At 68.7% G+C, this 107937-nt stretch carries 100 protein-coding genes, 1 tRNA gene and 2 pseudogenes (1 of these 103 running past the window's edge); 28 read left to right on the top strand and 75 right to left on the bottom strand.

What is annotated here, in order from left to right:
* Window positions 1-101 precede the first annotated feature (101 nt).
* The 3 genes from A5767_RS09065 to A5767_RS09055 all read right to left on the bottom strand — a co-directional run bounded on the left by A5767_RS09065 (window position 102) and on the right by A5767_RS09055 (window position 3280).
* Entirely contained in the window at window positions 102-893 is a 792-nt protein-coding gene (locus tag A5767_RS09065) for an FAD:protein FMN transferase (protein WP_033096735.1), read from the bottom strand.
* A gap of 97 nt (window positions 894-990) precedes the next feature.
* A complete protein-coding gene (locus A5767_RS09060; RefSeq protein ID WP_033096736.1) occupies window positions 991-2613 on the bottom strand; it encodes an acyl-CoA dehydrogenase family protein in 1623 nt (540 codons plus the stop codon).
* Window positions 2614-2617: 4 nt separating this feature from the next.
* Window positions 2618-3280, bottom strand: a complete 663-nt coding sequence (locus A5767_RS09055) for a TetR/AcrR family transcriptional regulator (protein WP_024103164.1) — start codon at window positions 3278-3280, stop codon at window positions 2618-2620.
* A gap of 59 nt (window positions 3281-3339) precedes the next feature.
* Between A5767_RS09055 and A5767_RS09050 the strand changes: the two genes are divergently transcribed.
* Together A5767_RS09050 and A5767_RS09045 are read left to right on the top strand one after the other, a co-directional pair.
* The gene (locus A5767_RS09050; protein ID WP_064852121.1) at window positions 3340-4563 is read left to right on the top strand and encodes a hypothetical protein; all 1224 of its coding nucleotides are present in this window, start codon (window positions 3340-3342) and stop codon (window positions 4561-4563) included.
* A 55-nt stretch (window positions 4564-4618) separates the two neighbouring features.
* Window positions 4619-6145 (top strand): carboxylesterase/lipase family protein, encoded by a 1527-nt coding sequence (locus tag A5767_RS09045; protein ID WP_064852120.1) that lies wholly within the window; start codon window positions 4619-4621, stop codon window positions 6143-6145.
* 6 nt (window positions 6146-6151) lie between these two features.
* Here A5767_RS09045 and A5767_RS09040 read toward each other — a convergent pair whose 3' ends face one another.
* Genes A5767_RS09040 through A5767_RS09030 form a run of 3 tightly spaced genes read right to left on the bottom strand, consistent with a single transcriptional unit; the run spans window position 6152 to window position 7799 of the window.
* Window positions 6152-6478 carry a cupin domain-containing protein gene (locus A5767_RS09040; protein WP_006551553.1) on the bottom strand — a complete coding sequence of 109 codons (327 nt, stop codon included), beginning with the start codon at window positions 6476-6478 and terminating at the stop codon, window positions 6152-6154.
* Window positions 6479-6513: 35 nt separating this feature from the next.
* Window positions 6514-6999, bottom strand: a complete 486-nt coding sequence (locus A5767_RS09035) for a dihydrofolate reductase (RefSeq protein ID WP_006551554.1) — start codon at window positions 6997-6999, stop codon at window positions 6514-6516.
* Window positions 6999-7799: a thymidylate synthase gene (locus A5767_RS09030; protein ID WP_006551555.1), complete on the bottom strand. Its 801-nt coding sequence runs from the start codon at window positions 7797-7799 to the stop codon at window positions 6999-7001. The genes A5767_RS09035 and A5767_RS09030 overlap by 1 nt, the downstream gene beginning before the upstream one ends.
* A 73-nt stretch (window positions 7800-7872) precedes the next feature.
* Here A5767_RS09030 and A5767_RS09025 point away from each other — a divergent pair, with 73 nt between their 5' ends.
* From A5767_RS09025 to A5767_RS08995, 8 genes and pseudogenes are all read left to right on the top strand, one after another.
* Window positions 7873-8739: an Fpg/Nei family DNA glycosylase gene (locus A5767_RS09025; RefSeq protein ID WP_006551556.1), complete on the top strand. Its 867-nt coding sequence runs from the start codon at window positions 7873-7875 to the stop codon at window positions 8737-8739.
* Window positions 8740-8749: 10 nt separating this feature from the next.
* Window positions 8750-9406, top strand: a complete 657-nt coding sequence (locus A5767_RS09020; protein ID WP_231913152.1) for a tellurite resistance/C4-dicarboxylate transporter family protein — start codon at window positions 8750-8752, stop codon at window positions 9404-9406.
* 164 nt (window positions 9407-9570) lie between these two features.
* Entirely contained in the window at window positions 9571-12399 is a 2829-nt protein-coding gene (locus A5767_RS22570; protein ID WP_197483224.1) for an ISL3 family transposase, read from the top strand.
* Window positions 12359-13019 (top strand): annotated as a pseudogene (locus tag A5767_RS22565) (ISL3 family transposase). The gene A5767_RS22570 and the pseudogene A5767_RS22565 overlap by 41 nt, the downstream one beginning before the upstream one ends.
* A 10-nt stretch (window positions 13020-13029) precedes the next feature.
* Window positions 13030-13473 (top strand): annotated as a pseudogene (locus A5767_RS09010) (tellurite resistance/C4-dicarboxylate transporter family protein); the annotation flags it as partial.
* Window positions 13470-13964, top strand: coding sequence for a hypothetical protein (locus tag A5767_RS09005; RefSeq protein ID WP_006551561.1), 495 nt, complete (start codon window positions 13470-13472; stop codon window positions 13962-13964). The pseudogene A5767_RS09010 and the gene A5767_RS09005, both read left to right, overlap by 4 nt.
* Window positions 13961-14608 (top strand): alpha/beta hydrolase family protein, encoded by a 648-nt coding sequence (locus tag A5767_RS09000; RefSeq protein WP_019289864.1) that lies wholly within the window; start codon window positions 13961-13963, stop codon window positions 14606-14608. Before A5767_RS09005 ends, A5767_RS09000 begins: the two co-directional genes overlap by 4 nt.
* Window positions 14605-16263 (top strand): sensor histidine kinase, encoded by a 1659-nt coding sequence (locus A5767_RS08995; RefSeq protein ID WP_006551563.1) that lies wholly within the window; start codon window positions 14605-14607, stop codon window positions 16261-16263. The genes A5767_RS09000 and A5767_RS08995 overlap by 4 nt, the downstream gene beginning before the upstream one ends.
* Before the next feature lie 25 nt (window positions 16264-16288).
* Here the strand turns inward: A5767_RS08995 and A5767_RS08990 are convergent, their stop codons facing one another.
* The gene (locus A5767_RS08990; protein WP_033096942.1) at window positions 16289-16936 is read right to left on the bottom strand and encodes a response regulator transcription factor; all 648 of its coding nucleotides are present in this window, start codon (window positions 16934-16936) and stop codon (window positions 16289-16291) included.
* 185 nt (window positions 16937-17121) lie between these two features.
* Between A5767_RS08990 and A5767_RS08985 the strand changes: the two genes are divergently transcribed.
* Entirely contained in the window at window positions 17122-18045 is a 924-nt protein-coding gene (locus tag A5767_RS08985) for a nitroreductase family protein (protein WP_039583966.1), read from the top strand.
* Window positions 18046-18062: 17 nt separating this feature from the next.
* Complete coding sequence (locus tag A5767_RS08980; RefSeq protein ID WP_006551566.1) at window positions 18063-18332, top strand: hypothetical protein; 270 nt, start codon at window positions 18063-18065, stop codon at window positions 18330-18332.
* 27 nt (window positions 18333-18359) lie between these two features.
* On the opposite strand, the gene A5767_RS08975 is transcribed toward A5767_RS08980, so the two are convergent.
* The 3 genes from A5767_RS08975 to A5767_RS08965 all read right to left on the bottom strand — a co-directional run bounded on the left by A5767_RS08975 (window position 18360) and on the right by A5767_RS08965 (window position 21319).
* On the bottom strand, window positions 18360-19271 hold the full coding sequence (locus tag A5767_RS08975; protein WP_006551567.1) for a universal stress protein: 912 nt from the start codon (window positions 19269-19271) through the stop codon (window positions 18360-18362).
* 25 nt (window positions 19272-19296) lie between these two features.
* Complete coding sequence (locus tag A5767_RS08970) at window positions 19297-20337, bottom strand: LLM class F420-dependent oxidoreductase (RefSeq protein WP_006551568.1); 1041 nt, start codon at window positions 20335-20337, stop codon at window positions 19297-19299.
* Window positions 20338-20410: 73 nt separating this feature from the next.
* Window positions 20411-21319: a universal stress protein gene (locus tag A5767_RS08965; protein WP_064852119.1), complete on the bottom strand. Its 909-nt coding sequence runs from the start codon at window positions 21317-21319 to the stop codon at window positions 20411-20413.
* A 146-nt stretch (window positions 21320-21465) separates the two neighbouring features.
* Between A5767_RS08965 and A5767_RS08960 the strand changes: the two genes are divergently transcribed.
* The 3 genes from A5767_RS08960 (at window position 21466) to A5767_RS08950 (ending at window position 25573) form a co-directional block, all read left to right on the top strand.
* Window positions 21466-21909 (top strand): RrF2 family transcriptional regulator, encoded by a 444-nt coding sequence (locus A5767_RS08960; RefSeq protein ID WP_064852118.1) that lies wholly within the window; start codon window positions 21466-21468, stop codon window positions 21907-21909.
* Between the two features lie 54 nt (window positions 21910-21963).
* On the top strand, window positions 21964-23187 hold the full coding sequence (locus A5767_RS08955) for a globin domain-containing protein (protein WP_006551571.1): 1224 nt from the start codon (window positions 21964-21966) through the stop codon (window positions 23185-23187).
* A gap of 73 nt (window positions 23188-23260) precedes the next feature.
* Entirely contained in the window at window positions 23261-25573 is a 2313-nt protein-coding gene (locus tag A5767_RS08950; protein ID WP_064852117.1) for a M28 family peptidase, read from the top strand.
* A gap of 5 nt (window positions 25574-25578) precedes the next feature.
* Here A5767_RS08950 and A5767_RS08945 read toward each other — a convergent pair whose 3' ends face one another.
* Window positions 25579-27087, bottom strand: a complete 1509-nt coding sequence (locus tag A5767_RS08945; protein ID WP_033096747.1) for a glutamate-cysteine ligase family protein — start codon at window positions 27085-27087, stop codon at window positions 25579-25581.
* 109 nt (window positions 27088-27196) lie between these two features.
* Window positions 27197-28018, bottom strand: a complete 822-nt coding sequence (locus A5767_RS08940) for a M23 family metallopeptidase (protein ID WP_033096748.1) — start codon at window positions 28016-28018, stop codon at window positions 27197-27199.
* A gap of 236 nt (window positions 28019-28254) precedes the next feature.
* On the opposite strand from A5767_RS08940, the gene A5767_RS08935 reads away from it, so the two are divergent.
* Window positions 28255-28327, top strand: a tRNA-Arg gene (locus A5767_RS08935).
* A 170-nt stretch (window positions 28328-28497) separates the two neighbouring features.
* Window positions 28498-29313: a DUF5602 domain-containing protein gene (locus A5767_RS08930; RefSeq protein WP_019289869.1), complete on the top strand. Its 816-nt coding sequence runs from the start codon at window positions 28498-28500 to the stop codon at window positions 29311-29313.
* A gap of 21 nt (window positions 29314-29334) precedes the next feature.
* Here A5767_RS08930 and A5767_RS08925 read toward each other — a convergent pair whose 3' ends face one another.
* Window positions 29335-29706, bottom strand: coding sequence for a VOC family protein (locus A5767_RS08925; protein WP_231913151.1), 372 nt, complete (start codon window positions 29704-29706; stop codon window positions 29335-29337).
* A gap of 99 nt (window positions 29707-29805) precedes the next feature.
* Here A5767_RS08925 and A5767_RS08920 point away from each other — a divergent pair, with 99 nt between their 5' ends.
* The 3 genes from A5767_RS08920 to A5767_RS08910 all read left to right on the top strand — a co-directional run bounded on the left by A5767_RS08920 (window position 29806) and on the right by A5767_RS08910 (window position 32165).
* Window positions 29806-30789, top strand: a complete 984-nt coding sequence (locus tag A5767_RS08920; RefSeq protein WP_064852116.1) for a helix-turn-helix transcriptional regulator — start codon at window positions 29806-29808, stop codon at window positions 30787-30789.
* Between the two features lie 55 nt (window positions 30790-30844).
* Window positions 30845-31618, top strand: coding sequence for an amidohydrolase family protein (locus A5767_RS08915; protein WP_064852115.1), 774 nt, complete (start codon window positions 30845-30847; stop codon window positions 31616-31618).
* Window positions 31619-31712: 94 nt separating this feature from the next.
* Window positions 31713-32165, top strand: a complete 453-nt coding sequence (locus tag A5767_RS08910) for a hypothetical protein (RefSeq protein ID WP_033096752.1) — start codon at window positions 31713-31715, stop codon at window positions 32163-32165.
* 68 nt (window positions 32166-32233) lie between these two features.
* On the opposite strand, the gene A5767_RS08905 is transcribed toward A5767_RS08910, so the two are convergent.
* The 5 genes from A5767_RS08905 to A5767_RS08880 form a co-directional block, all read right to left on the bottom strand.
* On the bottom strand, window positions 32234-32563 hold the full coding sequence (locus A5767_RS08905) for a YnfA family protein (protein ID WP_006551592.1): 330 nt from the start codon (window positions 32561-32563) through the stop codon (window positions 32234-32236).
* 11 nt (window positions 32564-32574) lie between these two features.
* On the bottom strand, window positions 32575-33588 hold the full coding sequence (locus tag A5767_RS08900) for a hypothetical protein (RefSeq protein ID WP_082937638.1): 1014 nt from the start codon (window positions 33586-33588) through the stop codon (window positions 32575-32577).
* A complete protein-coding gene (locus A5767_RS08895; protein ID WP_082937636.1) occupies window positions 33585-34529 on the bottom strand; it encodes an ATP-binding protein in 945 nt (314 codons plus the stop codon). The genes A5767_RS08900 and A5767_RS08895 overlap by 4 nt, the downstream gene beginning before the upstream one ends.
* 854 nt (window positions 34530-35383) lie before the next feature.
* On the bottom strand, window positions 35384-36061 hold the full coding sequence (locus A5767_RS08885; protein ID WP_064852111.1) for a response regulator transcription factor: 678 nt from the start codon (window positions 36059-36061) through the stop codon (window positions 35384-35386).
* Between the two features lie 43 nt (window positions 36062-36104).
* Window positions 36105-38459, bottom strand: coding sequence for an ATP-dependent DNA ligase (locus A5767_RS08880; protein WP_064852110.1), 2355 nt, complete (start codon window positions 38457-38459; stop codon window positions 36105-36107).
* A 203-nt stretch (window positions 38460-38662) separates the two neighbouring features.
* Between A5767_RS08880 and A5767_RS08875 the strand changes: the two genes are divergently transcribed.
* A complete protein-coding gene (locus A5767_RS08875) occupies window positions 38663-39334 on the top strand; it encodes a GAF and ANTAR domain-containing protein (protein ID WP_064852135.1) in 672 nt (223 codons plus the stop codon).
* Window positions 39335-39341: 7 nt separating this feature from the next.
* Window positions 39342-39776 carry a hypothetical protein gene (locus tag A5767_RS08870; protein WP_064852109.1) on the top strand — a complete coding sequence of 145 codons (435 nt, stop codon included), beginning with the start codon at window positions 39342-39344 and terminating at the stop codon, window positions 39774-39776.
* 293 nt (window positions 39777-40069) lie between these two features.
* On the opposite strand, the gene A5767_RS22560 is transcribed toward A5767_RS08870, so the two are convergent.
* From A5767_RS22560 to A5767_RS08855, 3 genes are all read right to left on the bottom strand, one after another.
* Window positions 40070-40642 (bottom strand): helix-turn-helix domain-containing protein, encoded by a 573-nt coding sequence (locus A5767_RS22560; protein ID WP_231913150.1) that lies wholly within the window; start codon window positions 40640-40642, stop codon window positions 40070-40072.
* 103 nt (window positions 40643-40745) lie between these two features.
* Entirely contained in the window at window positions 40746-40946 is a 201-nt protein-coding gene (locus tag A5767_RS08860) for a cold-shock protein (protein ID WP_016695737.1), read from the bottom strand.
* A gap of 311 nt (window positions 40947-41257) precedes the next feature.
* On the bottom strand, window positions 41258-43060 hold the full coding sequence (locus A5767_RS08855; RefSeq protein ID WP_006551602.1) for a glycoside hydrolase family 15 protein: 1803 nt from the start codon (window positions 43058-43060) through the stop codon (window positions 41258-41260).
* A gap of 208 nt (window positions 43061-43268) precedes the next feature.
* Between A5767_RS08855 and A5767_RS08850 the strand changes: the two genes are divergently transcribed.
* Window positions 43269-44633, top strand: a complete 1365-nt coding sequence (locus A5767_RS08850; protein ID WP_231913149.1) for an MFS transporter — start codon at window positions 43269-43271, stop codon at window positions 44631-44633.
* Between the two features lie 80 nt (window positions 44634-44713).
* On the opposite strand, the gene A5767_RS08845 is transcribed toward A5767_RS08850, so the two are convergent.
* From A5767_RS08845 to A5767_RS08835, 3 genes are all read right to left on the bottom strand, one after another.
* Window positions 44714-44920, bottom strand: a complete 207-nt coding sequence (locus A5767_RS08845; RefSeq protein ID WP_006551603.1) for a hypothetical protein — start codon at window positions 44918-44920, stop codon at window positions 44714-44716.
* Between the two features lie 74 nt (window positions 44921-44994).
* Window positions 44995-45297 carry an SHOCT domain-containing protein gene (locus tag A5767_RS08840; protein WP_033096945.1) on the bottom strand — a complete coding sequence of 101 codons (303 nt, stop codon included), beginning with the start codon at window positions 45295-45297 and terminating at the stop codon, window positions 44995-44997.
* Window positions 45298-45329: 32 nt separating this feature from the next.
* Window positions 45330-45779, bottom strand: coding sequence for a DUF6325 family protein (locus A5767_RS08835; protein ID WP_006551605.1), 450 nt, complete (start codon window positions 45777-45779; stop codon window positions 45330-45332).
* 198 nt (window positions 45780-45977) lie between these two features.
* Between A5767_RS08835 and A5767_RS08830 the strand changes: the two genes are divergently transcribed.
* Window positions 45978-47369, top strand: a complete 1392-nt coding sequence (locus tag A5767_RS08830; protein ID WP_064852108.1) for a hypothetical protein — start codon at window positions 45978-45980, stop codon at window positions 47367-47369.
* 51 nt (window positions 47370-47420) lie between these two features.
* Here A5767_RS08830 and A5767_RS08825 read toward each other — a convergent pair whose 3' ends face one another.
* The 11 genes from A5767_RS08825 to A5767_RS08775 form a co-directional block, all read right to left on the bottom strand.
* Complete coding sequence (locus tag A5767_RS08825; RefSeq protein ID WP_064852107.1) at window positions 47421-48254, bottom strand: class II glutamine amidotransferase; 834 nt, start codon at window positions 48252-48254, stop codon at window positions 47421-47423.
* 60 nt (window positions 48255-48314) lie between these two features.
* Entirely contained in the window at window positions 48315-49637 is a 1323-nt protein-coding gene (locus tag A5767_RS08820) for a diacylglycerol/lipid kinase family protein (protein WP_064852106.1), read from the bottom strand.
* A 117-nt stretch (window positions 49638-49754) separates the two neighbouring features.
* A complete protein-coding gene (locus A5767_RS08815) occupies window positions 49755-50192 on the bottom strand; it encodes a type II toxin-antitoxin system Rv0910 family toxin (protein ID WP_016695006.1) in 438 nt (145 codons plus the stop codon).
* A gap of 96 nt (window positions 50193-50288) precedes the next feature.
* Window positions 50289-51923, bottom strand: a complete 1635-nt coding sequence (locus A5767_RS08810; RefSeq protein WP_064852105.1) for a solute symporter family protein — start codon at window positions 51921-51923, stop codon at window positions 50289-50291.
* A complete protein-coding gene (locus A5767_RS08805; protein WP_019289889.1) occupies window positions 51920-52285 on the bottom strand; it encodes a DUF485 domain-containing protein in 366 nt (121 codons plus the stop codon). Before A5767_RS08805 ends, A5767_RS08810 begins: the two co-directional genes overlap by 4 nt.
* 124 nt (window positions 52286-52409) lie before the next feature.
* The gene (locus A5767_RS08800) at window positions 52410-54206 is read right to left on the bottom strand and encodes a sodium/solute symporter (protein WP_064852104.1); all 1797 of its coding nucleotides are present in this window, start codon (window positions 54204-54206) and stop codon (window positions 52410-52412) included.
* Window positions 54207-54213: 7 nt separating this feature from the next.
* Window positions 54214-54588 carry a hypothetical protein gene (locus A5767_RS08795; protein ID WP_024103122.1) on the bottom strand — a complete coding sequence of 125 codons (375 nt, stop codon included), beginning with the start codon at window positions 54586-54588 and terminating at the stop codon, window positions 54214-54216.
* Window positions 54585-55367, bottom strand: a complete 783-nt coding sequence (locus A5767_RS08790) for a LytR/AlgR family response regulator transcription factor (RefSeq protein ID WP_006551612.1) — start codon at window positions 55365-55367, stop codon at window positions 54585-54587. The genes A5767_RS08795 and A5767_RS08790 overlap by 4 nt, the downstream gene beginning before the upstream one ends.
* Before the next feature lie 31 nt (window positions 55368-55398).
* Window positions 55399-56613 (bottom strand): sensor histidine kinase, encoded by a 1215-nt coding sequence (locus tag A5767_RS08785; RefSeq protein ID WP_064852103.1) that lies wholly within the window; start codon window positions 56611-56613, stop codon window positions 55399-55401.
* A 74-nt stretch (window positions 56614-56687) separates the two neighbouring features.
* On the bottom strand, window positions 56688-58202 hold the full coding sequence (locus A5767_RS08780; RefSeq protein ID WP_064852102.1) for a SulP family inorganic anion transporter: 1515 nt from the start codon (window positions 58200-58202) through the stop codon (window positions 56688-56690).
* Between the two features lie 74 nt (window positions 58203-58276).
* Window positions 58277-59923, bottom strand: coding sequence for a Na+/H+ antiporter (locus tag A5767_RS08775; protein WP_064852132.1), 1647 nt, complete (start codon window positions 59921-59923; stop codon window positions 58277-58279).
* Between the two features lie 150 nt (window positions 59924-60073).
* Here A5767_RS08775 and A5767_RS24140 point away from each other — a divergent pair, with 150 nt between their 5' ends.
* On the top strand, window positions 60074-60730 hold the full coding sequence (locus A5767_RS24140) for a trehalase-like domain-containing protein (RefSeq protein WP_438871200.1): 657 nt from the start codon (window positions 60074-60076) through the stop codon (window positions 60728-60730).
* 29 nt (window positions 60731-60759) lie between these two features.
* A complete protein-coding gene (locus tag A5767_RS08765; RefSeq protein WP_064256953.1) occupies window positions 60760-61716 on the top strand; it encodes a TIGR03885 family FMN-dependent LLM class oxidoreductase in 957 nt (318 codons plus the stop codon).
* 24 nt (window positions 61717-61740) lie between these two features.
* Here the strand turns inward: A5767_RS08765 and A5767_RS08760 are convergent, their stop codons facing one another.
* The 23 genes from A5767_RS08760 to rpe form a co-directional block, all read right to left on the bottom strand.
* A complete protein-coding gene (locus A5767_RS08760; protein WP_006551618.1) occupies window positions 61741-62025 on the bottom strand; it encodes an antitoxin in 285 nt (94 codons plus the stop codon).
* 63 nt (window positions 62026-62088) lie between these two features.
* The gene (locus A5767_RS08755) at window positions 62089-64566 is read right to left on the bottom strand and encodes an HAD-IC family P-type ATPase (RefSeq protein WP_064852100.1); all 2478 of its coding nucleotides are present in this window, start codon (window positions 64564-64566) and stop codon (window positions 62089-62091) included.
* A 52-nt stretch (window positions 64567-64618) separates the two neighbouring features.
* Complete coding sequence (locus A5767_RS08750; RefSeq protein WP_024103115.1) at window positions 64619-65752, bottom strand: MBL fold metallo-hydrolase; 1134 nt, start codon at window positions 65750-65752, stop codon at window positions 64619-64621.
* Window positions 65749-66480, bottom strand: coding sequence for an enoyl-CoA hydratase (locus tag A5767_RS08745; RefSeq protein ID WP_064852131.1), 732 nt, complete (start codon window positions 66478-66480; stop codon window positions 65749-65751). The genes A5767_RS08750 and A5767_RS08745 overlap by 4 nt, the downstream gene beginning before the upstream one ends.
* A 107-nt stretch (window positions 66481-66587) precedes the next feature.
* Window positions 66588-67388 (bottom strand): AfsR/SARP family transcriptional regulator, encoded by an 801-nt coding sequence (locus A5767_RS08740; protein WP_197483223.1) that lies wholly within the window; start codon window positions 67386-67388, stop codon window positions 66588-66590.
* Between the two features lie 235 nt (window positions 67389-67623).
* Window positions 67624-69183 (bottom strand): phosphopantetheine-binding protein, encoded by a 1560-nt coding sequence (locus tag A5767_RS08735; protein ID WP_082937633.1) that lies wholly within the window; start codon window positions 69181-69183, stop codon window positions 67624-67626.
* The gene (locus tag A5767_RS08730) at window positions 69180-70631 is read right to left on the bottom strand and encodes a class I adenylate-forming enzyme family protein (RefSeq protein ID WP_064852098.1); all 1452 of its coding nucleotides are present in this window, start codon (window positions 70629-70631) and stop codon (window positions 69180-69182) included. The genes A5767_RS08735 and A5767_RS08730 overlap by 4 nt, the downstream gene beginning before the upstream one ends.
* A 10-nt stretch (window positions 70632-70641) precedes the next feature.
* Window positions 70642-72129, bottom strand: a complete 1488-nt coding sequence (locus A5767_RS08725) for an MFS transporter (protein ID WP_064852097.1) — start codon at window positions 72127-72129, stop codon at window positions 70642-70644.
* A complete protein-coding gene (locus A5767_RS08720) occupies window positions 72126-73391 on the bottom strand; it encodes an MFS transporter (RefSeq protein ID WP_064852096.1) in 1266 nt (421 codons plus the stop codon). The genes A5767_RS08725 and A5767_RS08720 overlap by 4 nt, the downstream gene beginning before the upstream one ends.
* Window positions 73388-73816, bottom strand: coding sequence for a thioesterase II family protein (locus tag A5767_RS08715; RefSeq protein ID WP_064852095.1), 429 nt, complete (start codon window positions 73814-73816; stop codon window positions 73388-73390). The genes A5767_RS08720 and A5767_RS08715 overlap by 4 nt, the downstream gene beginning before the upstream one ends.
* Window positions 73817-74008: 192 nt before the next feature.
* Window positions 74009-74794 carry a triose-phosphate isomerase gene (tpiA, locus tag A5767_RS08710; protein ID WP_033096619.1) on the bottom strand — a complete coding sequence of 262 codons (786 nt, stop codon included), beginning with the start codon at window positions 74792-74794 and terminating at the stop codon, window positions 74009-74011.
* A gap of 5 nt (window positions 74795-74799) precedes the next feature.
* Entirely contained in the window at window positions 74800-76011 is a 1212-nt protein-coding gene (locus tag A5767_RS08705) for a phosphoglycerate kinase (RefSeq protein WP_006551477.1), read from the bottom strand.
* 26 nt (window positions 76012-76037) lie between these two features.
* The gene (gene gap, locus A5767_RS08700) at window positions 76038-77054 is read right to left on the bottom strand and encodes a type I glyceraldehyde-3-phosphate dehydrogenase (RefSeq protein ID WP_006551476.1); all 1017 of its coding nucleotides are present in this window, start codon (window positions 77052-77054) and stop codon (window positions 76038-76040) included.
* A 123-nt stretch (window positions 77055-77177) separates the two neighbouring features.
* Entirely contained in the window at window positions 77178-78161 is a 984-nt protein-coding gene (gene whiA / locus A5767_RS08695; RefSeq protein ID WP_006551475.1) for a DNA-binding protein WhiA, read from the bottom strand.
* Window positions 78152-79219 carry a gluconeogenesis factor YvcK family protein gene (locus A5767_RS08690; RefSeq protein ID WP_041803331.1) on the bottom strand — a complete coding sequence of 356 codons (1068 nt, stop codon included), beginning with the start codon at window positions 79217-79219 and terminating at the stop codon, window positions 78152-78154. Before A5767_RS08690 ends, whiA begins: the two co-directional genes overlap by 10 nt.
* A complete protein-coding gene (gene rapZ, locus A5767_RS08685; RefSeq protein WP_006551473.1) occupies window positions 79216-80130 on the bottom strand; it encodes an RNase adapter RapZ in 915 nt (304 codons plus the stop codon). Before rapZ ends, A5767_RS08690 begins: the two co-directional genes overlap by 4 nt.
* Before the next feature lie 23 nt (window positions 80131-80153).
* Window positions 80154-82367 (bottom strand): excinuclease ABC subunit UvrC, encoded by a 2214-nt coding sequence (gene uvrC, locus A5767_RS08680; RefSeq protein ID WP_064852094.1) that lies wholly within the window; start codon window positions 82365-82367, stop codon window positions 80154-80156.
* A gap of 9 nt (window positions 82368-82376) precedes the next feature.
* On the bottom strand, window positions 82377-82931 hold the full coding sequence (locus A5767_RS08675) for a PH domain-containing protein (protein WP_064852093.1): 555 nt from the start codon (window positions 82929-82931) through the stop codon (window positions 82377-82379).
* Window positions 82928-83410 (bottom strand): 6,7-dimethyl-8-ribityllumazine synthase, encoded by a 483-nt coding sequence (gene ribH / locus A5767_RS08670; RefSeq protein WP_006551470.1) that lies wholly within the window; start codon window positions 83408-83410, stop codon window positions 82928-82930. The genes A5767_RS08675 and ribH overlap by 4 nt, the downstream gene beginning before the upstream one ends.
* Window positions 83410-84660 carry a bifunctional 3,4-dihydroxy-2-butanone-4-phosphate synthase/GTP cyclohydrolase II gene (locus A5767_RS08665; RefSeq protein WP_006551469.1) on the bottom strand — a complete coding sequence of 417 codons (1251 nt, stop codon included), beginning with the start codon at window positions 84658-84660 and terminating at the stop codon, window positions 83410-83412. The genes ribH and A5767_RS08665 overlap by 1 nt, the downstream gene beginning before the upstream one ends.
* A 74-nt stretch (window positions 84661-84734) precedes the next feature.
* A complete protein-coding gene (locus A5767_RS08660; protein ID WP_024100797.1) occupies window positions 84735-85340 on the bottom strand; it encodes a riboflavin synthase in 606 nt (201 codons plus the stop codon).
* Window positions 85341-85350: 10 nt separating this feature from the next.
* Complete coding sequence (gene ribD, locus A5767_RS08655; protein ID WP_006551467.1) at window positions 85351-86451, bottom strand: bifunctional diaminohydroxyphosphoribosylaminopyrimidine deaminase/5-amino-6-(5-phosphoribosylamino)uracil reductase RibD; 1101 nt, start codon at window positions 86449-86451, stop codon at window positions 85351-85353.
* Window positions 86448-87131: a ribulose-phosphate 3-epimerase gene (gene rpe, locus A5767_RS08650; RefSeq protein WP_006551466.1), complete on the bottom strand. Its 684-nt coding sequence runs from the start codon at window positions 87129-87131 to the stop codon at window positions 86448-86450. The genes ribD and rpe overlap by 4 nt, the downstream gene beginning before the upstream one ends.
* Before the next feature lie 162 nt (window positions 87132-87293).
* Between rpe and A5767_RS08645 the strand changes: the two genes are divergently transcribed.
* Window positions 87294-87851, top strand: a complete 558-nt coding sequence (locus tag A5767_RS08645; protein WP_006551465.1) for a VOC family protein — start codon at window positions 87294-87296, stop codon at window positions 87849-87851.
* A gap of 31 nt (window positions 87852-87882) precedes the next feature.
* Here A5767_RS08645 and A5767_RS08640 read toward each other — a convergent pair whose 3' ends face one another.
* From A5767_RS08640 to A5767_RS08600, 9 genes are all read right to left on the bottom strand, one after another.
* Window positions 87883-88812 carry a 1-phosphofructokinase family hexose kinase gene (locus tag A5767_RS08640; protein WP_006551464.1) on the bottom strand — a complete coding sequence of 310 codons (930 nt, stop codon included), beginning with the start codon at window positions 88810-88812 and terminating at the stop codon, window positions 87883-87885.
* A gap of 45 nt (window positions 88813-88857) precedes the next feature.
* Entirely contained in the window at window positions 88858-90093 is a 1236-nt protein-coding gene (locus tag A5767_RS08635) for a glycerate kinase family protein (RefSeq protein ID WP_033096611.1), read from the bottom strand.
* Window positions 90094-90155: 62 nt separating this feature from the next.
* Window positions 90156-91658, bottom strand: a complete 1503-nt coding sequence (locus tag A5767_RS08630; protein ID WP_064852092.1) for an SLC13 family permease — start codon at window positions 91656-91658, stop codon at window positions 90156-90158.
* Entirely contained in the window at window positions 91655-92317 is a 663-nt protein-coding gene (locus tag A5767_RS08625) for a response regulator transcription factor (RefSeq protein WP_006551461.1), read from the bottom strand. Before A5767_RS08625 ends, A5767_RS08630 begins: the two co-directional genes overlap by 4 nt.
* On the bottom strand, window positions 92314-93921 hold the full coding sequence (locus A5767_RS08620) for a sensor histidine kinase (protein ID WP_064852091.1): 1608 nt from the start codon (window positions 93919-93921) through the stop codon (window positions 92314-92316). The genes A5767_RS08625 and A5767_RS08620 overlap by 4 nt, the downstream gene beginning before the upstream one ends.
* Window positions 93911-94198, bottom strand: coding sequence for a hypothetical protein (locus A5767_RS08615; protein ID WP_231913148.1), 288 nt, complete (start codon window positions 94196-94198; stop codon window positions 93911-93913). Before A5767_RS08615 ends, A5767_RS08620 begins: the two co-directional genes overlap by 11 nt.
* Window positions 94199-94303: 105 nt before the next feature.
* Complete coding sequence (locus tag A5767_RS08610; RefSeq protein ID WP_006551458.1) at window positions 94304-95785, bottom strand: RsmB/NOP family class I SAM-dependent RNA methyltransferase; 1482 nt, start codon at window positions 95783-95785, stop codon at window positions 94304-94306.
* Window positions 95782-96702: a methionyl-tRNA formyltransferase gene (gene fmt / locus A5767_RS08605; RefSeq protein ID WP_024100791.1), complete on the bottom strand. Its 921-nt coding sequence runs from the start codon at window positions 96700-96702 to the stop codon at window positions 95782-95784. Before fmt ends, A5767_RS08610 begins: the two co-directional genes overlap by 4 nt.
* Before the next feature lie 210 nt (window positions 96703-96912).
* Complete coding sequence (locus A5767_RS08600; protein ID WP_064852089.1) at window positions 96913-97944, bottom strand: esterase/lipase family protein; 1032 nt, start codon at window positions 97942-97944, stop codon at window positions 96913-96915.
* 386 nt (window positions 97945-98330) lie between these two features.
* On the opposite strand from A5767_RS08600, the gene A5767_RS08595 reads away from it, so the two are divergent.
* Complete coding sequence (locus A5767_RS08595; RefSeq protein ID WP_231913147.1) at window positions 98331-98837, top strand: hemerythrin domain-containing protein; 507 nt, start codon at window positions 98331-98333, stop codon at window positions 98835-98837.
* A gap of 37 nt (window positions 98838-98874) precedes the next feature.
* Here the strand turns inward: A5767_RS08595 and A5767_RS08590 are convergent, their stop codons facing one another.
* The 8 genes from A5767_RS08590 to carB form a co-directional block, all read right to left on the bottom strand.
* A complete protein-coding gene (locus A5767_RS08590) occupies window positions 98875-100893 on the bottom strand; it encodes a primosomal protein N' (RefSeq protein WP_033096606.1) in 2019 nt (672 codons plus the stop codon).
* 17 nt (window positions 100894-100910) lie between these two features.
* Window positions 100911-102125 (bottom strand): methionine adenosyltransferase, encoded by a 1215-nt coding sequence (gene metK, locus A5767_RS08585; protein ID WP_064852087.1) that lies wholly within the window; start codon window positions 102123-102125, stop codon window positions 100911-100913.
* Between the two features lie 134 nt (window positions 102126-102259).
* The gene (gene coaBC / locus A5767_RS08580) at window positions 102260-103543 is read right to left on the bottom strand and encodes a bifunctional phosphopantothenoylcysteine decarboxylase/phosphopantothenate--cysteine ligase CoaBC (protein ID WP_064852086.1); all 1284 of its coding nucleotides are present in this window, start codon (window positions 103541-103543) and stop codon (window positions 102260-102262) included.
* Window positions 103540-103842 carry a DNA-directed RNA polymerase subunit omega gene (gene rpoZ / locus A5767_RS08575; RefSeq protein ID WP_006551452.1) on the bottom strand — a complete coding sequence of 101 codons (303 nt, stop codon included), beginning with the start codon at window positions 103840-103842 and terminating at the stop codon, window positions 103540-103542. Before rpoZ ends, coaBC begins: the two co-directional genes overlap by 4 nt.
* A gap of 76 nt (window positions 103843-103918) precedes the next feature.
* Window positions 103919-104470 (bottom strand): guanylate kinase, encoded by a 552-nt coding sequence (gene gmk, locus A5767_RS08570; RefSeq protein ID WP_041803328.1) that lies wholly within the window; start codon window positions 104468-104470, stop codon window positions 103919-103921.
* Between the two features lie 64 nt (window positions 104471-104534).
* Window positions 104535-104855, bottom strand: a complete 321-nt coding sequence (gene mihF, locus A5767_RS08565) for an integration host factor, actinobacterial type (protein WP_006551450.1) — start codon at window positions 104853-104855, stop codon at window positions 104535-104537.
* A 429-nt stretch (window positions 104856-105284) separates the two neighbouring features.
* Window positions 105285-106127, bottom strand: coding sequence for an orotidine-5'-phosphate decarboxylase (pyrF, locus tag A5767_RS08560; RefSeq protein ID WP_064256308.1), 843 nt, complete (start codon window positions 106125-106127; stop codon window positions 105285-105287).
* Window positions 106124-107937, bottom strand: the 3' portion of a protein-coding gene (gene carB, locus A5767_RS08555; protein WP_064852085.1) for a carbamoyl-phosphate synthase large subunit. Its footprint extends 1531 nt past the window's final position; the window shows 1814 of its 3345 coding nt (coding positions 1532-3345); the start codon falls outside the window, past its right edge; it ends in the stop codon at window positions 106124-106126. The genes pyrF and carB overlap by 4 nt, the downstream gene beginning before the upstream one ends.

Here is a 107937-nt window from a genome sequence, read left to right as displayed (position 1 = left end):
CGGCGACGAGATCCCCGACACCGGCGACGCGTCCACCGACCACCTGATCGAGGTCTACCGCACCCTGCGCGACGGAGCCTGACCGCATCCTGCTCGAGAGATCAAGCAGCCTTCGGATCGGACCAGGCCGTGGTGGTCCGGACCCGTCCGTGCGTGTCGACGAGACGCGCCGGCAGGTCGTACTGTTCGAGCCACGACAGGGCTCCGATGCCCCGCTGCAACGCCGTCGCCGCGGCCGCATGAGCCCACACCGCGTCGGGAGCGATGACGCTGACGAGACGCCACCGCTCGGGGTCGGCGACGTCGCTGGTGTGCGACGCCATCGCCGATCCGGCCGGCAGTTCGACCGAGCCCCGGTCCGGGAGCGGCACCTGCCATCCCCCGGCAGGCGCGTGCCCCGCGGTGGCCATCACGTCGCCGATGCGCACGAGCGCCCCGCATTCGAGCAGATTCGCGACGAGCGCCGCGGAGTAGTCGACGGTGTCGGCCACGGCCGTCGCGCCGAGTTCGAGACTCACCCCGAAAGGAGCGAGCACGATGTCTCCGTCGATCTGCACGTCGCGGTAGGTGGGGATGGGATGGATCGGCGGGATGGCTCCGGCATCGACGGAGGCGTCGTCGGAGTCGACCGGGGTGATGGTCCCGCCCGTCATGCGGGCCGCCCACAGCGCCGACCGCACCATCGATGCCAGTCGGGGGCTCATCGTGACCGGAGTGCCCTGCGCGAGGTTGACGGAGTGGATCTCGGCGTCGCCCCGGCGGCTGTCGCTCACCGCCTCGGATTCGGCGACGACGCCGCGCACGATCATGCGGGCACGGTGCAGTGCATGCGGCTCGGTCACCGCGAGTGCGATCTGCCGACCCCACTCCCACCATTCGTTGCTGCCGATCATGACGGGCTCCACCCGTAGTCGATTCCTCGCAGGACGTATTCCAGTATGCCCTCGACCTGAGACGGGTGACAGCGCCGCAGGATCGGACCCGCCCTCGTCAGACCCGGTCGAGGATCGCGGCGGTGTCCACGCCGGTCGGCAGTGTGCCCATCGCGATGCCCCAGTCGTCGTCGAGCCGACTGCGGCAGAACGCCTCCGCGACGGCGGGATGTCCGTGCCGGACGAGCTGCGCGCCCTGCAGGGCCAGGGCCATGAGCTCCACGACCCGCCGTGCCCGGTACTCGGCGTCCTCGAGGTCGGCGAGTTCCTTGCCGATCCGGGCGATGGCCGAATCGAGCCGCGGATCGGCACCTTCCGCAAGCCTGACCTCGGTGAAGAACGCCTCGACGGTGTCGGGTTGCCGCGCCATTGCACGCAGCGCGTCGAGTGCCGCGACGTTGCCGGATCCTTCCCAGATCGACATGAGCGGCGACTCGCGATAGAGCCGCGGCATGCCCGATTCCTCGGCGTAGCCGTTGCCGCCGAGGCATTCGAGGGCTTCGGCGGCGACCGCGGGTGCCCGCTTGCACACCCAGTACTTGGTGACGGCCAGCGCGATGCGGCGCAGGGCGGCCTCCTGCTCGTCCCCGGCGGCGCGGTCGGTGGCCCCGGCCAGACGCATCATCATCGTCGTCGCGGCATCGGACTCGACGACGAGATCGGAGAGGACGTTGCGCATGAGCGGCTGGTCGACGAGCAACGCGCCGAACGCCTTCCGGTGACGGGCATGGTGAACCGCGCGCAACGTCGCGACCCGCATGTTCACGGCCGAGCCGATGACACAGTCGAGTCGCGTCATGTTCACCATCTCGATGATGGTGTTGATGCCGCGACCTTCCGGGCCGACGAGCCAGCCGATCGCGTTCTCGTACTCGATCTCGGAGGAGGCGTTCGACTTGTTGCCGAGCTTGTCCTTCAGCCGCTGGATGCGGATGGCGTTGCGGGTGCCGTCGGGCAGGACGCGCGGGAGCAGGAAGCACGACGGTCCGTGCTCGGTCTGCGCGAGCGTGAGGAACAGGTCGGACATCGGCGCGGACGTGAACCACTTGTGCCCGACGATCGTGTACGAACCGTCGGCGTTGGGGGTCGCGGTGGTGGTGTTGGCGCGGACGTCGGAACCGCCCTGCTTCTCGGTCATCGACATCCCGGCGATCAGGCCACGTTTCGTGGAGGGTTCGCGCAGCCCGAAGTCGTAGTGCGGCGCGGCCAGCAGCGGCTCGTAGCGCTCGGCGAGTTCGGCGTTGTGGCGCAGCGCCGGGATCGCGGCGTAGGTCATCGAGATCGGGCACATGTGCCCGGCATCGGTATGCCCCCACACGTAGAACTTCGCGGCACGGGCAACGTGCGCGCCGGGACGCGGGTCGCGCCAGGGTGCCGCGTGCAGGCCGTTCTCGACGGCGACGGTCATCAGGTCGTGCCAGTGCGGATGGAACTCGACCTCGTCGACGCGGTGGCCGTAGCGGTCGTGGGTGTGCAGCACGGGCGGATACTCGTTGGCGAGCCGCCCCCAGTCCTGGGCACGGGCGGTGCCGGCGAGGGCGCCGAGTTCGCGGACCTCGTCCTCGGCCCAACTCGCCCCTTCGCGGCGCAGTCCTTCGAGGAGGGCGGGGTCGTCGGCGGCCCCGTAGGGCTCGAGGTCCGGTACCTGGTTGAACACTTCGTGGGTGGCGGGGAAATTCACGGCTTCACTCCTGAGTCGTTCCGGAAGGCAGATGCCCCGCCGCTCGCAGTACGAGGACGACGAGGTCGGGGACGGTGGATCCGGCCGCGCTGTCTCGAAGGCGACCGTCGGCCGCACTGTCTCGAAGGCGACCGTCGGCCGCGCCGGGGAGGCGACCGGTGAGCACCTCACCGACAGCCCCGACGAGCGCCGCGGCGGTGAGCTCGACGTCCTGTTCGGGGAATTCACCGGTCTCGACGCCGTGGCGCACGGCGTTCGCGAAGGCCGCTGCGAAGGCGCGGCGCAACACGAGTCGTTCGGCGTCGACCGCGGCGTCGACCGGTTCGGCGAGCAGGGCGTAGGCGAGGGTGGGATTGCGCAGCGCACGGCGAGAGAAGGTGTCGACCACCGCGGTCACCCGGTCGGCACCGGATCCGGTTGCGGCCGCGGACGTCACGGCCTCGACCTCCCGCTCGCACAGTTCCCGGAAGATCCGCACCATGAGATCGGACTTGTCGACGTAGTGCCGGTAGACGCTGCCGGTGGCGACGCCGGCCCGTTCGGCGACCGCCGAGACGGACAGTCCGCTGTATCCGCGTTCGCTGAGCAGAGTCACGGCGGCAGCGGCGATCGCCTCGCGCTGCGCGTCGAGTCGCTCCTGCACTGCGGGTGTCCGACGGTACGCCACACCAAGGATTGAACCTCGGTTCAGTGCTTCGGTCAACGGTCGGCGCTACGGTCGGGATTGTGAATCGCCTGAGCGTCGTGGACGAGATGTTCCTCCACCGCCACAAAGGAACCGGCCTGCCGTCGGTGATGCAGGGTCTGTGGCGCACCGACGAGACCGTGGACGCGACCCTGTTGCTGTCCCTGCACGACGTGCTGTCCGAAGGCCCGCTCGGTCGCCGTGTGGTCCGTCCCCGGGTTCCCGGCGCACGCCCCCGCTTCGAACCCAACACGCACGTCCATCCACTGCGCTATCCCGCGACCCCCATCCCCGACGACGACCTCCTCGCCTGGGCCGACGAGCACGCGAACGTGGACGTCGATCCCGAGCTCGGTCCCGGCTGGGCGGTCGCCGCGACCCGACTCACGAGCGGCGGCACCGCACTGTCGATCGTGTGCTCGCACGTCCTGACCGACGCGCGGGGATTCGTCCGCGCGGTCGCTGACGCGCTCGCCGACCGGCCGCGACGACCCGACCCCGGTCACCAATCCGACCTACGCGATGCGATGCAGTTGTTCCGGAAGGTCGGCAGCGGGCTGCGCCGCGTGAAGTACACACCTCGCACGGAGAAACCGCCCGCGCCGCAGACGGTGCACTCGCGACCGCGCACCGCGCTCGTCGACGTCGACGCGGCGCAGTGGAAGGCCGTCGCGGCCGCGGAGGACGGCAGCCCGAACGCCCTGCTGCTCGCCGTGTCCGCCGGTGTCGCCCGGCGCGCCCGCATCCCGTTCCCCGTGCGCATCTCCGTTCCGGTCGACGACCGGAAGGAGGGAACCGTCTCCAACGGCGTGTCGATGGTGGGGATCACCGTCGACGACGGCGACACGCTCGCCTCCATCCGGGCCCGCGCCGCGCACGCCTATTCGCAGCCGCGGGAGGGCGCGCCGCACAACATGCCGGCCGAGATCCTGCAACTCCTCCCCGACCGGATCGCCGCCCGCGTCGCGCGCGGTGCCGGTGAGCGGGACCTGTTGTGTTCCAACATCGGCGCGGTGCCCCGCGAGCTCACCACGCTGGGCCCGTACCGCACCACCGGGATCGCGATGCGCGCCATGCACCCGGGACTCGACACCCGGCCGGCCCGCACCACGACCCGCCTGTCGGTCTACGCCTGCCACACCGACGAGCGGTACACCCTCGCGTTCGTCGCCCTCGACGAGGAGCGCTTCCCCGACACCGCGACGCTGCGCACCTACGTACGGGCAGAGCTCGCGGGCCGAGGCCTCGAGCCCCACTTCTGGTGACGTCGACGGTGGACACGGCGGCTACCGTGACGCCCCGTCACGTACAGTGCGGAGCATGACGCCCGAGACCCACGTCACATTCGCCGACGGAACCGTCCGCGGCACCCGGCTCGGCGGCCTCCTCGCCTGGCGCGGCATTCCCTACGCCGCTCCCCCGGTGGGCCCGCTGCGGCTGCGGGCGCCGCAACCGGTCGAGCCCTGGACGGGAGTGCGCGATGCGACGCAGTTCGGAAATGCCGCCCCGCAGCGTCCGCGCTACGCCGAGACCGGTCGTCGCGGGGTGCGAGTGCGTCCCGACGAGGACTGCCTGACCCTCAACGTGCTCGCCCCCGCCGCTCGGGTCCATGCACCGCGACCGGTCATGGTGTTCATCCACGGCGGCGCCTTCACCCTCGGCACGAGTGCCCTGTCGGTCTACGGCGGCGAGTCGCTGGTCCGACGCGGCGACGTAGTCTACGTGTCGATCAACTACCGCCTCGGAGCGCTCGGCTATCTCGACTTCGGGTCCTTCTCCACCGATTCGGTCCGATTCGATTCCAATCTCGGTCTGCGCGACCAGGTGGCGGCACTCGAATGGGTCCAGCGCAACATCGCGGCCTTCGGCGGCGACCCCGACAACGTGACGATCTTCGGCGAGTCCGCCGGCGGCACCTCGGTGACGACCCTGCTCGCGACACCCGCCGCGCGCGGACTGTTCTCCGCCGCGATCGCACAGAGCCCGGCGCCGAATCTCGTCGTCACCTCCGACCGCTCGGCCGAATGGGGCCGGAAGTTCGTCGAACTGCTCGGTGCCGATCCGGATACCGCCGCGCAGGCGCTGCTCGACACCTCCCCCGTCGAACTCGGGCGGGTGGGATCGCGCCTCGGGGCGCAGGTACTGCGCGCGACTCCCGGTCTGCATCCCTTCGGCCCGGTCGTCGACGGCGATTTCGTTCCGCTCCAACCGCTCGAGGCGTACGAGACGGGCGCGGCGCATCCCGTTCCGCTCGTGCTCGGGACGAACGACCGCGAAGGTGCACTGTTCCCGAAGTTCCTCGACGCGCTGCCGACGAACCCTCGGCGGATCGACGCACTGTTCGCCGCGACCGATCCCGAGGCGAAGGATCGCATCACGGGGATCTATCCGGGATATCCGGACGAGCGTGCCGCGATCGATCTCGGCGGCGACCTCACCTTCTGGTATCCGTCCGTGCAGTTCGCGCAGGCACATTCGCGTTTCGCGCCGACCTTCATGTACCGCTTCGATCTCGCGCCGCGAGTGCTGCGCTGGACGGGCTTCGACGCGACGCACGCGGTGGAGTTGCTCGCGGTCTTCGACCAGACCGACGAACCGCTCGGCCGGGCGCTCACGGCACTCGGTGGGCGACGCGGCCTGCGGACGGCCGCCGGGGCGATGCAGCGCCAGTGGCTGAACGTGGCCCGGCACGGTGAACCACTGCCGTCGTGGCCACCCTACGACGAGAAGGACCGCGCGACAGTGATTTTCGACGAGGTCACGCGCATCGAGCACGATCCGCGTCGCGAGCGCCGACTCGCGTGGGAGGGCTACCGCGGGTACACCGCTCCGGCACCTGTGCAGTAAGCGCCGCTACTTGGCGACGGTGAGCAGGAAGGCCACGTCCTCGATGGCGCTGACGCTGTGCCGGACCGGCGGGATGATGATCATGTCACCCGCCGAACCCTTCCACACGTCGTTGCCCGCGACGAGCTGGAGCTGACCCGACAGCACCTGCAGGGTCGCCTCGCCGGGGCTGTCGTGTTCGCCGAGTTCGTGGCCGGCGAGCAACGCGACGACGGTCTGCCGCAGGTGCTTGGTATGCCCACCGAAAACCGTCTGGGAGCTGCGTCCGCTGCTGGACGTCGCTGCGAGTTTGAGCTGCTGCCGTGCCATGGCGGTCAAGGAGAGCTTGTCCATGTACCGCAGTATCGCTCAGATGCCGCCGCGAGAACTCAGCTTCGGGCGTACCGGATCCAGCGGAACCTGATTCCCTTGGTGGACGTCAGCCATTCTCCGGGATCCGCCACCCACTCGGGCCCGATCGGAGGTGCGGTCGCATCTCCTGCGACGTCGAGGTCGACCTCGGTCACGAGCAGCCGAGTCGCGAACGGCATCGCCTGCGCGTAGATCTGGCCCCCACCCATGACGACGACCTCGTCCTCACGGGCGAGTGTCAGTGCGTCCTCGAGGCTCATCGCGGTCTCGGCGTCCTCGGCCGACCACTCGACGTTTCGGGTGACGACGATGTTCCGGCGTCCCGGCAGCGGCCGGAATCCGACCGGGAGCGAGTCCCAGGTGAGCCGGCCCATGATCACCGGCTTGCCCATCGTGGCGTCCTTGAAGAACGCCATGTCCTCGGGGATGTGCCACGGGATGGTGTTCTCCCGGCCGATCACACCACCACGTGCCTGAGCCCAGACGAGGGTGACATCTCCCATCAGACGGCCACCGGCGCCTTGATCGCCGGGTGGTGCCGGTAGCCGACGACCTCGACGTCCTCGTAGCGGTAGTCGAAGATCGAGTCGCGCGGGTGCAGCTTCAGCGTCGGGTAGGGATACGGATCGCGGGTGAGCTGCTCCGTGACCTGCTCGATGTGGTTCGAGTAGATGTGGCAGTCGCCGCCGGTCCAGATGAACTCTCCCGGCTCGAGTCCGGTCTGCTGCGCGACCATGTGGGTGAGCAGCGCGTAGCTGGCGATGTTGAACGGCACGCCGAGGAACATGTCGGCGCTGCGCTGGTAGAGCTGGCAGCTGAGCTTGCCGTCGGCCACGTAGAACTGGAAGAAGGCGTGGCACGGCATGAGCGCCATCTTGTCGAGCTCGGCCACGTTCCACGCCGAGACGAGGATGCGCCGCGAGTCGGGGTTGGTGCGCAGGGTCTCGATCACCTGGCCGATCTGGTCGATGTGCTGCCCGTCGGGGGTCGGCCACGAGCGCCACTGCACGCCGTAGACCGGGCCCAGATCGCCGTCGGGTGCGGCCCACTCGTCCCAGATCGTCACGCCGTGCTCCTGCAGCCACTTGACGTTGGAGTCGCCGCGCAGGAACCACAGCAACTCGTAGACGATGGACTTCAGGTGCACCTTCTTCGTGGTGATCAGCGGGAAGCCCTCGGACAGATCGAAGCGCATCTGATGGCCGAACAGGCTCCGCGTGCCGGTTCCGGTACGGTCGGCCTTCTCCGCGCCGGTCTCGAGGATCAGGCGCATCAGGTCTTCGTAGGGCGTCGACACAGTCACGAGCGCAGTCTATCGGTGGCTCGAAGGTGTCCGTCGCCACCCGCGAACGGCCCGGCGACCGTAGCCTGTTCCCATGCCCGAGCTCCCCGAGGTGGAAGCACTTGCGGTGTTCCTGCGCGAGCACGCGGTCGGCAGCGTCATCGGACGCATCGACGTCGCGGCGCTGAACGTACTGCAGACGGCCGACCCGCCGATCACGGCGCTGCAGGGACGCGACATCACCGGAGCGGTGCGCTTCGGCAAGTTCCTCGCGATCGACTGCTCGGGGCTGCACCTGATCACGCACCTGTCGCGCGGCGGCTGGTTGCGCTGGCTCGACGAACCGTCGCAGACTCCCCCGAAACTCGGTCGCGGTCCGCTCGCCCTCCGCGTGCACCTGTTCGCCCCCGACGCGACGACACCGGCCTTCGATCTCACCGAGGCCGGCACGAAGAAGCGCCTCGCGGTCTGGATTGTCGACGATCCGCAGCAGGTGCCCGGCATCGCCCGCCTCGGCCCCGACGCGCTCGCCCTCACCCGCGACGAGTTCGCCGAGCTCCTGACCGACAGCACCTCGCGCCTCAAGACGTTGCTGATCGACCAGAAGATTCTCGCGGGCATCGGCAACGCCTACTCCGACGAGATCCTGCACGTCGCGCAGCAGTCACCGTTCGCGACCGCCGGACGGCTGACCGACGACGAGGTGACCGCGCTGTACGGGGCGATGCGGTCGGTGCTGACCGATGCCGTCACGCGCTCGGTCGGGCAGGACGCGGCGCGCCTCAAGGGCGAGAAACGGTCGGGGCTGCGCGTGCACGGCCGCACCGGTGAGCCGTGCCCGGTGTGCGGCGACACCGTCCGCGAGGTCTCCTACACCGACCGTTCGTTCCAGTACTGCCCGACCTGCCAGACCGGAGGGAAGGTCCTCGCCGACCGGCGGATGTCCCGCCTGCTGAAGTAGCGGGCACGCAGTGCAGGCCCCTTCCCGTCTCCGCGAAGAAGTCCGCATCCTCGCGCCGCGTTACTTCGCCTTCGTCATGGCCGGCGGAATCGTGTCCACCGGACTCCACCTCCGCGGTTTCCACCTCGCATCGGCCGTGCTGCTGATCGTGTCCGCGATCGGATACGCGACGCTGGTGGCCCTGTCGGTGTGGCGGTTCTTCGCGTTCCGCGACGAGGTCCGCGCCGATCTCGCCGATTCCGGACGGGCGTTCGGCTTCTTCACCTTCGTCGCGGGCAGCAACGTGCTCGGCGTACGCCTGATGATGGACGGCTGGCATTCCACCGCGGCCGTACTACTCGTGGGCGCGGCGGCGACGTGGCTGGTGCTCGGATATGTCGTCCCGTGGACCGCCGTGCTCGGCACGGCGGAGCGTCCCGTCCTCGCGAAGGCGAACGGAACGTGGTTCATCTGGGTCGTCGCCAGCGAGTCGGTGGCCATCGCCGCGGCCACGCTCCAACCGGTCTACCGCGAACTGGACCGGCTCCTCGCCGCCCTCGCGGTGTTCACCTGGGGCGTCGGGCTGTTCCTGTACGCGGCGGCCGGCGTCTTCGCCGCGGTTCGGATGTTGGAGTACCCGTTGCGACCCACCGACCTGACCGCCCCTTACTGGGCTCTTCGCGCTTGAGCGGGGTGCCCGGTAGTTGATGGGGCTCGTGGCCCCGACATGCTGTTGGTCTCTCACAACGCGACAACAGCGAGACCACGAGCATGAACGAGGGTACGTCAGTGCTGCTCGGGCTGGAGGACGAGTTCACCGTCCCGCAGCTCGAACGAATCGATGCCGACACGGTGCGTGTCGTCATCGAGGTCATCGACCCGGAGGGCGCCTGCCCCGAGTGCGGGGTGCTCACCTCAAGGATCAAGGAGCGGCCACTGGTTCGAGTCAAGGACTTGCCTGCCTCCGGCCAAAGAACCGATCTGTGGTGGCTCAAACGGCGCTTGGTGTGCCGCGAACCGGCCTGTGGGACAGCGACATTCACGCAGCAGTCCCGCGCTGCGCCGGCACGGTCGCGGCTCACGACCCGGCTACGAGAGAAGATCGGTTCGGCGATCGCGTCGGGCAACCGCGCCGTCAGCGAGGTCGCTAGCGAGTACCAGGTGGCGTGGTCGACCGCGCACCGGGCGCTCATCGCACTGGCCAACCAGTGGCTGCCCGAGCCGGAACCCACCCGCGTGCTCAACATCGACGAGACCCGCGCCCGGTCGGTGCGCTGGGTGCTCGAAGAGGCCGGCTGGACACGGTCGAACCCGTGGATGACCTCGTTCGTCAACGCCGACCCCACCCTGCCCGGGCACCTTCTCGGGCTGACCCCGGGACGCTCCGGGGCGTGCGTGATCGACTGGCTCGCGCTGCAGACACCCGCGTTCCGGGCCGGCATCGACCTGGTCGTGATCGACCCGTCCGCGCCGTACGCGGGCGGGATCCGCACCGCCCTGCCGGACGCGCGGATCGCAGTCGACAAGTGGCATCTCGTCGCCCTCGCCAACCTCATGGTCACCCAGGTCCGTCAACGGATCACCCGGCAACTGCACGGCCGCCGCGGCACCGCCACCGACAAAGTCTGGGCCAGCCGGCAACTGCTGCTCACCGGCTACGAGCACCTCACCGTGAAGCAAAAGGCCCGGTTCAACGCCGCCCTCGCCGCCGAGGATCCGACCAACGAGATCGCCGCCGCGCATGCCGTCAAGGAACGCCTGCGCCTGCTGCCGGCCGAACACCAGCCGCACCAGATCCGGCGCAGGCTGTACGACTTCTACGACGCCGCCGCCCGCGCCGACATGGAGGAAACCAGCCGCCTGGCGACCACGATCGACACCTGGTGGCCAGCGGTGCTCGTCGCGCTCACCGAGGACGTGACCAACGCCCGCACCGAGGGCTTCAACCGGATCATCAAGCAAAACCAAGCGTGTCGGATGCGGCTTCACCAACATGGACAACTACCGAAGGCGCATCATGGTCCACATCGCCCTCACCCGAGGGCAGAGACCAGCAGCATGAAATCAGCACACGCCCCGCTCAAATGCGGAGAGCCATTTATCTCTGCAGTAAACGCCCGGCCCGTCTTCGGCGCCTCGTGCCACACATGCCTTCCCGCTCGGGTTGCGGCGGGCCATAATTCGCCTTTCACGTGCCCGGCTTGCCGTCTTCGGAGCTGGGCCTTGACACCCCTGCACCGGGTACCCCCGCATCAGTACCGCACCTGCCGCTGGGCAGTCGATGCATCACCTGTCCGAACGGAATCGACCGGCCCCACGCTGATCACTGCTCCCACACCGCCGAAGCACTTCAACCGATCCGTCACTGCAGCATCATCGAGAAGCCGTCCTCGACACCGGCAGGTCCCGGGCCCGCTGGCTGTGATGTCTTCGCGCTGGCGGCGTCGGCGGGGAGAGGATTTCGCAGTGAGCAGCACCGCTCTCTCCGGGATCGAGGCGACCACCGAATCCGGCCCGCGGTGCTGCACGAAACCTTGGGGCTCCATCGAGCCAGTGGCAATCGGCCCGTGGTTGCCTCACCATGGAGCGGTGACTGCTAAGCGTCGCCGATCCACCGCCGATCCTGCCGAACCCCTTTCCGATGCCGAGCTGCTCATCGGCCTGGTGGTCTCACCATCCCTGAGTGCGATGCTCGGCCCCGAGGTCACCACCTCGGTGCGCAAGATTTTGGTGCAGCGGTATCCGGGAGTGCGCTGGCAACTGAAGATGGCCGAAGACCGGCTGGTCGATCCACCCACCGAGACCTTGGACCTGCTGGAGGCGGCCCGAAACCGCGTGCTGGAGGAGAACTGGGATTTGGCCGTGGTGCTCACCGAGATCCCCCTGAAGACCGGCCGACGTCCGGTGCTCACCCAGCTCAGCCCCGTGCACGGGGTAGGACTGGTCTCCGTCCCAACCCTGGGAGCCGTGCACGTGCGGCAGAAGGTGCAAGAGACCACCGTGCACGTGGTCGGGCAGCTCCTGGGCTACGACGCCGAAGACCTCAACGCCCAGCGGGATCTTGCTCGAAGAGCCCACCAGCTGTCCACCGATCTCGACGAACGCCCGGACGACAACGTCGTGCAGTTCACGGCCCGAGTGCTGAGCGGCAACGTGCGGTTGCTGCTGGGCATGATCCGCGCCAACCAGCCTTGGGCCTTCGTGGCCCGGCTCTCCCGGGCGATGGTCGTGGCAGCGGCCACCGGCATGCTGACATTGGTGGCCTCGGACCTATGGGTACTGGCCATGGCCTACGGGCCGGTGCGCCTGGTCCTGCTGGCGGTGATGGCGATCGGGGCGGTGAGTGCCACCCTGATCCTGGGAGCCGACTTGTGGGAGCGCCCACGGCGGCGAGCCCAACGTGAGCAGGTGATCCTGTTCAATTTGGCCACCACCGCGACCGTGGCCATCGGGGTTGTGGTGTTCTACCTCGGCTTATTCATCCTGTCCTGGGTCGGCGCGCTGCTGCTCATCGACGAGCAGGTACTGGCCGGTGTCGCCGGTCACCCAGTGAACGCTTTGGACTACGCGAAGATCAGCTGGCTCACCGCCAGCCTGGCCACCGTGGGCGGAGCACTAGGAGCTGGACTGGAGGACGACGATGTGGTGCGCGCCGCTGCCTACACCCGGTCCAGCACCTGACACAGCCCCAGCACAGAAGAAACTGAAACATCTACGCGTTGATGCCACGTCTATGCAGGTGTCATTGCCGGTCGCGATGACTTGGTGGGCTCAGCGCAGTGCGCTGCCTCGTACTCGGCGGGTGGGGCGTTGCCGAGGCGGGTGTGCGGGCGGGCGCTGTTGTACCTGTCGATCCGGGATCCGCACCGCCCTGCCGGACGCGCGGATCGCAGTCGACAAGTGGCATCTCGTCGCCCTCGCCAACCTCATGGTCACCCAGGTCCGTCAACGGATCACCCGGCAACTGCACGGCCGCCGCGCATGCCGTCAAGGAACGCCTGCGCCTGCTGCTGGCCGAACACCAGCCGCACCAGATCCGGCGCAGGCTGTACGACTTCTACGACGCCGCCGCCCGCGCCGACATGGAGGAAACCAGCCGCCTGGCGACCACGATCGACACCTGGTGGCCAGCGGTGCTCGTCGCGCTCACCGAGGACGTGACCAACGCCCGCACCGAGGGCTTCAACCGGATCATCAAGCAAACCAAGCGTGTCGGATGCGGCTTCACCAACATGGACAACTACCGAAGGCGCATCATGGTCCACATCGCCCTCACCCGAGGGCAGAGACCAGCAGCATGAAATCAGCACACGCCCCGCTCAAATGCGGAGAGCCCCTTACTGGGTGTCGATGGGAGCGTGCTCGATCACCGTCGTGGCGGGTTCACGGATCGTCGAGATGGACGACGCACCGATGGTCGACGCGACCCGCGGACTGATCGCGGGCCTCGCCGTCGTCATCTGGGTCTTCGCGACGTGGCTGCTCCCCCCGCTCGTCGCGGCCGGTTGGTGGCGACACCGCGTCCACCGGGTGCGGCTGGACTACGACTCGTCCCTGTGGTCGATCGTCTTCCCGCTCGGCATGTACGCGATCGCGGGGATGTATCTGGGTCGCGCCGACGATCTGCCACTGGTCGGCGCGATCGGCGCCGCCGAATTGTGGGTCGCGGTGGCGGCCTGGGTCGCGGTGTTCGCCGCGATGCTGCACCGCATGTGGGTACGGCTCATACGGCCGGTCGAGCGCGACCGACGGTGACCGCCCGTGCTCGGGCCCGCCCCATCCCGCCGTACCAGCGGACGGCGAGCACGACAGCCAGGGCCACAGGCCTGGTCGCCGGTGCGGCCGGCGTGGCCGCCATGACCATCGGGGAGAAGATCGAGCAGGCCGTCACCGGGCGACCGAACTCCCACGTGCCGGGCCGCGTACTCGCACGGTTGACGGGCGCCTCGGAATCGGCCGGACAGCACTCGACCGCCCTGAACTGGGCGATGCACTTCGGGCAGGATATCGCCCTCGGCGTCCTGCGTTCGGTCATGGCCGAGGTGGGCCTGCGGGGGCCGCTCGCATCGTCGAAGTTCACCGTCGTCCGTCTGACCAACGACCAGATCCTCGAGAACGCGACCGGCGTGGGAGCACCCCCGCAAACGTGGCCCCGTTCCGAGCTGGCGATCGACGTCCTCCACAAGAGCGTCTACGGCTTCGTCACCGGTGCCGTCGCCGACGCGGCGGTTACCGTATCGGTGTGAATGTCGAACCGCTGGACACCGGCACCGTGGCCGGTCACCTGCATCTTCCCGAGGGCAGTCCGCGGGGTGCCGTCGCGTTGACGCACGGCGCCGGCGGCAACTGCGACGCCCGGATCCTGCAGCTGATGTGCTCCCGGTTCGCCGATGCCGGCTTCCTCGCCCTGCGCTACGACCTGCCGTTTCGCCGTCGCAAGCCCAAGGGACCCCCGCAGCCGTCCCGCGCCGCGGAGGACCGCGAGGGTGTGTCCGCCGCGGCCGCGGAGCTGCGCGACCGCGTGTCCGGGCCCTTACTGCTCGGCGGCGTCTCCTACGGCGGCCGGCAGACGTCGATGCTCGCGGCCGACGAACCCGGCATCGCCGACGCCCTCGTCCTGCTGTCCTATCCCCTCCATCCCCCGGGCAAGCCGGAGAAGCTGCGCACCGAGCACCTGCCGAAGATATCGGTGCCCACGGTGTTCGTCCACGGCGACCGCGACCCCTTCGGTACCTTCGACGAACTGCGGGAGGCACTCGATCTCCTGCCCGCGGCCACGACTCTCATCGAGGTCACCGGGGCCGCACACGACCTGAGCCGCGCGAAGACGGATCCCTCGGAATCCGCCGTGTCCGCCGCGCTGCACCTGCTGGAAGAGAAGAAGTCATGATCGAACCCACCGACGTCGCCATCGACACGCTGCTCGCCGAGCTCCGCGACCGGCTCGACGATTCCGTCGACGCCCCGACGACCCTGCGCGGACTGCTCGAAGCGGTGCTCGTCGTGGGATCGGGTCTCGAACTCGACTCCATGCTCCAGCGCATCGTCTCCGCCGCGACCGCCCTTCTCGACGCCCGCTACGGCGCGCTCGGCGTGCGCGCCGCCGACGGTGGTCTGTCGGAGTTCGTGTACGTCGGGATCAATCCGACGCAGCGCGAGGTGATGGGCCATCTGCCCGAGGGCCGGGGCATCCTCGGTCTGCTCATCAACGATCCCCGGCCGGTCCGTCTCGGCGACCTGTCGAAGCATTCCGCCTCCATCGGTTTCCCGCCCAACCATCCGCCCATGAAGAGCTTCCTCGGAACTCCGATCATGGTGCGCGGCAAGGTTTTCGGCAGCATCTACCTCACCGAGAAATTGGGCGCACCCGAGTTCACCGAAGAGGACGAGGTGATCCTCAAGGTGCTCGCGATGTCCGCCGGTGTGGCCGTCGAGAACGCGCGCCTGTTCGAGGGCTCCCTCGACCGCGAGAGATGGCTTACCGCAATGGCATCCATCAACTCCCGGCTGTTGATGGGCGGGTCGGTGGACGAGACGCTGTCGATGCTCACCGGCCAGGTCCGCGAACTCGCCCGGTGTGCGGGCGCCTATGTGATGCTCGTCGACGGCCACCACGGCCGCCTGCAGGCCGCGTCCCCCGCGGCGCCGTGCGGGAAGGACAAGCGTTTCGATCTCACCGGATCGCCTGTGCTGAAAGCGCTCAAGAGCAGGCAGCCGATGCACCTCGATACCCTCGAGGGACTGCCACCGATGGAGCAGGGCGACGAAGGACACGCGGTGGTGCTGCCGCTGTCGGCGACGTCGACGGTCACGGGTGTGCTCGTCGCGACCCGCGAGGCCGGTACCGAACCGTGGGACGACGAGGACGTGGCCCGCTTCGAATCCATGGCGAACCTCGCGGCCGTGGCCCTCGAATTCGCCGAACAGCAACGCAAGAAGCGGTTGCTCGACGTGCTGGCCGATCGCGATCGCATCGCACAGGACCTGCACGACAACGTCATCCAGCGCCTGTTCGCCACCGGCATGAGTCTGCAGAGCGCGACCGCGGACGGTGCGGGTACCGAACGCGTCGTGGAGGTGATCCGCCACGCGATCGAACAGCTCGACCGGACGGTGCGCGAGATCCGCACGACCATCTTCGATCTGCACACCACCGGCGCGGCGGCGTCGAACAGTCTGCGCCGGAGACTGCTGGACGTGGTGGGCGACCTGAGCATCCACTCCTCGGTGGCGCCCAACGTGCAGTTCGTCGGACCCATCGACACGCTGGTGCCGATGCGCATCCACCCGCATGCCGAGGCTGTGCTCCGCGAGGGGCTGAGCAACGCGCTGCGCCATTCCCAGTCCGACAACATCTCGGTGTCGGTCTCGGTTCAGGACGACTTCCGGATCGAGATCCTCGACGACGGCACGGGTCTGCCCGACATGCCTCGCCGCAGCGGGCTGGCGAACCTCGAGCGGCGCGCCGTGCAGTGCGGCGGGTCGTGCGAGATCGGTCCGGCCCACCCGCGCGGCACCCGGGTGCTGTGGGCGGTCCCGCTCTGACGGAACGGGTCCCGCCCGCGTCGGACTAGGACGTCGGCTTGCCGCGCTCGTTGCGCAGCTCGGTGGCGAGCACCGCGGCCTGCGTGCGGCGCTGCATGCCGAGCTTCGCCAGCAGCCGCGAGACGTAGTTCTTCACGGTCTTCTCCGCGAGAAACAGCCGCTCGGCGATCTCGCGGTTGGTCAGGCCTTCACCGATGAGTTCGAAGACGGCGCGTTCCTGCTCCGACAGCTCGGCCAGTGGATCGGCCGTGCGCGATGCCCGGATCCGCTCCATGAGGGCGGCGGTGGCACGGCTGTCCAGCAACGAGCCGCCCTCGCCGACGGTGCGGATCGCCGAGACGAGGTCGGTGCCGAGGATCTGCTTGAGCACGAACCCCGAGGCACCCGCCATGATCGCGTCGAAGAGTGCCTCGTCGTCGGCGTAGGAGGTGAGCATCAGGGCGCGCAGACCCGGCATGCGGGTACGCAGCTCGCGGCACAGTTCGACACCGTTGCCGTCGGGAAGCCGGACGTCGAGCACCGCGACGTCGGCGCCGCTCTCGGGCACGCGGGCCAGGGCCTCGCCCACCGAGGCGGCCTCACCGACGACGGTGAAGTCGGGCACGCTGCTCAGCAGATCCACCAGGCCGCGCCGCACGATCTCGTGATCGTCGACGAGGAACACGCGGGTCATCTCGGGCACCTTTCGTTGACATGCTGTCCCGTCATTGTCCCAGGTGTACCGCGATACCCACGTCCTCGGGGCCGTTCGACACCCATCTGGGGACCTTCTCCCCCTGCCCCGCGGGCACCGCCCGGGAGACGCTGGAGGAGCAGAGGTGGACATGTGGGGACGAACGAGCCGACGCGGAGGATGTCGTGACTGTCGATGCCGGAACCTGGTCGCTCGGTGACACCGAGATCATTGCGCGTGCGGTGGTGGAGGCACCCTCGGTACACGACACGCAACCGTGGAATCTGCGACTGCCCGATCACAGCGCCGAACTGGAGGAACGCCTCGAGTTCGCCGAGCCGGGACCGGACCCGCTGCGCGTCGACCGGTTGATCTCGTGTGGCACGGCCCTCGCGAATCTCGAGCTCGCGATCCGGGTCCTCGGCAACCGATCGCGCACCTCCGTGCTGCCCGATCCGCAACGTCCGGAGCTCATCGCCCGGATCGAGACGCTCGGCTCGGGTACCCCGAGCAGCCGCGACCTGCGGTTGTACGCCGCCATCTCGCATCGGCGCAGCCATCGCGAATCGTTCACCGACATCCCGGTGCCGACGGCGACGCTCGCCGACGTCGTCGCCGCGGCCGGGGAGATACCCGACGTCGACGTGCGTCTGCTCGCCGCCGACGAGGCCGTCGCCCTGGCGCAGGTGCTCGCCTATGCGGCGGAGGCCCGCCGGCGTCACCCGCACTACCAGCGGGAGATGTTCTCGTGGACCTCCCACTGGCAGCCGCGCGGCAACGCCGAGGTGGTCACCACCTGGAGCGCGACCCTCGACGAACACGGCGCGGCCGGCGAGGCCATGGTCACGTCGGGGATCCCCGACGTCGATGCGCTGGCGGCGGCGATCGCGCGCGAATCGGTGCTGCTGTTCTCCGCCCCGTCCACCTCGCCGGCGGATCTGGTCCGGGTGGGCGCGGCGGTGGAGCGGTGCTGGCTCGCGGCCATCGATGCGCGATTGTCGGCGTCGGTCGTGACGCATCCGCTGCGGGTCGAGGACGCCGGTTCGCGCCTGGCAGAGATGCTCGACCTGCCGGTCGTGCCGCTGGTGATCCTGCGCGTGGGTTTCTGACGAGAAGAGAGATCGAGGTGACGATGAGCGCACCGACCGAGGATCCGATCGACGATCCGACCCGCGAGTTGTTCCGCACGGCCCTGGACATGGCACAGGCCGCCAAGGCCGGCAACGTCTCCGGGTGGCTGTCCGCCCGTTACGAGTGCGGGCGCGTCGAGGACGTCGCGTTCGTACTCTCGCAGATGCTCGGGGTGCTCATCGAGAACGGCGCGATCAGCCGCGGCGTGCATCCGGCCGACGCGTGGAGGGAACTGCGCGAGCGGGGCGTCGACGACTTCGGGTGACGCCCCGCATCGCTCCCTCGTCCGGGATCAGTCCTCGGTCTGCTTCGACCGGACGACGAGGACCGGACAGTCCGCGGTCTGGATCAGCGCATTGCTCGTGGAGCCGAGCAGCAACCCCTTGAAGCCGCCGCGTCCGCGGGTTCCGACCACGAGAAGCTGTGCGGCCTCGGCGTATTCGCTGAGCACTCGCACCGGCCGGTCGCGGGCGACGACACGTTCGACGGTGACGTCCGGGTACCGCTCCTGGTATCCGGCGAGACGTTCGGCGAGCACGATCTCCTCACCGGTCTGGATCCGGCTCCAGTGCGGGTCCTCCGGGACGGCGCCGAGCGAGGGCTGGACGCTCACGTCGCTCCACACGTTCACCGCGACGAGCGTCGCGCCGCGTGCGGATGCCTCCTCGAACGCGACCTCCACCGCGTCGCGGCACGAGACCGAGCCGTCGACACCGACGACGACGGGCCCCTTTGTCGGCGGCGCACCGTCGAAGGTGCGGCCCCGCACCACGACGACGGGCGCCATCGCGTGCGAGACGACCGCCGTGGAGACCGAACCGGCGAGCAGGCCCTTCACCTCGCCGAGGCCGCGCGAGCCGACGACGAGCCGGTCGGCGTGCTCGGCCTGTGCGATGAGCGTGGGAACGACCTTGCCTTCGAGCTGTTCGGTGGTGATCTCGACGTTCCCGTGACGGTTCTCGTCGATGATCTGCCGGGCGAGCACGGCCGCGTTGTCGAGCCGGTCGCGGGCCGTCGCCTTCATCTCCTCGTGGAAGCTCTGCGCGAGGTAGGGCTCGGAGTAGTAGAAGGCGGGGATGTGCACGACGGTGACGATGCGCAACGGCAGGCCGCGGATCGCAGCCGTCCGTGCCGCCCAGTGCACCGCGGTCGTGGACGCGTCGGATCCGTCGACGGCCACGACGATCGGCTTGTTCTCGGTCATCGCACGAGGAACCTTTCTCGGTGGGTCAGCCGCAGATCTGCCGCAGCTGTTCGATCAGTCGCACACGACCTGCGGTGTCGGCCGCGAAGGGGGTGACGTTGAGGGTGGTGACCCCGGCCTCCGCGAAGGCAGCGACTCGCTCCCGCACGAAGCCCTCCGAACCGATCAGGGAGATCGAGCGGAGCAGTTCGACGGGCACCGCCGCGGCCGCCTCCTCCTTCTTGCCGGCCAGGTAGAGCTCCTGGATGGTCTCGGCTTCCTTCGCGTAGCCGTAGCGGATCGCGAGGTCGTTGTAGAAGTTCTTGCCCTTGGCGCCCATGCCGCCGACGTACAGCGCGACCATGGGCCGGACCCAGTCGAGCATGTGGTCGACGTCGTCGCCGATGGCGAGCGGGGTCTGCGCGTAGATCTGCAGGTCGCCGAGTGCGGGATCGCGCTTGGCCTTGCCCTTCGCGATCGATTCGCCCCACACGTCGGCGGCCTTCTCCGGGTAATAGAACAGCGGCTGCCAGCCCTCGGCGATCTCGGCGGTCATCTCGACGTTCTTCGGGCCGAGCGACGCGATGATGATCGGGATACGTTCGCGCACAGGCTTGTTGATGATCTTCAGCGGCTTGCCGAGTCCGGTGCCGCGGTCTTCGGGCAGCGGGATCTGGTAGTACTTGCCCTGGTGGTCCACCTTCTCGCGGCGCCACACCTGCCGGCAGATGTCGACGATCTCGCGGGTGCGACCCAGCGGCGCGTTGTAGGGAACGCCGTGGAAACCTTCGATGACCTGAGGGCCCGACGCGCCGACGCCGAGCACGAATCGGCCGTCGGAGACGAAGTCCAGACCGGCCGCCGTCATGGCGGTGAGCGTCGGTGTCCGGGTGAACAACTGGAGGATGCCGGAGGCGAGTTCGACCCGGGAGGTCTTCGCCGCCAGATAGCCGAGCTGACTCACCGCATCGAACGAATAGGCCTCGGGTACGAACACGATGTCGAGGCCGGCCTTCTCCAGGTCGGCCACCTCCGCCGCGGTCTCCGCGAAACCTCCGCTGTAGTTCAGTCCCATCCCGATGCGCATGCGCCACCTTCGTCCCTGCTGCACACCCCCGTTCGGGGGCGCGATCGTCCATGTGCCCCGCACACTACCGCCGTCAGGAGGTGACCGGTCGCACCACCATCACCGGGCAGCGCGCCTCGCGCATGAGCGCGTTTCCGGTAGAACCGAGCACCATCCCCTTGAAGCCTCCCCTGCCGCGAGTCCCTACCACGACGAGCTGGGCTTTCTCGCTCCAGGACTGCAGATGGGCGCGGGGGCCGTCGACGTAGACCTTCCGGTGGACCGTCACGTCCGGATAGCGCTCGCCGTAGCCCGCGAGGCACTCGGACAGCAGGGAGTGCTCGTACTCCTCGAACGCGCGGGGATCGAAGTCGAGGGGCGACTCGTCGATCTCCCCGACTTTCAGGTCGCTCCAGACGTGGACGGCGACGAGGTCGACCCTGCGCCAGGATGCCTCCTCGAACGCCAGATCGACCGCTTGGCGGCTCGCGGGGCTGCCGTCCACGCCGACGACGACGGGTCGCTCGTCGGGGACGGGCCCTTCCGGTCCCCGCACCACGACGACCGGGCATTCGGCATGACCGGCGACGGAGACCGGGGTGGAACCGAGGAAGGCCTCCCCCATCTTGGTGCTGCCGGTGGCCCCGAGGACGATCATGCGCGACGTGCGGGACAGTTCGACGAGCCACTTGGCGCTTCCGGTGAGGGCGAGCTCGGCGGTGATCTCGAGGTTCGGCGCCACCGCCTCGGCGGTCTCTGCAGCCTCCTTCAGGAGTGCCTGAGCCTCGGCCTCGCTCCATTCGAAGACCTGCGAGGGGCGGAAGAAGGGAAGTTTTGTCCAACCCGAGGGTGCGAAGTCCACCGCGTGGACGAGATGCAGTGGGATCTTCCGGCCGGCCGCGGTGGCGGCAGCCCACCTCACCGCCCGCTCGGAGGCCGGGGAACCGTCGGCACCGACGGTTACGTGGTTGTGGTCGCGGGGTGCTTCACCGAGAGGTTTCACGTCCGTGAGGCTAGTCGGATCCGGTACGTCCGGATACGGACTTTGGTCATCACATCGGGATTCCTTCGGTGGCAATGCATTCCATCGACAGCGATGTGCGTCACATAAAATTGTCATCGCGGATGCGAATTTACTAGCGTAGGGCCATGCAACTCACCCGGTTCACCGATCTCGGACTGAGAGTTGTGATGCATCTCGTCGCCGGCCCGGCGGGGAGTATGCCTGGTACCAGAACGATTGCAAACCAGCTCGATCTGTCGTACGCACATACGACGAAGGTCGTCGCCCGACTCGGCGAGCTCGGGGTGGTGGCCACCCGCCGCGGACGCGGCGGAGGCCTGACCGTCACCGAACTCGGCCGCACGGCGAGCCTCGGATGGCTCACCCGAGCCCTCGAAGGTGAAGAAGAAGTCGTCGAGTGCGAAGGAGCGAAGCCGTGCCCCCTGCGTCACGGCTGCAACCTGCGCTCGAAGCTGCGTACCGCACAGGACGCCTTCTACGCCGCTCTCGACGACGTCACGATCGCCGACCTGGCGACCCCTGACGCCGGTCCGGTCCTGCTCACCCTCGAACCACCCACCGGCCGCTGACCCACGGCGAGGCTGCCGGTGCAGCCCGTCACGACACACACGAGGAGACACACCATGCCGCTCTCACCCGAATCCAAGGACGTCATCGCCGCGACCCTCCCGGCGGTGGGAGCCGCCATCGGCGACATCACCCCGTTGTTCTATAGCAAGATGTTCGCCGCCCATCCCGAGCTCGAACGCGATCTGTTCAACCGCGGCAACCAGAAGCAGGGTGAGCAGCAGAAGGCACTCGCCGGATCGATCGCGGCCTTCGCGACGCTCCAGCTCGATCCCGATCCCGCCCGTGTCGAGGCGATCCTGTCCCGCATCGCCCACAAGCACGCCTCGCTCGGCATCAAGCCCGACGAGTACTGGATCGTCCACAAGCACCTCTTCGAGGCGATCGTCGAAATCCTCGGAGAGGCAGTGACTCCGGAAGTCGCGAAGGCGTGGGACGAGCTGTACTGGCTGATGGCCAATACCCTCATCTCGATGGAGGCCGATCTGTACCGGGCCGCAGGTGTCGAGGCCGGCGACGTCTGGCGCACCGTCCGCGTCGCCGACCGCGTCCACCAGTCCGCCGACACCGTCTCGTTCGTGCTCACCTCGCTCGACGGTTCCCCGCTGCCCACCTTCCGTCCGGGCCAGTACCTCTCGGTCGGCGTCCGCCTCCCCGACGGCGCCCGCCAGATCCGTCAGTACAGCCTGTCGAGCGCACCCGCGAAGGGCGACTGGCGTATCACCGTCAAGCGGGTCCTGGAGACCACCGCACCCGACGGCACCGTGCTTCCCGCCGGTGAGGTGTCGAACTTCCTGTACAACAACCTCTTCGAGGGCGACGAGCTGGAGGTCACCACTCCCTTCGGCGATCTCGTGCTCACCGAGGACGACACCCCGATCCTGTTGGCGTCCGCCGGCATCGGATGCACCCCGATGATCGGCATGCTCGATCACCTCGCCGGCGTCGGCGACGAGCGTCCCGTCGCGGTCCTGCACGCCGACCGGTCGGTCGCGAGCCACGCCCACCGTCGCGAGCTCGAGACCCTCGCAGAGAAGATCCCGTCGGCCCAGCTGTACCGCTGGTACGAGGACCTCGGCAACCGCCGGCCGCTCGAGACGGTCCGCGTCGGACGCGCCGACATCTCCGATCTGCCGCTCGATCCGAAGACCCAGGCCTACCTGTGCGGCCCGCTGCCGTTCATGCTCTCGCTGCGCGAGGCTCTGATCGAGCGCAACGTCCCGGCCGAGAACATCCACTACGAGGTGTTCGGACCCGACAGCTGGGCGCCTGCCTCCTGATCGATCCGATCCGATCGCGGTGCCCCGGCCGAGTCGGCCGGGGCACCGCTGCATTCGCGGCTAGGCTGCACCCATGGACTCCGCCGCGGCTGTTCGTCACCCGGCCCCGTCCCCGCGTAGCCGATTTCAGGCACTGGGTAGCAGTGTCCTCGCGCTGATCGGAGTCCTTCTCGTGGCGGGCCTGGTCGCACTGTTCCCCGGGTCCGACGAGCCGCTCGGAACAGACGCTCCCGCCGACGTCTTCAGCGCCGCCCGCGCCGGCGAACACATCGACGCGATCGCCACCGGTCCACGACCGCTCGGGTCGACCGCCCACGCCGATGCCCGCGACCATCTCGTCGCAGCCCTGGAGGAACTCGGGTGGTCCACCCGCGTCGACTCCGGTGTCGGATGGATGGCGCGGTCCGGCGAGGCGACCCAGCGCGGCGCCCGCGTGCAGAACATCGTGGCGACACGAGCCGGTACCGATCCCACCGGCACCGTCGTGCTCGCCGCGCACTACGACACGGTCCGGGGCTCTCCCGGCGCGGGCGACGACGGGATCGGCGTCGGCACGGTCCTCGAGATCGCTCGTGCGATCGAGTCCGGTCCTCCCCCGCGGAACGACGTCGTCGTCCTGCTCACCGACGGTGAGGAGAACGGTCTGCTCGGCGCCCACCGGTTCGTGGGCACGGAGTCCGTCCGGGCGGGTCCGGTCGTCGTGCTCAACCACGAGGCCCGCGGGAACGCCGGTACGCCGACGACCTTCCGGATCACCTCACCGAACGGCGTCCTGATCGACAGCCTGGCGGGGGCACCGGGAGCGAACGCCGACTCCCTCACCGAACTGATCTTCGAGGCGCTGCCGAACGACACCGATTTCCGCCGCTTCGCCGAGCACGGCCACCACGCCCTCGACACCGCGATCTCCGCGGGATCGGCGTACTACCACAGCCCTCTCGACACCCCCGACCGTCTCAGCCGGACGTCGCTGCAGCACATGGGCGACACCTCCCTCGCGACCGCCCGTACGCTCGCCGGATCCGATCTCACGACGGTCGACGACGGCGGCGACCAGGTGGTGACGACCGCGCCCTGGGGACTTCTCCACGTGCCGCGCTGGGCCGAGGTCGTCGGGGCGATCGCGCTGGCCGGCATCGTGGGGGCGATCGTCGTGCTGCGGGTGCGCCGCGGCCAGACGTCGGCCTGGCAGGCCGGCGCTGCCGTGGCCGTGTCGCTGCTCGCCGCCGTCCTCGCGGCGGGCGCAGCGTGGCTGCCGTGGTGGATCGTGCAGACCGTCGATCCGGGCATGGCCGCGCCGGTCGCCGACGAGCCCTACCGGCCGGGTGTCTTCCAGTTCGCGGCGGTCGTCGCGGCCCTCGGTGTCCTGCTGGTCGCGCGATCGTGGTGGGGTCGCGGCCGTCCGGCCGCCGCGCTCACGTGCGGAGCGTTCACGCTCGTCGCGGTGCTCGCGCTCGCCGGTATCCCCTTCGCCGGTGTGCCGCTGACAATGCTCGTACTCGTCCTGCCGGCGGCGCTGGGTCTGCTGGTGGCGCTGCTTCTCCCACAGGACGACACGGTGTGGCCGCTCGTCGCGATCACGCTGGGCGCGCTCGGGTCGCTGATCTTCGGCCTGCCCGCCGTGTTGGTGTCGTTCGACGCCGGACTCCTCTACGGGGCACCGGTGGCCGGTCTGTTCGTCGCATTCACGTTCGCCGCGGTACTCCCGCTGTGCGAGCCGTTCGCGTCGACCAGCCGCGGGCTCGTCGTCTCCGCGACCGGCACGATCGCGATCGTCGTGGTGGGCACGCTGCTCGCCGGCTACCTCAACCGGGACGGGGCGACCGATCCCCGGCAGGAATACCTCTGGTACTCGCTCGACGCCGATCGGGGTGCCGCGGTGTGGGGATCGCCGGACGGCCCGAGATCCGACTGGAGCGAAGGGCTGCTCACCACCGGTCCCGAATCGCTCCCCACCGCCTTCCCGTGGCGGGAGCACCGGCCGATGTACCACGGGCCCGCTCCGGTCGCCGACCTCGAGGCGCCCGAGGTCGAGATCCTCGAGGACACGACCGGCGGAAGCGCCCGGAAGATACGACTGCGGTTGAGCTCACCGAGGAACGCCCAGGCTGTCGGGTTGTGGATCGACAACACCACCGCCCACGTCCACGGCGCGACGGTGGACGGCTTCCGCGCCGAACCGTCCGACGACTTCGGTTTCCTGTTCTGGGCTCCCGGCGCCGACGGGATCCAGGTCGAGCTGACGTTGAGCATGCTCGAGAGCCGCCTAGGCGTCCGCGTCGCCGATCTCGGTGACGATCTCGGCGAAGTAGCCGGCTTCGAGCCACCCGCGGATCGCGTCGTCGTCCAGCCGACGGTGGCCGTGACGCGGACCCTACAACTGTAGGGCCGTCACTCCCACTCGTGAGCGGGAGTACCCGAGGCCATGTTCTGCACGTAGTCCTTCATCATCCCGAGCAGGGCGGTGCGACGGTTCTCGCCGGCAGCCTCGCGTCGGGCCACCTGCCGTCGTTGCCACGCCGCCCCGGTCTGCCGAGTCAGTGCACGCCCCTCGACGATGCCGAGATAGCGGTCGCGGACCGCCGCCGACAGTCCGTATGCCTCGAGGCCCTGGTGCGCAAGCGGCAACAGGCACCGCAGCACGAGTTCGTCGGCGCCGACCCATCCGGTGCGCGGCCAGTACAGCTTCGCGTCGAGACCGAACTTCGCACCGAGCACGAGGTTCCGCTCGGCGGCGTCGAAGCTGAGGTCGCGCCAGAGCGGCTCGTCGGCGTCGGTGAGGGCGCGCAGCGTCCCGTAGTAGAAGGCGGCGTTGGCCATGGTGTCGAGGACGGTCGGTCCTGCAGGGAGCACACGGTTCTCGACGCGCAGGTGCGGATGGCCGTCGCTGATGTCGTAGACGGGCCGGTTCCACCGGTAGATGGTGCCGTTGTGCATCTGCAGTTCGCGCAGTTCGGGAATCCGGCCGGCGTCGAGTTCGGCCATCGGATCGACGTCCGAGACCTCCGGAAGGAGAGCCGTGAAGTAGTGGGAGTTCTCCTCGAACAGGTCGAGGACGGAGTCGATCCACCGCTCACCGAACCACACGCGGGGACGGACACCCTGGTTCCGCAGTTCGAGCGGACGCGTGTCAGTGGCCTGCGCGAACAACGGGATCCGGCTCTCGTGCCACAGCGCCTTGCCGGCGAGGAAGGGCGAGTTCGCCGCGAGCGCGACCTGCGCTCCGGCCAGGCACTGGGCGGCGTTCCAGTGCGTCGCGAAATCTTCGGGGGCGATCCGCAGGTGCAGCTGCAGGGACGTGCAGGCAGCCTCGGGGACCACCGAATTCATGTCTGCACGAAGGGTTTCCACGACATCAGTGCCGGGCAACGGCACACCGTCGAGATCGAGTTCGATGTCCTCGCCGCGCGCCGCGAAGATCTGCTCGTTGAGCGCTTCGTAGCGGGGATTGGCGGTGATCCGGCCCCGTTCGAGATCGTCGAGTTCGAGCGTGGGCAGCATGCCGATCATGACCAGCTGCGCGTCGTGCAGGTGCATCCGCTCGTCGGCGCGCCGCAGCGACGACCGCAGCGACTCTTCGAGTTCGAAGGGTTCGTCGCCGGTGAGACGTCGTGGCTCGACGTTCATCTCGACGTTGAACTGGCCGAGTTCGGTCTGGAAGACCGCGTGATCGTCGATCGCCTGGAGTACCTCGAGGTTCGACATCGCGGGCGACATGTCGTCGCGGACGAGGTTGAACTCGATCTCCATGCCGAGATGCGGTTCGGGTGACGAGTGCACGTCGACGAAGACGTCCTCTCGAAGCATCCGCTCGAGCGCCTTCATGCAGTCGCGAACCTTGCTCCGGAACATCCGCCGGTCTTCCCCGGTGAACGAACGTGCGGATATCTCAGCTCCCAATGGAACCCCCGGGTCGGCGCGCGGTCTGTCGAGCCAAGCCTAGCGCGCGCTCATGCTGGCGGTGGGATCGACGGCGTGCCGTCGGGTGGGATCGAACACTGCGGTGGGATCAGACGGCGCGGTAGCCGCCCCAGTCGGTGACGACGCCGCGATCGCTCAGCCACGCGTTGGGGTTGATCTTGGTTCCTTCGGTGTCCCAGACCTCGAAGTGCAGGTGCGGTCCGGTGGACCAGCCCTCGTTGCCGACGGTGGCGATCTGCTGGCCGGCGTTGACACGCTGACCCGCCGAGACCTGGTAGGTGCTCACGTGACCGTAGACGGCGGTGGTGCCGTCGTCGTTGAGGACGCGGACCCACTGGCCGAAGCCGGAAGCCGGTCCGGCGTCGAGGACCGTGCCGTTGGCCGCGGACTTGATGGGCGTTCCGATCGGGGCTGCGATGTCGATGCCGCCGTGGTGGGCGCCCCAGCGCGGACCCCAGTCGGAGGTGAGGGTGCCGGAGACGGGCTGGACGGCGGAGGGAGAAGCCGGGTTGAGCTGGTCGAGCCAGCTGGGACCCGAGAACTGATCGAGGAAGCCGGTGACCTCGGCCGGAAGCTCGGGTGCGTCCTGCTCGGCCGGGGTGGTGATGCCGGGGATGGCCGGGATCTCGACACCCTCGGGCAGCAGGCCCGCGGGGAGCTCGAAGGGCAGGCTGGGCGCGGGGGCCTCGGCCTGGACGTGGTCGTGGCCGGGATGCGCGGCAGCGGTGCCGGCGCCGATCTGCGAGCCGACGGCGAAGAAGGCGCCCGTGGCAGCGGCGACGGTGGCGGCCTTGACCGGAGCGGACGTACCGGTGGGTTCTACGCGGTGACGGCCCTTGCCGGAGAAGGGCGCGCCAATCGTCTCGAGGTCGAATGCTTCGTCTTCGCGTGTGCGCTGATGGCGTCCCACAGTGTGTCCCTTGTTTCGTCCCGACTTCGACCGGGTATCCCCCCGGCCGCTCCTGGCGACCCAAGGTAACAAAACGGTATAGGGAAAGGCCAGTGTTACCTTTCCTTGATCTCAATCGGCGGGAACATGCAGGTCGTACGCCCGGCCCCGAGAGCCTAGAGAACGGGCGCTTGGTTACGGCACGCGCCCGGCGGCTACACTCACAACGCGCCAAGGTCGGCTTCGCCCGGCCGGACGCCTCCGTAGCTCAGGGGATAGAGCACCGCTCTCCTAAAGCGGGTGTCGCAGGTTCGAATCCTGCCGGGGGCACACATCGGGTCCGCCGGCTCCGCGAGCACTCCCGGACCCCACCCCCGGAACGTCACGGGCACCGTCCCGTCCACGCATCACAGTTCGATCTAGTCAGCCCTCCACCGTTCGCGCGACAGTTAGCATCCACAACGACGCCGCTCGACGACGACGGAAATCGAGGACCCCGCATGGACATTCGGCCTCGTGCCCGACATCTCGCCGTGATCGTCTCGGCGGCGGTCCTCGGATTGTTCGTCACTCCCGCTCCCGCAGGAGCCGGGGGAGTCTCCGGCCTGGTCGAAGGACCCGCTCATCCCGTCGGGGCGGGCAACGCCCGCACGTACGTCACCGTCGACGAGGCGGGCACGCCGGCCACCATCGGGGTGCGACTCGATGCGGCGGCCCTCGACGACCTGCCCGGTGCGCTGCTGCCGGTCACCGAGGCCTACGTGCTCGAGTTGCCCGAGGAGGCGGCCGCCACCGCGTTCGACCACGTCACGGTCGACTGGAACTCGCACGGCCACGACCCCCAGCACGGCTTCGACGTCCCGCACTTCGACGTCCACTTCTATCTCCTGGATCGGCCCACGGTGGAGTCGATCCATCCCTTCGCCCCCGGCTACATCCCGGCCGCGGCCCGCGTGCCCGACCCGCGTTACATACCGGAGGGGTACGCACCGTCCGGGGATCCGCTGACGTCGACCGTCGCGGGCATGGGACTGCACTGGGTGGACACCACCGAGTCGGAGCACGATCCGGCGGCGGGACACCACCTCACCGAGACCGTGCTCTACGGCACGTGGGACGGACGGCAGGCGTTCATCGAACCCATGCTGAGCCGGGAGTGGCTCGCGACGCGGCCGGCGCACCACGAGGAACTCCGACTGCCCGAGGCGTACCACCGCGAGGGCCTCTACCCCACCACCTACTCCGTGTGGTGGGACGAGGCGTCGCAGACGTACACGGTCGAACTCGGTGGGCTCACGATGCGCGAGGCGTCGTAGGCCGGTCGGTCGAGCGGAGGCTCAGTCCAGCGGGGAGACGCGGATGAGGTTCCCGTCCGGGTCCGAGACCACGAACGTCCGCCCGAACACCTCGTCGTGCGGCGCCTCCACGACCGTCACCCCCTTACCGGCCCACTCGTCGTGGATCGCATCGACGGCGGCGGTCGAGCCCGGCACCATCAGGCCCACCTCGGAGAACCGCGGAGCGGTCGCATCCACGGTCTCCGCGCGACCCGACCACAGTGCGAACAGCACTCCCGGCGCCACTTCGAAGGAGACGTAGCGCGGGGTCGTCATCTGCGGGGTCATGGCGAACAGGTCGCTGTAGAAGCGGGTCGCGCGTTCGACGTCGGTCACGTAGATCAGGAACAGGTTGGGCGACGACACGGTCATCGGTCCCTCCTTCCGGTAGGCGGTGAAGGCTTCGAGGACTACCGTGACACCGAAACCCGACAGTTCCTGTCGTGTTTTCGAAAGGAGATCGCGCATCCGATGAACCGGCCGCAGCGGTTGCTGAGCATGCTGGTCGTCCTGCAGGCCCGCAGCCGGGTCACGGCCGCCGAACTCGCGGAGGAGTTCGGCGTCTCCGAGCGCACCGTGTTGCGCGATGTGGAAACGCTTGCTGCTGCGGACCTTCCGGTGGTCGCCGAACGCGGCAGATACGGCGGCATCGTGATGCTCCCCGGCCGGCAGACCGACCTGAACCGGCTCAACGCGTCCGAGGTGGATGTCCTGCGCGCCCTGGGTGTCGACATGGGCCGGGCCCGCCAACTCGGTGTCGACGCCGCCGCGCGGGACGCCGTCCACAAGCTCACCGCACGCGCCCGGCGCACGCCCTCCACCGCACGCGAGAACGACCTGCTGCCACTGACCGAGGTGGTCACCGTCGACAATCGGGGATGGTTCGCCACCGAGGACCGGGCCGACGTCGCTGCCCTCACCCGCGACCTGCGGCGCGGACGGCAACTCGCCATCACGTACCGGTCGAGCGGACATCGCGACGAACGCGAGATCGTCGTCGATCCCTACGGTGTGCTCTCCCGCGCCGGCCGTTGGTATCTCGTGGCGGACGACGAGGGGCGACCACGACTGTTCGCACTGACCCGCCTGAGTGCGTGGACAGTGCTCGACCGGCCGCGCCGCCTGTCCCCCGGCCGCACCCTGCCCGCCCTGGCACGCGAACTCGGCGACGCACTCGAACGACGCGAGGACGTCGTCGTCACCGCCGATCTCGCGGCGAACCGCCTCGATCTCGCCCGGCGCATCCTCGGTGCCCGCCTGCGCGGGAGCACCGCAGGGCCGCGACCGGACGTCTCGCGGATCACGGTGGCCTACGACTCGATCGACGGTGTGCGGCAACTGCTGCAGTTCGGTGAGCACATCGAGATCGTCGGGCCACCCGAGGCACGGAACCTCGTGGCGGAACTGGCCGAATCCCTCCTCCGCCGTCACACCGCGCATCGCCGCCGCGAGTGAACTCCCGCTGATCCGAACCCTGTTCCGCTCGGACCGGGCTTCCTATCGTGGGGAGATGCTCGACGCCCACCTGCACATCATCGATCCGCGTTTCCCCCTCGTCGAGAACGACGGCTATCTGCCCGAACCGTTCACCGTCGACGACTATCTCGCGCGGGTCGCGCATCTGGGTGTCACCGGAGGCACGGTGGTGTCAGGGTCGTTCCAGGCCTTCGACCACGGCTATCTCCTCGACGCGCTCGACCGGCTCGGGCCCACTTTCGTCGGCGTCGTACAACTTCCGGCCACCGCCTCGGACGACGAGATCACCCGGCTCGACGCGGCGGGAGTGCGGGCCGTGCGATTCAACGTCCGCCGTGGCGGATCAGCGGCACTGTCCGACCTCGACCGGCTCGCCCGGCGGGTCCACGATCTCGTCGGCTGGCACGCCGAGTTGTACATCGATTCGCGCGATCTGGCCGAGCTGCACACCACGATCGCGGCACTGCCCTCCGTCTCCGTCGACCACCTGGGACTGTCGCAGGACGGCTTGCCGTCACTGTTGCGGCTGGTGGAGAGCGGTATCCACGTGAAGGCAACAGGGTTCGGGCGCGTCGATCTCCCGGTGGCCGACGCGCTTCGCGCCGTTGCCGATGTGAGTCCCGGGGCACTCGTGTTCGGCACCGACCTGCCGTCGACCCGCGCACCGCGACCGTTCCGGGACAGCGACATCACCCTCGTCGAGGACGTGTTCGGCGACGAGCTCTCCGACGCGGTACTGCGCCGCAATGCTTCCGAGCTGTATCGGATCGAGACCGAAACCGCTCCTGGGTCTTCGGTGTCTCGATAGACTCACGCTCGTCATCGGTGCGCGGGACGCGCCGCGGTGTTCCTCGCTGCGGTCGGCTCCCGGACGTGACCTTCCCTTTCCGAGGAGCAGCACCATGCCTGCACTGCGAATTCCACGTCGAGTTCTCGCCCTGGCGGCACCCGTCGCCGCCGCAATCGCATTCACCGGTGTGGCCACCGCTGCACCCCCTCAGCCTCTGGGCACGGCGATCACCATCGGCTGCATCAACCAGGGCAGCCTGGCGTCGTTCACCTCGGTCACGGCGCAACCCGGACCGGACGAGGGCATCCCCGGCGGCCACGTCCTGTTCTCCACACGGGAGGCCCTGTGGCCGGTCCCGGCAGCGGGGCAGGTCAGCGTCGCATGGCTCAACCGCAACAACGGCCGCACCGGCATCGTCGATCTGGTCGGTGCGTACCCGAACCTGTCGACCCTGGTCGACACCGGTCCGGGCGAGGTCGTGGCGACGGTCTTCGGTTCGGTGAATCTCGGCAGTGGACCGCTGTGCAACTCGACCCCCGCAGTCGGCAGCGTCGTGGTGCCGTGACGCCCGGACGAGGCATCCGGCCGAGTTGTGCCGTATGCCTCGTCACCGAGGTGGTGCCGGATGCGTCGTCACCTGGGTGAATACATGATGATGGCAACGCCGGCAAGGCACACGAGCGCGCCCGCGACATCCCACCGATCCGGCCGGAAGCCGTCCATCACCATGCCCCACACCAGGGAACCCGCCACGAACACACCGCCGTACGCCGCGAGGATGCGACCGAAGTTCGCGTCGGGCTGGAGTGTGGCGACGAAACCGTAAGCGCCGAGAGCGATCACGCCCAGGCCCATCCAGATCCAGCCGCGGTGTTCGCGCACGCCCTGCCACACCAGCCACGCGCCGCCGATCTCGAACAGGGCGGCAACGGCGAACAGCAGCAACGACTTCAGCACGGTCACGAGGTGTGACTCTAACCCTGCGACGCCTTGCCCAGCTCGATGCGGCGCACGGAGTCCCCCCGCACGAGGATCGTCACGAGGGCCCGGCGTCCCGGAGGCAGGACCCGCACCGTGACGGAACCGTGTGACACCGAGTCGAGTTCGTCGGCGACCGCACGGCGGAGGCGGGCCTGTTCGTCGGGGTGTACCCCGTCCAGGCCGTGATCGTCGAGCATCACCACGTCCACGCCTCGTCGGCGCGCGGCGTCGGCCGCCTCGACGACCTGGGGGTCCTGCACGGCCGGCGCTCGAAGCCCGTCCCGCAGACGTGCTTCGAGCAGCACACCGGTGCGCCGCTCCCCCGCGTCGAGCAGCTCCCCGGTCGCGATGCGTTCGAGCAGGGGCCGGGCCAGGGAGTCGAGCCGGTCGAGCTGCGCGTCGCGCTCCTCGAGCGCTGCAGCCGAGGCCGCCTGTTCTGCGCTGCGTTGCAACGACATCGCACGCAGCAGGTAGATGGATCCGGCGAGGGGTCGCAGGGTGAAGGCGAAGAAGGTGGACATGAGGACCGGGGCGGCGTTGACGAGCGACAGCGACAGGCCGGAGCCGATCCCCTGTCCAGTGGCGTAGGTCCAGAAGGTCGCGGTCGCGATCATGCAGGCCAACCCGATCCACGCCGCGAGCGTGCGTCCGCGCACGCACATGAAGGTGAAGACGACCGTGGACATCCCGAGCGGCCAGGTCGCGATGCCTCCCGGAGACGGCACCGGCAGCACCGAGAACACGAGCGCCGACGAGACCGTCCCGGTGGCGGCAAGCAGGATCGTCGCCGGCATCGGCAGCGGGTCGCCCGGAACGGTGATGAGGGTGAACGCCGCGAACGTGCACACGAGCACGGCGAGGGCGGGAGGCCAGCTCGCGGACGTGTGCTCGGCCCCGAACGCCGCCAGCACGAGGCAGACCAGGGCATAGAGGCTCACGAGCACACGTGCGGCGGTGGTGCGCATCCCCAGCAGGTCGCGCACGTCGCGGGTAGGTTCGACGGTCACGGCGCGCGACGCTCGGCCGGATCGCACCAGTGCAGCGTCACCGTCGTGCCCGCGGGACCCGAGGTGATCTCCGAGTCGCCCCCGGCCATGCCGCGCATGCGTCCGTGGATGCTCGCGCGGATGCCCATCCGGTAGGGGTCGATCTGGGCGGGGTCGAATCCGTGGCCGTCGTCGCGGACGACCACCCGGACCGATCCGGGCCCGAGGTCGACGTGCACGGCCCGCTGCGTGCCCGGGCCGGCGTGGCGCACGCTGTTCCGCACGGCCTCGGCCAGTGCGGCTGCGACCGCTCTGATCACGTCGGCCGGGTAGTGCGGTCCGGCATCGGTGCTCGTCGTGGTCGTGAACTCGACGTCCTCGTCGACCTCGGAGGCTGCCGAGCGGAACTGGGCTGCCACCCGGTCGGCGTCGAAGCTGCTCTCGGTGTCGTCGCCGCGCCGCAGGGAGTCGAACATCTCCAGCGCACGACGGGCCTGGGCCGCGACGGGACCGTCGGATGCGCCGCGACCCGAGGCGAGCAGAGTGGACATCACCCGGTCGTGGACGAGTGCATCGAACCGCTCGCGTTCGACCGTCCTGGCCGCGGCCGCCGCTGCTGCGACGACGGATCTCTCCGTGTCCGCGACAGTGGAGTCGAGGACGTCGCCCGTGCGGAAGGCGACGATCGCCGCGGCGGCGAAGACCCCGCAGAACATGAGCGCGAACGCGAGTTCCGGGACGAAGCGGTATCCCGTCGTGGTGTTCACCAGCAGATAGTTGGTGGTCTGCACGACGAGCACCACCACCGTGAGGTAGGCGAGCGCCGTCCGCGGCCGCCACGCTGCCGCCGCGGACAGTGTTGCGTACCGCCTCGGCGAGGGCAGCGGCGGTCGCGCGCGCGGGTTCGGGTGGGAACGCAACGTCGCCGGATCCCGGGGCGACACGGCCGGTGAAGACGACATCCTCGTCGGCCTCGGTCGCCGCCGATCGGAGCCGCGCCACGACCGCGGCGGCGTCGAGCGCCGACTCCCGATCGGTGCCGCGCCGCAACTCGTCGAGTTCGGCGACCGCTCGTTCGGCCTGCTCGACGAGCGACTCTCGGGGTGCGTTGCGTGACACCGCCAGCAGGGTGGACATCACGCGGTCGTGGACCAGGGCATCGAACCGTGCGCGCTCGGCGTTCCGTGCTTCCGCTGAGGCCGCGGCGGCCGCCGTGGCCTGGGTGGCAGCGATGGTCTCGTCGAGGGTGCGGCCGGTGCCGAGTCCCACCACCGCGGCCGCGAGGAAGACCGTGCAGAAGACGAACGCGAACGCCAGGTCGGGTGCCAGGAAGTATCCGAAGGGGGCGTCGCGGACGAGGTGATTCGCGCACTGCGCGAGCAGAACCACGAGGATCATGTGGACGAACGCCCGCCGGGGTCTCCACGCGACCGCCGCCGCGAGCGACGCGAGGCCGGGAAAGGCAGTGAACCACAACGACTGGTCCTGCGGGATCTGCGTCCCGTTCCACGCCACGAACCACAATGCGACCATCACGACGTAGGCGAGCGCATTGACGGTCGCGGTCCGCTGCATCCACACCGTGCCGCGGAACGAGGCGAAGCCCAGCGCGACCCCGGATCCGAACATGAGGACGGCCGCGGTGGGAGTCCACCACCACGCGACGAGTGCCGACACTTCGAGGATCTCCGGCACGAGCAACGCGAAGTAGCAGAGATATCCGATCGCGACGAATCGCGCGAACATCCGGAGAAGTCGGTCGGCAGCCGCCGTGCTGCGATCGTGCGACTTCTCCCCGGTGTCCCCGGCCGGCTCGTCAGCGACGGCGGACATCCGACCGTTCGGGCATCGGCAGCCACCCGTCCTCGACGGCACGTTTGTACAGATCCGTCTTCGTGGGTGCGGGACGACCTGCCTCCGCGTACTTCTGGCGGATCCGCTGCAGGTAGTCGTTGACGGTCTGCGGAGCGAGACCCGTCAGCCGGGCGACCCGGTCGAGCTTCTCCCCCGACGCATACAGTTCGAGCACTTCGAGCTGCCGCGGACTCAGGCCGACATCGTCGAGTTCGGGATCACCGTCGATCGCCGCGGCCCACTCGGTGCTCGCGACCTGCCCTCCGGCGGCGGCCACGCGGATCGCCTCGATCACCACGGCCGCGGGCTCGGATTTCCGCACCACCCCGAGCACACCGGCGCGGGCGGCCGAACGCAGCAGATACGGGTTCTCGGCGCCGTTGAAGACCAGGGTCTCGAGGCCCGCCGCGCGCAGCTGCTCGACGTTGCTCTTCGGGGAGGATCCGTCGGACAGGCGCAGGTCGAGAACGGCGAGGTCGAGGTCGGTGACCTGCTCGAGCAGACCCGAGACGGTGGTGGCGGTACCTGCGAGCTCGAGATCGGGTTGATCGGCGAGCATCGCTGCGAACCCGAGCGCGACCGACTCGTGATCCTCGACCAAACCGATCCGACGGACGACGCCACGCGAGCCCTCGGCCATTGATGCCTCCCCTAATGCCCGATCACCCGACTTCGAACGAACGTTAGCAGTCAGCGCCTGTTTCCTCTTCTCGCACCACACTCGACGCGTCCACATCGTCGCGCAGACCACGCCAGCTCGCGTGCCGCACCCGGTCTCCTTCCGTCCATCCTCCGAACCGCACCTCCCCCACGAGTTCGGGCCGCAACCACACCGCATCGCGGCGTTCGGCGGCCGGCACTTCGTTCGCGAACGGGTTCGTGCGGCTCGTGCGCCCCTTCACAGCCTTCGCCACCGACAGGAGCGTCTCGTCATCGAAACCGGTGCCGACCTTGCCGACGTACACGAACTCACCGTCGTCGTCGTAGACGCCGAGCAGCAGGGAGCCGAAGGTCGAGGCACGGTTGCCGTTGCCACGGCGGTATCCGCCGAGCACGACGGTCTGGGTGAGCCAGTTCTTCGATTTGATCCATCCGGCGCCGCGCTTGCCCGGCAGATACACGGAGTCCCGGCGTTTGGCGACCACGCCCTCCCAGTTCTTCGCGCGGCTGCACGCGAGAGCCTTCGAGCCGTCACCCGGGAGCAGATCCGGGACGATCAGTCCGTCCGTGGCAGCGGCGAGCGCCTCGAGGACCCGTCGGCGATCGTCGTAGGTCTTGCGCAGCAGCGACACCCCGTCGAGATACAGCACGTCGAACACGCGGTACTCGTAGTTCACGCCCCGCTGCAGCATCGAGAAGCTCGTCACCCCGGAGCGGTCGACGGCGACGATCTCCCCGTCGAGCACCGCCCGGTGACCGTCGAGGATCGTCGCGAGTTCGACGAGCTTCCGGTAGTCGCCGGTGACATCGCGACCGGATCGGCTGCGGAGCCTGACGGTGCCGTCCTCGATCTCCGCGATGGCGCGGTATCCGTCCCATTTGCCTTCGAACGCCCAGTCTTCGGCGTCGAGACCCGAGACGTCACCGGAGGTCGCGAGCATGGGCGCGAGATCGCGCGGGAAGGCCTTGGACCCCGACGATCCGACGAGGGAGGCCGGATCGGCATCGGACGACTCGGTGCTCGGCGACGACTGGTCCTTCATGCGGTGCGCCAGCCACTGGTTCTTCTCGGTGCGGATCAGCGCGTACCGTCCCTCGATCCGGTCGCCGTGGAACCGCACGATCACCTCGTCGTCCCGCCACTTCTCGGTCTCGTAGGTGCCGGTGTCCCACACGGTCATGCTGCCGGCGCCGTATTCGCCCTTCGGGATCGTCCCGTGGAAGGTCAGGTACTCGATCGGGTGGTCCTCGGTCCGTACCGCGAGATTGTTGCGCCCCGAGGTGTCCGGCAGGTTCTTCGGTACGGCCCACGACGCCAGCACACCGTCGCGTTCGAGCCTCAGGTCGTAGTGCAGGCGACGCGCGTGGTGCTCCTGGATGACGAACCTGTTGCCGGGGCCGTCGTCGGGGACGCGGTCGGGTACCGGTTCCGGGGTGCGCGACGCGTCGCGCTTGCCGCGGTAGGTGTCCAGGGCGTCGCCGCCGGACACGGTCTTGCCGCCGGACACAGCCTTGCCGAGGGGCGGGTCGAGACCGGCGAGCAGGTCCCCGAACTCCTCGATGCGGGCGAGGACCTCCCGGAACTGCAGTTGCGCGAGGTCGGGGTCGTCGATTTCGTCCCAGCTGCGCGGCGCCGCCACCCACGGCTCGTCGCGACCGCGCAGCGAGTACGGCGCGACCGTCGTCTTGGAACTGTTGTTCTGGCTCCAGTCGACGAAGACCTTGCCCTCGCGCGCCGATTTCGCCATCGTCGCGGTCACCAGGTCGGGAAGGGTGGTCTCGAGATTGCGCGCGACCTGCTTCGCGACCTTCGACGCCCCCGACGACGACAGCATCCGATCGAGCGGGACGTACAGGTGGATGCCCTTGCTGCCGCTGGTGACCGGATAGGCCGACCACCCGAGTTCGGCGACGGTGTCGCGCACGTGGCGCGCGACCTCCCCGCACTCGGCCAGGCCCACGCCGGGCCCCGGGTCGAGGTCGAAGACGATGCGGGTCGCGGGTCCGGCCTTCTCTCCGTCGAAACGCCACTGGTGCACGTGGAGTTCGAGGGCTGCCTGTTGCCCGAGCCAGACGAGCCCGGCGGCGGAATCGAACAGCGGGTAGGTGACCCGCCGGTCCTTGTGATGCAGGGTGCGACGGTCGAGCCAGGCCGGTGCGTGGTCGGGGAGGTTCTTCTCGAAGAAGGACTGTTCGCCGACACCGTTCGGCCACCGATTACGGGTCGCTGCCCGGCCGACGATATGGGGAAGCATCGCCTCGGCGACGGCTTCGTAGTACTCGACGACCTCGCCCTTCGTCGTCCCGGTGCTCGGATACAGCACCTTGTCGAGGTTGGTCAGGGTGATGCGGTGACCACCGATCGTCCGGGTCGGCATACTCCGGATTCTGCCAATCCGGGCACGTTCCGGTGGGATGTCGCACCGAGCGGTCGGGATGGTACGTCCACGAACGTCGATGCTCGGGAGCGGGTAGCGTCGAGGCATCGGAAGATGCACGAGGGTGCGTTCGGGCAGGAGGTGGGATATGACGGGAGTCGCATGATCCGACTCCCGATGCATGGGCCGCGGTGTTCGCCCGCATGGCCGGAGTGTTGCTGTCCGAACAGACCGTGGCCACCGTGCTCGAGCTGATCACCTCGCTGGCGAAGGACACACTGCCCGACACGGACGGCTCGGGAATCACTCTCGTCGACGACGAGAGCAACCGGTCTACTTCCGCCGCGACCGGAAAGATGGTCGAACGTCTCGACGCGTTGCAGTACGAGCTCGGTGACGGTCCCTGTCTGGCGGCGATCCGTGACGGCGTGCCGGTGCGCGTGGACGACTTCCGAGAGGAGCAGCGCTGGCCGGAATGGTCCAGGTGGGCTGCAGAGATGGGAATGTCGTCGTCGCTGAGCGTTCCCCTGCAGTACGCGGGCGAGATCATGGGCGCACTGAAGGTTTATTCCACACGCCCGCGTGTCTATACGGCAGACAGTGAGGACATCCTCGGCCGCTTCGCCGAGCAGGCCGCGATCCTGCTGGCGAACATGCACACTCTGACCGAAGCCGAAGCACTCAACGAGCGGTTGCTTCGGGCCCTGCGCGACCGGGACCTGATCGCTACTGCCAAAGGAATCGTGATGCTGCGCGAGAACATCGATGCCGATCGTGCTGTGCAGCCATTGCTCGAATTGTCTACACAGCGGCGCATCACCGTACGGGAGGTGGCAGCGGAGATAGTCGCGTCGACCTACAACGAAACAGTTTGAGGTCGCAATGCACTTTCTCCCCGACGGGGAACACCGTCACAGATTCCTCGCTGCGCTCCGTGTCGCCGGACTGGGTGTGGAGGAGTTGTGGCTGCGCTACTTCGCCCTCGGGGGCGAAGTGGGAAGGGTCGAGATCGAGGCGTATCTGAACGGATTGTTGCCGCTTCCCTGCCTGCAGCACGATCTGATCGCCCATACGATCAACGAACGTCTCGACGAGATCGCCCCACCGCGTGCACCGTATTCGGCCGAACTCCCCGTGTCTCTTCCCGAAGGAAACGGAGTACACGGGAAGGACGATCCTGAAGGCGTCGATTCTCACGCTTCGGGGGAAATCGATTCTCCCGGCGCGAACGACGAGGTCGATGCGGAAGCCTCGGGAAACGACGTCGACGAGGAGCCCGGGAGATCACAGGACCCGGAGCCGGATCCCGACATATAACGTACTGACAGCACCGAAACCCTGCCACCCGAGCAGGGGGAATGGGCGACAGGGTTCGGCATCGCCTGGGTGGCCTACCTCGAATCCACCCGGCGGCGGTGATCGTCCGTGCAGGGGGTGACAGGCGATCACCGATGTTCCGAGCATACGCCGAAATGTCATCACCAGGGCCGAATGTGGGCACTCGGAGTACTGCCGGCGGGGCAGGTCGACAGATCCAACCCCCTGCGTCGGAAGTCTCGCGCCCCGCCGGCAGCGTCGAGAGCGAACACATCGTTCGCTTTCGGTACAGTCTATTCGTCTTCTGCAGGATCGGCAGTAGTTCGATCGGACCACCGCGCGTCCGACCGGGTCATGCGAGGGGATCTGCCATAGACGGACCGGTACTGCGTCGCGAATCGTCCGGGCGACGAGAAGCCCCACCGCGCAGCGATCGACGCGACCGTCTCACATTGTGGGTCGGCGGCCTGCAACTCCCGATGAGCCCGCTCGAGACGCACCGAACGAAGGTATCGGGTGGGCGTCGTATGGAGGTGGCGCACGAAGTCGTACCGCAGAGCGCGGGCTCCGACCCCCGCAGCAGCCACGATGTCCGCCAACCTGATGGGACGAGCCGCTTCGGACTCGATGAAGGCGACGGCCTTCCGTAGACCGGAAGGCGCGGACGCGGCGTCCAGCACCACTCGGATCTCGGGGGGTTCACCTGCTCGACCCGAAGTGAGCACGTCCTCCGCGAACTGCGCCATCGACACGGCGGCGTGACGGGAGGCCTGGAGCAACGTCTCCTTCGCCTGCTCGGCATCGAGTCCGTACCGCTCCATCAGCACGCCCGTGGCCCGCTCGATTGCGGCTCGGGAGGCCCACACCTGCTCCTCGGTCGGAGTCGCAGCATGAATGTGGGTCTCCTCCGCCCTCTCGTTCGCCCGTGTGTCCATTACTCGATCACACACCATCCGAGCGTCCCGTATGTCAGCACACCTGCACGTTGACCGCCTGTCGTCCGAAGATCCCGTAACCGATCTCGAAACGGACCCGTTGGCCCCCGGTCAGGAAGCGGTAGCCGCTTCCGTCGATCTGCGAGTAGTGCACCAGGATCTCCGTACCGTCGTCGTCACGGATGAACCCGTGACCCAGACCGGCGTCGAACCACAGCACAACACCATGTTCCATTGTCGCTCCCCTGCCACCGTTCGCGTTGTCCCGACGGAGCAGCGACGCGGAAGCGTATCCCCTGCGCTCCCGAGAGCCCCTCTGCACCTGTCATTGAAACGTGCTCGGCGAGTCCGGGGAAGTGCCCGCGCCGAATCGGTGACATTCGTACGATTTCTACCGGTTCCCAAGCGCATCAATGTAGTTCGTTCGATGTACAGACACCGACGAACACGGGGCGTATCCGGGTTGCACGTACCCCCAGGATACATACAGCACGCACGGTTGTGGGCGAATATCCCACGGACACATGACATTCGTAGGGAGCCGGATCAGACGGCCGGAGCTCCGTCGACAGGATCCGCTCCATGCGCCCGTTCGGCGACGGTGATCGCACAGGCCGCGCCGACGAGGGTGAGGTGACTGAATGCCTGGGGGAAGTTGCCGACCTGCCGTCCCGCCTGCACGTCGTACTCTTCGGCGAGCAGTCCGAGATCGTTGGCGAGTCCGAGCAACCGCTCGAACAATGCGCGGGCCTCGTCGACCCGGCCGTTGAGCGCCAATGCACTCACCAACCAGAACGAGCAGGCCAGGAACTGGCCTTCGTCTCCCGGAAGCCCGTCGTCGGTGTGCGTCGTGGAATACCTGGACACGAAGCCGTCGCGACCGAGTTCGTTCCGGATCGCGTCGATCGTGGAGGTGACCCGGTCGTCGGTCGGAGGCAGGAAGCCGACGAGCGGGATGAGCAGCACACTGGCATCGAGTTCCGCGGAACCGTAGTACTGCGTGAACGTGCCGCGGACCGGGTCGTATCCACGTTCGCAGATCTCGTGGTGGATCTCGTCGCGGGTCCGCTTCCACCGTTCGAGAGGAGCGTCGAGCCCGAACCCCTCCGCGAGCCGGACGGCACGATCGAAGACGACCCAGGCCATCACCTTGGATTGTGTGAAATCCCGGCGGGGACCGCGTGTTTCCCAGATCCCGTCGTCGGGTTCCCGCCAGATCTTCTCGACGTGCTCGATCACCGCCTGCCATCGGGGCCACATGTGCGCCTCGATCCTGCCGAGTGCCTCGGCCCCCTTGTACGCCACGCTGAGGACTTCGCCGTACACATCGAGTTGGAACTGTTCGGCAGCGGCGTTACCGACCCGCACAGGTGCCGACCCTTCATAACCGGGCAGATGATCCACCTCGAACTCGGTCAGCCGGCGTTCGCCCCTGATCCCGTACATGATCTGGATATCGGCCGGATCACCCGTCCCCACCCGGAGCAGGAAGTCACGGAAGGCCAGGGCCTCGGAGGTGTATCCGCCGGCGAGCAGCGCCTCGAGTGCCAGCACCGAGTCGCGCAGCCAGCAGTATCTATAGTCCCAATTGCGTACCCCGCCGAGAGCTTCGGGCAGGGAAGTGGTCGGGGCCGCCACGATCGCGCCGGTCGTCTCGTCGGTCATCCCTTTGAGGACGATCAGAGACCGGATCACCTCGTCGCGATACGCCCCCTTGTAGGTGCACCGGCCGGTCCACTCGCGCCACCACTCCACGGTACGCGCGAGCGCGGATTCGGCATCCTCGACGACGGGGGCCGGTTCGAAGGATGCGTACCGGTCCAGAGCGAATCGGTATCGGCCGCTCTCCACGGCGACGAACTCGGATTCGACGGTCCCGGCACGGATCTCCAACGGTACCGTCGTGCACAGATGGAAGGCATCCGGGCCGGCCGTCGCGACGGCACCGTCGGCCACCGCCTCGACCCATGGAGTGACGGCCGCATAGTCGGGACGCAAGGACAGATGCATCCGCATCGGCACCCGACCGCGCAGACCCTGGACGATGCGGACCAACCGAGGCGGACCCGACCCCCGGCGAGGCATGAAGTCGATCAGGCGGACGGCACCGTCCGCGGTCTCGAAGTCGGTCTCGAGCACCAGGGTGCCGTCGGCGTAGCGGCGGTTCACCGCCGCGGGTTCCGCCTCGGGCGCGACGAGCCAGCGTCCGTGCTCCGGGCCGCCGAGCAGAGCCGCGAAACACGATCCGGAGTCGAAGGCGGGCATGCACAGCCAGTCGATCGAGCCGTTCCGGCCGACGAGCGCGGAGGTCTGCAGGTCACCGATGAAGCCGTAGTCCTCGAGAAGCATGGCGGTACCCCCGCGAGAAGAGGAGTCGAGTCCTTCGATCCTCCTCTGGTCTCGGATGCGAGGTCAAGGTCACGGTTTCGACTCGTCGACGCCACTGTGCACCACCGCGGTGGATCATGACGTGCAGAGTTTCGGCGACGTCCTTCGCGACGGGAAGTACGAGATGACCGACAATCCGGTGGCGAGACCGTCCGCCCCCATCCGGCGAATGTTGCTTCCACTCGCCCTCGCTCAGTTCATCTGCAGTTTCGCAGGTTCGAACATGAACGTGATGATCAACGACATCAGCGTCGATCTGGACACCACGGTGCAAGGCGTCCAGACCGCGATCACCGTGTTCCTTCTGGTCATGGCGGCGTTCATGATTCCGGGTGGGAAGCTGACGGATCGATGGGGTCGCAAGCGATGTTTCGTCGCCGGGCTCATCCTGTACGGCGTGGGAGCCCTCCTGAGTGCGGCAGCACCGGGTCTGGGAATCCTGATCCTGGGCAACTCGATCTTCGAAGGAATCGGCACCGCACTGCTGATCCCACCCGTCTATATCCTCACGACGATGCTCTTCACCGACATGAAGTCCCGGGCACGGGCCTTCGGCGTGATCACCGGTATGGGTGGGATCGGCGCCGCGGCGGGGCCGTTGATCGGTGGATTGATCACCACCGCGATCGACTGGCGGGCTGCCTTCGTCTTCCAGGCACTGATCGTCGCCGCCATCGTCGTTCTGAGCCGAGGGCTCGAGGATCCCCTGCCCCCGGATCCGACCACACCCTTCGACGGGATCGGTGCCGTCCTGTCCGCCGCGGGTCTCGTCTGTATCGTCATGGGGATTCTCCAGGCGGACAACGCACTCTCGGTGTCCGCTACCCTCATCGGCATCGGAATCCTGCTCGTCGTCGGGTTCTTCCTACACGTACGGCGGTTCGAACGAGCCGGCAGAGTGCCACTACTGTCGACCGACCTGTTCCGCAACCGCACGTCGAATCTCGCGCTCGTCACCCAGAACATCCAGTGGCTGCTATTGATGGGTGTCGCTTTCGTCGTCTCGGCATTCCTGCAAGTGGTCCGCGGCTACAACGCGATCGAGACCGGCGTCATCTTCACCGCGTCCACCGCCGGCATCCTCGGTGCCTCGTTACTGGCGGAACGGTTGGCCGACAGGCATTCACAGCGCGCTCTCATCATGAGCGGCTTCGTCGTCACCCTCGCCGGCATCGTGGTTCTGCTCCTGTTGGTGCGTGCGTGGACCAGCGCATGGGCGTTCGCTCCTGGCCTGTTACTCATCGGCGTCGGGCTGGGTGCGATGCTCACTCCCTCCGTCAACGTCGTGCAGTCGGCGTTCCCGGAGGAACAGCAGGGTGAGATCTCGGGTCTGTCGCGCTGCGTGTCCAATCTGGGTTCGTCCCTGGGCACTGCCGTGGCAGGTACCGTCCTCGTCGTCGGTCTCGCCACTCCGGACCGTTCGTATGCGGCCGCGATGATCGTGCTGGCATGCATCGGGCTCGTCGGACTCGTTGCGTCCGCTCTCCTTCCCGCGACCTCGAGTGCCACGCCTTCCGCCTCCGGAGCACAGTGACGACCGTGTCGTGAGGAGAGGGCCGGAAACATTCGGGATACGTTCTCTCTCAATACTTTCAATGCATGACCGGTACGAGCTCAGGTCGACGGTGGCCAGCGGGTCGACCAGTTCTCCGGCTCGACCTCCCCGACGTCCACGTCGTGCCCGAAGAGCTCACGGGCGAGCACACGCGCACGATCCCGTACCTCCGCCGAGGTGAGTTCGTCCGCGAGCACCAACGACAGCCTCGCCAGACGGTCGGCCGGCTCGCCGGTCCGGTGTACCGTGCACCTCCAGTCGCCCACGAGCCCGGTCCCATCGCATCGATCGTCGCGTCGGAACGGTCGTAGTCACTCGAACCGGATGCCGCACTCGTATTTCAGGATGCGAGAATTCGCGCCTTCTCCCTCTCGAACTCGGCCTCGGTGAGCACGCCCTGGGCCTTCAGTTCGGCGAGGTCCTTCAGCGCGGCGATGCGGTCCGTTCCACCCGGAGGTGGGGCGGCCGGAGGAGGCGTGGGCACGGGTTCGGGTTCGGGCGCGTACTGCGCCGGACGACCGTAGACGGCCTGCCCCTGCGATGCCCATCGCTCTCCCTGTCGACGGGAGACGCGGTTGGAGACTGCCGTCGCCGTCCCGGCCACGACTGCAGTGCGAGCCACCCCGCGGAGTAATCCTGGCATGTCGATCTCCTCCTGTATTTCGTTCGCTCGAATCACATTTCGACGTCGAGCTTCTCCAGCGAAGCCAGGATGCTCTGAACCGGGATACGCCCGGACGCGACGAGTTCGGCGCCGTTGCGACGCAGTGCCCGCGCCAGCGGAGCAGCCCAGGTGTTCTCGTAGACGAGCACGGCCGCCGAGCAGCCCGGCTCGAGCGCGGCCCCCGCTTCGTCGAAATCGGTGTCGCCGAGCAGGCCCGACGACGCCTCCGCGAACAACGTCACGTCGACTTCTCCTTCGAGTCCGACCTCGGAGATGTCGATCCCGGCGACCGAACCGTCGGTGTCCTTGCGGACGAACGCGAGATCGAGTACCCGGATGATGCCTCGCTCGACGAGGTCGAGCAGCAGCGGTAGAGCAGAGCCGTTCGGTGGTCGGTCGGCGGGGAATTCGATGACGAGATAGTCGACCGGGCCCATCTCGTCGATATCCGAATCGGTCACCTGAAGCCTCGTTTCGATGAAAGATCGTTCACGGAAGCCGGGAGCCGACTTCCGTCGGTGTCGTCGAGAACAGATCCCCCTTCCCGTCGAGTATGACCGCCCGACGGCCACTTCTGAAGCAAATAGGGTCCAAATTTCCTGCCGGACCGATCCCATCGGCGCATACTGGATCCGGCCCCGAAAGGGGGCGATGCAGGGATGACCACGAACATCGGCGCGGGCGGTGAAGAGCCCCGACCGGGCCGGCTGAGCGACGACGAACGCGCCGAACTCGACCGGTTGCGTGCGGAGGTCGCCACGCTTCGGGAGCGAGCCGCTGTCGGGGTCGAGCCCGTTCCCGAGCCGCGGCCCGCGAGACACGGATGGCGCTGGGCTGCGGTTGCGCTGCTCACCGTGCTGGTCGCGGTTCTGGCCGTCCTCGCGGTCACCGCACGGTTCGTGCGCAGCGAGATCCTCGACACCGACCGGTACGTGACCACCGTCGCCCCACTGGGCTCGAATCCCGCCGTCCAGACACAGATCGCGAATTCCGTTACCGACGAGATCTTCACGCGCGTCGACGTCGAAGGACTGACGACCGACGCTCTCGTTGCTCTCACCGACGCCGTTCCGGCCACGGAGAACGCGCCGCGCGTCGACCGCGCCGTCGAGGGACTGGCACCGGTGATCACCGGGCAGGCACGAAACTTCGTCAACGAGACGGTGTTGTCGCTCGTGCAGAGCGAGCAGTTCGAGGATCTGTGGATCCAGGCCCACCGCGCCGCCCACAACGCATTGGTTGCGGTCGTGACCGGGAACGTCGGACCGTCGTCGGTGACGGTCGACGATTCGGGCACGGTGAGCATCTCGCTCGGCACGGTGATCGACAACGTGAAGGGACGTCTTCTCGACCGCGGTTTCACGTTCGCCGAGAAGATCCCGAGTGTCGACAAGCAGTTGGTCCTGTTCCGATCACCGGAACTGGTCCGGGCGCAGCGGGCGGTGAACACTCTCGACAACGTTTCGGATGTGCTGCCCTGGATCACCCTCGCCGCTGCTGCCGGCGCAGTCGCCGTCGCGCCGCCGGGCCGTCGCCTACGCGCACTCGCCTTCGTCGGCCTCGCACTGGTTGTAGGAATGTTCGTTCTGGCGGTCGCGCTCATCATCGCTCGATCGCTGTATCTCGACGATGTCCCGCCCGACGTCCTGTCGCCGGAGGCGGCAGCAGCCATCATCGATGCCGTGCTGATGCCGCTGCGGACCAGCCTTCGGGCGGTCGCGGTACTCGGACTGGTGATCGCTCTCGGTGCCTACCTCACCGGTGGCTCGTCCTCCGCCCGGACCGTTCGGCGTGGGCTCGGCCGCAGCCTCGATGCCGTTCAGCGACTGCGACAGCCCCGTTCGCCGAATCCCTTCGAGAAAAACGCTTTCCGCGCCCGCACCGCCATCCGATCGGTCGTCATCGGAGTGGCTGCACTGCTCGTGATGTTCTGGCGTTATCCCACCGGACTCGTGGTCACGCTCATTGTGCTGGGTGCGGTACTGGCACTGCTCGCTCTGGAACTGGTGATCAGGCCCGCGCGCAACCCTGGGAACCCACCGACGACCTGATCGTTGCCGCACTCGGCGGGAGCGACGTCTGTAGCGGGGAATTCGTCGTGATCACATCGAGCGCACGGGCGAGATCGGCGCGAACGGCCGGAACTCCTGGTCGCTCCCCTGAACGACGCCCGCGCTGGACTCGGGAACCTCCAGCCAGGCCCCTTCGAGATCCCGAAGGGGTTCGGACACCACGAAGCGGGTGTCGTCCCCCAGCTGGTACAGCACTTCCACTTCGGGATGCTGCGCCCGTATCGCCTTGATGTCGGCCGAGTAGAACAACGAGCGTGTCTTCCGCTCCGTCGAATACCGGAACACCCAGACGCTGCTGCCGTCGGTGGTGGTGGCGAGCGTTCCCTGCATGGGATTCTCGATGCCCAGGCGAGCTCCGACGTCCTCCACGAAGCCTACGGCCTTCGCCACGCCGGTGAACGGGTCGTCGGTGAGGCCGAAGGTGAGCGCGAGGTAGAACAGCATCTCCGAATCCGTCGACCCCCGGATCGCGTCGTAGAGACTCGCATCGACGGCCATCGCCAGATCCCGCTTCATGAGGTGGAATCCGTGCACCGCCCCGTTGTGCATCCACAACCTGTTCTCGTAGCGGAAGGGGTGGCAATTGGTGCGCTGCACCGGAGTTCCCGTCGACGCGCGGACATGCGCGAACATCAACGGCGTACGGATCTGCGTGGCGAGCTCGCGGAGGTTGCTCTCGTTCCAGGCGGGTTCGATGCACTTGAACAATGCCGGCCTCGGGCCTTCTCCGTACCATCCGATGCCGAAGCCGTCGCCGTTCGTGGTAGTTGCGCCCATCTTGGAATGCAGGCTCTGATCGATCAGGGAGTGCACCGGCCGGAAGAGCAGGTCGTCCATCAGGACGGGATCACCGGTATACGCCATCCATCTGCACATCCCTCCATTGAAGTCGTGGGATACGCCGGAATGTGAGATCCGAAGAGTTCAATTCGGCCACAATATCTTCCGCAATCGGGCGGAATCGAGGTGCGGGGGTGGCACACGCACTCCCGGACGGTTGCGGGGAACACGAACTCGTAGCGCTCCGGTGGAGATCGTGCATCGTACGGGTGTCGACAACATCACCGACTCGCCGTCGACTCCGACCGGAATCTCCGGTACGTCCGCATCGACGACCACTTCTGTCGCCGTGCGCTGCAACAGTCCTCGGTCGTGGGTGCGGCGGAACAGGCCGACCGCCTGGCGTGCGTTCGAGACCGAGATCGCGACGACACCGAGCCGGCCGCTGTCCAGGCGGGGCCGTCGGCCCATTCCTGCCAGGTCGTCGAAGGCGTACGGACCGTTGCTGACCAACACCGCCTGGGGCCCGTCGACGGCCTCCGTGTCGATGTGTGCCCGCAAGCCCGGCCGGCCCTGCTCACCGAGCAGATCGGGCAGCATCTGCAGCACCGTCGCCGTCTTGTCGGCACGGTACTGCGGACTCCGGACCACCTCCGCGTAGACACCGAAGGACGCATTGTTGACGAACGGCCGCCCGTTGATCCGGCCGAGATCGACGCGCAGTTCGACCCCGTCCCGGAGGGCGTCCAGACCCGCGGCGGGATCCTCCCGATCCAGTCCGAGGTCGAGAGCGAAATGGTTGCGGGTTCCGGCGCTGATCACCACGAACGGAAGCCGGTGTTCCGCCGCGACCGCCGCGACCAGGGCCTGCGTTCCGTCACCACCCGCGACGCCGAGCAGGTCCGCCCCGCGCTCGACGGCCTTCTCCGCCACCTCGGTGACGTCGAGTTGCTGCGGACCGCTCAGCAACACCACTTCGGCCCCGAGTTCCTCGGCCTTGTGCTGCAGGTCGAAACGGACGACCTTGCCGCCGCCGGAGCGTGGATTCATGACGAAGAAGGGATGCCGAACGGGTACGGCCGGAAAGACCGGCTGCGGCGCCGGTCGAGCATGTCGTAGAGCGCGGCGCCCACACGCGACCGCCACCGCGACGAGCAGCACCGACGCGACGGCGACCCACAGGTGACCCGACGCCGCGAAGACGACGATCACGACCACCGGCGCGAGGACGGTCATGGCCAGAGCTGCCCCGCGGATCACGCCCCGGTGGGTGAGGAACCAGTAGGCCCCGGCAACGGCCAGGGCTGCGCCGGCCACCGCGACCAGCAGCAGTGCGACGACGCCACGCAGACCCGCCTCCGCGAGCGGCACCACGATCGCCGCGGTCACGGCGAGACAGGCCGCCCACGCCCACCACCGCGATTCGGCGGCATGCCCGGCGCTACCCGGGTCGTGATCCTCGGACATGGGCGTCGACCTCGCATTCGCGTCGAGTACCGAGCACTCGGCGACGGATCCGATCCGCGGGCGGGCCGCGGTTGTCCTTACGGGTCTACGCCTTTCCCGGGGACGTGTCCAGAGGCGTCAGTTCCCGCCGTAGCGGCGCGCGAAGGTGTCGAGCGACGACTGCAGGTCGCCGTGCAGGGCGCGCGCCACCCCCGATCCGATCGGACCGAACAGGGGTGCGCCGCCGAGGTCGATCTTCATCGACAGCGTCGAACCGTCGCCGCGGGCCGCGACGGCGAGTCGCATCGAGAACTTCGTGCCGCCCTTGCCGGTTCCCTTCAGCACCACGTGGTGCGGCGCGTCCAGTTCGACGATCGTCCATGTGACGCGGTTGCGCATGCCCTTGACGGATACCACCGACTGCAGGGTGGTGCCCTCGGCGAGGGTGTCCGGCAGGTCGCTGCGCCACCCGTCGTGGATGCTCAGCCACTCCCCGAACGACTCGAGGCGGGAGGCGTGCTCCCACGCTGCGTGCGGGTCGAGCGGAAGGTCGGTGGACACTTCGAGTTTCGCCATGGTCCGCAACAGTAGACGGTCCGTTCCACCGGCGGGGCGCCCCGACACGACGGTGGCCCGCCCCCGGCGCGGGAGCGGGCCACGCGGCGCAGAGGATCAGTGGGAGACGGCCTTCTCCACACCGACGCCGGTAAGCGAGCGGACCTCCATCTCCGCCTGCTTGTACCGGTCCTCCTGCTTGCGGCGTCCGACGTAGGTGCCGACGATGCCGAGCGCGAACGCGAGCGGGATGGACACGATGCCCGGGTTCGACAGGGGGAACCAGGAGAAGTCCACGTTCGGGAACATCGCCGAGGGTGCACCGGACACCGCCGGGGAAAACACGATGAGCACGAGGCAGCTGATCAGACCGCCGTAGATGCTGAACAGGGCGCCGGTCGTGTTGAACTTCCGCCAGAACAGCGAGTACAGCAGGGTGGGCAGGTTCGCCGAGGCGGCGACCGCGAAGGCCAGGGCCACCAGGAAGGCGATGTTCTGTCCCATGGCGAGGATACCGAGGACGATCGCCACCAGACCGATCACGACGACCGTGATCCGCGAGACCCGCACCTGCTCGTCCTCGGTGGCGTTGCCACGCTTGATGACACTGGCGTAGATGTCGTGGGCGAAGGATGCCGAGGCGGTGATGGCCAGGCCGGCGACGACCGCAAGGATCGTGGCGAAGGCGACGGCCGAGATGATCGCCAGGAACAGAGTGCCGCCGAGTTCGAAGGCCAGCAACGGAGCCGCAGAGTTCTCCTTGCCGGGAGCGCCGAGGATCGCGTCGGGGCCGACCATCTTCGCGGCACCGTAACCGAGCACCAGGGTGAACAGGTAGAAGGCGCCGATGAGGGCGATGGCCCAGGTGACCGAACGACGTGCTTCCTTGGCGGTCGGCACGGTGTAGAAGCGCATCAGCACGTGCGGCAGGCCCGCGGTGCCGAGGACCAGCGCGAGACCGAGCGAGAGGAAGTCGATCTGCGTCATGTTGCTGATGCCGTACTTGGCACCGGGAGCGAGCACGTCACGCTGCGCGACGGCCTCGTTCGACGAGTTCGACACCATCGCCTGAGCGTCGGCGAGCAGCTGCGAGAAGTTGCCCCGCACCGCGAACAGGACGAGCACGAACATCAGGCCCGCCCCGGCGACGAGCAGCACGGCCTTGACCATCTGCACGTAGGTCGTGCCCTTCATGCCGCCGATGAGCACGTACACGATCATGAGCACACCGACGACCGCGACGACGATCGCCTGGCCGGCCTTGCCCTCGATGTCGAGCAGCAGCGCGACGAGTCCGCCGGCGCCGGCCATCTGTGCGAGCAGATAGAACAGCGACACCGCGAGGGTCGAGAGCGCCGCCGCCATGCGGACGGGGCGTTCCTTGAGCCGGAAGCTCAGCACGTCGGCCATCGTGAACCGGCCGGTGTTGCGGAGCAGTTCGGCGACGAGCAGTAGGGCGACGAGCCATGCGACGAGGAAGCCGATCGAGTACAGGAAGCCGTCGTATCCGTAGACGGCGATCGCACCGGCGATACCGAGGAACGACGCGGCCGACAGGTAATCGCCGGCGATGGCGAAGCCGTTCTGCGGCCCGGAGAACTGGCCACCGCCGGTGTAGAAGTCGGAGGCCTTCTTCGTCGTCCGGCTGGCCTTGATGACCAGGCCCATCGTCACGACGACGAACGCGACGAAGATGGCGATGTTGAGGATCGGGTTACCGACGTCGGCCCCACTCTGCGCGAGAACGGTCACTGCTGCGGTCCTTCCAGTTCCTCGCGGATCGCGGCGGAACGCGGATCCAGCTCACGGCCGGCGAACTTCACGTAGACGGCGGTGATCACGAAGGTCGTGACGAACTGGCCGAGACCCAGGATCAGCCCGACGTTGATGTTGCCGATGACCTTCGTCGCCATGAACTCGTCCGCGTAGGTGGCGAGCAGGACGTACAGGGCGTACCAGGCCAGGAAGAACGCCGTCACCGGGAACACGAAACGGCGCAGACGGCTGCGCAGTTCCTGGAACTCCGGGCTCTCCTGCATCGTGACGAACTCCTGCGGCGTCGGTATCCGTCGCTGCTGGGGTACGCCACTCTCGCTGAGTGGTGCTGTGGTCACTACCGACTCCTTGGTCGTCGTGTGAGGTGAGGATGATCACAACGCTAATGAGACGGCTGTCACACGAACAGAGGAGGCAAGAGATGGAACGACGAGGGGTGTCCTCGTGCGACGAACGGTCACGTCACCGCGACGAACGGCGCCTCTCCCCGGGTCCCCGCCCCCGGTCGCCGAACGCTCCGAGTTCGCGGTCGCGGCCCATGCCGAGCCGCTCGGGCACGTGCATGCGAGAGAAGGTCCTGCCGACGTCGCGCGGGATCCGGCGACGCGTCAGCACGCTCACCGCGATCATCGTGACGAACGCCAGCGGCACGCTCAACGCCGCAGGATAGGCAGAGAGCACCGTCGGCCACCCGGAGGCCACCGACGGATCGATCGGCAGCAGCACGGTCGCCAGGGCTGCACCGCCCGCGACGAGACCACCGACGACCATCCCCGCCGCGGCGCCGATCGCGGTGAGGCCGCGCCACCAGATCCCCAGCACCAGCAACGGACACAGCGTCGACGCGGCGATCGCGAAGACCTGCCCGACCGAACGCGACAGGTCGAGGGAGGTCACCGACAGAGCGAGCACGAGCGGCACCACACCGGCGAGCACCGCGGCCACCCGGAAGTCGCGCACCCGGCCGCGCAGCACGTCCGTGGACAACACACCGGCGACACTCACCAACAGTCCGGACGACGTCGACAGGAATGCCGCGATCGCACCCGAGGCGACCAGCGCCGCGAGCAACTGCCCACCCCAGCCCGACAGCACCGATCCCGGCAGCAACAGCACTGCCGCATCGGAGCGTCCGGTGATGAGCAGCTGCGGGACGTACAGGCGCGCGAACACTCCGAGCAGCGTCGGGAACAGATAGAACAGCCCGAGCAGCCCGATCACGGCAAAGGACGTCATGCGCGCCGCGCGACCGTCCGGGTTCGTGTAGAAGCGCACCAGCACGTGCGGCAGACCCATGGTTCCGAGGAAGGTCGCAAGCATCAGCGAGTAGACCTGGAACAACGGATGTTCGCTGCTCGCCCCCAATCCGGCCCCCGGCGACGCCCAGCTGTCGTTGTCGGTCGGCGCACCGGCCACCACCGGCACCGGAGAACCGGCATCGAGGACGAGTTCGGTGCCTGCCCCGAGGACGTGCTCTCCCGGCTCGAGTTCGAAGTCACCTGCGACCGATCGGCCGTCGATCTCCCCGGTCACCACGACCGGCAACGGCTCGGCGACCTGCACGACCACGTCGATCGTCACGTCGACGGTCGTGATCTCCGCGACGGTGGGCGGCACGGGTTCGTCGACGGCCCGGTGGTCGCCGACGAAGTGCAACGTGAGGACCAGTGCGGGCAGGGCGACCGCAGTGAGCTTGAGCCAGTACTGGAAGGCCTGCACGAACGTGATCGAGCGCATCCCACCGCCGACCACGTTGGCCACGACGATCACCCCGACCACGGCGACTCCCACCCAGTCGGGCACTCCCAGAAGGATGTTGAGCGTGAGTCCCGCGCCCTGGAACTGCGGCACCAGATACAGGATGCAGATGATCGCCACGACCATCATCGACAGCGTGCGCAGCCACTTCTCCCCCAGCCGGAACTCCGCGAAGTCCGGGACGGTGTAGGCACCCGAACGTCGCAGCGGCGCAGCGACGAACAGCAGCAGACCCAGATAGCCGGCTGTGAAACCGACGGGATACCACAGGGCATCGGCACCGAACTTCGCGACGAGCCCGGCCACCCCGAGAAAGGATGCCGCCGAGAGGTATTCACCGGAGATGGCTGCGGCGTTCCAGCGTGGCCCGACGCTGCGGGAGGCGACGAGGAAGTCCGAGGTGGTGCGCGCCATCCGCACGCCGTACACACCGATCGCGACGGTGGCGATCGCCGCGGCGACGAGACCGACGACGGTGACGACGGGAATCGATCCGCTCACGGGGTCGTCAATCGTCGGTGAGGTCGGTGAAATCCTGCTCGTTGCGTTCGGCGAGGCGCAGATACACCCACGCGATACCGAGCAGGATCGGATAACCGACCACACCGAGCAACACCCACGGCAGGCGGATCCCGAGGACCGTCACCACGGCGAGACCGGGAGCGACATGGAACAGCACCGGAATGGCGCCCAGCAGGCACACGGTGAACAGCGCGACCCGCAGGGCGAGCCCGAGCTGTGCCCGGACCAGCCCGCGGACCATCGCGTCGCCCACCTCGGTCTGTTGCTGCACCTCGACCCGGGTGCGGACCATGCGCGCCCCGCGCCGTTCGGCGAGGACAACACGCTGCCGCTGCGGGGGCGATCCGCCGGTGGTGCTCATCGCGACGTCCACGACTGCATCGGACCGCGGATGAGCCGGTCCTTGAGTTCCCGCGTGTGCCGGCGGCTGACCGGCAGTTCGACGGGCGGGGAGTTGCTGTCGCTGCGCAGGCACACGACGAGACCCGAACCCACACTGCGGATACCGGTGACGAGCGGCAGCGCCACGAGAAAGGAGCGGTGCACGCGCAGGAAGCCGGCATCGGCCCAGCGGCTCTCGAGCGTCGATATCGGGATCCGCACCAGGTGCGAACCGGTCGCGGTGTGCAGTCGCGCGTAGTCGCCCTCGGCTTCGACCCAGTGGACCGACGAGCGCGGCACGAGCGTGGTGACACCGCCGAGCTCGACCGGGATCACGTCGTCGCTCTGGCCGGTGTCGGATGCGGCCTGCGCCGCGGGTCGGCTGCGTTCGGCGATCCGCCGGACCGCTTCGGCGAGTCGTTCCTCCCGCAGCGGCTTGAGGACGTAATCGACGGCGCCGAGGTCGAACGCCGAGACCGCGCGATCGTCGTGCGCGGTCACGAACACCACGGCCGGGGACACCGCGAAATTGCGCAGGATGCCTGCGAGTTCCAGCCCGTCGAGTCCGGGCATGTTGATGTCGAGGAAAACCGCGTCGATGCCTCCGTCGCGCAGCACGCGCAGAGCGGTCGTCGCGTCTCCCGCGGTGTGGACGACGCCGATCTCCTCCTGCGCGCGCAGCAGGTAGGCCAGCTCGTCGAGGGCGGGCGGTTCGTCGTCGACCGCCAGCACGGTCAGGTTGTCTGTGATCTCGTTCACGGCGAATCCATCGTGCCATGCCCGGTGTTCCTCACGGCCGGATACCCGCCCTGAACTTCGGCACGCGCATGCTCACCCGGGTGCCGGCCCCCGGCGCGGTCTCGACGACGAGGCCGTAGTCGTTACCGAAGGCCGCACGCAGCCGGTCGTCGACGTTGGCGAGACCCACGTGCGCGGACTCGCGGACACCGCTGCCGTGCTCGCTCTCGGCGATCGCGTCGAGCGTGCCCGATCGCAGCAGCTCCGGGTCCATGCCGATCCCGTCGTCCTCGACGCTGATGACGCAGTCGGTGCCCTCGTCCGCCGCGGTGATGGTGATCGTGCCCGTGCGAGTTTCCTTGCCCGCGATCCCGTGCCGCACGGCGTTCTCGACGAGCGGCTGCAGAGCGAGGAAGGGCAGCGTCACGTTGAGCACCTCGGGCGCGATCTGCAGGCGCACCTCGAGGGCGTTGCCGAAGCGGGCACGTTCGAGCGTCAGGTACCGGTCGATGTTGCGCAGTTCGTCGGCGAGCAGGGTGTACTCACCGGCCGCGCGGAACGAGTAGCGGGTGAAGTCGGCGAAATCCAGCAGCAGTTCGCGGGCCCGGTCCGGGTCGGTCCGGACGAACGACGCCACCGTGTTGAGCGCGTTGTAGATGAAGTGCGGACTGATCTGGGCGCGCAGCGCGCGGACCTCCGCGCGGTCGAGCCGGGCGCGGGAGGCATCGAGTTCGGCCAGCTCGATCTGACTGCACGCGTACCGCGCCACTTCGGTGATCGCGCCGAGCAGCGCCGGGCCGGGTTCGACGGTCGTCACGACGCCGAGCACCCCCGCCACACCCATGTCCTCCACGACGAGCGGCTGGGCGATCAGTGCGCGGGCCGCGAGGTCGCCGTGGTCTCGTCGCAGGTCGTGGTGCCCGACGAGCACGCGACGCTTGTCGGCAACGGCACGGCCCGCGGCGGTGATCATCGCGTCCGTCAGTTCGTCGAACGGGCCGTCCCAGGCGAGCAGGGCGCCGTTCTCGTCCAGCAGCGCCACCGCGCGCGCTTCGGCCAGCAGCATCCGCAGGTGCGGAGCGGCCTCCTTCGCGGACGACGCGTCGAGCCCGGCGCGCAGGGGGCGCGCCGCGAGGGACGCCGTGTGCAGGGTCGCGTGGACCGCGCGTTCGGCGGGTGTGGTGACCACCCGCCGGGTCCACAGCACCACCGAGACCACGACCAGCACCAGGAGCAGTACCACCGCGGCGAGCTCGATCGCGATCATGCGCTCACGTTACGTCGAATCGATCGCCGTCGAGTTGCGCCTCGACAACGGCAGCCTGCTCCCGGGAGGCGCAGTCAGTTCTCCCCACCGAGTCGGCCGGACAACCGGCGGAGGCGTTCTAGGCTCGCGCCGTCCAGTCCGACGATGGTGACCGTCTTGCCTTTGGCCGCGTACTTCTGCTGGATCGCATCGAAGGTCGCGACGGTGGACGCGTCCCAGATGTCGGCGGCGGTGAGGTCGACGACGACGTTCTCCGGGTCGCCGATGTAGTCGAACTGGAAGACGAGATCGTTGCTCGACGCCCAGAACAGTTCCCCCGTGACCCGGTAGGTACACGTGTCGTCGCTCGTGAGGGTCCTCTCGACCGTGGTCATGTGCGCGACCCGGCGGGCGAACAGCACCATCGCGGTGAGCACACCGAGCACGACCCCGATGGCGAGGTTGTGGGTGACGACCGTGGCCACGACGGTGACGACCATGACCAGGGTCTCACTGATCGGCATCAGTCTCAGGGTGCGCGGATGCACGCTGTGCCAGTCGATCGTCCCGACGGAGACCATGATCATCACGGCGACGAGCGCAGCCATCGGGATCAGGCCGACGATGTCGCCGAGCACGACCATGAGGATCAGCAGGAACACACCGGCCGCGAACGTCGAGATGCGGGTCCGCGCCCCGGACACCTTGACGTTGATCATGGTCTGGCCGATCATGGCGCAGCCGCCCATGCCGCCGAAGAATCCGGTGACGATGTTGGCGATGCCCTGCCCCCATCCCTCCCGGGTCTTGTCGGAGTGGGTGTCGGTGATGTCGTCGACGAGCTTGGCCGTCATGAGCGATTCCATGAGACCCACGAGCGCCATCGCGAGTGCATAGGGCGCGATGATCTCGAAGGTGTCGAGCGTGAACGGCACGTCCGGAATCAACAGGGAGGGCAGGCTGTCCGGCAGTTCACCCTGGTCGGACACGTTGGGCACGTCGAGCGAGAACACCACCGTCACCACGCTGAGGAGCACGATCGCCACCAGCGGCGCCGGGACGATCTGCGTGAACCTCGGCAGGAAGACGAGCACGAGGAGGCCGACCGCCACCATGGGGTACACGAGCCACGGCACGTCGATCAGGTGCGGCAACTGGGCGACGAAGATCAGGATGGCCAGCGAGTTGACGAAGCCCACCATGACGCTGCGTGGCACGAACCGCATGAGCCTCGCGACGCCGAGCAGGCTGAGCAGGATCTGGAAGACGCCCGCGAGGATGACGGTCGCGATGAAGTACTCGACGCCGTACTGCTTGGCCACCGGGGCGATCACCAGTGCGACCGCCGCGGTCGCTGCGGAGATCATGGCGGGGCGCCCACCGACGAACGCGATGGTGATCGCCATCGTGACCGAAGCGAAGAGCCCGACGCGCGGATCGACTCCCGCGATGATGGAGAACGAGATCGCCTCGGGAATCAGCGCGAGCGCGACCACGAGGCCGGCGAGCAGTTCCGTCTTGAGGCGTGCAGGTGATCGGAGGGCGGAGCGGACGGAAGTGTCCGTTTCGGGATCGTGCAGCGCCGAATCCCGGCCTTGCGGTGTGTTCACTTGCGGAAAGTCTACCGTTGCGCCTGTCGTCCGACCGTTCTGCGCCTGTCGTCCGACCGTTGTGCACCGTCGTCCTACCGCTGCGCACCGTCGTCCCGGCGCCGGCGGCGGATGCGCTCCTCCACCGCCGCTTCGTCGATGTCCAGGCTCTCGAGCACGTCGCGGAGGATCTCGTCGTCGAGTTCACCACGATCGCGGGCGTCGATGAGGGCCTGGCGTCGCGCCCGCAGGGATGCCCGCCGGATGTCGTCGAACAGCGCGGCCAGTCGCGTTCCGGCGTCCTCCGCGGTGTCCTCGACGGTCTCCGCCTCCTGCCGGGATCGGAGCGACGTGCGTGCTTTGGCCAGGAGTCTGTCGTAGATCTCCGGGTCCACGCCGTCGGGTGGCTGCGCGGCGAGTTCGGCAAGCACACGGTCGCTGGACTCTGCCGAGATCCTGCGGGCCACGGTCATCTGTTCCTCGGTCCGCAGCCGCTCGTAGGGGTCGGTGACCTCGAGTCGGCGGATGAGCCACGGCATCGTCGCGCCCTGGATGAGGAGTGTGCCGATGGCGACGACCAGCGCGGAGATCTGGATCATCTCGCGGCCGGGGAAGGGAGCACCCGATGCGATCACCACGGGCACCCCACCGGCCGCGGCGAGGGTGACGACCCCGCGCATGCCCGCCCACGACACCACGACGTGTTCCCGGAAGTTCAGCTGGTCGCGGCCGAGGCGTTCGGATCCGGCGCGCCGCACGAGCGCGCGCCGGCCCCAGTGCAGCAGACCCCACGCGGGTCGCACGATCATGACGACGAGCAGGATCACCACCGCACCGAGCAACGCGAGGCGCAGGTCGGCGCCGCTGTCGCGGACCTCGTCGAGGACGAACCGCAGTTGCAGGCCCATGTAGGCGAAGACGAACGTCTCGAGCACCACGTCGATGCTCTTCCACACCGCGCGTTCCTGCAGTCGCGTGCTCACCGAGACCTCGGTGGCACGGTGCCCGATGAACAGTCCGGCAGCGACGACGGCGAGCACTCCCGAGGCGTGGAGCTCCTCGGCGGCGAGATACGCCGCGAACGGCAGCACCAGCCCCAGCACGGTCTCGAGCGGCGAGTCGTACATCCGGACGCGGATCAGGTGGACGATGTATGCGAGTGCCAGACCGACAGCGACCCCACCCGCGACCTCGTAGAGGAAGAACAGGAACGGGGAGTCGGCGAGGATGTGTGTGCCGGTGACGGCCGAGATCGCCACGGTGAACAGGGTCAGGGCGGTGGCGTCGTTGACCAGACCTTCCCCGGTCAGCACCGCGATGACCCGTTTCGGCAGTCCGAGTCGCTGTCCCACGGCGACGGCACTGACCGCGTCGGTCGGTGCGACGACCGCGCCGAGAGCGAGTGCCGCACCGAAGGTCAGCGTCGCCATCATCGCGGACGCCGTCCACGCTACGACGAACGCCGTGACGAGCACGGTGTAGATGCCGAGCCGCAGGATCGACGGCAGGTACTGCCGGAAGGTGGGAACCGAGAACCGCAGGGCCGACGAATACAGCAGCGGCGGCAGGACGACCCCGAGGATGATGTCCGGGTCCAGTTCGAGCCGCGGCAGACCCGGTGCGAACGACACCAGTGCTCCGACGGTGACGAGCACGAGCGGGGCCTGCAGGTCGCGTCGCGACGCGACGGCCGTCACCGCGATTCCGGCGATGACGACCAGCAGGATCCACGCGCCGTTCATCGCGACGGCACCGTGCCAGGTGTCCGGTTCACGGTGTGATGGTGACACAGCCGGCGGCCGGCCGTCGCGAACCTGCAGGTCGTTTGCACCGATCCGGCCGGGGTATGCAACCGATCGACCGCCGTGTACCCGGCCCAGCGAGGAGTGCGTGTGATCCCAGCCCGCGACGACGACGGCTATGCGGACCTGCGCACCTATGCCGCGCTGGGTGACGGTGACACCGTCGCCCTCGTCGCCGAGGACGGGTCGGTGGACTGGTATCCGGTACCGCTCCTCGATTCGCACCCGGTCTTCGCACGACTGCTCGACGCACCGGCGGGCGGTTCCATCGAGTTGCAACCGGTCGACGAGTTCACCGTCGAACGCGCATACGTGCCGGGCACGAACGTGCTGAGCACCGTCTTCACCACCGCACACGGCCGGGTCCGGGTGACCGATTCGATCGACACGGGTGTCGCCGGGCGGTTGCCGTGGGGTGAGCTCGCCCGCCGCTCGATCGGCGGCGGCTTCGTCCGTTCCGGAAATCCCGGACGGCGAGAAGAACTGGGACTACCGTTTCGCCTGGGTGCGCGACGCCGCCTACACCCTGCACGCGCTGATCCGTCTCGGCGATCGCGAGGAGGTGCACACCGTGATGAGCTGGTTGCTCCGCGTGGTGCGCGATCAGGGCGCCGACGCGAAGGTGTTCGCCCGGACCTGTACTCGGAGATGATTGCCGAGGACGGCACCTTCCTCGGCAATCTCCCCCAGGGACTGAGCCATCTCGCACTCATGACGGCTGCACTGACCCTCATCGAAAAGTACTGATCGCCGATCGACCGGAGGAGCGGACAGGTATGACGCTGATAGGTTTTCACGCCTCACACGAACAGGCGTCCCCATCCCGCCTGCTCGAGGACGTCCGGCTCGCGGAAGCGGCCGGTTTCGGGGCGGCCATGTGCTCGGACCACATCGAACCGTGGTCGCGTCGCCAGGGGCACTCGGGGTTCGCGTGGTCGTGGCTCGGAGCGGCCCTGGCCACCACGGACCTACGTTTCGGCGTCGTCACCGCGACCGGCTTCCGCTACCACCCGGTCGTCACCGCCCAGGCCACCGCCACTCTGGCATCGATGTTCCCGCAGCGCTTCTGGTTCGCCCTTGGCAGCGGTGAGCACTGCAACGAACGCATGTCCGGAGTTGCCTGGCCGCCCAAGGAGGAACGGCAGCAACTGCTCGGCGAGAACCTCGACATCGTGCGACGCCTGCACGCGGGCGAAGTCGTCGACCACGACGGCGCGGTGAAGGTCGACCGCGGACGGGTCTGGGACCGGCCGGAGACTCCTCCCGACATTCTGCTTCCCGCACTGACTCCCGAGACGGCCGGTCGTTTCGCCGACCGGGTCGACGGTCTCGTCACCGTGAACGCCCCGCTCGAGGACCTGCGGCGGATCCTCGGCGCTTACCGCGACGGGGGCGGACGCGGACGGACCGTGCTGCAGGTCCATCTGAGTTGGGCGCCCACGCGGGAACGCGCTCGGGAGATCGCGCGGGAACAGTGGGCGACGAACGCCCTACCGCCGGAACTCATGGCAGAACTCGCCACGCCCGAGGAATTCGAGTCCCACGCCGCCGAACTCGACGACGGCGACCTCGAGGGCGCGGTGATCGTGTCCGACGATCCAGCCGAACACGTCGACTTTTTGTGCGAATTCGCCGAACTCGGTTTCGACGAGATCTATCTGCACCATGTGGGGCCGGATCAGCGCCCGTTCATCGACACCTTCGGCGACGCCGTACTGCCATACCTGCCGTGAACGGGGCTGCCGCCCCTGCCTCGATCAGGGCTGACGCGGACCCGGTTGCGCTTCGGGTCCGGGACCACCCTCCGGACCGGGCTCCCCGCCGGGTCCGGGCTGCGCGCCCGGTGCGGGATTGTCGGTGGTACCCAGATGCTGACGGGCGGCGTCCTGCGCCTTGTCGACGTGCTGGGTGTACTTCCCGCCGGTACGTCCGTCCACCTGGTCTCCGACCTTCTCGATGAACTGATCGGCCTTGTCGGGGTTCTTCGAGGCGTAGTCCTTGCCCTTGTTCACAAGGCCCTTCACCGAATCCATGAAACCCATCGTTCGGTCCTTCCCTCGTCGGATCGCTGTGAGGTTCGGGCGCACCGATCCGTGCGCTGCGGGTCAGTGTACGCCCGGGAGCAGATCGCCGGAGGCGGCGAACAGGCGGCGATGCTCCCCGTGGAGACGTCCCGACACCCACCACAGGGCCTCGACGAGGACGACTCCGATCAGCCCGCACGTCACCGCGATCGTCGTGTACCCGACGTTCGACGGGTCGAGCGCGAAGAACTCGCGGGTGAACGGTACGGAGAACAGGATCACGTAGCCGAGCACCGAACCGGCGAGCAGCACGATCTTCCACCACTGGTACGGGCGGGCGACCACGGCGAGCACCCACAGCGCGATGATCAGCAGGGTGATCAGGGCCGAGGTGCCGGCCTGGATCTTCTGCTGCTCGGTCTGCTCCGGGCCGCCGTAGACGAGCACGTAACAGACGAAGGTCGCCACACCGACGACCACGCCCGAGGGGATCGCCAGTCGCATCACGCGGGAGACGAAGCCCGAGCGTGCCCGCTCGTTGTTCGGTGCCAGCGACAGCAGGAAGGCGGGGATGCCGATGGTGAACCACGCCGCGATCGTCACGTGCCGGGGCAGGAACGGATAGGGCAACGGCTCGAAGTCGAACACCTGCGACAGCACACCCGACACGCCCACCAGGAAGGCGAGCAGCACCGAGTACACCGTCTTGGTGAGGAACAGGTTGGAGACGCGTTCGATGTTGCCGATGACCCGGCGACCCTCGGCCACCACGTAGGGCAGCGTCGCGAACTTGTTGTCGAGAAGGACGATCTGTGCGACCGCGCGGGTCGCGGGACTGCCCGACCCCATCGCGACTCCGATGTCGGCGTCCTTGAGGGCGAGCACGTCGTTGACGCCGTCGCCGGTCATCGCGACGGTGTGACCGCGCGACTGTAGCGCGCCGACCATCGAGCGCTTCTGATCGGGACGGACCCGGCCGAAGGTCGTCGAGCCTTCGACGACGTCGGCGAGTTCGTTCTCGCCCTCCGGCAGGGAACGCGCGTCGATGGGGGACGCGCTGCCCGGCAGGCCGAGCGACGAGGCGACCGCACCGACGGCGATCGCGTTGTCGCCGGAGATGACCTTGACGTCGACCTGCTGGCCGGCGAAGTACTCGAGGGTCGGCTTCGCGTCCGGGCGCACCCGCTGTTCGAGGACGACGAGCGCGGCGGGCGTGACCGTGCCGGGGGCGAGTTCGTCGTCGACCGGGCGGTCGCTGCATGCGAGGAGCAGCACCCGCAGCCCGCTCGAGCCGAGTTCCTCGGCGCGTCGCGCCGCCTCGGTGCCGGGGTCGAGCAGCACGTCGGGTGCGCCGAGCAGCCAGTTGCCGTGGGTGCCGTACGACTGGCCGCTCCACTTCTTCGCCGACGAGAACGGCGCGACCGCCGTCGGCTCGCCCCAGCCGGGGGCGGTGGGGAACGCCTCGGCGATCGCGAGGACGCTGGCGTTCGGACGCGGGTCGTCGGCCGCGAGCGCGGCCAGGGCGGCGCGGGCCTCGTCGAGGCCGCTGCCGTCGAGGGACTCGAGATCGGACAGGCGCATGCCGTTCTCGGTGAGCGTGCCGGTCTTGTCGGCACACACCACGTCGACGCGCGCGAGGCCTTCGATCGCCGGCAGCTCCTGCACGAGGCACTGACGACGTCCGAGGCGGACGACTCCGACCGCGAACGCGATGGACGTCATGAGCACGAGACCCTCGGGCACCATCGGCACGAGGGCGGCGACCATGCCGCTCAGCGCGGGGCCGAGCGACTCGCCGCTGGAGAAGAGCTGGTTGTAGATGATGAGCAGACCTGCCGGGATCATCAGGTAGGTGATGAAACGCAGGATCTTGTTGATGCCCGCGTTCAGCTCCGACTTCACGAGCGTGAACTTGCTCGCCTCTTCCGCGAGTCGCGCCGCGTAGGCGTCGCGGCCGACCTTCGTCGCACGGTAGGAGCCGGAGCCGGAGGCGACGAAGCTGCCCGACATCACCGTCGAGCCGGGCACCTTGTGCACGGCATCCGACTCACCCGTCAGCAGCGACTCGTCGAGTTCGAGCCCCTGGGCCTCGACCACCTCGCCGTCGACGACCAGCTGGTCGCCGGGGCCGAGCTCGATGATGTCGTCGAGCACCACCTCGCGCGGAGCGATCGGTGCGGCGATGCCGTCCCGGCGCACGACGGGTTTCGTCTGGCTGACGATGGCCAGCTTGTCGAGGGTGCGCTTGGCACGCACCTCCTGGATGATGCCGATGCCGCTGTTCGCGATGATCAGCAGACCGAACATGCCGTCGATGATCGAGCCGGTGGCCAGCACGATCAGCAGCAGCACCCCGAGGATCGCGTTGATCCGGGTGAACACGTTGGCCCGGACGATGTCCTTGACCGATCGGGACGCGCGGTCGGGGACATCGTTGGTGAGGCCACGTGCCACACGCTCGGCGACCTGCTCGGTGGACAGCCCCGTGGCTGCATGGTCGGATGCGAGGACCGGCGCCTCGCCCGTTCCCACCACCGTCGTGGGCTCTTCTACTGCCATGACGAACCAGATTAGGGCACGAAAGCGAACAACCGGTGCCGTGGCAGGGGGATCAGCTCGACGTGAGCCACCACGGATCGACCGCGACGGACTTCGACGCATCGGACTTCGACACGTCGATCCGCTGACCCGGCATCGGCACCGCGGTGGTCACCTCCGACTCCCGCGCGGCGGGCAGCAGCCGGGTGATGGGCTCCGACCAGGCGTGGAAGGCGAGGTCGAAGGTTCCCCAGTGCACGGGGACCAACAGACTGTCGTGACGGTCGACGCCACCGAGGTCGAGATGCGTGCGCACCGCCTCCTCGGGGTTCATGTGCACGTCGGGCCATCGCTTGTCGTAGGCGCCCACGGGCAGCAATGTCAGGTCGAACGGGCCGTAGGCCTCGCCGACGTCGGCGAACCGCGGGGTGTACCCGCTGTCGCCGCCGAAGAACACCCGGCGCGTCGGCCCGGTGAACACCCACGACGACCACAACGTGATGTTGCGCTGCAGGCCGCGCCCGGAGAAGTGCCGGGCCTCGGTGCACGTGATGCGCAGGCCGTCCACCTCGACGTGTTCGTCCCAGTCGAGTTCGACGATGCGTTCCTCGGCGATCCGCCAGCGGCGCAGGTGCGCGCCCACCCCGAGCGGCACGACGAACCGGACGGTCGGCTGCAGCACGGCGAGGCTCTCGACCGTGAATCGGTCGAGATGGTCGTAGTGGTCGTGCGAGATCACCACCGTGTCGAGGCGCGGCAGGGTCTGCAGTTCGACCGGCGCCGGATGCAGACGTGCCGGGCCGACAGTCGGTGAGGGTGACACGCGCTCGCTCCACACCGGGTCGCACAGCACCCGGTAGCCGTCGACCTCGACGAGGGCGGTCGAGTGCCCGAACCACGTCACGGCGAGTTCCGCCGCGTCGACCGGCGCGAGATAGGTCGACAACGGCACCTCGGTGCGAGGTCTCCCCCGCGACCCGCGGGTGAGCAGGTCTTTCGCGAAACCGCCCGCCGCCTCGGCGCCGAGCACGGACGCAGGGTCGGTGTTGTGGAAACGACCGTCGCGGTAGCGGGGCGACGCGGCGGCGTAGGGACGGATGTCGGAGACCGAGGCGCCGATGGAACCGGGCAGGCCGTTCACGGCGCGCGCGACCCACAGCGTGCCTGCTCCGGCGAGCGCTGCCGAGACGGCGGACCGGATGTTCATCGTCCGCGGAAGGTCGGGTCGCGGCGCTCGGCACGAGCGAGCCTGGCCTCCTGGGCGTCCTCGCTGAGCCACGCCGCGGCGAGTGCGGCGGTCTGCTCGGGTGTGGCCTCGTCGCGGGTGCCGTCGTCGTTGAGGAACAACTTCATCGCGTTCAGCGACAGCGGCGCGAGCTTCGCGATCTCGTGCGCCCAGGCCTGCGCGTCGGCGAGGTCGCCGATGCGATTGGCGAGCCCACGCGCGAGAGCTTCCTCGGCGGGGACGGGTTCGGCGGCGAGGAAGACCGCGCGTGCGGGACCGCCGCCGATGAGTGAGGCGAGTCGCCGGACCGTCCAGCGGTCCACCGAGATGCCCAGGCGCGCAGCAGGAACCGCGAAACGCGCAGTGGGCGCCACGACCCTCAGATCCGCCGCGAGCGTCAGTTGGGTGCCGGCACCGATGGCCGGGCCGTTGACGGCCGCGATCACCGGGATCGGGGCGTCCACGATGGTGCGCAGCATCTCGGCGAGGCTGTCGGTGAATCCTTCGGCGTAGACGTCGCCGGAGAGATCGGCCCCGGCGCAGAAGCTCGTGCCCCGCCCGGTGATCACCACGACACGCGCGTCGTCCGCCACGGCCTTGTCCACCGCTTCGCGGATCTCCACGCACAGCTGCGTGTTGAGCGCGTTACGACGCTCTTCGCGTTGCAGTTCCACGGTCACGACGTCGCCGTCGCGGCTGATCCCGATCATGTGTCGCCCCATCCCTTCGTCACCGAACACCACGCATCATTCCACCAGGGCGGCCGACGTGTTCCGATGGCGACCGGATGCGTGCGGATCCGAAGCGGAACCGGAGGTCAGAGGGCCACCTGAACGCTGGGCCGCCCTGACTGCGACGCCAGGATCGAACGATGGATCGCGCGGATATCCGAGCCCGGTTCGACTCCGAATCCGTCACTCAGGTCTTCGCGCAACTTGCTGTACACCTCGAGAGCCTCGATCTGGCGACCCGACCGGAACAGTGCCCGCATCAACTGCCCGTGGAGAGTCTCGTGCACCGGGTATTCGAATACCAGGGCCTGAAGCTCCGAGACCACCGTGTGCAACTCACCCATATCGAGCATCACTTCGTTCCGCAGTTCGATGAGCGCCAGCTCGACTTCCTCCATCTTCTGCACGAAGGCGCCGAGCTTCGTACCCCCCTGCGCACCGCCGAGGATCGGCTTGTGGAAATCGGCGGCAGCCTTGTCGAGGGCTGCGATCGACTCCGGAAGACTGCTCTTCCGGTGGAGTTCGCGCGCCGTGTCGTATTCCACGAGGACCCGACACCAGTCCACCACGTGACGGTCCACCGCCAACCGGTAACCACGGTTCTTCGTTTCGATCAGACCCGGATCCACTCCGCACCTCTGCGCGAACATACGCAGCTGCGAGATGTACACATGTATCGATTCGCGGGCGCGACGTGGCGGCTCGGATCCCCAGACCGCGTCGATGAGAACATCGACCGGTACGGTCCGTTGCGGTTCCAGCACGAGGCACACCCACAGGGCACGTATCCGGTTCCCCGAGGGCAACTCGTGACGCGCCCCGCCCACGGTGATCTCCAGTTCACCGAGCACGGCCACATCGCTCACCCGATCCGACGCAACAGCCACAACAGTCCCCCCGTCCCGGCACAATGTCATACCACTCGAATGCTTTATGGCCGAATGCAATACGGCACACAGGGGCAGATGCCCACGCGGGAGAACTCTACAGCCGGACATACGGCGGGAAAACCGGCGATCGCGACTGTGAGCGGATTCACAGGCGTAACAGATCCCAGCTTGGACGGGGTTCCGAACCGTACCGAATTCTACACCAGGACTTCATCTTCAGGAAATCAAAGGGTCAAACCGATGTGTGCCACTCACCGCTTTCGATGCGCGACCCGGCCTGTGACCGGATCACCTCCCACAGCCCCAACGGGGTATCGCACCGACCGTCGAACAACGCCTCGTCGGGTACCGTCACCGCGTAATGCGCCTCGACCGTTCCGAGGAGATGGACCAGCGCGAGCGAATCGATGCCGAGCGCCTGCAGCGTCTCGTGCGGCGTGATCTCGGCTGCCGCGTCGAGCCTCGGCAGTACCGAACGGAGCATCGTCTCGTAGTGTTCGTCCCAATTCCGCACCTTCTCCTGGTCCGACTTGTTCTCCTGCACGAAAGACACTTCCTCCCTGGCGAATACAACACGTGATGCAGCAACGACCCGCTGGCCACGGGTGACGACCTCGACCGGCGCCGGGCGCGAGAGAAAACCCATGAGACTGGCGGACAGGCCGTACGCCCCCACATTGGGGACGGAGATGATCCGACCCGGTGCGATGTCGCCGAATTCGATATGACGATTCAGGACGTCGGCCGGGGTACACAACGGACCGACGACAGCACCGGCCGCCGGGGCTCCATCGGAGGCCGAAGGGCCGAGCGCCGCGCTCGCACGCATCGGCAGCACACGTCCGATTCCGGACAAACCGCCCACGTGGTGGATACCGGTGTCCGTCACCACGAAATCCTTGTCACGGCTACGTTTCACGTCGAGCACACGCGCCACGAGCGTACCGCTGTCACACGTGAGATACCGACCGGACTCGAAGACCACCTTCGGATTGCCCTCACGCCATCCGGGTAGGCGACGGTCGAGTTCGAACTCGACGGACTCCCGCAGGGAGGGATACAGCGGGCGGGAGCCCTCCACTCCGTACGGGGCGGCGAAGCCACCGCCGAGATCCAGGACTTCGAGCGGGATCTCCCACCTCTCCGACAGTTCCACCGCGTACCGGATGCTGTTGACGATTTCCTCGATCAGGGCGTCCTCGTCGGTGGCGTTGCTCATCGGATAGAAATGGAAACCGTGAACGCGTGCGCCCGCGATCACGAGGTCCATGGGGAGCACCTCCACACTGTCGAGGTCGATCCCGAACTGCGAGGGGGTTCCCGTCATCCGCATCGCACCCTGCCCCGGGGCCGACGGTGCGTTCACGCGCAGAAGGCAGTCGGCCACGGAACTTCTCCGTTCCGCGGCAGAGGCGACACGACGCAAGTCGCGCACGGATTCGCAGGAGAAATTACGTACGCCGGCATCGAGCGCGGTACCGATCTCGCCTTCCGTCTTACCCGGGCCCGTATACAGCGCTTCTGCAGGATCGAAACCCGCCGCGAGCGCCGCCGCGAGTTCGCCGACGGAGCTGATCTCCGCCCGGCAACCGGCCGCTCTCAGTATCGCTCCGACATCGCTGTTGGGATTCGCCTTGAGCGAGAAGTAGATCTCGCTTCCGCCGGGAAGAGCCGCACGCAGGTCGGCTACCGCCTGCTCGATCGACTCTGCACGGAAGATGTACACCGGCGTCCCGAACTCGGCCGCGATGCCTTCGTACAGGTCGCCGGTACTCGTCGAGTGGTTTGTCACTGGTTCTCCTCGAATTCGCGGATCACACGCCGTGTGTCGATCTTTCCGTTGGCAGTCAGAGGCATTCGGTCGACAACGACACACAGTCCCGGAACTTTCTGGGGCTCGAGCCTTCGGTGCAGTTCGTCGACAACGTCACTCGCGGATACGCTTCCGGTCACCACGACCGCCAGTTCACGATCGCCGCGCGGTGGGATCACGACGACCTCGCGTATCCCGGGAACCCGCTCCACTGCAGCGGCGATCTCGGTGACGCTGGCACGCACACCCTTCGTCTTGAAAATGTCGTCACGCCGCCCTCGGAAGTACAGGTAACCGTCGTCGTCGACATATCCGTAGTCACCGGTGCGAAGGAATGCGGTGCCGTCCGGCCACCGTCCGAACCTCTCCGTTGTCATCTCGGGCTGCTCCCAGTACCCGTCCATCACGTTCGGTCCGGACACGACGATCTGTCCGACCGAACCGGGTTCGACGGGCCTGCCGTTCTCGTCCAGGATCGTCACCGCGGTACCGGGCAGGGGGCGACCGACGCTTCCGGGACGGATCCGGTCGAGATCCGGTTCGGCCACGGTCACCCGCTTGCACTCGGTGATGCCGTACATGGCCACGATCGCGGCGCACGGCAACACCTCCCGTAACTCGGCGATACGGGACTCCGACAGGTCGGCTCCGGTACTGGTGACCATGCGAACCGAGCATGCGGGACCGGACCGTCGTAGCAATGCGTACAACATGTGGGCGACCGGCGGTACGACGGGCAGAACCGTGACGTCGATGCGTCGGATCACGGCGAGCATCTCGGTGGCGCGCGCAGCATCGGCGAGCACGACCTGCGCGCCTACCGAGAATGCGAGCAAGAGCTGGTACAGCCCGTAGTCGAACGACAGCGGCGACAGCAGGGCGATCGTGTCGTCGGCACGATAGTTCAGCCGCTGTTGTATCGCGTGCACGCCGAACTCCATCGCGGACGCCGGGCACCGCACTCCTTTGGGCGCAGCCGTACTTCCGGAGGTGTACATCAATGCGGCGAGTGCCGACGGCTCGTGCGCCACGAGGTGCGGTGGATCGAGTGGGTCCGACGGATCGGTGAGGGCGCCGTCCACCACCAGTACCGGTCGGCAGTCCTCGACGATTCCTTCCAACTGGGTGTCGGTCAGTTGTGGGTGGAGCGGCACATAGGTCGCTCCCAGCCCCCACACTGCGAACGCAACGGCGACGGCATCGGGGGTGGCGGACATGCGCACAACGACCCGTTCTCCAGGGCCGACCCCGAGACGCGCCAGTTGGGCCGCGACCTCGACCGTGCGGTCCCACAGCCGGTCGTAGGAGAACATTGTGCCGTCCACCGTGCGAAGAGCGACAGCGTCGGGTGTTTCGGTACGGGCAACGGCGAGTAGTGCGAACGGGCCGCGGAAAGCGACCGCGGCGGTTGCACTCAGGTCTGTCATGGCAGTCCTCTCATGTCGTACTCGGGTTGATGGTGCGACGGGGCGGAAGAAGGCGGAATGCGACCACGGCTCCGATCCCGACGACGAGCGCTGCTGCGGAGAACGCCCATTGTGTGGCCGTCCGGAACTCCGCAACGGCCTCGGCGAGAGCGACCGCATCGCCTGCCGCGCGAGCGTCGACGATGACGAGACCCGCCGCAGCAGCGTCCCCCGAACCGGTCCCGGCGAATCGGTACGCCAGGGCGAGGGCTCCCCCGACCACGGCCACCCCGGCGGAGAATCCGATCTCCTGCATCGTGTCGTTCACCGCGGCGGCGTCCCCCACTCGAGAAGGTGGTGCACTCGCCACCATCGACTCGGTCACCAGAGGCAGAGCGACACCCACACCCGTTCCTGCGACGGTCACCGCCGCGATCGTGACGCCCACGGGTGCGGCGGGTAGGAGCGCGATCGACAGCGCCGCCGACGCAACGACGAGCAACCCGCCGACCGCGCCTGCACGGACCCCCCAGGCGCTCGCCAGCGGTCCGGACAGGATCGTTCCGACGATCATGGCGATGGTGACCGGTGTGACCGCCAGGCCGGCTGCGAAGGGCGAGAACCCGAAGGCGTACTGCAACAGCTGCGTGAGCACGAACAGCGAGCCTGCAACGGCGAAGAACATCAGCATGTTCGCCACCGATGCACCGAGGAAGCTTCTCGTCTCCCATCCGGCCGGCGCCGACCCCCCATGAGGACGTCGTCGCCGCCGCCACGCGAGGGTCACCCAGGCGGAGGCCGACACCACGACACACACCAGCGCGATGACGGGAAGATCGGACAGGACCGTGAGGGCGACGAGAAGCGGTGCTGTGCCGAGTATCCGGAGGAACGTGGTGAATACTGCGAATCCGTCCGTGCGTTGTGGCGCGAGAGGCGGAACACCGACCGTCACCGTCACCGCCACCGCGGCGGCACTGCAGGTGACGGCGACAAAGATCGACACCCATCCGAAGGTATCCACCAGTGCACCGCCGAGAACCGGCCCTCCCGCGGCGCCGGCCACCGACACCGCCGTCCAGACCGCGATGGCCCGCGATCGACGCTCCGGTGGCGACGTCTCGACCGCGACCGCGAGAGTTGCAGGCATGACGAACGCCGCGCCCGCCCCGATGAGGGTGCGACCGGCGATCACCCCGATCTCGGTGGGGACGGCCCAGGCCGCACAGGCGCCGAGTGACGCCACCCACAGCCCCGTCACGAGGGCCCGGCGCGCACCCCACCGTCCGCACACATATCCTGCCGGGAGCAGCAATGCTGCGAACGTCACGGAGTAGGAGACCACGACGAGCCGCATCGCGGCATCGGACAGGGTCAATTCCGCAGCCATCGCGGGCAGGGCGACATTCACGGCCGTGTTGTTGAAGATGACGACGGTGACCGCGAGTGATACCAGTACGAGCACGGAGGTGTTCGCCCGGGGGCGCCCGGGAAGATGAACGTCTGCCGAAGCGGTCACCGCATTGCCTCTTCTCCGTGACGGCGATCGGTGCGGCCCACGCAGAACATCGCCACCCCGCCCACGACGATGGTGAGACCCGCGAACCGGAAAAGAGATCCGTAGGAACCCGTCGATTCCAGCAGACGGACCGCGGCCAACGGCGCCACGAGCTGGGGTAGCACCACGGCCATGTTGAAAATGCCGAGATCCCTTCCGTGACGCCGAGGGGAGCGCAAACGTGCTGTGATGACCCCGAATCCGGCGCCGAGGCAGATTCCGAGGCCGGTACCGAAGCCGATGGCCGCAACGAACGTCCATGACAACGAAGTCGTGGCGTCGAAGGCGAACAACGCGACTCCGGCGCACAGTGCCCCCGCCAAAGACACCGCCCGACCGTCACCGAGCCGTGCCGCGACTCGTCCGGACATCACCGAACACAACGCCGAGGTCACCACGAATCCGAGGGTGAGTACGAGCACTGCACGGTCCGGGCGGTCCGCCCCGAGGTGGTCGGTCACGAAGTAGAGGAGGAACTGCGTCACGCAACCGAGTCCGAACATCACGCACAATCGCCCCACCCAGGCGAGGACGAGATCGACCCGGACTCCGCTCGCATCCTCTCCGGCCTCGTCCGGATCCGGCCCGGACCCCGTGTACTCCGCATGCTCCGCTGAGACGGAACCCGCGTTCCCGAAAAACGGGCCCACTGTGAGCACGGTGGCCGCTGCGACGAGGAGGTAGCCGGTGGAGGCGTCGGGCGCGGCCGTTGCGATGACCGATCCGATCAATGCCCCGCCCATCTGCGCAGCGGAGAGCACGCCCGCCATCCGAGATCGGCGCGAAGGGTGGGTCCTGTCGGCGAACGTCGCTTCGATACTGCACTGCAGGGCGCCCAGCCCCACCTGTGCACAGGCCCAGGCGAGCACGAGGGCGGCGGGGTCCCGAACCATCGAACACCAGATCAGGGCACCCACCGAAACACCGGTACCGATGATCGCGAACGGTCTTCTCCCCCATCGGTATCGGAACCTGTCCGACACGACACCCCAAGCCGGGTACGCACACAGGAGAACGAGACTTCCCACCGCCGTGACCGTTCCGAACAACCGCGCCTTCGAGTCCGGAGCGATCTCTGCGGCCGTCAGCGCCAGGAGCACCTGCGTCGGCGCGAAGAATGCGAGCCAGAAGCCGACGGCAGCCACGACGAGTGCACGTTGCCCCCGCGGGTCATGCCGGATGTCGTCGCGGGTGCCGGACGGGAATCGTTCGACAGTGCTCACAGCACACCCACCCGGGTACGGTCGACGACCGCGGCTACCAACGCGGTCACTTCCGAACGATTCTCCGTCACGAGGAAATGGCCGGCGCCGTCGAGGATCGAGAGGGAGAAGTCCCGACCGGCGTGGAGGCGCCAGGTCGCCAGTCGCTCCGGGGGCGCGAGCCGGTCACGGCTTCCCCCGATCACGTGGAGCGACACCGGCAGCGGCGCCAGCTCGGCATCACCGACCACTCGCGCGCTACGACACAACCGCAGATCGTCCTTGACCGGGCGCATGAGCGGCCCGAGCCATTCGGGCCTCTCGAGCAGTATCGGCGGGATACCACCGAGTTCGGTGAGCGAACGCGCGATCTCGAGATCGGTCATCTCGTCGAGTGGGAGACCCGCGGGCTGCAGATGCGGCGGATTCGACGCCACCACGATCATCGCGAGCGGCAACCGGGCGTTGGGGGGGCGGGGGACGCCCCCCCCCCCCCAGAAGGGCGAGGCCCCCCCCCCGGTGGGCCCCACGGCCCAGCACGGGGGGGGGGGGGTTGGGCGGGCGCGGGGGGGGGTTATATGGGGGGGGTGTGCCCCATCTGGCGGCCTCTCGCCCCCCCCCGCCCGATGCCGGTCGCTCTAGAGGAGCGGACCGCCTGCGGCGATCGCCGACAGCTGAGCGAATTCGTCGGCCTTGAGGGAGGCGCCTCCCACGAGGCCGCCGTCGACGTCGGTCTGAGCGATGAGCTCACCGACGTTCTTGGCGTTGACCGACCCGCCGTACAGGACTCGGACCGATGCCGCGACCTCGGGCGAGGCCAGTTCGGCGAGGGTGCTGCGCACCGCGGCGCACACCTCCTGTGCGTCGGCCGCCGAAGCGACCTTGCCCGTGCCGATGGCCCAGACCGGCTCGTACGCGACGACGATCTTTGCGATCTCGTCGGCGGACAGGCCGGCGAGCGAGTTCTTCAACTGCTCGACGTTGTACTCGACGTGGTTGCCGGCTTCGCGGACGTCGAGTCCTTCGCCGATGCACACGATCGGAGTGAGACCGTGCCGCAGCGCGGCCTTGGTCTTGTCGCGGACGATCTCGTCGGTCTCACCGTGCAGGGTGCGACGCTCGGAGTGCCCGACGATCACGTAGGTGCAGCCGAGCTTCGCGAGCATCGCGCCGGAGATCTCGCCGGTGTAGGCGCCGGAGTCGTGGACCGAGATGTCCTGGGCTCCGTAGGTGATGCCGAGCTTGTCGCCCTCGACGAGGGTCTGCACCGAGCGGATGCCGGTGAACGGCGGGATGACCGTCACGTCGACCTTCTCGAGGTACTTCTCGGGAAGGGTGAACGCGATCTTCTGCACCAGGGCGATGGCCTCGAGGTGGTTGAGGTTCATCTTCCAGTTGCCCGCGATGAGCGGTGTCCGTGCCATGACCGTCAGCCCTCCAGAACTGCGATGCCGGGCAGTTCCTTGCCCTCGAGGTACTCGAGGGAGGCGCCACCACCGGTGGAGATGTGGGAGAAGCGGTCCTCACCGAGTCCGAGCGACCGCACGGCCGCAGCGGAGTCGCCGCCACCGACGACGCTGAACGCGCCCTTGCCGGTGGCCTCGATGATCGCTTCCGCTACACCCTTCGTGCCCGCCGCGAAGTTCTCGAACTCGAACACGCCCATCGGGCCGTTCCAGAACACCGTCTTCGCCGAGCCGAGGAGCGAGGCGAAGCGCCGCACGGACTCCGGTCCGATGTCGAGGCCCATCCATCCGTCGGGGATGGAGTCGGCCGCGACGGTCTGCGACTGTGCGTCGGCCGCGAACTTGTCGGCCACCACCACGTCCTGAGGGATGTGGATGACGTCGCCGAAGCGTTCGAGCAGTTGCTTGCAGGTGTCGATCATCGACTCCTCGAGCAGCGACGTGCCGACCGAGTAGCCCTGTGCCGCAAGGAAGGTGAAGCACATGCCGCCACCGATTACGAGCGTGTCGACCTTGGGTGCGAGCGCCTCGATGACCCCGAGCTTGTCGGAGACCTTCGAGCCGCCGAGCACCACGGCGTACGGACGCTCGGTGTCGGTGGTGAGCTTGGCGAGCACGTCGACCTCGGCCGCGACGAGACCACCCGCGTAGTGCGGGAGCAGCGTCGCGACGTCGTAGACCGACGCCTGCTTGCGGTGCACGACACCGAAGCCGTCGGAGACGAATGCGCCGTCGTCGCCGACGAGCTCGACGAGCTCACGGGCGAAGGCGAGCCGCTCGGCATCGTCCTTGCTGGTCTCGCGAGCGTCGAAGCGGACGTTCTCGAGCAGGAGGATGTCGCCGTCGGTCAGCCCTTCGGAACGCGCCAGCGCATCCTGGCCGACGACGTCGGAGGCGAGCTGGACGTTGCGGTCGAGCACCTCACCGAGTTTCGCTGCGACGGGCGCGAGCGAGTACTTCGGATCCGGCTCGCCCTTGGGGCGGCCGAGGTGCGCGGTCACGACGACCTTGGCCCCGGCCTCCGCGAGCGTGCGGATGGTGGGCGCGGACGCGAGGATGCGGCCGGCGTCGGTGATCGTGTCGCCGTCGAGCGGGACGTTGAGGTCGGAGCGCACGAGTACGCCCCGACCCTCCACACCTGCGTCGAGCAGATCCTCGAGGGTCTGAACTGCCACTGTTCAAATGTCCTGTTCTACGAGTTTCAAAGAGACTTGCCGACGAGACCGACGAGGTCGGCAAGACGATTCGAGTAGCCCCACTCGTTGTCGTACCACGAGACGACCTTGACCTGCTCGTCGATGACCTTGGTCAGAGGCGCGTCGAAGATCGACGAGTGCGGGTCGGTGACGATGTCCGAGGACACGATCGGATCGGTGTTGTACTTCAGGATGCCCTTCAGCGGACCCTCCGCGGCAGCCTTCAGTGCGGCGTTGACCTCATCGGCGGTGGCCTTCTTGGTGAGGGTCGCGGTGAGGTCGGTGACCGAGCCGGTCGGGACCGGGACGCGCAGCGCGTAGCCGTCGAGCTTGCCGAGCAGCTCGGGGAGCACGAGGCCGATGGCCTTGGCGGCGCCTGTGCCGGTGGGGACGATGTTCAGGGCGGCAGCGCGGGCGCGACGCAGATCCTTGTGCGGTCCATCCTGCAGGTTCTGGTCCTGGGTGTACGCGTGGATCGTGGTCATCAGGCCCTTCTCGATGCCGAACTCGTCGTTCAGCACCTTGGCGAGGGGGCCGAGGCAGTTCGTGGTGCACGAGGCGTTGGAGATGATGTTCTGCGTGCCGTCGTACTTGTCGTGGTTGACGCCCATGACGATGGTGATGTCCTCGTCGGTGGCAGGCGCCGAGATGATGACCTTCTTGGCGCCGGCGTCGATGTGCCCCTTCGCCTTGGCGGCGTTGGTGAAGATGCCGGTGGACTCGACGACGACGTCGACACCGAGGTCGCCCCACGGAAGAGCGGAGGGGCCCTCCTTGATCGAGAGGGCCTTGATCTTCCGATCGCCGACGACGATGTCGTCGCCCTCGACATGCACGTCCTTGTCGAGGCGCCCCAGGATCGAGTCGTACTTCAGGAGCGTCGCGAGGGTGTCGTTGTCGGTGAGGTCGTTGACGGCAACGATCTCGATGTCGGTGGTGCCGAGTGCCTTCTGTGCCTCGACCGCCCGGAAGAAGTTGCGCCCGATGCGTCCGAATCCGTTCACGCCTACGCGGACAGTCACAATGAAGCTCCTTTGCCCAGTATTCCGATGGTCGTACTTGTGTGACCTTCACCCTAGTGGGGTTCGGTCGTACTGTGGGGAGCCGCCCGGCCGTGGCGCGAACTCCCTTGCAAGCCTGCCCCGCTATGCCTCGTCCAGCAACTCAGCGGTGACGGCCGACTCCGTATCGGGGATCCCGAGTTCCTTCGCGCGACGATCCGCCATCGACAGCAGGCGGCGGATCCGTCCCGCGACGGCGTCCTTGGTCATCGGCGGATCGGCGAGCTGGCCGAGCTCCTCGAGGGACGCCTGACGGTGCTGCACGCGCAGCGCGCCGGCGGCAGCGAGGTGGTCGGGCACGTCGGCGCCGAGGATCGCCAATGCCCGCTCGACCCGCGCGGCGGCCGCCACGGCGGCGCGTGCGGACCGGCGCAGATTGGCGTCGTCGAAGTTGGCGAGGCGGTTCGCGGTCGCCCGCACCTCCCGGCGCATGCGGCGCTCCTCCCAGACCAGCCGGGTGTCCTGCGCGCCCATGTGGGTGAGCAGCGCGCCGATGGCCTCGCCGTCGCGGATCACCACCCGGTCGGCGCCGCGCACCTCACGCGCCTTGGCAGTGACGCCGAGCCGGCGGGCGGCGCCGACGAGCGCGAGGGCGGCCTCCGGGCCGGGGCAGCTCACCTCGAGCGCCGAGGAACGGCCCGGTTCGGTGAGCGAGCCGTGCGCGAGAAACGCCCCGCGCCACGCCGCGGCGGAGTCGGAGACGCTGCCGCCGACCACCTGTGCCGGCAGTCCGCGCACCGGTCGTCCGCGACCGTCGAGCAGACCGGTGCGGCGGGCCAGCGCCTCACCGTCCTTCCCGACACGGACGATGTACCGGGAGCTCTTGCGCAGACCACCCGCGCCGAGCACCTGAATCTCCGCGGGATAGCTGTAGAGCTCGAAGATCTCGCGGCGGAGGCGACGTGCGATCGATCCGAGGTCGACCTCGGCCTCGACGACCACTCGCCCGGCGACGATGTGCAATCCCCCGGCGAAGCGCAGGAGGGCGGACACCTCGGCCTTGCGGTTGCTGATCCTGGTGACCGACAACCTGCTCAGCTCGTCCTTGACCTCCGCTGTCATTGCCACGAGACGCTCTCCCTCCCACCCCCGCGTGTGGCACGGACTCCACCGCGCGAGGACAGACATGTTTCCAGTGCCCCCGCCAACTTGGCGGGGTCGTGTCGATGCGTACCGGTCTCGGCGACGTCGACGAACGAGACGTCCGCTCCGAATCGGGCCGCGGACCGGCTCAGGTGCTCGCGCTCGCGTCCTTCCGGTACCGAGGCAGCATCCACGACGACGTGGTCGACACGGAAATCGGGGGCGTGCTGGGCGAGAACGTGCAGGTGGCGTTCCGCGGAGAAGCCTGCGGTCTCCCCCGGTTCCGCCGCGAGGTTGAGCACGAGGACCTTGAGCGCCGTCGTGTGGACCAGCGCCTCGTGCAGGTCCGGGACGAGCACGTGCGGGATGACGCTCGAGAACCAGGATCCCGGGCCGAGCACCACGAGATCGGCCTCGCACACCGCGTCGAGCGCAGGCGGGCAGGCCGGCGGATCGGCGGGAATCAGCCGGACCCGGCGCACCTTGCCCGGGGTGGTCGCCACCGCGACCTGCCCCCGGATGCAGCGGCTCACCCGCGGGTCGGATTCGAGTCCCGACACGTCGGCCTCGATGTCGAGCGGGATCGGCGACATGGGCAGCACACGGCCGCGCACGTCGAGGACGCGGGCGAGCATGTCGAGGGCGGTGACGGTGTCGCCCGCGACCTCGGCGAGCCCGGCGAGGATCAAGTTGCCGACCGAGTGCCCGGCGAGGGCGCCCGTGCCCCCGAAGCGGTGTTGGACGGTCTCGGTCCACACCCGGACCTCGTCGTCGCGGCCGGCGAGCGCTGCGAGCGCCATGCGCAGGTCGCCGGGTGGGACGACGCCGAGTTCGGCGCGCAGCCGTCCCGAGGACCCTCCGTCATCGGCGACGGTCACCACGGCGGTGACCCGGTCGGTGAGGCGCCGGACGGCACTGAGCGTCGCGTACAGGCCGTGTCCGCCACCGAGAGCAGTGATCGCGGGGCCGGGCACCGCCCCGGAGCTCGGAGCGCTCTCGGAGTACGGCGTGCTGTCGGAGTCGGGAGTCTCGGCGGCGTTCACTCGCGCCCCAGATCCCGGTGCACCACGTTCACCGTCAGATCCGGTGCCTGCTCGAGGCGTGCAGCGAGGGCCTCGGCCATCGCCACGCTCCGGTGTTTCCCTCCGGTGCAGCCCACTGCAATCGTCATGTAGCGCTTCCCCTCCCGACGGTAACCGGCGGTCGTCAGATCGAGCAGCCGGTGATAGGTGGCGAGATAGTCCTCGGCACCGTCGCGGGAGAGTACATAGTCGCGCACCGCCGCGTCCTGCCCGGTGTGCGGCCGCAATTCGGCGATCCAGTGGGGGTTCGGCAGGAACCGCACGTCGCACACGACGTCGGAGTCCATGGGCAGGCCGTACTTGAAGCCGAACGACTCCACGGTCACCCGGATGGTGTCGGATGTGGCGTCGCCGAAGGCCGCCTCGATCTTGCGACGCAGATCGGGCCCGGACAGCGCGGACGTGTCGATGACGAGGTCGGCCGCGGCCTTCACGGGAGCGAGCTGCTCGCGTTCGACGGCGATGCCGTCGGTGAGCGTGCGATCGGCCGTGTCGGACTGCAGCGGATGACTGCGGCGTACCTGCTCGAACCGCCGGACGAGCACCGAGTCGGCCGCTTCGAGGAACAGCACCCGGGTGTTGACCGGGCGGGCCGCCAGATCGGTGACGACGCGTTCGAGGTCGCCGGTGAACAACCGGCTGCGCACGTCCATCACCACGGCGAGACGTTGCAGCGGAGGTTCGGCCTGCACCGCGAGATCGATCATCGACAGCACCAACTGGGGCGGGAGGTTCTCCGCGACGTACCACCCGAGATCCTCGAGGGCGGTCGCCGCAGTACTCAGTCCGGCTCCGGACAGTCCGGTGACGACGATGACCTCGGCCTGCGCCGGCCGTTCACCGTCGACACCCTGTTCCGAACCGTCCGCCATCCCCGGGATCCGACCCACTTCGGTCACTGTTCCGACTCCGCTCGTACTCCCGACACGCCGACGGAGCCATCATCGCCTACGGGCGTGTCGCCCGCATCCGCGGCCGTCGGGTCACCCGCAGGTGCCGCAGCCGGATCGCTCGCATCCGCGACGGTCGGGGCGTCGGTGTCCTGCGGCGACTCGGCCGGAGCCGGTACGTCGCCCCGCAGCGCCTCGAGGACGGCTTTCGCCGTGGCCTGCCCGATCCCGGGCACCGCGGTGATCTCCTCGACGCTCGCCTCGCGTAGCCGCGCGACCGACCCGAAGTGGGTGACGAGCGCCTTGCGTCGGGTGTCGCCGAGACCACGAACCCCGTCGAGAGCGGAGGCGGTCATGCGCTTGGACCGCTTGCTGCGGTGGTAGGTGATCGCGAAACGGTGTGCCTCGTCGCGGATACGCTGCAGCAGGTACAGCGACTCGCTGGTGCGCGGAAGGATCACCGGGTCCTCCTCCCCCGGCACCCACACCTCCTCGAGACGCTTCGCGAGCCCGACGACCGCGACATCCGTGATACCGAGTTCGTCGAGGACCTCGGCCGCGGCCGCGACCTGCGGCGCACCACCGTCGACGACGAACAGGTTCGGCGGGTAGGCGAACCTGCGCGGACGGCCCGTCGCCGGGTCCAGTGCTGCTTCGGGCGCGAGGTCCCCGCCGTCGCCACCCTCCGGAACGGATCCGTCCGACTCGGCCTGTCGGGCGAGGTCGCGGTTGTGGCGGAGGAAACGCCGGCGGGTGACCTCGGCGATCGAGGCGACGTCGTCGGAGTGCCCGTCGCCCGCGGCGTGCTTGATGGCGTAGTGCCGGTAGTCGGACTTGCGGGGCAGTCCGTCCTCGAAGACGACCAGCGATGCGACGACGTCGGTGCCCTGCACGTGGCTGATGTCGACACACTCGATACGCAGCGGCGCCGAGTCGAGGTCGAGGGCGTCCTGGATACCCTGCAACGCCGCCGATCGGGCATTGAAGTCGCCCGCGCGCCGCAGCTTGTGCTGGGCAAGTGCTTCCTTGGCGTTGCGTTCGACCGTGTCGGCCAGTGCCTTCTTGTCGCCGCGCTGCGGGATGCGCAGACGCACGGGACCGCCGCGCAGACGCCCGAGCCAGCGGCTCATCTCGTCCGGGTCGGGCGGCAGGGCGGGGACGAGCACCTCGCGCGGCACGGCACTGGTGGCGTCCGCGTCGTCGGTGCCGAGCGCGGCCTCCTCGCCGTAGAACTGGGTGAGGAACTGTTCGACGAGCAGCGAGAGTTCTTCGGCGTCGTCGGTCCCCTCGGCGGCCTCGACGCCTTCGATGTCGCGGTCCTCGGGACGGTCGAGCACGTCGCCGGACTTCTCGACGACCCAGCCGCGTTGACCCCGCACGCGACCGCCGCGCACGTGAAAGACCTGGACGGCCACCTCGAGGTCGTCGCCGGCGAACGCCACGAGGTCGGCGTCGGTACCGTCGCCGAGCACGACGGCCTGCTTCTCGAGTGCCTTGCGCAGTGCCCCGAGATCGTCGCGCAGGCGGGCTGCGGTCTCGAAGTCGAGTTCCTCCGCGGCGGCCTGCATCCGCTTCTCGACATCGCGGACGAGTTTGTCGGTGCGACCGGCGAGGAAGTCGCAGAAGTCCTCGACGATGCGGCGGTGTTCGTCGGCGGAGACGCGTCCGACACACGGCGCGGAGCATTTGTCGATGTAGCCGAGCAGGCACGGGCGGCCGATCTGCGCGTGCCGCTTGAAGACCCCGGCCGAGCACGTGCGCGACGGGAACACCCGTAGCAACAGGTCGAGGGTCTCGCGGATCGCCCAGGCATGCGAGTAGGGACCGAAATAGCGCACGCCCTTGCGGCGCGGCCCCCGGTAGACGAACAGACGGGGGTATTCCTCGTTCAACGTGACCGCGAGCATCGGGTACGTCTTGTCGTCGCGGTAGCGGACGTTGAACCGCGGATCGAACTCCTTGATCCAGTTGTACTCGAGTTGGAGTGCCTCGACCTCGGTGCGCACCACCGTCCACTCGACCCGGCCCGCGGTGGTCACCATCTGACGGGTGCGCGGATGCAGCGAGGCGATGTCGGCGAAGTACGAGTTCAGGCGGGACCGGAGATTCTTCGCCTTGCCGACGTAGACGACCCGGCCGTGCGGGTCGCGGAACTTGTAGACCCCCGGCTCCGTGGGAATGGAACCGGGGGCTGGGCGATATGTCGAGGGGTCGGGCACAGGTCCAGGCTAGTCGTCGCCCCTGACGGCTCCGCCGTCGTCGTTGCGCCTGACGGCTCCGCCGTCGTCGTGGCGCCTGACGGCTCCGCCGTCGTCGTTGTCGCTGACGGCTCCGCCGGTGTAGCGGGACTCCAGTTCGCGGAAACGCTCGAGCGCGTCCACGGCGCGTTCCCCGTCGCGCGCCTGGATGGCGACGACGGGCACGTACTCGTCGAACGGCAGTTCGAGGCGGGCCCAGGGGGCGCCCTGGTCGAAGAACAGCCCGCGCACGTCGGTCCACGGGATGTGTCGTTCGGCGACCACGTTGCGGACGGAGACGCCGTCGGCACCCGCCCGCAGCCGTGGGCGGGTGAACAGCAGGACGCCTCCGGTGAGCACGACACCGATGGCGAGGATCGCGATCTGGTCGACGACCCGCAGGTGCACGCCGGTGTCGCCGCCCCCGCGGAGCACGAGCGCCGCGAAGATGTGGATGGCCATGACGACGACCGCCGCCACGACGACCCAGCGCCGCATCTTCTCCGGGCGTACCTCGAGATCCCAGCCGGTCTCGTCGCGGGTCAACGCGCCGCCTTCCGCAGCCGCCGCAGGGTCACGGCGGTGTCGAGCGCGGCCGCGCAGGCCTGGCCGCCCTTGTCTTCCGCGGAGCCGGGCAGACCGGCGCGGTCGCGGGCCTGCTGTTCGGTGTCGGTGGTGAGAACACCGTTGCCCACGGGGGTGCCCTCGTCGAGCGCGATCCGGGTGAGGCCGTAGGTCACGGCGTCGCACACGTACTCGAAGTGCGGTGTGCCGCCGCGGATCACCACGCCGAGCGCGACGACCGCGTCGTGGGTGCGGGCGAGCTGCTGCGCGACGACGGGAAGCTCGATCGCTCCGGCGACCCGCTCGAGGGTGACGTCGGTGACACCCGCCTGCTCGGCGACACGCTGTGCGCCTGCGATGAGGGCGTCGGAGATCTCGGTGTGCCAGCTGCCGGCGACGATCGCAAGGCTCAGCCCTGCGGCGTCGGCGAGCTGCAGGTCGGGCAGGCCTTCGCCGCTCATCAGGCGTCTCCCTCGTCGAACTCGTCGAGACCGATCAGGTCGTGGCCCATGCGATCGCGCTTCGTGCGCAGGTACGAGATGTTCTCGCGGTTCGCGCGCAACGGCATCGGGACACGTTCGGTGATCTGCAGGCCGTAGCCGTCGAGACCGACGCGCTTGGCCGGGTTGTTGGTCAGCAGCCGCATCGACGAGATACCGAGGTCGACGAGGATCTGAGCGCCGATGCCGTAGTCGCGGGCGTCGGCGGGCAGGCCGAGTTGCAGGTTGGCGTCGACGGTATCGGAGCCGGAGTCCTGCAGCTGGTAAGCCTGCAGCTTGTGCATCAGGCCGATGCCGCGTCCCTCGTGGCCACGCATGTAGAGCACGACGCCGCGGCCTTCCTCGGCCACCATCTCGAGGGCGGCGTCGAGCTGCGGACCGCAGTCGCAGCGCAGCGACCCGAAGACGTCGCCGGTCAGGCATTCGGAGTGCACACGCACGAGCACGTCGGAGCCGTCGCCGTCCGGGCCGGCGATGTCGCCGCGGACGAGCGCGACGTGTTCGACGTCGTCGTAGATGCTCTGGTAGCCGACGGCCGTGAAGTCGCCGTGCCGGGTGGGGATGCGGGCCTCGGCGACGCGCACGACGTGCTTCTCGTGCTTGCGGCGCCATGCGATGAGATCCGCGATCGAGATCAGGGCGAGTTCGTGTTCGTCGGCGAAGACCCGCAGTTCGTCGGTGCGCGCCATCTCGCCTTCGTCCTTCTGCGAGACGATCTCGCAGATGACGCCGGCCGGTCGCAGGTCGGCCATGCGCGCGAGGTCGACGGCGGCCTCGGTGTGCCCGGGCCGGCGCAGGACGCCGCCCTCCTTGGCGCGCAGCGGCACCACGTGACCGGGACGCGTGAAGTCCTGGGCGGTGGAGTTCGGGTCGGCGAGCAGCCGCATGGTGGCGGCGCGGTCGGACGCGGAGATACCTGTGCCGATGCCTTCCCTCGCGTCGACGGTGACCGTGTAGGCGGTGCCGTGCTTGTCCTGGTTGACGCTGTACATGGGAGGCAGACCGAGACGGTCGCAGTCCTCGCCGTCCAGGGGCACGCACAGGTACCCGGACGTGTAGCGGACCATGAACGCCACGAGTTCCGGCGTTGCCTTCTCCGCGGCGAAGATGAGGTCGCCCTCGTTTTCACGGTCTTCGTCGTCGACCACGACGACCGCCTTACCGGCGGCGATGTCGGCGACCGCGCGCTCGATGGTGTCGAACCTCGTCACTTCCCTGGACTCCAACTCTCGTATCCGGACGACTCGTGCTCCGCGTCCACTGTCGATCTCCACAGTACGACGCGTCAGCGCGCGTTCTGCAGGCGCTCCACGTACTTGGCGATCACGTCGACCTCGAGGTTGACGAGGGTGCCCGGCTCGGCGGTGCCGAGCGTCGTCAGCGACAGCGTGGTCGGAATGAGCGAGATCTCGAACCACTCCTGTCCGCGTTCCCCTCCGAGACCCGAGACCGTCAACGAGACACCGTCGACGGTGATCGATCCCTTTTCGACCACGTAGCGGGAGATTTCGGCCGGGAGCGAGATGCGCACCACAGTCCAGTTCTCCGAGGGTGTGCGGGAGACGACGGCTCCGGTGGCGTCGACGTGGCCCTGCACGAGGTGGCCGCCGAGGCGACTGTTCAGCGCGGCGGCGCGTTCGAGGTTGACGGAGCTGCCGAGCGTGAGCTGTCCGAGCGACGACCGGTTCAGCGTCTCCTGCATTACATCGGCGGTGAAGGACCCGCCGTCGAGGACGTCGACGACCGTCAGGCACACCCCGTTGACCGCGATCGAATCGCCGTGCTCGGCGTCGGAGGTGACCAGCGGTCCGCGCACGGTGAAGCGTGCCGAGTCGGCGAGGTCCTCCTTCGCGACGATCTCACCGAGTTCCTCGACTATGCCGGTGAACATGTTCCGCTCCTTAGCTCCCGATCCGCGACCGGGTCCGATTCGGTTGTCCCGGTCCGGGACGAGTGTCGGTTGTCCCGGTCCGGGACGAGTGTCGGTTGTCCCGGTCCGGGACGAGTGTCAACAGAATGTCCGAGCCGACGGTCTCGACCCGTTCCCGGCGGAACCGTAGCGCGTCGGAGATCGTGCCCACCCCGGCGTCCTCGACGGCGGCCTCGCCGGCTCCGAGCACGACGGGCGCCAGGTATGCCTGGATGCGGTCGACGCAGCCCGCTGCGAGGAAGGCGCCCGCGAGCCGGGGGCCGCCTTCGAGCAGCACGTCGGGTCGGTCGCCGAGCGCGTCGAGCACCTCCCCGATGTCGTGGGTGCGCAACACCAGCGTCGGCGCCGCGTCATCGAGAACTCTTGCGGAGGTGGGGATCTCACGCATACCGATAACGACCCTCAGCGGCTGGTGCGGCGCGAGTTCGCCGTCGGGCAGACGGGCGGTCAACCACGGGTCGTCGGTGAGGACGGTGCCGGTTCCGACGATGATGGCGTCGAGCCGGCTGCGCTGGTCGTGCACGCGCGCACGCGACTCGGGACCGGAGATCCACTTGCTCGTGCCGTCGGCGGCCGCGCTGCGACCGTCCATCGACGCGGCGTACTTCCACGTCACGTGCGGCCGGCCGGTGTGTTGCCGGTGCAGCCATGCCCGCAGCGGGCCGCGGGCGACGGTCTCGGCACCGAGACCGGGATGCACCGTGATGCCCGCGGCGCGGAGGGTGTCGGCGCCGCCCCCGGCGACGGGATTCGGATCGGCGACGGAGTAGTACACCGTCGCGATCCCCGCCTCGATGAGGGCCTGCGCGCACGGGCCGGTGCGGCCGGTGTGGTTGCACGGTTCGAGGGTGACGACGGCGGTTCCGCCGCGCGCGCGTTCGCCCGCGGCCTCGAGTGCCCGGACCTCCGCGTGTGGACCGCCGGGTGGTGCGGTGGCCCCGACACCTGCCACCGCGCCGTCCGCGTCGAGGATCACCGCTCCGACAGGCGGGTTGGGGCTGGTCGTGCCCCGCACGGCCTCCGAGGCGTCGAGCGCGAACTGGAGGGCTTCGGCGATCTCGGGTGCGGTCACGGCGCGAGCGTCAGGTGCGGGGACGCAGCCCCGGCCTGCGCCCGCAGTTTGCGGACCGCCTCACCGGGATCGGCGGCGCCGTAGACGGCGGACCCGGCGACGAAGCAGTCCACACCGGCTTCCGCGGCGGCCTCGATGGTGTCGGTGTTGATGCCACCGTCGATCTCGACGAGCAGACGCAGTTCACCCGAGTCGACCAGGCGACGCACCTGACGGGCCTTGTCGAGGACGTCCGGGATGAAGGACTGACCACCGAAGCCCGGCTCGACACTCATCACGAGCAGCGTGTCGAACTCCTTCAGGATCCCGAGATAGGGCTCGATGGGGGTGCCGGGCTTGACGGACAGCCCGGCCTTGCCGCCGGCCGCGCGGATGTCGCGGGCCACGGCGACCGGGTCGTCGGTCGCCTCCGCGTGGAAGGTGACGTTGTGGGCACCGGCTTCGGCGTAGGGCGGAGCCCATCGACCGGGGTTCTCGATCATCAGGTGACAGTCGAGCGGGATGTCGGTCGCCTTCAACAGCGACTCGACGACCGGGAGACCGAGCGTCAGGTTCGGAACGAAATGGGCGTCCATGACGTCGACGTGGAGCCAGTCGGCACCGGCGACGGCCTGCGCCTCGTCGGCGAGACGAGCGAAATCCGCGGACAGGATGGACGGAGCGATCATCGGGTGGGCCACAACCGACGAGTCTAGTCGGCGCCCTCCACCGGGTCGGACCTGCGTCGCACGCGCCGCACGCAGCCGAACCCGGCCGGAATCTCCGATCTCGGGCGCATTGGTGCCACCAAGTGGCCGCAATACCCGGAAGGCTGGCAGTCACCTACGAACCCAAGGATCATCGTGACCGATCTCCATCACCGCGAATCCCTCCCTCCCCGTCCGGACGGATCGAACACCGTCGACACCTTCCTGATCTCCGACGGAGCAACCGAACTCGTCGACTTCCTCGTCGCCGTCTTCGAGGCCGAGGAGGTGCCCGAAGCGCGCACCCTCGACCACGACGGACTCCTCCTCCACTCGGAGGTGCGGGTCGGCGACTCCGTGCTCGTGGTCGCCGACCGGAAACCGGACTGGCCCTTCACCCCCGCCTTCGTACGGGTCCACGTGCACGACGTCGATGCCGTCCTCGAACGCGCCACGCAGCACGGCGCGGCGATCGTCACACGGCCTACGGACTTCTTCGGCGATGTCCTCGCCCGGTTCTCGGATCCGTCCGGCAATCTCTGGTGGATCCAGCGGCACGATCCCGGCACCGACACATCCGCGTGGACGGACGATGCGGCAGCGGACGAGTCGGCGGACTGGTCGCACATCGCGAGTCCGGAACTCGGGTACATCCACTCGACACTCACCGAAGCCGTTCGTACCCTGCGGGATCCACGGTCTCGCGCGGTGTGACCGGCGGTCGCCGGACCGGCGCCGCGGGTCGTCAGACCAGGCGGGCGAGGGCGTCGAAACGATCGATGTCCTCGCGGTGGCAGACGTGGCTTCCGGCGGTGAGCAGTGCCGCGGTGCCGCAGGCGATCCCGAGAGCAAGCGCGTCCCGCAACGATCGTTCCTGCAGCAGTCCGACGACGAGTCCGGCGACCATGCTGTCGCCGGCGCCGACGGCGCTGCGCACCTTGGCCGCCAGGGCCGGCACCCGCACGGCCTCGTCGGCGGTCACCATGATCGCCCCGTCTGCGCCGAGCGAGACGACCACGATCTCCGTGACACCGGAGGTGACGAGTTCGCGCGCGGCCGCGATCTGCTCGTCGTCGGTGGCCAGCTCCCGCCCGGTCCACTCGCACAACTCGTCCAGGCTCGGTTTGACGAGGTAGACACCCGAATCGATGCTGGTCAGCGCATCGCCCGACGAGTCGAGGACGAACCGCGCGCCGGCCTCGTGCGCCGCCGCCGCGATGCGTCGGACGAAGGTGCCGGGTACACCGGGCGGGAAGCTGCCGCTCGCCACCACGTACTTCGCGCCTTCGGCGACCTTCTCGAGTGTCGCGAGGCAGCGTTCCTGCTCCTCGTCCGTCAGCTCGGGACCGGGTGTGACGAAACGGTATTCCTGACCGCTGCGACGGTCGATCGCCGTGAAGCACTCTCGGGTGGACCCGGTGATCGGGACGATGTGTTCCTCGACGTCGTCGTCGTCGAGCAGACCGCTCATCTGTTCACCTCGCGCACCACCGGCCGGATAGACGGCGGCGGCCGAGGCACCGAGCACGCGCGCGACCTTCGCGACGTTCACTCCTCCCCCGCCGGCGTCGTAGAACGGTTCGTCGCAGCGGAGCTTGCGGGTGGGCACCACCGCGTCGGTGAAGGTCGTGACGTCGAGTGCCGGGTTCATGGTCAGGGTGACGATCTCGGGCATGACCGGAACCCTATTCGGCCCCGGCCGGCCGCGCGCGGAACTGCATCACGCCGCCGCCCGGTGCTTGCGCTTCTTCGCCCGGCCCTTGCTGCGACTCGCCACGGCGGAGCCGAGCATCAGCAGACGCATGGACCGCGCGGCGGCGTCGACGAGCAGGTCGTGACCGTTGGCGACGGCGTCCTCGAGGCGCATCGGGACGGGGATGATCGACGCGATCGCGCCGATTCCGACGTCGTGGACGTCGCGCGCCCCCTCGCCGAGCGACCCGGCGATGGCGAGCACCGGCACCCCGGCGCGCTGGGCGCGGCGGGCGACCTCCGCGGGCACCTTGCCGCGCGGGGTCTGGACGTCGATGCTGCCCTCGGCGGTGATGATCAGATCGGCGCGCGCGATCAGGGAGTCTAGATCGATACCGGACAGGCCGCTGTCGAGCAGCACGTCGAACCGGGAGGCGATCCGGGCGCCGATGCCCGCGGCCAGACCGGCACCGAGGCCGCCTGAGGCGCCGGTGCCCGCCCCGAACCGCACATCCAGCCCGTGTGCCCGCCCGTCCCGTTCGAGCACCTTCGCCCAGCGCTCCAGAGCGGCGGACAGCTCCTCGACCTGCGCGGGTGTCGCGCCCTTCTGCGGGCCGAAGACCCGAGCGACACCGGTCGGCCCACACAGGACGTTGTGGACGTTGCAGGCCAGGACGATCTCGGTGTCGGCGAGCGCCGGGTGCAGATCGTCGAGATCGAGACGCGCGGCGCGCGCGAGGTGCCGTCCCCCGTCGGGCAGTTCGTGGCTGTCGGCGTCGAGGATCCGGGCGCCGAGTGCTCGCAGTGCCCCGGCTCCGCCGTCGCTGGTGCCCGAGTCGCCGCAGCCGATGACGATGCGGCGGATGCCGTCGTCGAGTGCCGCGGCAACGAGTTCACCGACCCCGCGGGTGGTGGTGGCACCGGGATCACGGCGATCGGTGGGCACGAGACGAAGGCCGGCGGCCGAGGCCATCTCGACGACCGCCGTCCCGCGGGTGACACCACCGAGACGCGCCCAGCTCGCCCGCACCGGCTCGCCGACGGGACCGGTCACGGTGACCGGGACGAGCGTGCCGCCGGTGGCCTCGGCAAGGATCTCGGCGGTGCCCTCCCCACCGTCCGGAACAGGCACGAGGTCGACGGCGGCGCACGGCAGAGCCCGGCGGACTCCCGCACCGATCGCAGCGGCGACGCTGCGCGCATCGAGACTCTCCTTGAAACCGCTGGGTGCGACGAGCACGCGATGAGGAACCTTCAAAGCCATGACGACTCCGATCGTGAAACGGGACAGACCGTGGAACGGGACAACGGGGGAGGGAACAGGGATCAGACGAACAGCGACAGGCCGAGCAGCGGCCAGACGAACCACGCGAACAACAGGACCAGCGCGGCGAGGAGCGGGCCGAGCCGCGCTGCCAGGCGCAACAGGTCGGAGGTCGAGTAGGTGGATGTGCCGGGCACGTCCGCGAACAGCGTCACGGGCTTGGCCGACGACGGCAGGGTGTGGCAGAAGCCTGCGGCGGCCGTCGAGACGAAGGCCGCGGCGAGCGGATCGACACCTGCGCTCGGGGCGAGTGCCACCACGACGGGAACGAGAACGGCGGAACGGGCCGAGCGCGACTGGATGACCAGGTGCGCCGCAGCGGAGATCACGACCACGACGACCACGAACAACGGACCGGCACCCTCTCCGCGCGAGGTGAGCGGGCCGAAAGCCGTCGATGCGAGCCAGTCCGCCGCGCCGCTCGTCGTCAGCGCGGTACCGATCGACAGCGTTGCCGCCATGAACAGCAGCAGAGGCCACGGCACGGTCTTCAGCGCAGGCGCGAGACGCACGGAGCCGTACCGCGGGGAGGTCGCGACGAGCGCACCGAGCAGCGCCACCACCGCCGGGTGGATGCCGTGTACGGGTTCGGTGCACCACAGCACCATCACCACGACCAGCAGAAGGGCGGCGCGGGATTCGGCGACGGAGAGCGGCCCGCAGACCGAAGTGTCGGCCTGCGCGCCGATGTCGGCGGCGGTGACGGTGAGGCGTCCGCGCCGATCGTCGGTGGAGGTGAACAGCAGCAGCACCAACTCGGCGGCGGCGTGCGACGAGACGATCGCCAGCGGCAGGCCGAGGATCATCCAGGTCGCGAAGTCGAATCCGGTGCCGGTCGCCGTGACGAGGATCTGCGAGGTGATCAGGTGCGCACCGGCGCCGAGCAGCGACGCCACCGCCGACAGCAGGATCACCGTGGGGAAGAGCAACGCGAGTGCCCGCACCAGTCGTGGCCGGTCTGCGAGGACCGTCGCGAGCGCGACGAACACCGGGAGCACCAGTGCGGCGCGACCGGAGGTCGACGGGACCGCGAACGCGGTGACGATCAGCGCGGCCGTCACCAGGTGCACGAGCGCCCGCGGGCTGTGCGCCCCCGTCACCAGGAAGGCCGCGCCCCGCGTCGCCAAACCCGAGGACGCGACACCGGAGGCGATCACGAAAGCGGACAACAGGAGCCACACGACGTCGTCGCCGAGGGTCGCGAACAGTGCCTCCGCGTCGATGACCCCGACGACCGTGAGGGCCGCGGCAGCGCCGAGCGCCACATAGGTGTCGTCGATCCTCGTGAACACCCACAGCCAGACGGCCACGACGAACACGATCATGGTGACGGCGGCCGGAGGCGTCAGGTCGGGGTCGGTGCGCGTGAGATACACGAGGAGACCGACGGTGCCGGCGAGTATCCCGACCGCGACGATCCGGCCGGGCGTCGGGGCGGTGTGTCTGCGCGGCGGACGCTGCTGTGGCGCAACGGAGCTCGGCGGGACGGTGGCGTGGAAGGTCATCGCAACCGGTACCCCGCTCCGCGGATCGTCTCGACCCGGTCTCCCCCGATCTTGTTGCGCAGTGCGCGCACGTAGACGTCGACGACGTTGGACGCGGGATCGAAGTCGTATCCCCACACGTGCCCGAGGATCTGTTCGCGGGAGAGCACCTGCCCGCGGTGACGCAGGAAGACCTCGAACAGGGCGAACTCGCGGCTGGTGAGATCGGCGCTCTCCCCTGCGATCTCGGCGCGTCGGGCCCGCAGGTCCAGAGCCATGTCGCCGTCGCGGATCACCGCTGCCGGATCGGCAGCCGAGCTGCTGTCGCCGATGCGCAACCGGATGCGGGCGAGCAGTTCGGCGAACTGGAACGGTTTGCTCACATAGTCGTTGGCACCGCCCTCGAGCCCCGCGACGGTATCGGTGACGCTGTCTCGCGCGGTCAGCACGATCACGGGGGTCCGCACACCTTCACCGCGCAACCTCTCGAGGACGGTGAAGCCGTCCATGCGGGGCAACCCGATGTCGAGGATCACCAGATCGAAGGCGCCACTGCGAGCGAGCATCAGGGCGGTCTCGCCGTCGGTGGCGTCGGTGGTGGTGTATCCCGCTGCGCGCAGCCCCTTCTCGAGGAAGGCGGTGATGCGGGTGTCGTCTTCGGCGATGAGGATTCTGCTCACTGCGATGCGGTCCTTCGAGTCTCGGCTGTACCGGGGGAACCGGCCGTGCCGGTCGTGCCGGTCGTGCCGGTCGTGCCGGTGGTTCCTGCGGGGTCTCGTAGGGGGAGGTCGATGCCGAAGGTCGCGCCGTGCCCGACCGCGCTCTCGACCCAAGCCGAGCCGTGGTGCGCGTCGGCGATGGCGCGGACGATGGCGAGTCCGAGACCCGCCCCGCCTCGTTCGGCGGCGGGTCCGTGCCGGTCACCGGGGACGGTGCGTCCGCGGCGGAAGCGTTCGAAGATGCGTGCCGCGTCGTCCGGAGCGACCCCGGGTCCGGTGTCCCGGACCCAGATCCGGAGGTGCTCGGTGCCGTCGTGCTCGACGAAGACGGATCCGAGCTGGATGACGTCCCCAGGGTGGGTGTGCGTGACAGCATTGGTCGCGTACTGCAGCACGGCCTGGGTGACGCGTTGGGCGTCGATGTCGGCCATGCCCTCGGCGATCTCCATGAGCTGCCAGTCGCGGGTGCCGAGCATCTGCGCCTTGGCCTCGACGTCGAGCATGAGGTCGGTGACGTCGACCGGTCGTCGCTGCACGAAGTCGGGGCGCTCGGCCTTGGCGAGGACGAGCAGGTCGGTGACGATCCGCGCCATCCGGTCGAGTTCGTCCTCGACGAGCCGGATCGTCTCCTCGCGCGTCGCGTCGTCGGCGTGACCGAGATCCATGAGTTCGAGGTGCCCGCGGATCACGGTGATCGGTGTCCGCAGTTCGTGGCCGGCGTCGTCGACGAACTGCTGCTGCGTGGTGTAGGCCTGTTCGAGGCGGTCGAGCATCGAGTTGAAGGTCTGTGCCAGTGCGGCGATGTCGTCGCGTCCGTGCACGGGCACCCGACTCGTCAGATCCTTCTCGCCGATGGCGGCGGCCACCTCGCGCACCTGGCGGATCGGGGCGAGGATCTGTCCCGCGACCAGCCAGCCGATGATCGCCGTGAGACCGAGGCCGCCGATCGCGACCAGTCCGATGGTGCGGGCGGTGTCGGCGACCTTCGCGCGCTGCTCGGCGGTGAACACGGCGACGATCAGCGCGCCCCGGTCGTCGCCGGAGGTGACGTCGGCGCGGGCCCAGCGCATCTGTCCACCGTCCACCTCGTGGACGCCCGAGCCGGTGGGGGCGTTGAGGATGCGCTCGAACATCACACCGTCCTCGGTGAGGTTCGCCGGCAGGTCGGGCCGGTCCACCGCGATACGGCGGTCGAAGAGCAGCGAACCGTCGACGACGCCGACGATCACCTCGCCCTCCGAGGTGTGCTGGCGGTTGAGATAGACCTCGAGCATCCGCTCCACGGAGGTGAACGGGAACGTCGTGGTGGGGTCGACGCCCTCGGCGGCGAATGCCCGGAATTCGTCGATCTCCTGAGTGATGTCGGCATTCGCATCTCGGTCGACGTGGTTGAGGAGCAGCACCCGCGCGGTGACGACGACGGCGACGAGCGCGACGGCCGTGGTCAGCAGGATCCAGCTGAGGATGCGCCACCGGGCAGGGAGAGCGGATCCGCGACCGGGGTGAGGGATGCGGAGGTGACCGGCGCGCTCCGTCCCGGCCGGCTTCCCGGACTCAGTCGTCATCGTCGTCCCAGTCGTCGTCCCCACTGTCGTCCCCACTGTCGTCGCCGTCGTCGTCCCAGTCGTCGTCCCACTCGACCTGAGGGGTCGGCAGGGGCTGACGCGCGACGTCGGACCAGCCCGGATCGGGAACCGGGGCCGGCACGACGGAGACGGTGACCGATGCATCACCGATCTCGGGGGAGCCCGCCGGTCGTGTCAGGGCCTGGCTCCCCCACGCGAGGGCCGCCGGGATCAGCAGCAGCGCTGCGATCACGAGCATGCGTTTCATCACCGGCATGGAGAACAGCATCCTGCACCGGAGTGAATCGATCGTGAAGACCGGATGAGAAGACTTTCATCTTCCCCGGCGCCGGACACGACGATCCGTGTCCGGCGGTCGCGATCAGCGCTCGGGTTTACGCAGCGCAGCCATGAACATGGCGTCGGTGCCGTGGCGGTGCGGCCAGAGCTGGACTCCCGGCCCCTCCCCGACTTGCGGCACGCCGGGGACGAGTTCGCGGGTGTCGAGCTGTTCGACACCGTGGCGGCGCACCGCGTCGGACACGACGGCGACGGTCTCCGAGACGTGCGGTGAACACGTCGAGTAGAGCACCACACCACCGGGACGCAGCAGTCCGATCGCCGATGCGAGCAGTTCCTTCTGCAGCCGCACGAGTTCGGCGACGTCGCCGGGTTGCCGTCGCCACCGTGCTTCGGGACGCCGACGCAACGCGCCGAGACCCGTGCAGGGTGCGTCCACGAGGATCCGGTCGTAGCCCGGTTCGAGTCCGGGCTCGCGCCCGTCGGCGATGTGCACGGTCACCGGCAGGTCGCGGGCGGTCTTGCGGACGAGTTCCGCGCGGTGGTCGACCGGTTCGACCGCGTCGACGGCGAACCCGTCGATCGCGGCGATGGCGCCGAGCAGCGCCGCCTTTCCGCCCGGTCCCGCGCACAGGTCGAGCCAGCGGCCCCGGTCCTCGCCGACGAGGGGTGCGAGAGTGAGGGCACGTGCGACGAGCTGGCTGCCTTCGTCCTGGACTGCGGCCATGCCTTCCCGGACGGGTTCGAGGCGGCCGGGGTCGCCGTGCTCGAGGTGCACCGCATAGGGCGACCACGGTCCGAGCTCACCGCCGGTGACGAGCGCGAGTTCCTCCGCGGTGATAACCCCGGGCCGGGCGACGAGGTGGACGATCGGGCGCGCGTCGTCGGCGGCGAGGACGTCGGCGAGTTCGGAGGCATCCGATCCGAGCGCGTGGGCGAACGCTTGCGCGATCCACAGGGGGTGCGCGTATCGGAAGGCCAGGTGACCCACCGGGTCGCGGTCCGGGTCGGGGGCGAGCAGCGTGATCCACTCCTCCTCCGAACGCTCACCCACACGACGAAGCACCGCGTTGACGAAACCTGCTCGGCCCGATCCGAATTCGGCCCGGACGAGGTCGACGCTCGTGGCGACAGCGGCGTGCGGGGCGACGCGCGTGCGCAGCAACTGGTAGGCACCCAGACGCAGTACGTCGAGCAGCGCGCCGTCGATCTCGTCGACGGGACGGTTCGCGGCGTCGGCGATCACGGCGTCCAGCAGGCCTCGCGCGCGGGCCGCGCCGTAGGTGAGCTCGGTGGCCAGGGCGGCGTCGCGCGCGTCGAGATGCCGCTCCCGGAGCAGCGACGGGAGAACGAGATTGGCGTAGGCGTCCCGTTCGCGCACGGCGCGCAGCACGTCCCGCGCGGCGACACGTGCGGGGTCGGCGGGAGGCTTCCACGGTCGGGGGGCGTGTTCGGACGCCGGATTGCGGTTCGGCTTCCCACCGCCGCTGCGTCCCCCGCGACCTGCGGGGTTCCGTCCTCCGGCATTGCGCTTGCCCCGCGGGGGCCTGCCGGATTCGCTCATCGCGCACGCACCTTCGGGTCGAGACGGGCGCCGCGCGCCCAGTCCGTGGCTGTCATCGCCTTCTTCCCGGGCGGTTGCACCGTCCCGAGCCGGACGGCAGTGGTAGCGGTACCGACGAGCACGCCGTCCTTGCGGATGTCGAGCTCACCGGGTTCGAGGGTCTCGTCGGTCACCGTCACGGGACCGATCTTCACGCGCAGGTCGCCGATCATCGTCCACGCACCCGGAGCGGGCGTGACGGCGCGAATTCGCCGGTCGACGACGTGTGCGGGGAGTGTCCACTGCACCTGGGCGGCCTCGACGGTGACCTTGGGCGCGTGCGAGACACCGTCGGCCGGCTGCGGTGCGGGCGTGAGGATGCCGTCTTCGAGGCCGTCGAGGGTGGATTCGAGCAGCGTCGCACCGACCTCGGCGAGGCGGCCGAGCAGGTCGCCGGCGGTGTCGGTGGGACGGATCGTCTCGGTGACGACGCCGTAGACCGGACCGGTGTCGAGGCCGGCCTCGAGCCGGAAGGTGCTCGCTCCGGTGATCTCGTCACCGGCAGCGATCGCCGCCTGCACGGGCGCCGCGCCGCGCCAGGCGGGCAGCAGCGAGAAATGGAGGTTCACCCATCCGTGCACAGGGATGTCCAGGACGTCCTGCGGGATCAGGGCGCCGTAGGCCACCACGGGGCAGCAGTCGGGTGCGAGTTCGGTCAGTCGCGCGACGAACTCGGGGTCGCGCGGCGAGCGCGGCGTGAGGACCTCGATGCCGTGTTCGTCGGCGATCTGCCCCACGGCGGATCGCACGACCTTCCGGCCGCGACCGGCGGTGGTGTCGGGGCGGGTGACCACCGCGACGACCTCGTGGCGTGACTCGATGAGGCGGAGCAGCGACGGGACGGCGGGTTCCGGTGTTCCCGCGAAGACCACGCGCATGTCAGAGCACCGCCGAGCAGGAGGTGGGGTGCGCTGCGTGTGGACTGTGCGGGGATGTCACGGATGCTGCTCCAGTTTTCGACGGCGATGACCTCTCACAGTCTAGGGAGTCGACGTCGTGCGACCTGCATCACCGCGCCGGGCGGTCACCTCGAGGAGGCCGGCACCGGAGAGCATGGAGCTCAGGCGTCGGAGCCCGAGCGCCCGCGCTCAGGTGTTGGACTGGAGGATCAGTTCGGGGATACCGGTGCCGAGCGCGACGGTGGTGCACTCCCCGATCGCGTACCGGTCGGGGTCGAGCGCGTGCCGCGCGAGCTGCAGCGAGAAGGGGTCGTAGACCATGTTGAAGTGGCCGGTCAGATCTTGCGGGCACAGCTCCTGGATCACGTGATTGACGGCGCCCTCACCATGGAGTGCGACATTGCCGGCGGGCTGGATGACCTCGTCGACCTCGCTACCGATGGTCGTGTAGCGCACGCCGGGCACGGTGTCGGTGGGTGTGTTGAGTTCGGTGAGCAGTTCCGACCCCTGAAGCTGCTGCACGAGGGCGACGGAGAACTCGCCCTCGACGATGTCGGTCGCTCCGGGCAGCGCGGCGACGGCGGCCCCGATGCCGTAGAAGGTGCCTCCGTAGCTCGGCGACGCGATCCCCACCCACCGGTCGACGACCTCGCCACCCCCGAGTTCGTTGATGTAGTAACGGGCCACCGTGGCTCCCTGTGAGTAGCCGACGACGTCGACCTCCTCCGCACCGGTCGCGTCGAGGACCTCGGTGACGAACTCACCGAACTGTGCTGCGGAGACGCGGATGTCGCCCGTGCCGTAGTCCTCGGCACCGTCGGCGAACCCGTAGTTCAGGGCGAATACGCACCAGCCTGACGCGGCGAGCAGCGGCGAGAGAGCAGCGAAGTCGGAGTAGGCGTTGGAATCGGTGCCGTGCGCGAGCACCACCGGATGAGGGCGCTCCTCGGACGGCACGCACGCGAAGTCGTTGCTACCGGCGGGGGCGACATCGGGGTTGTTCTCGGCGTATTCGGCCGCTTCGGCGTGCCCGGTGGCCACCGGTCCCGCCGGGACGGGCACGCTGCTGTACGACCCTTCCCCGAGACCGAGGATCGGTCCGTCGTCGGACGGGAGCGGCTGCGCCGCCGCTGCGCCCATAGTCAGTGCCGCTGCACCCACAGTCAGCATCGCGACGACACACGCTCCGACGACACCACCGACACTCCGCCCGGCACCCATTCGTCCGCCCTCTCCTCCTGCGCCTCCCCGGCACCTACGGAAGTAGATCGGTCACAATCACCGGCTCCGTTACTGTGACAAATAATATCCCCGGCAACGCGTGTCGCTGTCGTCCGTATGTACGGCAGCAGCCGGCGGGACTTGCTCTCGGTCCACGCCGGATCGACACTGGGAACAGCCTCCGTCGACGGACACTCCACCGATCCCGACGGATCCGCCGATACCCGAATCATGGGAATCGCGCACTCCGCCCTCCGCCGCGCCCCTCCTCCGCATCGAGGTCGCCACCTCGACGAAGACATGGCAGCAGACCCACCGAGTGGCTCTCGCCCACCACGTGTTGTGGATGATGGATTTCCTTCACCATCACCACTGGTCCGAGGACCGTGGGCTCTATCCCCGTGGTGCAGTGCAATCCCGACGCGGCACCGCTCGTGGAGAGGATGAACGCCGACCACCGCACCATCGAGCCTGCGATCGCCCCAGTCGAGGAGACGGCACGCGATCTCCGCGCCGACCGCCCCGGCTCCGGCGAAGCACTCGGTGCAGCACTGTCCCGCTTGTCCGAGGTTCTGCTCCCCCATCTCGAACGTGAGGAGCGGGAGATGATGCCGCTGGTCCCGACCAGCATCACCGACGCGCAGTGGCGCGCGTGGGACCAGGAGTTCAGTATCGAGCCGAAGGGGATGCAGCAGCTCGGCAAGGAAGGGAACTGGCTCATCGACGGTCTCGACGGCTCCTCGCGCGATCACGTCGTGCACCTCGTGCCGCCCGTACCGCGTTTCGTCCTGCTGCGCATCCTGGGCATTCGACATCGCCACGACTTCGCGGCGCTGTGGAAGGGTACGGACGCCGCATCCATTCCGTCGCAACCGATTCCGAAAGCGGCCTAGGCCGGCAGCGGAGATCCGCGCCCCCTCCGCGGCCGGGTCAGCCGATACGCGGCGGATCCACCTGAACCCGCAGCGGACCGTCCGCGCGACGCGCCGTGCGGGTGGCCTGGGCGTCGCGCAGGGCGCGACCGAGTGCGCGACCGCGCTCGCGTGCGACCCGCACGATCATCCGGTGCACGTCCTCCGGTTCGGGTCCCTCGGATCCGAACGGCAGTCGTTGCCCCGGCGGGAGCGGCACGGGCCCGAGCACCTCGGCTCCATCGGGCAGGTGTGTGGCCTCGAGCAGTTCGGCGACCGCCGCGGACGACCCGTCGATCGCGGCCATGTGGACCGCGGGCGGGAAACCGACCTCGGCTCGTTCGGAGACCTCGGACTGGGCGTGTCCCACGGGATCCCAACGCACGAGCGCCTGCACGGTGGGGATCCCGGAATCGGCGACGACCACGACCTGTCCCCCGTCGGCGAACGACCGTACGAGCGCCGATGCGGTGAGCCAGCGGCGCATCGTCTCCTCGGTGGCGCGCAGATCGGCACGGCCGAGCAGGGCCCACCCGTCCAGGAGCAGCGCCGCCCCGTAACCGCCCTCGGCGACGGGTTCGGCGCCCACGGTGGAGACGACGAGCGACGCCGAACCGGGCACGGTGTGCTTGACGTCGTTGCCGCCGGAGGTCACGACCGGCACGCCCGGAAAGGCGCGGCCCAGTTCTTCGGCGGTGCGGGCCGCCCCGACCACCACGGCCCGCAACGAGCGCGCGCCGCACGCGTGGCAGCGGTGACGCGCATCGGCGACACCGCACCAGCGGCAGGCCGGGATCGCGGCACCGTCGGGACCGGCCGCCGTGGGCAGTGCGAGCGGGCCGTTGCAGTGCCGGCAGCGGGCGGGTGCCCGGCACTTTCCGCACGCGAGCGCGGGCACGTATCCGCGCCGCGGTACCTGCACGAGCACCGGGCGGTCGACCGCGAGAGCGGATCGGGCGGCGGCGAACGCGATGGCAGGCAGTCGCGCGGCACGCGCGGCCGGATCCCGTGCGAGTGCGTGGTCGCTGTCGGCGAGGGCCGTGACCTTCGGCGCGCACGCCCGTACGACGTCGCGGGGTGCCACGAGATCGTGTGCCCAGCCGGCCTCGACGAGCGCCTGGGTCTCCGCAGTGCGGGCGTGCCCGGCGATCACGATGGCGGCACCGACCGCGTGGGCGCGCAGAGCAGCCACTTCGCGGGCGTGCGGATACGGGGACCGTGGTTCGCAGTGCAGGTCGTCGCCGTCGTCCCACACCACGAGGAGCCCGAGATCGGGGGTCGGGGCGAAGACGGCGGCCCGGGTCCCGACGACGATGCGCGCGGATCCGCGCAGCGCCGCAAGCCAGCGTCGATACCGTTCGGCCGGTCCGAGGCCGGCGGCGAGGCCGACGACGTGATCGGCCCCGGCGACGTCTGCACACGCCTTCACGAGACGGTCGAGGTCACGCTGGTCGGGAACGACGAGCACGGCCGCCTTCCCCGAGGCGAGGGTCAGTGCGGCGAGTTCGGCGAGCCGTCGGGGCCAATCCTCACCGGGCAGCGCCTGCCAGGACGCGCGCGGGGCGCGGCCGCCGCCGAGCGCTTCGAGGAAGTTCTCGCCGTGCCGGTACCGGCCCCACGCGGCAGGATCGATCTCCGGAACAGGCGGAGGTTCCGGTGGGCGCGACGCCTCGGCTTCGACACGTGCGTGTCGCGGAGGTACCGCCAGACGCAGCACGTCGGCCCGGGTCCCGGCATAGCGGGTCGCGACTTCCTCTGCCAGAGCAGCGATCTCGGGCGTGAGGACCTGCTCGGACGAGACGACGCGGTCGAGTCGGCCGAGCTTGCCGGTGTGATCGCTCGTCGCGGCGCGTGCGAGCAGGAAACCGTCGACGAGACGTCCGGCGAAGCGGACGCGGACGCGGACGCCCGGGCGGGCGTCCGCGTCCAGGTCGCGCGGGATCAGGTAGTCGAACTCCCGGTCGAGGTGCGGAACCGGTAGCAGCGGGAGAACCCGCGCAACCGGATCGACCTCGGCGGCGTCGAAATCAGCAGCCACCCGGGCCCGATCGGAATCTACAGACCGGCGGCCGCGCGCAGCTTGTCGGCGCGGTCGGTGTTCTCCCACGGCAGGTCTATGTCGGTACGGCCGAAGTGGCCGTACGCAGCGGTCTGCGCGTAGATCGGGCGCAGCAGGTCGAGATCACGGATGATCGCGCCCGGGCGCAGGTCGAAGACCTCGCCGATGGCCTGCTGGATGCGGGCCGGGTCGGTCTTCTCGGTGCCGAAGGTCTCGACGAACAGACCCACCGGAGCAGCCTTGCCGATCGCGTAGGCGACCTGCACCTCGATGCGGTCGGCGAGACCGGCGGCGACGGCGGTCTTGGCGACCCAGCGCATCGCGTAGGCGGCCGAACGGTCGACCTTCGACGGATCCTTGCCGGAGAACGCGCCACCACCGTGGCGGGCCATGCCGCCGTAGGTGTCGACGATGATCTTGCGGCCGGTGAGGCCGGCGTCGCCCATCGGACCGCCGAGGACGAACGATCCGGACGGGTTGACCAGCAGACGCACATCGGCCGTGTCGAGATCGGCCAGGTTCGGGTCGGCGAGCACCGCGTCGACGACGTGGGTGCGCAGATCCGGCGTGAGCAGGTTGTTCAGATCGATGTCGGCGGCGTGCTGCGTCGAGATGACGATCGTGTCGAGACGGACTGGCTTGTCGCCGGCGTACTCGATGGTGACCTGGGTCTTGCCGTCGGGACGCAGGTACGGCAGAACCCCCGACTTGCGGACCTCGGTGAGCCGGCGCGACAGGCGATGTGCGAGGGAGATCGGCAGCGGCATGAGTTCGGGCGTATCGGAGCAGGCGTAGCCGAACATCAGGCCTTGGTCGCCGGCGCCCTGGCGGGCGACCTCGTCGTCGGTGAGCACACCGCTGCGCGCCTCGTGCGAGACGTCGACGCCGCCGGCGATCTCGGGCGACTGCGCGCCGATCGCGATGTTGACACCGCAGGAGTTGCCGTCGAAGCCCTTCGACGACGAGTCGTAGCCGATCTCGAGCACCCGATCGCGGACGATCTTGGGGATGTCGGCGTATGCCGAGGTGGTGACCTCACCGACCACGTGCACCTGGCCCGTGGTGACGAGGGTTTCCACCGCTACCCGGGCACGAGGATCCTCGGTGAGGAGCGCGTCGAGAACCGAGTCGCTGATCGCGTCACAGATCTTGTCCGGATGCCCTTCGGTCACGGACTCACTGGTGAAAAGACGACCGCCGGTCTTGCTCACGAAACTCCCTCTCGACTGTGCGCCAGGCGCTGGACGGACAAACCGTATGGAGCATGCGCTCCCCGATCGGGTCGGCAGGACCCGATCGCAGTGCCGACGCTACTGCTCCGCAGGCGTCGGCGCGAGTATTGAAATCACCCGATTCTGCTGCGTTCCGCCAGCAGAGGTCCCAGCGCGTCGAGCACGCGGCTGGCCATGAGGGCCTTCGACCCGTGGGCGAGGGCGGTTTCCGAACCGTCCGCGGACAGCAACCAGCCGTTGTTGTCGTCGACCTCGAAGGCCTTACCTTCGCCGACGGCATTGACGACGAGAAGATCGCATCCCTTGCGGGCGAGCTTCTCGCGGGCGTAGGTGAGCACGTCTCCGTGTTCGTCGCCGGTCTCCGCTGCGAACCCGACGATGACCGTCTCGGCGGACAGGCCGCCTTCGGCACGCGCTCGGACGAGACCGGCGAGGATGTCGTCGTTCTTCGTCAGCGCGATGGAATCGGGTTCGCCCTCACCTTTCTTGATCTTGCTGGTCGCGAAGGTGAAGGGCCGGAAATCGGCAACGGCCGCGGACATGATGACCGCGTCGGCACCCGAGGCGTGCTTGGCGACGGCGTCCTGCATCTGAGCGGCCGTCCGGACGCGCACGACGTCGACCGCGGCCGGGTCGTCGAGACCCGAGACGCTGCCGGCGACGAGCGTGACGTCGGCGCCGCGCTGAGCGGCGAGACGGGCGAGCGCGTAGCCCTGCTTGCCGGACGACCGGTTGCCGAGGAAGCGCACCGGGTCGAGGGGCTCACGGGTACCGCCGGCGGACACGACGATGCGGCGACCGGCGAGGTCGCGGGGCAGCGCGTCGGCCCGCTCGAGCAGCAGCGAGGCCAGATTGAAGATCTCGTCGGGTTCGGGCATGCGCCCGGCACCGGTGTCCTTGCCCGTCAGCCGACCCGAGGCCGGTTCGACGACCACGGCACCGCGGCGACGCAGCGTCGCGACGTTGTCGACGGTCGCGGGATGCTCCCACATCTCGGTGTGCATCGCGGGCACGAACATCACGGGGCACCGCGCGGTGAGCAGGGTGGCCGTGAGGAGGTCGTCGGCGCGACCCGCGACCGCCCGCGCCATGAGGTCGGCGGTGGCCGGAGCGACGACGACGAGGTCGGCCTCCTGGCCGAGCCGGACGTGCTGCACCTGCGGCACCTCGGCGAACACACCGGTCTGCACGGGATTGCCGGAGAGCGCCTCGAAGGTGGCGCGCCCGACGAATTCGAGGGCGGACTCCGTCGGGACGACCCGCACGTGGTGTCCGCTCTCGGTGAAGGCCCGGATCAGTGCGCAGGACTTGTAGGCGGCGATGCCACCGGCGACACCGACGACGATGCGGCGGCGCTGCACGGATCCGGCCTCGCCGCTCGAAGCGGGGTTGCTCACTCGCCTTCGGTGTGCTCGAGCAGATCCGAGTGGATCTCGCGCAGGGCGATCGACAGCGGCTTCTCCTGCAGACCCGGCTCCACGAGGGGGCCGACGTACTCGAGGATGCCGTCGCCGAGTTGGTTGTAGTAGTCGTTGATCTGGCGTGCCCGCTTGGCGGCGTAGATCACCAGCGCGTACTTCGAGGAGGCGCGCTCGAGCAGCTCGTCGATAGGCGGGTTGGTGATACCCGTGGGGGTGTCGTAGACCGGAAGGGTGTTGCCCTCGAGGTCGGTCGCGGCTGCCTGGATGCTGCTCACTCGGTGTTCTCCTGAGAGGTCGCGGGATGGGAGGGCGCCGGAACCGGCAGCCGGATGCGCTCGAGGCGCGGACGGATCAGTCGGCTCCGGGTCCAACCAACAAGGATACCAATTCATCGCAGGCCCGGTCGACATCGTCGTTGACGATCACGACGTCGAACTCGTCCTGCGCGGCCAGTTCGCTGCGGGCGGTATCGAGCCTGCGAGCGACGACCTCGTCGGTTTCGGTGCCTCGGCCGGTGAGGCGCTCGACGAGCACCTCCCAACTGGGCGGGGCGAGAAAGACGAGGACCGCGTCCTGCATCGCCGCACGGACGGCCCGTGCTCCCGCGAGGTCGACCTCCACGAGCACCGGATGCCCCTCGGCGAGTGCGTCGAGCACCGGTTTGGCCGGAGTACCCGATCGCTGCAGGCCGCCATGGATGTCGGCCCATTCGAGCAGTTCACCGGCTTCGATCATCCGGTCGAACTCGGCGCGGCCGACGAAGTGGTAGTCCACCCCGTCCACCTCACCCGGTCGCGGGTCCCGGGTGGTGGCCGAGACACTGAAGTGCAGATCCGGGATCCGGCTCCGCAGAAGGCGTACGACGGTCGACTTACCCACCGCGGAGGGTCCGGCCAGTACCACCAGCCGGCCCCTCCGCGTTGCGGGTGCGCTGTCCGTCACGGGTCGTGCGTCAGCTACCACGTGCTCAGGCGTCGAAATCGAACCTGGCGAGCAGGGCCTTGCGCTGACGGTCGCCGAGGCCGCGCAGACGGCGGGTCGGGGCGATCTCCAGCTCGGTCATGATTTCCTGCGCCTTGACCTTGCCGACCTTCGGCAGGGCCTCGAGCAGCGCCGACACCTTCATCTTGCCGAGGATCTCGTCGTTCTCGGCGTCCTTGAGCACCTGCTTGAGGTCGGTGCCGCCGCGCTTGAGGCGCTCCTTGAGCTCAGCCCGGGCACGACGGGCAGCAGCCGCCTTCTCCAGAGCAGCGGCGCGCTGCTCATCGGTCAGCTGGGGAAGGGCCACGGTTCCTCCGTCTCATCGTTGGCTTTCGAGTCTTCACCGCTGTAACCAGCGGCGATAGCGACCGTACTCACGACCACCGACGAATGCGAACCCACCCCCCGGCGATCCGCTCGAAAATCCGTGCGGTAGTGCACGCCGTTCCCGCAGTGGATCCCGCACCCCCCGATCGGCGTCCAGGCATCGCCACGAACTGCCCCAACAGAGAAAAACCCCAGGTCACCGGTAATCTGCTGCGACGGAGGGGGACGCATCGGGTCGGGCGGCTCCCCTACTCACCGGCCCACTGTTCCGGCGCCTCGGCGGGCCGAGAAATTTTTTTCCCATTCCGCGTGTCGCGCCACTCCGAGCGCAGGTCAGAGTGCATACGAGCGGTATGTACGACTCGTGCCCGGACCGCGCGTGGCGATCCGGGCACGAGAGTCGAACGTCTCAGTCCGTCAGGAAGGCGAAGCCGTCCAGCGTGCGGGTGACGGCGGCCCGCAGGTCGGCGACGGACGGGCCGGCCCGCAGCACGTCGCGTGAGACGTTGGGCACGACCGCGCGCAGGTGGTCGCCTGCGAGTCGTCGCACGTCGTCGGCGGTGCCGCCCTGGGCCCCCACTCCGGGCATCAGGATAGGCCCGTGAAGGTCGGACAGGTCCGGCGCCTCGGTAAGGGTCGCACCGACCACCACACCCACGGAGCCGAGCCCTGCGGCCCCGTCCGTGCGGGCAGCGCTGTTGCGATCAGCGCACTCGTCCACCACGGCCTGCGCGACGGTGCGCCCGTCGTCGAGCCGCGCGCGCTGGAACTGGGCACCCTCGGGATTGGAGGTCGCCGCGAGCACGAACACCCCGCGGCCCGTTCCGGCGGCCAGATCGAGCGCCGGAGCGAGCGAACCGAACCCCAGGTACGGGGAGACGGTCACCGCGTCCGAGCACAGCGGAGAGCCGTCCGACAGCCAGGTGCGCGCATAGGCGTCCATCGTGGAGCCGATGTCGCCGCGCTTGGCGTCCGCGAGGACGAGCACCCCCGCATCCCCCAGGTCGGCGATGGTGCGTTCGAGCACCGCGAGACCGGCGGAGCCGTAGGCCTCGAAGAACGCCACCTGCGGCTTGACGACCGCGACGGTGTCGCCGAAGGCCTCGACGCACAGTTCGCTGAACCGGGCCAGGCCGTCGACGTCGTCGCCGAGCCCCCACGCGGTGAGGAGCCCCGGGTGCGGGTCGATTCCCACGCACAGCGGCCCGCGGCGCCCGAGAGCGTCCGCGAGTCGCTGCCCGAAGGGTGTCACGCCTGTTCGGCGGGTACGCCGCGCAGCCGCGCGTGCATCCGCTGGATCGAGCTGACTCCGATCTCACCGCGCAGTGCCGCCTCGATACCCTGCACGGCCGCGGAGGCACCCTGCACCGTGGTGACGCACGGGATGTTCGCGGCGACCGCCGCACTGCGGATCTCGTAGCCGTCCACACGCGGACCGGCGTTGCCCCAGGGGGTGTTGATGACCATGTCCACGTCTCCGGCGCGGATGCGGTCGACGACGTCGAGTGCGCCTTCCGGCTTGTCCTCGCCGGAGACCTTGTGGACCTGCTCGCAGGGAACACCGTTGCGGCGCAGCACTTCTGCCGTTCCCACGGTAGCCATGATGTGGAAGCCCAGGTCGGCGAGGTGCTTGACCGGGAAGATCATCGACCGCTTGTCCTTGTTCGCGAGCGAGACGAAGACCGTGCCCGAGGTCGGCAGGGAGCCGTAGGCGGCGGTCTGGCTCTTCGCGAACGCGGTTCCGAAGTCGTCGTCGAGGCCCATGACCTCACCGGTGGACTTCATCTCCGGGCTGAGCAGGGTGTCGATGCCCGTGCCGTCGGCACGCCGGAACCGGTTGAAGGGCAGCACCGCTTCCTTCACCGCGACCGGTGCGTCGAGCGGGATGTCGCTGCCGTCGCCCTCGGCCGGGAGGATGCCCGCGGCACGCAGTTCGGCGATGGACTCGCCGAGCATCACCCGGGCGCAGGCCTTGGCGAGCTGCACCGCGGTGGCCTTGGAGACGAACGGCACCGTGCGGGAGGCCCGGGGGTTCGCCTCGAGGACGTAGAGGATGTCGTCCTTGAGCGCGTACTGGACGTTGAGCAGGCCCTTGACGCCGATGCCCTTCGCGAGCGCGGCCGTCGAGCGGCGGACGTTCTCGATGTCGGCGCGGCCCAGAGTGATCGGCGGCAGCGCACAGGCCGAGTCGCCGGAGTGGATGCCGGCCTCCTCGATGTGCTCCATGATTCCGCCGATGTACACGTCGGTGCCGTCGCACAGCGCGTCGACATCGATCTCGACGGCGTCGTCGAGGAAGCGGTCGACGAGCACGGGGCGGTCGTCGGAGATCTCGGTGGCGTTGGAGATGTAGGTCTCGAGCGCCTTCTCGTCGTAGACGATCTCCATGCCGCGACCACCGAGCACGTAGGACGGGCGCACCAGCACCGGGTATCCGATGCCGGCGGCGATCTCGCGCGCACCCTCGAAGGTGGTGGCCGTGCCGTACTTCGCGGCCGGCAGGTCGGCCTCGTCGAGCACGCGACCGAACTCGCCGCGGTCCTCCGCGAGGTCGATGGCCTCGGGCGAGGTACCGACGATCGGCACCCCGGCGGCCTTCAGTCGACGCGCCAGGCCGAGCGGGGTCTGGCCGCCCAGCTGGACGATGACGCCGGCGACGGTGCCGGACTCGCACTCGGCGCGGTAGACCTCGAGGACGTCCTCGAAGGTCAGCGGCTCGAAGTACAGGCGATCGGCGGTGTCGTAGTCGGTCGAGACCGTCTCGGGGTTGCAGTTGACCATCACGGTCTCGTAACCGGCCTCCGACAGCGTCAGCGCGGCGTGGACGCACGAGTAGTCGAACTCGATGCCCTGGCCGATGCGGTTCGGGCCGGAACCGAGGATGAGCACCTTGGGCTTGTCGCGCTGCTCGACGACCTCGGTCTCGGCCGCGGGGTCGAGCTCGTAGGTCGAGTAGTGGTACGGCGTCTTCGCCTCGAACTCGGCCGCGCAGGTGTCCACGGTCTTGTAGACCGGGTGGACGCCCAGCTCCTGACGGAGGGCACGGACATCGTCCTCGGAGG

Origin of the sequence: Rhodococcus sp. 852002-51564_SCH6189132-a (genome assembly GCF_001665495.1) — a bacterium.
Lineage (GTDB): Bacteria > Actinomycetota > Actinomycetes > Mycobacteriales > Mycobacteriaceae > Rhodococcus > Rhodococcus pyridinivorans.
This window is presented reverse-complemented; position numbering and strand designations above follow the sequence as displayed.

What these genes read in the sequence shown, in the direction of transcription:
- A5767_RS08820 (WP_064852106.1), bottom strand. Translation starts at nt 49,637, where the DNA reads ATGTCCGAGGATCACGACCCGGGTAGCGCCGGGCATGCCGCCGAATCG.
- A5767_RS08600 (WP_064852089.1), bottom strand. Translation starts at nt 97,944, where the DNA reads ATGGGTGCCGGGCGGAGTGTCGGTGGTGTCGTCGGAGCGTGTGTCGTC.
- A5767_RS08615 (WP_231913148.1), bottom strand. Translation starts at nt 94,198, where the DNA reads ATGCCGGTGATGAAACGCATGCTCGTGATCGCAGCGCTGCTGCTGATC.
- A5767_RS08745 (WP_064852131.1), bottom strand. Translation starts at nt 66,480, where the DNA reads ATGATCGGGATCAGCCGCGACGGCGACGTCGTGACCGTGGAACTGCAA.
- A5767_RS08660 (WP_024100797.1), bottom strand. Translation starts at nt 85,340, where the DNA reads ATGTTCACCGGCATAGTCGAGGAACTCGGTGAGATCGTCGCGAAGGAG.
- A5767_RS09065 (WP_033096735.1), bottom strand. Translation starts at nt 893, where the DNA reads ATGATCGGCAGCAACGAATGGTGGGAGTGGGGTCGGCAGATCGCACTC.
- ribH (WP_006551470.1), bottom strand. Translation starts at nt 83,410, where the DNA reads ATGAGCGGCGAAGGCCTGCCCGACCTGCAGCTCGCCGACGCCGCAGGG.
- A5767_RS08840 (WP_033096945.1), bottom strand. Translation starts at nt 45,297, where the DNA reads ATGCCAGGATTACTCCGCGGGGTGGCTCGCACTGCAGTCGTGGCCGGG.
- A5767_RS08880 (WP_064852110.1), bottom strand. Translation starts at nt 38,459, where the DNA reads ATGCCGACCCGGACGATCGGTGGTCACCGCATCACCCTGACCAACCTC.
- A5767_RS08885 (WP_064852111.1), bottom strand. Translation starts at nt 36,061, where the DNA reads ATGGCCGAGGGCTCGCGTGGCGTCGTCCGTCGGATCGGTTTGGTCGAG.
- A5767_RS09025 (WP_006551556.1), top strand. Translation starts at nt 7,873, where the DNA reads ATGCCCGAGCTCCCCGAGGTGGAAGCACTTGCGGTGTTCCTGCGCGAG.
- A5767_RS08860 (WP_016695737.1), bottom strand. Translation starts at nt 40,946, where the DNA reads ATGGAACATGGTGTTGTGCTGTGGTTCGACGCCGGTCTGGGTCACGGG.
- A5767_RS09045 (WP_064852120.1), top strand. Translation starts at nt 4,619, where the DNA reads ATGACGCCCGAGACCCACGTCACATTCGCCGACGGAACCGTCCGCGGC.
- fmt (WP_024100791.1), bottom strand. Translation starts at nt 96,702, where the DNA reads ATGCGCGTGGTCTTCGCGGGAACACCGGAACCCGCCGTCCCGTCGCTG.
- A5767_RS08630 (WP_064852092.1), bottom strand. Translation starts at nt 91,658, where the DNA reads ATGACCTTCCACGCCACCGTCCCGCCGAGCTCCGTTGCGCCACAGCAG.
- A5767_RS08825 (WP_064852107.1), bottom strand. Translation starts at nt 48,254, where the DNA reads ATGGCGTATACCGGTGATCCCGTCCTGATGGACGACCTGCTCTTCCGG.
- A5767_RS08875 (WP_064852135.1), top strand. Translation starts at nt 38,663, where the DNA reads ATGGCCGGAGTGTTGCTGTCCGAACAGACCGTGGCCACCGTGCTCGAG.
- A5767_RS08960 (WP_064852118.1), top strand. Translation starts at nt 21,466, where the DNA reads ATGCAACTCACCCGGTTCACCGATCTCGGACTGAGAGTTGTGATGCAT.
- A5767_RS08915 (WP_064852115.1), top strand. Translation starts at nt 30,845, where the DNA reads ATGCTCGACGCCCACCTGCACATCATCGATCCGCGTTTCCCCCTCGTC.
- A5767_RS08995 (WP_006551563.1), top strand. Translation starts at nt 14,605, where the DNA reads ATGATCGAACCCACCGACGTCGCCATCGACACGCTGCTCGCCGAGCTC.
- A5767_RS08635 (WP_033096611.1), bottom strand. Translation starts at nt 90,093, where the DNA reads ATGGCTTTGAAGGTTCCTCATCGCGTGCTCGTCGCACCCAGCGGTTTC.
- A5767_RS08930 (WP_019289869.1), top strand. Translation starts at nt 28,498, where the DNA reads ATGGACATTCGGCCTCGTGCCCGACATCTCGCCGTGATCGTCTCGGCG.
- A5767_RS08850 (WP_231913149.1), top strand. Translation starts at nt 43,269, where the DNA reads ATGTTGCTTCCACTCGCCCTCGCTCAGTTCATCTGCAGTTTCGCAGGT.
- A5767_RS08870 (WP_064852109.1), top strand. Translation starts at nt 39,342, where the DNA reads ATGCACTTTCTCCCCGACGGGGAACACCGTCACAGATTCCTCGCTGCG.
- A5767_RS08955 (WP_006551571.1), top strand. Translation starts at nt 21,964, where the DNA reads ATGCCGCTCTCACCCGAATCCAAGGACGTCATCGCCGCGACCCTCCCG.
- A5767_RS08795 (WP_024103122.1), bottom strand. Translation starts at nt 54,588, where the DNA reads ATGAGCACCACCGGCGGATCGCCCCCGCAGCGGCAGCGTGTTGTCCTC.
- A5767_RS08610 (WP_006551458.1), bottom strand. Translation starts at nt 95,785, where the DNA reads ATGAGCGAATCCGGCAGGCCCCCGCGGGGCAAGCGCAATGCCGGAGGA.
- A5767_RS08920 (WP_064852116.1), top strand. Translation starts at nt 29,806, where the DNA reads ATGAACCGGCCGCAGCGGTTGCTGAGCATGCTGGTCGTCCTGCAGGCC.
- tpiA (WP_033096619.1), bottom strand. Translation starts at nt 74,794, where the DNA reads ATGGCACGGACACCGCTCATCGCGGGCAACTGGAAGATGAACCTCAAC.
- A5767_RS08910 (WP_033096752.1), top strand. Translation starts at nt 31,713, where the DNA reads ATGCCTGCACTGCGAATTCCACGTCGAGTTCTCGCCCTGGCGGCACCC.
- A5767_RS08975 (WP_006551567.1), bottom strand. Translation starts at nt 19,271, where the DNA reads ATGACCGAGAACAAGCCGATCGTCGTGGCCGTCGACGGATCCGACGCG.
- A5767_RS08760 (WP_006551618.1), bottom strand. Translation starts at nt 62,025, where the DNA reads ATGGGTTTCATGGATTCGGTGAAGGGCCTTGTGAACAAGGGCAAGGAC.
- A5767_RS08950 (WP_064852117.1), top strand. Translation starts at nt 23,261, where the DNA reads ATGGACTCCGCCGCGGCTGTTCGTCACCCGGCCCCGTCCCCGCGTAGC.
- A5767_RS08785 (WP_064852103.1), bottom strand. Translation starts at nt 56,613, where the DNA reads ATGATCGCGATCGAGCTCGCCGCGGTGGTACTGCTCCTGGTGCTGGTC.
- A5767_RS08925 (WP_231913151.1), bottom strand. Translation starts at nt 29,706, where the DNA reads ATGACCGTGTCGTCGCCCAACCTGTTCCTGATCTACGTGACCGACGTC.
- A5767_RS08765 (WP_064256953.1), top strand. Translation starts at nt 60,760, where the DNA reads ATGACGCTGATAGGTTTTCACGCCTCACACGAACAGGCGTCCCCATCC.
- A5767_RS08895 (WP_082937636.1), bottom strand. Translation starts at nt 34,529, where the DNA reads ATGTCGTCTTCACCGGCCGTGTCGCCCCGGGATCCGGCGACGTTGCGT.
- A5767_RS08755 (WP_064852100.1), bottom strand. Translation starts at nt 64,566, where the DNA reads ATGGCAGTAGAAGAGCCCACGACGGTGGTGGGAACGGGCGAGGCGCCG.
- A5767_RS08990 (WP_033096942.1), bottom strand. Translation starts at nt 16,936, where the DNA reads ATGACCCGCGTGTTCCTCGTCGACGATCACGAGATCGTGCGGCGCGGC.
- A5767_RS08775 (WP_064852132.1), bottom strand. Translation starts at nt 59,923, where the DNA reads ATGAACGGCGCGTGGATCCTGCTGGTCGTCATCGCCGGAATCGCGGTG.
- A5767_RS08730 (WP_064852098.1), bottom strand. Translation starts at nt 70,631, where the DNA reads ATGACAGACCTGAGTGCAACCGCCGCGGTCGCTTTCCGCGGCCCGTTC.
- rapZ (WP_006551473.1), bottom strand. Translation starts at nt 80,130, where the DNA reads ATGGCGGACGGTTCGGAACAGGGTGTCGACGGTGAACGGCCGGCGCAG.
- A5767_RS08715 (WP_064852095.1), bottom strand. Translation starts at nt 73,816, where the DNA reads ATGATCGTGGTGGCGTCGAATCCGCCGCATCTGCAGCCCGCGGGTCTC.
- A5767_RS08750 (WP_024103115.1), bottom strand. Translation starts at nt 65,752, where the DNA reads ATGAACATCCGGTCCGCCGTCTCGGCAGCGCTCGCCGGAGCAGGCACG.
- A5767_RS08640 (WP_006551464.1), bottom strand. Translation starts at nt 88,812, where the DNA reads ATGCCCGAGATCGTCACCCTGACCATGAACCCGGCACTCGACGTCACG.
- A5767_RS08830 (WP_064852108.1), top strand. Translation starts at nt 45,978, where the DNA reads ATGACCACGAACATCGGCGCGGGCGGTGAAGAGCCCCGACCGGGCCGG.
- A5767_RS09040 (WP_006551553.1), bottom strand. Translation starts at nt 6,478, where the DNA reads ATGGACAAGCTCTCCTTGACCGCCATGGCACGGCAGCAGCTCAAACTC.
- A5767_RS09035 (WP_006551554.1), bottom strand. Translation starts at nt 6,999, where the DNA reads ATGGGAGATGTCACCCTCGTCTGGGCTCAGGCACGTGGTGGTGTGATC.
- A5767_RS08970 (WP_006551568.1), bottom strand. Translation starts at nt 20,337, where the DNA reads ATGCGCATCGGGATGGGACTGAACTACAGCGGAGGTTTCGCGGAGACC.
- A5767_RS08815 (WP_016695006.1), bottom strand. Translation starts at nt 50,192, where the DNA reads ATGGCGAAACTCGAAGTGTCCACCGACCTTCCGCTCGACCCGCACGCA.
- A5767_RS08620 (WP_064852091.1), bottom strand. Translation starts at nt 93,921, where the DNA reads ATGACGACTGAGTCCGGGAAGCCGGCCGGGACGGAGCGCGCCGGTCAC.
- A5767_RS08855 (WP_006551602.1), bottom strand. Translation starts at nt 43,060, where the DNA reads ATGCTTCTCGAGGACTACGGCTTCATCGGTGACCTGCAGACCTCCGCG.